The 94,807-nt window shown below is 63.5% G+C and carries 97 protein-coding genes and 1 tRNA gene (1 of these 98 only partly in view); 56 read left to right on the forward strand and 42 right to left on the reverse strand.

The window, feature by feature from the left end:
- Positions 1-1,306, forward strand: the 3' portion of a protein-coding gene (locus AC1DSF_RS20110) for a proline--tRNA ligase (protein ID WP_478125522.1). Its footprint begins 443 nt before the window's first position; the window shows 1,306 of its 1,749 coding nt (coding positions 444-1,749); its start codon lies beyond the left edge, outside the window; it ends in the stop codon at positions 1,304-1,306.
- Positions 1,303-1,974 (forward strand): lytic transglycosylase domain-containing protein, encoded by a 672-nt coding sequence (locus AC1DSF_RS20115; protein ID WP_478125523.1) that lies wholly within the window; start codon positions 1,303-1,305, stop codon positions 1,972-1,974. Before AC1DSF_RS20110 ends, AC1DSF_RS20115 begins: the two co-directional genes overlap by 4 nt.
- Before the next feature lie 3 nt (positions 1,975-1,977).
- Here AC1DSF_RS20115 and paeA read toward each other — a convergent pair whose 3' ends face one another.
- The 7 genes from paeA to hemA all read right to left on the reverse strand — a co-directional run bounded on the left by paeA (position 1,978) and on the right by hemA (position 8,769).
- Positions 1,978-3,285, reverse strand: coding sequence for a polyamine export protein PaeA (gene paeA / locus AC1DSF_RS20120; protein ID WP_478125524.1), 1,308 nt, complete (start codon positions 3,283-3,285; stop codon positions 1,978-1,980).
- A gap of 81 nt (positions 3,286-3,366) precedes the next feature.
- Positions 3,367-4,359 carry an AAA family ATPase gene (locus tag AC1DSF_RS20125; protein WP_478125525.1) on the reverse strand — a complete coding sequence of 331 codons (993 nt, stop codon included), beginning with the start codon at positions 4,357-4,359 and terminating at the stop codon, positions 3,367-3,369.
- A gap of 99 nt (positions 4,360-4,458) precedes the next feature.
- Positions 4,459-4,959: a cupin domain-containing protein gene (locus tag AC1DSF_RS20130; RefSeq protein ID WP_478125526.1), complete on the reverse strand. Its 501-nt coding sequence runs from the start codon at positions 4,957-4,959 to the stop codon at positions 4,459-4,461.
- A 117-nt stretch (positions 4,960-5,076) separates the two neighbouring features.
- Positions 5,077-5,397, reverse strand: a complete 321-nt coding sequence (gene grxD / locus AC1DSF_RS20135) for a Grx4 family monothiol glutaredoxin (protein ID WP_478125527.1) — start codon at positions 5,395-5,397, stop codon at positions 5,077-5,079.
- A gap of 28 nt (positions 5,398-5,425) precedes the next feature.
- Positions 5,426-6,238 (reverse strand): peptide chain release factor N(5)-glutamine methyltransferase, encoded by an 813-nt coding sequence (gene prmC / locus AC1DSF_RS20140; RefSeq protein WP_478183336.1) that lies wholly within the window; start codon positions 6,236-6,238, stop codon positions 5,426-5,428.
- A gap of 38 nt (positions 6,239-6,276) precedes the next feature.
- Positions 6,277-7,365 (reverse strand): peptide chain release factor 1, encoded by a 1,089-nt coding sequence (gene prfA / locus AC1DSF_RS20145; RefSeq protein ID WP_478183303.1) that lies wholly within the window; start codon positions 7,363-7,365, stop codon positions 6,277-6,279.
- Between the two features lie 132 nt (positions 7,366-7,497).
- Positions 7,498-8,769 (reverse strand): glutamyl-tRNA reductase, encoded by a 1,272-nt coding sequence (gene hemA, locus AC1DSF_RS20150; protein ID WP_478183304.1) that lies wholly within the window; start codon positions 8,767-8,769, stop codon positions 7,498-7,500.
- A gap of 105 nt (positions 8,770-8,874) precedes the next feature.
- Between hemA and AC1DSF_RS20155 the strand changes: the two genes are divergently transcribed.
- On the forward strand, positions 8,875-9,153 hold the full coding sequence (locus AC1DSF_RS20155; protein ID WP_478145352.1) for a hypothetical protein: 279 nt from the start codon (positions 8,875-8,877) through the stop codon (positions 9,151-9,153).
- Here the strand turns inward: AC1DSF_RS20155 and AC1DSF_RS20160 are convergent.
- The 6 genes from AC1DSF_RS20160 to ugpB form a co-directional block, all read right to left on the reverse strand.
- On the reverse strand, positions 9,150-11,642 hold the full coding sequence (locus AC1DSF_RS20160) for a DUF3772 domain-containing protein (RefSeq protein WP_478125531.1): 2,493 nt from the start codon (positions 11,640-11,642) through the stop codon (positions 9,150-9,152). The genes AC1DSF_RS20155 and AC1DSF_RS20160 overlap by 4 nt on opposite strands.
- A 55-nt stretch (positions 11,643-11,697) precedes the next feature.
- Entirely contained in the window at positions 11,698-12,438 is a 741-nt protein-coding gene (gene ugpQ, locus AC1DSF_RS20165; protein WP_478183305.1) for a glycerophosphodiester phosphodiesterase, read from the reverse strand.
- A gap of 14 nt (positions 12,439-12,452) precedes the next feature.
- Entirely contained in the window at positions 12,453-13,460 is a 1,008-nt protein-coding gene (ugpC, locus tag AC1DSF_RS20170) for a sn-glycerol-3-phosphate ABC transporter ATP-binding protein UgpC (protein ID WP_478125533.1), read from the reverse strand.
- A gap of 30 nt (positions 13,461-13,490) precedes the next feature.
- Entirely contained in the window at positions 13,491-14,342 is an 852-nt protein-coding gene (ugpE, locus tag AC1DSF_RS20175; protein ID WP_478125534.1) for a sn-glycerol-3-phosphate ABC transporter permease UgpE, read from the reverse strand.
- A gap of 2 nt (positions 14,343-14,344) precedes the next feature.
- Positions 14,345-15,226, reverse strand: a complete 882-nt coding sequence (ugpA, locus tag AC1DSF_RS20180; RefSeq protein WP_478125535.1) for a sn-glycerol-3-phosphate ABC transporter permease UgpA — start codon at positions 15,224-15,226, stop codon at positions 14,345-14,347.
- A gap of 110 nt (positions 15,227-15,336) precedes the next feature.
- Positions 15,337-16,647, reverse strand: coding sequence for a sn-glycerol-3-phosphate ABC transporter substrate-binding protein UgpB (ugpB, locus tag AC1DSF_RS20185; RefSeq protein WP_478125536.1), 1,311 nt, complete (start codon positions 16,645-16,647; stop codon positions 15,337-15,339).
- 237 nt (positions 16,648-16,884) lie between these two features.
- On the opposite strand from ugpB, the gene serA reads away from it, so the two are divergent.
- The 18 genes from serA to AC1DSF_RS20275 all read left to right on the forward strand — a co-directional run bounded on the left by serA (position 16,885) and on the right by AC1DSF_RS20275 (position 35,194).
- A complete protein-coding gene (serA, locus tag AC1DSF_RS20190) occupies positions 16,885-18,114 on the forward strand; it encodes a phosphoglycerate dehydrogenase (RefSeq protein ID WP_478145355.1) in 1,230 nt (409 codons plus the stop codon).
- Between the two features lie 85 nt (positions 18,115-18,199).
- Positions 18,200-22,087: a DUF3683 domain-containing protein gene (locus AC1DSF_RS20195; RefSeq protein ID WP_478183306.1), complete on the forward strand. Its 3,888-nt coding sequence runs from the start codon at positions 18,200-18,202 to the stop codon at positions 22,085-22,087.
- Positions 22,088-22,092: 5 nt separating this feature from the next.
- On the forward strand, positions 22,093-22,530 hold the full coding sequence (locus AC1DSF_RS20200; protein ID WP_478125839.1) for an HIT family protein: 438 nt from the start codon (positions 22,093-22,095) through the stop codon (positions 22,528-22,530).
- Positions 22,530-22,943 carry a gamma-butyrobetaine hydroxylase family protein gene (locus AC1DSF_RS20205; protein WP_478125539.1) on the forward strand — a complete coding sequence of 138 codons (414 nt, stop codon included), beginning with the start codon at positions 22,530-22,532 and terminating at the stop codon, positions 22,941-22,943. Before AC1DSF_RS20200 ends, AC1DSF_RS20205 begins: the two co-directional genes overlap by 1 nt.
- Positions 22,944-23,058: 115 nt before the next feature.
- Positions 23,059-23,790, forward strand: a complete 732-nt coding sequence (gene ubiE / locus AC1DSF_RS20210; RefSeq protein ID WP_478125540.1) for a bifunctional demethylmenaquinone methyltransferase/2-methoxy-6-polyprenyl-1,4-benzoquinol methylase UbiE — start codon at positions 23,059-23,061, stop codon at positions 23,788-23,790.
- A gap of 24 nt (positions 23,791-23,814) precedes the next feature.
- Positions 23,815-24,858, forward strand: a complete 1,044-nt coding sequence (locus AC1DSF_RS20215; RefSeq protein WP_478125541.1) for a Tim44 domain-containing protein — start codon at positions 23,815-23,817, stop codon at positions 24,856-24,858.
- 145 nt (positions 24,859-25,003) lie between these two features.
- The gene (locus AC1DSF_RS20220) at positions 25,004-25,558 is read left to right on the forward strand and encodes a ubiquinone biosynthesis accessory factor UbiJ (protein ID WP_478145360.1); all 555 of its coding nucleotides are present in this window, start codon (positions 25,004-25,006) and stop codon (positions 25,556-25,558) included.
- Positions 25,555-27,120 (forward strand): ubiquinone biosynthesis regulatory protein kinase UbiB, encoded by a 1,566-nt coding sequence (gene ubiB, locus AC1DSF_RS20225; protein WP_478125543.1) that lies wholly within the window; start codon positions 25,555-25,557, stop codon positions 27,118-27,120. The genes AC1DSF_RS20220 and ubiB overlap by 4 nt, the downstream gene beginning before the upstream one ends.
- A gap of 15 nt (positions 27,121-27,135) precedes the next feature.
- A complete protein-coding gene (locus tag AC1DSF_RS20230) occupies positions 27,136-28,584 on the forward strand; it encodes a high affinity choline transporter 1 (protein WP_478183307.1) in 1,449 nt (482 codons plus the stop codon).
- Between the two features lie 83 nt (positions 28,585-28,667).
- Positions 28,668-29,036 (forward strand): FmdB family zinc ribbon protein, encoded by a 369-nt coding sequence (locus AC1DSF_RS20235; protein ID WP_478125545.1) that lies wholly within the window; start codon positions 28,668-28,670, stop codon positions 29,034-29,036.
- Positions 29,037-29,046: 10 nt separating this feature from the next.
- Positions 29,047-29,667, forward strand: a complete 621-nt coding sequence (locus AC1DSF_RS20240) for a DUF502 domain-containing protein (protein WP_478183308.1) — start codon at positions 29,047-29,049, stop codon at positions 29,665-29,667.
- Between the two features lie 28 nt (positions 29,668-29,695).
- Complete coding sequence (gene aspS / locus AC1DSF_RS20245; protein WP_478183309.1) at positions 29,696-31,501, forward strand: aspartate--tRNA ligase; 1,806 nt, start codon at positions 29,696-29,698, stop codon at positions 31,499-31,501.
- Between the two features lie 25 nt (positions 31,502-31,526).
- Complete coding sequence (nudB, locus tag AC1DSF_RS20250) at positions 31,527-31,994, forward strand: dihydroneopterin triphosphate diphosphatase (protein WP_478183310.1); 468 nt, start codon at positions 31,527-31,529, stop codon at positions 31,992-31,994.
- The gene (locus AC1DSF_RS20255; protein ID WP_478183311.1) at positions 31,991-32,749 is read left to right on the forward strand and encodes an endonuclease/exonuclease/phosphatase family protein; all 759 of its coding nucleotides are present in this window, start codon (positions 31,991-31,993) and stop codon (positions 32,747-32,749) included. The genes nudB and AC1DSF_RS20255 overlap by 4 nt, the downstream gene beginning before the upstream one ends.
- A gap of 79 nt (positions 32,750-32,828) precedes the next feature.
- Positions 32,829-33,560, forward strand: coding sequence for a GTP cyclohydrolase I (gene folE, locus AC1DSF_RS20260; protein ID WP_478183312.1), 732 nt, complete (start codon positions 32,829-32,831; stop codon positions 33,558-33,560).
- A gap of 5 nt (positions 33,561-33,565) precedes the next feature.
- Positions 33,566-33,988: a BLUF domain-containing protein gene (locus AC1DSF_RS20265; RefSeq protein WP_478125551.1), complete on the forward strand. Its 423-nt coding sequence runs from the start codon at positions 33,566-33,568 to the stop codon at positions 33,986-33,988.
- A gap of 51 nt (positions 33,989-34,039) precedes the next feature.
- Complete coding sequence (locus AC1DSF_RS20270; RefSeq protein ID WP_478125552.1) at positions 34,040-34,867, forward strand: DUF429 domain-containing protein; 828 nt, start codon at positions 34,040-34,042, stop codon at positions 34,865-34,867.
- Between the two features lie 129 nt (positions 34,868-34,996).
- Positions 34,997-35,194 (forward strand): CsbD family protein, encoded by a 198-nt coding sequence (locus tag AC1DSF_RS20275; protein ID WP_478125553.1) that lies wholly within the window; start codon positions 34,997-34,999, stop codon positions 35,192-35,194.
- 89 nt (positions 35,195-35,283) lie between these two features.
- Here AC1DSF_RS20275 and AC1DSF_RS20280 read toward each other — a convergent pair whose 3' ends face one another.
- The 6 genes from AC1DSF_RS20280 to AC1DSF_RS20305 all read right to left on the reverse strand — a co-directional run bounded on the left by AC1DSF_RS20280 (position 35,284) and on the right by AC1DSF_RS20305 (position 38,794).
- Positions 35,284-35,832, reverse strand: a complete 549-nt coding sequence (locus tag AC1DSF_RS20280; protein WP_478125554.1) for a ferritin-like domain-containing protein — start codon at positions 35,830-35,832, stop codon at positions 35,284-35,286.
- On the reverse strand, positions 35,829-36,296 hold the full coding sequence (locus AC1DSF_RS20285) for a hypothetical protein (protein WP_478125555.1): 468 nt from the start codon (positions 36,294-36,296) through the stop codon (positions 35,829-35,831). Before AC1DSF_RS20285 ends, AC1DSF_RS20280 begins: the two co-directional genes overlap by 4 nt.
- Positions 36,286-36,666 carry a hypothetical protein gene (locus AC1DSF_RS20290; RefSeq protein WP_478125556.1) on the reverse strand — a complete coding sequence of 127 codons (381 nt, stop codon included), beginning with the start codon at positions 36,664-36,666 and terminating at the stop codon, positions 36,286-36,288. The genes AC1DSF_RS20285 and AC1DSF_RS20290 overlap by 11 nt, the downstream gene beginning before the upstream one ends.
- Before the next feature lie 53 nt (positions 36,667-36,719).
- Entirely contained in the window at positions 36,720-37,094 is a 375-nt protein-coding gene (locus tag AC1DSF_RS20295) for a hypothetical protein (RefSeq protein WP_478125557.1), read from the reverse strand.
- A 53-nt stretch (positions 37,095-37,147) separates the two neighbouring features.
- On the reverse strand, positions 37,148-37,312 hold the full coding sequence (locus AC1DSF_RS20300) for a DUF1328 domain-containing protein (protein ID WP_286602063.1): 165 nt from the start codon (positions 37,310-37,312) through the stop codon (positions 37,148-37,150).
- A 138-nt stretch (positions 37,313-37,450) separates the two neighbouring features.
- Positions 37,451-38,794 carry a CHASE3 domain-containing protein gene (locus tag AC1DSF_RS20305; RefSeq protein ID WP_478125558.1) on the reverse strand — a complete coding sequence of 448 codons (1,344 nt, stop codon included), beginning with the start codon at positions 38,792-38,794 and terminating at the stop codon, positions 37,451-37,453.
- A 109-nt stretch (positions 38,795-38,903) separates the two neighbouring features.
- Between AC1DSF_RS20305 and AC1DSF_RS20310 the strand changes: the two genes are divergently transcribed.
- Positions 38,904-39,536, forward strand: a complete 633-nt coding sequence (locus AC1DSF_RS20310) for a response regulator (RefSeq protein ID WP_478183313.1) — start codon at positions 38,904-38,906, stop codon at positions 39,534-39,536.
- Positions 39,537-39,765: 229 nt separating this feature from the next.
- Here AC1DSF_RS20310 and AC1DSF_RS20315 read toward each other — a convergent pair whose 3' ends face one another.
- The 4 genes from AC1DSF_RS20315 to gpmA form a co-directional block, all read right to left on the reverse strand.
- A complete protein-coding gene (locus AC1DSF_RS20315; protein ID WP_478125559.1) occupies positions 39,766-40,179 on the reverse strand; it encodes a response regulator in 414 nt (137 codons plus the stop codon).
- Between the two features lie 190 nt (positions 40,180-40,369).
- Positions 40,370-41,128 carry a HesA/MoeB/ThiF family protein gene (locus AC1DSF_RS20320; protein WP_478125560.1) on the reverse strand — a complete coding sequence of 253 codons (759 nt, stop codon included), beginning with the start codon at positions 41,126-41,128 and terminating at the stop codon, positions 40,370-40,372.
- 53 nt (positions 41,129-41,181) lie between these two features.
- Complete coding sequence (locus AC1DSF_RS20325) at positions 41,182-42,624, reverse strand: S41 family peptidase (protein ID WP_478125561.1); 1,443 nt, start codon at positions 42,622-42,624, stop codon at positions 41,182-41,184.
- A 99-nt stretch (positions 42,625-42,723) separates the two neighbouring features.
- Positions 42,724-43,467 (reverse strand): 2,3-diphosphoglycerate-dependent phosphoglycerate mutase, encoded by a 744-nt coding sequence (gene gpmA / locus AC1DSF_RS20330; protein ID WP_478125562.1) that lies wholly within the window; start codon positions 43,465-43,467, stop codon positions 42,724-42,726.
- Positions 43,468-43,539: 72 nt separating this feature from the next.
- On the opposite strand from gpmA, the gene AC1DSF_RS20335 reads away from it, so the two are divergent.
- From AC1DSF_RS20335 to AC1DSF_RS20350, 4 genes are all read left to right on the forward strand, one after another.
- Positions 43,540-43,947, forward strand: a complete 408-nt coding sequence (locus tag AC1DSF_RS20335) for a rhodanese-like domain-containing protein (protein WP_478125563.1) — start codon at positions 43,540-43,542, stop codon at positions 43,945-43,947.
- A gap of 20 nt (positions 43,948-43,967) precedes the next feature.
- Positions 43,968-44,228 carry a glutaredoxin 3 gene (gene grxC, locus AC1DSF_RS20340; protein ID WP_478125564.1) on the forward strand — a complete coding sequence of 87 codons (261 nt, stop codon included), beginning with the start codon at positions 43,968-43,970 and terminating at the stop codon, positions 44,226-44,228.
- 99 nt (positions 44,229-44,327) lie between these two features.
- The gene (gene secB / locus AC1DSF_RS20345) at positions 44,328-44,792 is read left to right on the forward strand and encodes a protein-export chaperone SecB (protein WP_478125565.1); all 465 of its coding nucleotides are present in this window, start codon (positions 44,328-44,330) and stop codon (positions 44,790-44,792) included.
- A 24-nt stretch (positions 44,793-44,816) separates the two neighbouring features.
- Positions 44,817-45,818: an NAD(P)H-dependent glycerol-3-phosphate dehydrogenase gene (locus AC1DSF_RS20350; RefSeq protein WP_478125566.1), complete on the forward strand. Its 1,002-nt coding sequence runs from the start codon at positions 44,817-44,819 to the stop codon at positions 45,816-45,818.
- 12 nt (positions 45,819-45,830) lie between these two features.
- Here the strand turns inward: AC1DSF_RS20350 and AC1DSF_RS20355 are convergent, their stop codons facing one another.
- Together AC1DSF_RS20355 and AC1DSF_RS20360 are read right to left on the reverse strand one after the other, a co-directional pair.
- Positions 45,831-46,628: a segregation and condensation protein A gene (locus AC1DSF_RS20355; protein WP_478125840.1), complete on the reverse strand. Its 798-nt coding sequence runs from the start codon at positions 46,626-46,628 to the stop codon at positions 45,831-45,833.
- Positions 46,629-46,754: 126 nt separating this feature from the next.
- Entirely contained in the window at positions 46,755-46,961 is a 207-nt protein-coding gene (locus AC1DSF_RS20360) for a DUF3460 family protein (RefSeq protein WP_478145369.1), read from the reverse strand.
- A 133-nt stretch (positions 46,962-47,094) separates the two neighbouring features.
- On the opposite strand from AC1DSF_RS20360, the gene AC1DSF_RS20365 reads away from it, so the two are divergent.
- Together AC1DSF_RS20365 and AC1DSF_RS20370 are read left to right on the forward strand one after the other, a co-directional pair.
- The gene (locus AC1DSF_RS20365) at positions 47,095-47,763 is read left to right on the forward strand and encodes a hypothetical protein (RefSeq protein WP_478125568.1); all 669 of its coding nucleotides are present in this window, start codon (positions 47,095-47,097) and stop codon (positions 47,761-47,763) included.
- Between the two features lie 53 nt (positions 47,764-47,816).
- Complete coding sequence (locus AC1DSF_RS20370; RefSeq protein WP_478183314.1) at positions 47,817-48,317, forward strand: outer membrane protein assembly factor BamE; 501 nt, start codon at positions 47,817-47,819, stop codon at positions 48,315-48,317.
- 21 nt (positions 48,318-48,338) lie between these two features.
- Here AC1DSF_RS20370 and AC1DSF_RS20375 read toward each other — a convergent pair whose 3' ends face one another.
- Both AC1DSF_RS20375 and metG read right to left on the reverse strand, forming a co-directional pair.
- Positions 48,339-48,527: a hypothetical protein gene (locus AC1DSF_RS20375; protein WP_478125841.1), complete on the reverse strand. Its 189-nt coding sequence runs from the start codon at positions 48,525-48,527 to the stop codon at positions 48,339-48,341.
- Between the two features lie 74 nt (positions 48,528-48,601).
- A complete protein-coding gene (metG, locus tag AC1DSF_RS20380; RefSeq protein ID WP_478183315.1) occupies positions 48,602-50,683 on the reverse strand; it encodes a methionine--tRNA ligase in 2,082 nt (693 codons plus the stop codon).
- Positions 50,684-50,778: 95 nt separating this feature from the next.
- Between metG and AC1DSF_RS20385 the strand changes: the two genes are divergently transcribed.
- Entirely contained in the window at positions 50,779-51,252 is a 474-nt protein-coding gene (locus AC1DSF_RS20385) for a GNAT family N-acetyltransferase (protein ID WP_478145373.1), read from the forward strand.
- A 46-nt stretch (positions 51,253-51,298) separates the two neighbouring features.
- Here AC1DSF_RS20385 and AC1DSF_RS20390 read toward each other — a convergent pair whose 3' ends face one another.
- The gene (locus AC1DSF_RS20390; protein ID WP_478183316.1) at positions 51,299-52,525 is read right to left on the reverse strand and encodes a patatin-like phospholipase family protein; all 1,227 of its coding nucleotides are present in this window, start codon (positions 52,523-52,525) and stop codon (positions 51,299-51,301) included.
- Positions 52,526-52,637: 112 nt separating this feature from the next.
- Here AC1DSF_RS20390 and apbC point away from each other — a divergent pair, with 112 nt between their 5' ends.
- From apbC to AC1DSF_RS20415, 5 genes are all read left to right on the forward strand, one after another.
- Positions 52,638-53,729 (forward strand): iron-sulfur cluster carrier protein ApbC, encoded by a 1,092-nt coding sequence (apbC, locus tag AC1DSF_RS20395; protein ID WP_478125573.1) that lies wholly within the window; start codon positions 52,638-52,640, stop codon positions 53,727-53,729.
- A gap of 128 nt (positions 53,730-53,857) precedes the next feature.
- Entirely contained in the window at positions 53,858-55,558 is a 1,701-nt protein-coding gene (locus tag AC1DSF_RS20400; RefSeq protein WP_478125574.1) for an OFA family MFS transporter, read from the forward strand.
- Positions 55,559-55,671: 113 nt separating this feature from the next.
- Entirely contained in the window at positions 55,672-56,574 is a 903-nt protein-coding gene (locus AC1DSF_RS20405) for a LysR family transcriptional regulator (protein ID WP_478125575.1), read from the forward strand.
- 38 nt (positions 56,575-56,612) lie between these two features.
- On the forward strand, positions 56,613-57,812 hold the full coding sequence (locus AC1DSF_RS20410; RefSeq protein ID WP_478183317.1) for a YncE family protein: 1,200 nt from the start codon (positions 56,613-56,615) through the stop codon (positions 57,810-57,812).
- A 142-nt stretch (positions 57,813-57,954) separates the two neighbouring features.
- Positions 57,955-58,320 carry an FHA domain-containing protein gene (locus AC1DSF_RS20415; protein WP_478125577.1) on the forward strand — a complete coding sequence of 122 codons (366 nt, stop codon included), beginning with the start codon at positions 57,955-57,957 and terminating at the stop codon, positions 58,318-58,320.
- A gap of 12 nt (positions 58,321-58,332) precedes the next feature.
- Here AC1DSF_RS20415 and AC1DSF_RS20420 read toward each other — a convergent pair whose 3' ends face one another.
- Positions 58,333-58,845: a hypothetical protein gene (locus tag AC1DSF_RS20420; RefSeq protein ID WP_478183318.1), complete on the reverse strand. Its 513-nt coding sequence runs from the start codon at positions 58,843-58,845 to the stop codon at positions 58,333-58,335.
- A gap of 221 nt (positions 58,846-59,066) precedes the next feature.
- On the opposite strand from AC1DSF_RS20420, the gene AC1DSF_RS20425 reads away from it, so the two are divergent.
- Positions 59,067-61,583, forward strand: coding sequence for an ABC transporter permease (locus AC1DSF_RS20425; RefSeq protein ID WP_478183319.1), 2,517 nt, complete (start codon positions 59,067-59,069; stop codon positions 61,581-61,583).
- A gap of 33 nt (positions 61,584-61,616) precedes the next feature.
- On the opposite strand, the gene AC1DSF_RS20430 is transcribed toward AC1DSF_RS20425, so the two are convergent.
- Positions 61,617-62,648, reverse strand: coding sequence for an isopenicillin N synthase family dioxygenase (locus tag AC1DSF_RS20430; protein ID WP_478183320.1), 1,032 nt, complete (start codon positions 62,646-62,648; stop codon positions 61,617-61,619).
- Positions 62,649-62,687: 39 nt separating this feature from the next.
- On the opposite strand from AC1DSF_RS20430, the gene AC1DSF_RS20435 reads away from it, so the two are divergent.
- Positions 62,688-63,107, forward strand: a complete 420-nt coding sequence (locus AC1DSF_RS20435; RefSeq protein WP_478125581.1) for a group II truncated hemoglobin — start codon at positions 62,688-62,690, stop codon at positions 63,105-63,107.
- Between the two features lie 22 nt (positions 63,108-63,129).
- On the opposite strand, the gene AC1DSF_RS20440 is transcribed toward AC1DSF_RS20435, so the two are convergent.
- On the reverse strand, positions 63,130-63,786 hold the full coding sequence (locus tag AC1DSF_RS20440) for a Smr/MutS family protein (protein ID WP_478183321.1): 657 nt from the start codon (positions 63,784-63,786) through the stop codon (positions 63,130-63,132).
- Positions 63,787-63,862: 76 nt separating this feature from the next.
- Positions 63,863-64,540 carry a RadC family protein gene (radC, locus tag AC1DSF_RS20445; RefSeq protein ID WP_478183322.1) on the reverse strand — a complete coding sequence of 226 codons (678 nt, stop codon included), beginning with the start codon at positions 64,538-64,540 and terminating at the stop codon, positions 63,863-63,865.
- Between the two features lie 65 nt (positions 64,541-64,605).
- Here radC and AC1DSF_RS20450 point away from each other — a divergent pair, with 65 nt between their 5' ends.
- Genes AC1DSF_RS20450 through AC1DSF_RS20460 form a run of 3 tightly spaced genes read left to right on the forward strand, consistent with a single transcriptional unit; the run spans position 64,606 to position 66,985 of the window.
- Positions 64,606-65,064, forward strand: a complete 459-nt coding sequence (locus tag AC1DSF_RS20450; protein ID WP_478183323.1) for an FKBP-type peptidyl-prolyl cis-trans isomerase — start codon at positions 64,606-64,608, stop codon at positions 65,062-65,064.
- Positions 65,061-66,026, forward strand: a complete 966-nt coding sequence (gene ispH / locus AC1DSF_RS20455; RefSeq protein ID WP_478183324.1) for a 4-hydroxy-3-methylbut-2-enyl diphosphate reductase — start codon at positions 65,061-65,063, stop codon at positions 66,024-66,026. Before AC1DSF_RS20450 ends, ispH begins: the two co-directional genes overlap by 4 nt.
- A 29-nt stretch (positions 66,027-66,055) precedes the next feature.
- The gene (locus tag AC1DSF_RS20460) at positions 66,056-66,985 is read left to right on the forward strand and encodes a threonine/serine dehydratase (protein WP_478145406.1); all 930 of its coding nucleotides are present in this window, start codon (positions 66,056-66,058) and stop codon (positions 66,983-66,985) included.
- A 4-nt stretch (positions 66,986-66,989) separates the two neighbouring features.
- Here AC1DSF_RS20460 and AC1DSF_RS20465 read toward each other — a convergent pair whose 3' ends face one another.
- Positions 66,990-67,406, reverse strand: coding sequence for a VOC family protein (locus AC1DSF_RS20465; protein WP_478125586.1), 417 nt, complete (start codon positions 67,404-67,406; stop codon positions 66,990-66,992).
- A 61-nt stretch (positions 67,407-67,467) separates the two neighbouring features.
- Here AC1DSF_RS20465 and serS point away from each other — a divergent pair, with 61 nt between their 5' ends.
- Complete coding sequence (gene serS, locus AC1DSF_RS20470; protein ID WP_478125587.1) at positions 67,468-68,799, forward strand: serine--tRNA ligase; 1,332 nt, start codon at positions 67,468-67,470, stop codon at positions 68,797-68,799.
- Positions 68,800-68,846: 47 nt separating this feature from the next.
- A tRNA-Ser gene (locus AC1DSF_RS20475) sits at positions 68,847-68,936 on the forward strand.
- A gap of 68 nt (positions 68,937-69,004) precedes the next feature.
- On the opposite strand, the gene AC1DSF_RS20480 is transcribed toward AC1DSF_RS20475, so the two are convergent.
- Positions 69,005-69,694 carry a GntR family transcriptional regulator gene (locus AC1DSF_RS20480; protein WP_478183337.1) on the reverse strand — a complete coding sequence of 230 codons (690 nt, stop codon included), beginning with the start codon at positions 69,692-69,694 and terminating at the stop codon, positions 69,005-69,007.
- 245 nt (positions 69,695-69,939) lie between these two features.
- Here AC1DSF_RS20480 and AC1DSF_RS20485 point away from each other — a divergent pair, with 245 nt between their 5' ends.
- Genes AC1DSF_RS20485 through AC1DSF_RS20510 form a run of 6 tightly spaced genes read left to right on the forward strand, consistent with a single transcriptional unit; the run spans position 69,940 to position 76,473 of the window.
- On the forward strand, positions 69,940-70,686 hold the full coding sequence (locus tag AC1DSF_RS20485) for a DUF969 domain-containing protein (RefSeq protein ID WP_478183325.1): 747 nt from the start codon (positions 69,940-69,942) through the stop codon (positions 70,684-70,686).
- Positions 70,686-71,642 carry a DUF979 domain-containing protein gene (locus AC1DSF_RS20490; protein WP_478183338.1) on the forward strand — a complete coding sequence of 319 codons (957 nt, stop codon included), beginning with the start codon at positions 70,686-70,688 and terminating at the stop codon, positions 71,640-71,642. The genes AC1DSF_RS20485 and AC1DSF_RS20490 overlap by 1 nt, the downstream gene beginning before the upstream one ends.
- Before the next feature lie 10 nt (positions 71,643-71,652).
- Positions 71,653-72,327: a pyroglutamyl-peptidase I gene (pcp, locus tag AC1DSF_RS20495; protein WP_478183326.1), complete on the forward strand. Its 675-nt coding sequence runs from the start codon at positions 71,653-71,655 to the stop codon at positions 72,325-72,327.
- Positions 72,328-72,344: 17 nt separating this feature from the next.
- Positions 72,345-73,127 carry a LamB/YcsF family protein gene (locus AC1DSF_RS20500; RefSeq protein WP_478125590.1) on the forward strand — a complete coding sequence of 261 codons (783 nt, stop codon included), beginning with the start codon at positions 72,345-72,347 and terminating at the stop codon, positions 73,125-73,127.
- Positions 73,127-74,740, forward strand: coding sequence for a 5-oxoprolinase subunit PxpB (gene pxpB, locus AC1DSF_RS20505; RefSeq protein ID WP_478183339.1), 1,614 nt, complete (start codon positions 73,127-73,129; stop codon positions 74,738-74,740). Before AC1DSF_RS20500 ends, pxpB begins: the two co-directional genes overlap by 1 nt.
- Complete coding sequence (locus AC1DSF_RS20510) at positions 74,737-76,473, forward strand: acetyl/propionyl/methylcrotonyl-CoA carboxylase subunit alpha (protein WP_478183327.1); 1,737 nt, start codon at positions 74,737-74,739, stop codon at positions 76,471-76,473. Before pxpB ends, AC1DSF_RS20510 begins: the two co-directional genes overlap by 4 nt.
- On the opposite strand, the gene AC1DSF_RS20515 is transcribed toward AC1DSF_RS20510, so the two are convergent.
- Positions 76,466-77,470 carry a cation diffusion facilitator family transporter gene (locus AC1DSF_RS20515; RefSeq protein ID WP_478125592.1) on the reverse strand — a complete coding sequence of 335 codons (1,005 nt, stop codon included), beginning with the start codon at positions 77,468-77,470 and terminating at the stop codon, positions 76,466-76,468. The two genes, AC1DSF_RS20510 and AC1DSF_RS20515, sit on opposite strands and share 8 nt — an antisense overlap.
- A 245-nt stretch (positions 77,471-77,715) precedes the next feature.
- Here AC1DSF_RS20515 and AC1DSF_RS20520 point away from each other — a divergent pair, with 245 nt between their 5' ends.
- Both AC1DSF_RS20520 and shkS read left to right on the forward strand, forming a co-directional pair.
- Positions 77,716-77,976 (forward strand): hypothetical protein, encoded by a 261-nt coding sequence (locus tag AC1DSF_RS20520; RefSeq protein WP_478125593.1) that lies wholly within the window; start codon positions 77,716-77,718, stop codon positions 77,974-77,976.
- 199 nt (positions 77,977-78,175) lie between these two features.
- Positions 78,176-79,612 (forward strand): surface-behavior sensor histidine kinase ShkS, encoded by a 1,437-nt coding sequence (shkS, locus tag AC1DSF_RS20525; RefSeq protein WP_478125594.1) that lies wholly within the window; start codon positions 78,176-78,178, stop codon positions 79,610-79,612.
- A 54-nt stretch (positions 79,613-79,666) separates the two neighbouring features.
- Here shkS and AC1DSF_RS20530 read toward each other — a convergent pair whose 3' ends face one another.
- The 7 genes from AC1DSF_RS20530 to AC1DSF_RS20560 form a co-directional block, all read right to left on the reverse strand.
- On the reverse strand, positions 79,667-80,269 hold the full coding sequence (locus tag AC1DSF_RS20530; protein WP_478125595.1) for a LuxR C-terminal-related transcriptional regulator: 603 nt from the start codon (positions 80,267-80,269) through the stop codon (positions 79,667-79,669).
- Positions 80,270-80,337: 68 nt separating this feature from the next.
- On the reverse strand, positions 80,338-81,666 hold the full coding sequence (locus tag AC1DSF_RS20535) for a tryptophan--tRNA ligase (protein ID WP_478125596.1): 1,329 nt from the start codon (positions 81,664-81,666) through the stop codon (positions 80,338-80,340).
- A gap of 9 nt (positions 81,667-81,675) precedes the next feature.
- On the reverse strand, positions 81,676-82,347 hold the full coding sequence (locus AC1DSF_RS20540; protein ID WP_478145386.1) for a site-2 protease family protein: 672 nt from the start codon (positions 82,345-82,347) through the stop codon (positions 81,676-81,678).
- 41 nt (positions 82,348-82,388) lie between these two features.
- Positions 82,389-83,024, reverse strand: a complete 636-nt coding sequence (locus AC1DSF_RS20545) for an L-threonylcarbamoyladenylate synthase (protein ID WP_478125598.1) — start codon at positions 83,022-83,024, stop codon at positions 82,389-82,391.
- 60 nt (positions 83,025-83,084) lie between these two features.
- Entirely contained in the window at positions 83,085-84,026 is a 942-nt protein-coding gene (locus AC1DSF_RS20550; RefSeq protein WP_478183328.1) for a DMT family transporter, read from the reverse strand.
- The gene (locus AC1DSF_RS20555; protein WP_478125600.1) at positions 84,023-84,877 is read right to left on the reverse strand and encodes a 3',5'-nucleoside bisphosphate phosphatase; all 855 of its coding nucleotides are present in this window, start codon (positions 84,875-84,877) and stop codon (positions 84,023-84,025) included. The genes AC1DSF_RS20550 and AC1DSF_RS20555 overlap by 4 nt, the downstream gene beginning before the upstream one ends.
- A gap of 91 nt (positions 84,878-84,968) precedes the next feature.
- Positions 84,969-86,009 carry a transporter gene (locus tag AC1DSF_RS20560; protein WP_478183329.1) on the reverse strand — a complete coding sequence of 347 codons (1,041 nt, stop codon included), beginning with the start codon at positions 86,007-86,009 and terminating at the stop codon, positions 84,969-84,971.
- 177 nt (positions 86,010-86,186) lie between these two features.
- Here AC1DSF_RS20560 and ppk2 point away from each other — a divergent pair, with 177 nt between their 5' ends.
- The 7 genes from ppk2 to urtD all read left to right on the forward strand — a co-directional run bounded on the left by ppk2 (position 86,187) and on the right by urtD (position 94,636).
- A complete protein-coding gene (gene ppk2 / locus AC1DSF_RS20565) occupies positions 86,187-87,101 on the forward strand; it encodes a polyphosphate kinase 2 (RefSeq protein ID WP_478183330.1) in 915 nt (304 codons plus the stop codon).
- A gap of 87 nt (positions 87,102-87,188) precedes the next feature.
- Entirely contained in the window at positions 87,189-88,232 is a 1,044-nt protein-coding gene (locus AC1DSF_RS20570; protein ID WP_478145390.1) for an extracellular catalytic domain type 1 short-chain-length polyhydroxyalkanoate depolymerase, read from the forward strand.
- A gap of 14 nt (positions 88,233-88,246) precedes the next feature.
- Positions 88,247-89,095 (forward strand): lipase family protein, encoded by an 849-nt coding sequence (locus tag AC1DSF_RS20575; protein ID WP_478183331.1) that lies wholly within the window; start codon positions 88,247-88,249, stop codon positions 89,093-89,095.
- Positions 89,096-89,428: 333 nt separating this feature from the next.
- Positions 89,429-90,697: an urea ABC transporter substrate-binding protein gene (urtA, locus tag AC1DSF_RS20580; protein ID WP_478125605.1), complete on the forward strand. Its 1,269-nt coding sequence runs from the start codon at positions 89,429-89,431 to the stop codon at positions 90,695-90,697.
- Between the two features lie 309 nt (positions 90,698-91,006).
- Positions 91,007-92,395, forward strand: a complete 1,389-nt coding sequence (gene urtB, locus AC1DSF_RS20585; protein ID WP_478145392.1) for an urea ABC transporter permease subunit UrtB — start codon at positions 91,007-91,009, stop codon at positions 92,393-92,395.
- A 127-nt stretch (positions 92,396-92,522) separates the two neighbouring features.
- Entirely contained in the window at positions 92,523-93,764 is a 1,242-nt protein-coding gene (gene urtC / locus AC1DSF_RS20590) for an urea ABC transporter permease subunit UrtC (RefSeq protein WP_478183332.1), read from the forward strand.
- The gene (gene urtD / locus AC1DSF_RS20595; RefSeq protein ID WP_478145393.1) at positions 93,761-94,636 is read left to right on the forward strand and encodes an urea ABC transporter ATP-binding protein UrtD; all 876 of its coding nucleotides are present in this window, start codon (positions 93,761-93,763) and stop codon (positions 94,634-94,636) included. The genes urtC and urtD overlap by 4 nt, the downstream gene beginning before the upstream one ends.
- Positions 94,637-94,807: the final 171 nt, after the last annotated feature.

Consider the following 94,807-nt stretch of genomic DNA (forward strand, 5'->3'; position numbering starts at 1 on the left):
CCTGATGCGAGGGCGCGAGTTCATCATGAAGGACGCCTACAGCTTTGATCGCGACCTCGAAGCCGCCAAAGCCAGCTACCGGGTGATGGCAGATGCCTACCGGAGAATCTTCGATCGATTCGGCCTGCGCTACCGTGCTGTGGCAGCTGACAGCGGCGCCATCGGCGGCGACGTGAGCCAGGAATTCCAGGTCATCGCAGCCACCGGCGAGGACGCCATCGTCTATTGCCCCGACAGCGACTACGCCGCCAACATGGAGAAAGCCGAGGCGCTTGCCCCGGCGGGACCGCGCGCCGCTGCGACGAAACCGCTCACCAAGACGCCCACCCCTGGCAAGAGTACCTGTGAGGACGTGGCCGAATTGCTGGGCGTTCCGCTCTCGACCACCGTGAAGTCTCTGGTCCTGGCGACCGACAAGCTAGATGCGGCCGGCAACCTCGTCGGCGTCCAGGTTTGGCTGCTGCTGATTCGCGGCGACCATGAGATGAACGAAATCAAGGTAAGCAAGGTGCCGGGCCTCGACCAAGGCTTCCGCTTCGCCACCGTCGCCGAAATCGAGGATCACTTTGGCTGCAAGCCGGGTTATCTGGGCCCGCTGAACCTGAAGCAGCCGCTCAAGATCGTGGCCGACCGCGAGGTTGCCGTCATGGCCGACTGGATCTGCGGCGCCAATGAGGTCGATTTCCACATGACCGGTGTCAACTGGGGTCGCGACTTGCCTGAGCCGGACCTTGTTGCCGATATCCGCAACGTGGTTGCCGGCGATCCGTCGCCCGATGGGAAGGGTGTTCTGGCTATTGAACGCGGCATCGAAGTCGGCCACGTATTTGTGCTTGGCACCAAATACAGCAAACCCATGAATGCGACCTTTCTCGACGAAGCGGGCAAGCCCCAGTTTCTCGAGATGGGCTGCTATGGCATCGGGATCACCCGGCTGCCGGCCGCGGCGATCGAGCAAAACCACGACGACCGGGGCATCATCTGGCCCGATGCAATCGCACCTTTCACCGTGGTGGTCTGCCCCATCGGCATGGATCGCAGCGCAGAAGTCAAGGTTGCGGCGGAAGCTCTTTACGAGCAACTCCTGGCTGAGGGCGTCGATGTACTGCTCGACGATCGCGGCGAGCGCCCAGGCGCGATGTTCGCCGATTGGGAATTGATCGGCGTACCGCACCGCGTCGTGATCTCCGACCGCGGGCTGAAGGAAGGCCAGTTCGAATATCAACATCGCCGCGATGCGGGTGCGACGAAGGTGCCTGTCAGCGGAATTGCGGATTTCATTGCCGACAAACTGGCTGCGGCATGAACTTGGCGGGGCCCATGGATGCGGCCGGCTTCTCGCGGCGACTCTGTCTGGGCGCTGCGGCCTCCGGCGCGTTGTGCCTGACATTGCCCCGTCCGGCATTCGCCGGCGCACAGATCGAGGAACCGCTCATTGACTCAGTGCGCACTGCGCTGACGTCGGCCATTCGCAACAACGCACCGCCAGTCCCGGAGTTCAAGGACACCGAATCTCGCCTGTCCTATTTGCGCTGGCTCGGCGAAATGAGCGAACGCCTCAAGAAAAAGCTGCCCGACTGGCCGACGCGAAAGGAATTTCTGCAAACGGTCTGGTACGAGGCTCGCCGGGCCGGTCTGGATGTCAGTCTCGTGCTCGGCTTGGTTCAGGTGGAAAGCAACTTTCGCAAGTACGCCATGTCGAGCGCGGGCGCGAGAGGCTACATGCAAGTCATGCCGTTCTGGACCCGAGTGATCGGCGATGGCGATCCGTCGAAGCTCTTTCACATGCAGACCAATCTGCGCTTCGGCTGCGTGATCCTGCGCCATTATCTCGACCGGGAATCGGGTGATCTCTTCATGACGCTCGGCCGCTACAACGGGAGCCGTGGCAAGTCGCCTTACCCCGACGCAGTGTTCGCGAATCAGCGGCTGTGGATGTTCAAGGATCCACGCCGGGATGTGCGGCCGGACTGAGCCTCAGACCTTCGCGGTGATCGCGGCCGTGCGGGTGACCATCACCTGGTCGATTCGGAAACTGTCCACGTCCATCACTTCGAAGCTGTAGCCGGCCCAACTCACACTGTCCGTCCGCTTGGGAACGCGGCGAAGCATCACCATGAGGAAGCCGGCGAGCGTCTCGTACTCGTCCGGGTGCGGCAATTCCTCGATGTCGAGTGCTCGTTGGACGTCCTGGATCGGGGTCACGCCATCAATCAGCCATGAGTTCTCATCGCGCTTCACGATCTGCTGTTCTTCGTCCTGCACGCCGACCAGGTCGCCCATCACTGTGCTCATCACGTCATTGAGCGTGATCACGCCGACCACCAGGCTGTATTCGTTCACGATGATCGCGAAGTCTTCGTGGGCCTGCTGAAATTGTTCGAGGACCTCGGTCAATGACAGCCTGTCTGGAATGACCAGCGCCTTGTGCAATGGCAGGCCGTGCTCGAACGAGAGCGGCTGACCGCTGAGCACGCGCTGGAACATGTCCTTGGCGTCCACGTAGCCGAGAACATGATCGATGTCCCCGTCGCACACCGGGTAGGCGGAAAACGGTTCGGCCACGATGCGCGCGCGCAGCACTGTTTCCGGGTCGTCCCGGAGAAACCAGGCTATGCGCTCCCGCGAAGTCATGACGCTGCTGACTAGGCGCGTATCCAATTCGAACACGTTGGCGATGACTTGCTGCTCGCGCAGCGCAAGAACACCCGCACGGGCACCCGCTTCGGTCATCGCCAGGATGTCGGCGGACGTGATCTTTTCGTCGCGCTGCATGGGCATGCCGAGCACCTTGAAGAGCACGTCGGTGCTGGTGGTGAAGAACCACACCAAGGGCTTGAAGGTGGTGATCAGCACTTGCATCGGGCCGACCATGCGAACTGCAAGCTGCTCCGGGCTGCTCATGCCAAGCCGCTTCGGGAAGAGGTCGGCGAACACGAGGAACACCGCAATGATCGTGACGAAAGAGGCGAGAAAGGCAGCAGTCTGCGCCGCCTCTACGCTCAACCAAAGCTCGAACAAGCGCGCGTAGTAGGGGCTCAGCGAACCTTCGCCGACGACGCCACCGAGGATGGCAACCGCGTTGAGTCCGATCTGGACGACGGTGAAATAGTGGCCCGGCTGCTCCTGGATGCGCATCACGCGCTCGGCGCGCGCGTCGCCTTCGTCCGCCATCTGACGCAGGCGAAGGCGACGAGAAGCGGCCAGGCAGATTTCGGCGAGGGAGAAGAAGGCGCTCGTCGCGATAAGGGCAACGATCACGAGCAGGCTTTGAGTCAGGGTCATGGATCAGTCGATGAAGACCGACATGGTGCCACGAGCCGAGCGCCTTCCTTCCTGAGCCGATCCCTGTGCCTCGCCACGCGTCTACTGCACGAAGCCGATGCGGTTTCGATGCGTGCTGACGCGCGGAAGGTCCTCCACGCGCACCTCGCCCCGGTGCGCCAGACGGGCGTTGCCGAATCCGGTCATCAGCGCACGCCGCATCTCGCGCGGCGAGAGGATGGCGAGCTGGTCGAGAACGTCGTCGGACGGCTCTTCGGCCAGCAGCCGGCCCCAGTCGTGTTCTCCCCGGATCGACGCATACAGTTGGCGCGCGATCTGACGCGACGCATCCGGCGACGGTGCCTCGATCTCGAAGATATTCATCCGGTTCAGGATCGGCTCGGGGATGCTGCGCTCGTCATTTGCAGTGGTGATCCAGATCACTTGGCTGGCGTCGATCGGGACTTCGGCAAATTCATCGACGAACGCATGCGCAGTGTCATGCTCCAGCAGGTTGTAGAGCGCGCCGAGCGGGTCGTATTGGCTGTCGGCACCTGCCTTGTCGATTTCGTCGATGACCATCACGGGATTCGCATACTGACCGTCGACCAAGGCTTCGAACACCTTGCCAGGCTTGGATCCCTTCCATTGTGAAGATGCACCGGACAGCAGCCAGCCGGCCGTCATCGAGTTCATCGGTACCAGCGACATTCCGGTTCCAAGCAGCTCGGCGAGTTTTCTCGCAAAGTGAGTCTTGCCGACTCCTGGCGGCCCAAGCAGCAACATCGGCGTGACTTCCAGGCCGTCGCGGCTGTCTTGTGCGAGCGCAACGTGGCGCCGGACGTCGTCGAGCACTTCTGTGAAGTTTGGCAACTGCGCGTAGAGCCCGGACATCTCGGGAACGCCGCTTGGTTTGACCTGGAAGCGGTCGGGACCGCGTTCGAGCATGCGTTCGTAGGTCGTTCGCAAGTGCTCGTGGTCGCGATCGGGGAGCTTGGCGAGCTTGCGCTCGACGTCATGCGTCTGAAAAACGCTGCGCAGATTGGCGACCGGCAACTGGAACGACGACGCTGGGACGAGACTGCGGGAATCCATGGACACCTCCGGTTTCGAACACTTGGATACAGCATAAGCCGTGCCCGGCGTTCGCAGATGCCCATGTTTTCTCGAATTTGTCGATTTGTCGCAAAGAGTTCAAATACCGCCTTGCGGATGCGTGGGATCGACCCACAGCACGGATTCGGGCTTCTCGACCGGTTCGATGTCGAGGTTGATGGCCACGGCCTGCCCGTCGCTGCGGCAGAGCACGCATTCGAGCGCTTCAGTTTCGCTGGCGTTGATTTCCTGATGCGGCACATACGGCGGCACGTAGATGAAATCGCCCGGACCGGCCTCGGCCGTGAATTCCAGTTTCTCGCCCCATCGCATGCGGGCGCGACCCCGAACGACATAGATCACAGATTCGAGATGACCGTGGTGATGCGCACCGGTCTTCGCATTGGCGTGAATAGTCACGGTACCCGCCCACAGCTTCTGAGCGCCCACCCGCGCAAAGTTGACGGCCGCCGCCCGATTCATGCCCGGCGTCTGCGCCGTGTTGGTATCGAGCTGGTTGCCCGGAATGACGCGCACTCCATCGTGCTTCCAGGCCGGCCCGTCATGGGCGTGCCCATCATCCCCGTGATCATGACTCATGACGGTTTCTCCCATCGTTTTCGTGAAACACCGCGGAACCGGCTTTGCCGGGCCGCGGGTGTTGCCCCCGGTAGGGGGTGCAGAGCCACACGAAGTGGGCGAGGCTGGGGGCGAGCGTCAGGCCGCGTTCAGCATCTGCTGCAATTCGCCGGATTCGTACATTTCCATCAGGATGTCCGAGCCGCCGACGAACTCGCCCTTCACGTAGAGCTGCGGGATGGTCGGCCAGTGGCTGTATTCCTTGATGCCTTGGCGAATGGCATCGTCTTCCAGCACGTTGACGGTCTTGAGTGTTCGCGGGTCAACACCGACGGCCTTGAGGATCTGGATCGCGCGCCCCGAGAATCCGCACATCGGAAAGCTGGCGTTTCCCTTCATGAAGAGGACAAGATCATTGGTCTTGACGAGATCGTCAATGCGTTGCTGGGCATCGGACATGGGTGACTCCTGAGTTTGGCTGGGCGGATTATTTCACCGCGCGCCAGATCCCGCCGGAACATCGCGCGATGCCGGCGAGGTCGTCGCGGCTTTGGGTTTCGCGAAAACCCGCCTGGGAAAGCAACTGTCGAACGGGTTGGCTTTGGTCGTAGCCATGTTCCAGGAGCAGCCAGCCGCCGTCTTTCAGGTGCGCTGGGGCCGAATGGACGATGCGGCGGATGTCGTCCAGACCGTCTTCGCCGGAGACAAGTGCGCCTTGCGGTTCGTGGCGCAGAGCATCGAGATGGATGTCGCCATTGGCGATGTAGGGCGGATTCGAGACGATCAGGTCGAGCCCGCAATTGGCGCCCGCAAGCCAGTCTGCCTGCGCGAAACGCACCGGAAGCCCGAGCCTTGTCGCATTCGCTTGCGCCACCGCAAGTGCATCGGCGCTTGCATCCACCGCCATGACGCGAGCATCGCGACGCACGTGTTGGATCGCCAGCGCGATGGCGCCGCTGCCGGTGCCGAGGTCCAGCACCGCGGGAGCTTCAAGCCCCTCCAGGCACTGCAACGCCCACTCGACGAGCGTCTCTGTGTCCGGACGAGGAACCAGGACGCGGCTGTCGACCTTCAACCTCAGGCCGTGAAACTCTTTTTCGCCCAGCAGATAGGCGACCGGCTCCCCCGCCATTCGCCGTTCGCAAAGTCGTTCAAAGGCGGGCCGGATCCCTTCCGCAAGCGTGTCGGTGTCATGCGCAAGCAACCAGGCGCGCTCGTCCGCGGCGCGCCCCAGCACGTGCAGCAACAGCAGCTGTGCGTCGAGTCTTTCAAGTCCCCGAGTGGCCGCTGCAGCGAGCATGCGAGCCGGCGTCAGGGGTGCATTGGCGTCAGAAGTGTTCACGCGGGCAAGCTGGCTTCGAGCTCGGCCAGTTGCTCGGCCTCACGTGCGGATTGCAAGGCTGCCAGCACGTCGCCGAGATCGCCTTCCATGATGGCCAGCAGCTTGTAGAGCGTCAGGTTGATGCGGTGATCCGTGAGCCGCCCTTGCGGAAAGTTGTAGGTGCGAATGCGGTCGCTGCGGTCGCCGCTGCCGACGAGGCCCTTGCGCAGCGCAGCGTCCTTGGCCGCCCGTTCGCTGCGCTCCTTCTCTTGAATGCGCGCCGAAAGTACTTGCAGCGCCTTTGCCTTGTTGCGATGCTGGCTCCGGTCGTCTTGGCACTCCGCGACAATGCCCGTCGGAATGTGCGTGATGCGCACCGCCGAATCGGTCTTGTTGATGTGCTGGCCGCCTGCGCCGCTGGCGCGGAAGGTGTCGATGCGCAGGTCGGCTGGGTTGATCTGCACGGCTTGGGCCTCGTCCGGCTCCGCGAGCGCGGCAACGGTACAGGCGCTGGTATGAATGCGGCCTTGCGTTTCGGTGGCGGGCACGCGTTGCACGCGGTGACCGCCGGATTCGAAGCGCAGCTTGCCGAACACGTCGTCCCCGACGATACGGATCACGACTTCCTTGTAGCCGCCGAGTTCGCTTTCGCTTTCGCTCACGATCTCGCAGCGCCAGCCGACACGGTCGGCATACCGGGTGTACATCCGAAGCAGGTCGCCCGCAAAAAGGGCCGACTCGTCGCCGCCGGTGCCAGCGCGGATTTCAAGAAAGGCGTTGCGTGCGTCATCCGGGTCCTTCGGAAGCAGCAGGCGCTGAAGTTCCTCTTCGAGCTGCGTCAATTCGGCTTCGGCGCTCGTGATCTCCTCCCGCGCCATTTCCGCCATGTCCGGGTCGTCGAGCATTTCGCGCGCCCCGGCCGCATCCGCTTCTCGCTGAAGGTAGCGGCTGTATCGGCCCGCGATCTGCGTGACCTCGGCGTGTTCGCGGGAGATGGTGCGGTACTGCGCCATGTCCGACATGATGTCTTCCCGGGAGAGCAGGAAATCGAGTTCTCCGAGGCGTTGCACGTAGCGCTCGAGCTGTTGACGCAGAAAGGTTTTCACGGATTGAGAGAGGAGAGGGCGGAAGAGAGCGGGACCGGTCGGGATGGGGGCAGGTTTGCGAACCTTCGAGCCGCACGCCAATGGGCTGGCGGCAAGGGTATTTCGGCGGCGCGGCGCCGGAAAAGAAACTCGCTAACGCTCTTTGCGCAGGAAGAGACGCGAAATTGTCTGGGCGGTCTGTTCGCGCGCGGCGGCATCGCCGGCGTGCAGTTCGGCGAGCGCGCCGTGAAGCATCTTTTGCGTGAGTCCGCGGGACAAAGCTTCAAGCACGACTTCGACGCTTTCGCCCTTGGCAAGCAGTTTGCGCGCGCGAGTCAACTCCATCGTGCGCCACTCGTCGGTCTGGGCATTGAGTTGCTGGATCAGAGGCACCGCGCCGCGCTGGTCCAGCCAATGCATGAAGCTCTGGACCCCCGCGTCGATGATGACTTCGGCTTGCGCCACGGCCGCTTGCCGGCTGGCGTGGCCTTGCTGCACGACCTGAGCGAGATCGTCGACGGTGTAGAGATAGATGTCTTCGAGCGCCTTGACCTCGGGCTCGATGTCGCGCGGCACCGCAAGGTCGACCATGAACATGGGGCGGTGCTTGCGCAGCTTGAGGGCACGTTCGACGGCGCCCAAGCCAATCAGCGGCAATGTGCTTGCCGTGCAGCTCACCACGATGTCGAACTCGGCCAGGCGTGCCGGAAGATCGGCCAACCGCATGGCTTCGCCGCCAAAGCGCGAGGCCAGTTTTTCGCCGCGCTCCAGCGTGCGGTTGGCGATCACGATGGATTTGGGCTGCCTGGCGGCAAAGTGCGTGGCGGCCAGGTCAATCATCTCGCCAGCGCCGACGAACAGCACGCGAGTGCGTTGCAAGTCCTCGAACAACTGTCCGGCCAACCGAACCGCTGCTGCCGCCATGCTGATGGAATGAGCGCCGATTTCGGTCGCGGTGCGGACTTCCTTGGCAACCGCAAAAGAGCGCTGGAAGAGCTGGTTGAGCGTCGTCCCGAGCGCACCGGCCGTTTCGGCGGCGCGCACGGCGTCTTTCATCTGGCCGAGGATCTGGGCCTCGCCCAGCACCATGGAATCGAGCCCGCTGGCAACGCGGAACGCATGCCGGGCAGCCTGGTCGTCGTGGAGCGTATAGGCGTGGGAGCGGAGCAGCGCTGGCGAGACCCCTCCGCTGTGGGCGAGCCAATCGACCGTATGGTCGAGCGCCAGATGATTCGCGGCACAGTAGATCTCGGTGCGATTGCAGGTCGAGATGATGGCCGCTTCGACGTCGGGGTGCTTGTTGGAGCCGAACGAATGTCGCAGGCTTTGAAGCGTCGGGGCGATCTGATGGATGGCGAACGCGAAACGACCGCGCAGGTCGAGCGGCGCGGTCGTGTGGTTCAACCCGAGGGCCCAGACTGACATAGCCGCTGATTATAAAATCCGCCGCCCATGGATGGGCCGAGCTTCAGAAAATGGCCGTAGCCAGGGCTTCCGATCTCCTGGACGTCGCTTCTCCATGGCCCTCGAATGACCCCGCTGGATCTTTTCAATCACGTTCTCAACTTCGCCGCTCCGGCTTTTGCGGTCGGCTTTTTGTGTGCGCTTCTCGGCCGGTTCGCCATGCGTCGGTCAGGCAAGCCTCTCGCCTTGTGGGTCCAGGGCGGGATCAATTTCGTCGTTGGGTTCGCAGTCCTCCTGGCCGGACTGATCGTCTTCGGCCAGGACGGCAGGATGGCGACCTATGCCGCATTGGTGGTTGCGTGCGGCACCAGCCAGTGGCTCGTCTCCGGAGCTTGGCGGCGCTAGGTCGCAGTGCCGGGCAGCACGCTAGGCGGCGGAGGCGGCACCGCTGCCATCGGGGAGGGGGGTGCCGGCATCCCTGACGGTACCCCGGGGTAGGCGGCCATCGGCATGCCCGCTGCGCGAAGGCCATCCAGGATCGCGAAGAGCACGTCGCTGCGCGCGCCGCCCGCAAGACGCGGGCTCTGCACATAGGCCACCGCCTGGAAGATCATGAAGCCCACCTCGATGCCTTCGAGCGTGACACTCGGTGCCGGGGTGGCGAGCACTGCGGGATGGTTCGCGAACGCGGCCAACATCACTTCGCGTGCGCGGGACGCATCCGTGGTCAGGGGCATCGGAAGACGAATCAGCACCCGGCCTTCGGCGTTCGAGAGCGTCATGTTGCGCACGGTCTTGGTGATGAATTCGGAATTCGGAACGATCATCGTCGAGCGGTCGCCCAGCTGGATTTCCGTCGCACGCACGTTGATGCGGCGGATGTCTCCCTCGGCGTTGCCCAGGACCACCCAGTCGCCGACCTTGACCGGGCGTTCGGCGAGCAGGATCAATCCCGAAATGAAGTTCTGCACGATTGCCTGCAAACCAAAGCCGATACCCACCGACAGTGCGCTGGCCACCCACGCAATGCGCTCGATTCCGACGCCGAGCGCCGACATCGCGAAGGCGATCACGATGATCCCGCCCACGTACCCCAATAGCGTGGTAATCGAGCTCTGCATGCCGGGCTCGAGCGCGGTGGTCGGCAGGAATCGTTTGTCGAGCCAGTTCTTGACAATGCGCAAGGCGATGAAGCCGGCGACGAGCACCGCAACGGCGGCGAAGATGGCGCCGGGCACCAACTGGATTTCGCCAACCTTGACGCCAGTGCCGTACTTGCCGCTGCGTTGGAACACCTCGCCGGGGCTCGTGCCCAAGGGCGTGGCCAGCGCGATGATCATGTAGAAGAACAGCGCGACGCGGCTCAGGCCCGATAGTGCGACCGCGGCTTGATCCAGAGTGCTCGGAGCCAGCCCGAAGCTCAGGTGCAGCCGTTGGCCGAAGCTGCTGCGCGACGACACAACGGCCATGAAGAAGTCGTCCGCGAACTTGAAGAGCACATAAAAGGCCGCCACCACGATGCCCGACCAGTTGAGCTGGCTGGCCAGAAAGCTCGCCATTGCGACATAGCCGATTGCCACCAGAACCCAGATCACGACCAGGATCAGCGTGACCATCCCCAAGAGCACACCGACCCAGAGCGGCCGCTCCAGCGCGTCCGTTGAGGGCGAAGGAGGGGCGTGAGGCTCCTGAGGTGCCGGACCGGGGGCGGCCGTGTCCCCAAGCGCTTCGGAGGCCGGCGCCACCTCGCGCGGGCCGCGCAGCCGCAACAGCATCGCCCCGATGATCCCGGTGAGCGCCAGGGCCGTGACGACGTGCGCGGCCACCACGGCGGCAAAACTGGCTTCGACCAAGGCGTTGATCTGCGTCGGCAACCACACCAATACGGCCACCAGCGCCATCAGCCAGGGGAAAGGCGCGAGGCGAGACGCCATCGCATTGGGGATGGGCGGCAGCCGCCACGAGGGCCGGCCGTTGGCCAGCAAAGCCCGCCCCAGACCCACGACAAAGGCGATGAATACGCTCGACTGCACCATCGCCTGGCCCAGCTTGCGCGTCTTCTCGCCCCATATCTGGTGCAGCTCGAGGGTAGTGAAGACTCCATGCGCCGCCACGCCAACCAGAACGACGTTGGCGGTGACGATCGCGATCACGAGCAGCGAGCGTCGCAGCCTTCCGGCAGGAAGAACGCGCGCGGCAATCCGCGTGAGCACGGTCTCCGCGAGCCAGTTGCCGGGCAGCGCAAGGAGCAGCGCAAGAATCAAGCTCACGAGCACGGCCGAGGCATGGGCGGGCTGTTTCGCAACCTCCACGCCTTGTTCAATCTCGCTTCCGAGTTCGCGCAGCCGGTCGACGTCGCCGGACCACGCCTCGGACATGTCGCCCCAGAATTCCCTTCCGAGCGGAGAAGGAGCGCGTTCGGTCAACTGGGCTTCGAACATGGCCCTGCGCTTGGCGAGAAGGTCGCTGGCGCGTTGCTGGGCGTCAACGGTCACGAGCCGTGCCAAGCGGATGTCGGCGTCCAGCGCGTTGCGTTCCTTGGTCAAGGTGGCGCGGCGACGGGTGATGTCGGGGTTCTCCGCTGGCGCTCCGGCGGGCGGCGGGTTGCCAAGTTCGCCGAGACGCGCGTTCAGATCGTTCAGGTCGCCGGTTCGCGAGGCGATGACTTTCTCCGCGGCGGCGCTGATTCCATTGAGCTCGGTGATGATGCTGGCGACATCTTCAGAGTGCTCGACATCTCCCGGCAGACTGTCGAGCCGGGCGCGGAGGGCCGCGACGCTCGGGGCGACTTCAGTGGCGTCGTTGTCCTGCGCAAGTGCCGCACTTGCCGCCATTGCCGTGCAGCAAAGCATGGCGGCAAGCAAAAGGGCCGCGAGACGTGAGAGCCAGCTCATGTCTTCATCATAGAAGGCGCACAGCCGGCGGACCCGACGAGTTGCGACCCGAGGGTCAGTCTGCCGGGCTGAACCTGTCGATCCGATCGGTGATGATTCCGTCGGTGTCCAGTGCGATCAAACGCTGGGCCGCCCATTCGTCATTGACCGTGTAGCTCAACGCGCGCATACCCGCCGCGTGAACCTGCGCCACCGTCGTCGCGTCCCACAGCGCATAGTTGCAGACGATAGCGGAGCAGCGCAGTTGCAAGGCCGCGTCGAGCCAGCCTTCCGACAGGGTGTCCAGCAGCAGACCGCGCGGGAGCTCGGGACGCGTCGTAAGGGCTCCCCGAAGTGCATCGGGCTGAAATGACGTGAGGAAGGGCGGGGCAAGAGTCGCGTCGGTCCACAGCGCGGCCGCGTGCCGCGCCACGGCTTCGCCAGTGGGCCGCTCCAGGCCGGGAGTCGGCTTGATTTCGATGTTGAGCGCATGCCGGTTCGCCACGCAAAAACGGATCAGCCCCTCGAGGCTGGCCAGCGGTTCGCCAGCGTAGCGGCGCGAATGCCATGCCCCGGCATCCAGTTGGGACAGTGCCGACCAGGGCTGGTCGCCCGCAATGCCCTGGCCGTTGCTCGTGCGTTCGAGCGTGCTGTCGTGCAGGAGGAAGGGCACGCCATCAGCACTGAGCTTGGCGTCGCATTCGAACATGCGAAATCCGTATTCGGCGCCCAGCCGGAACGCGGCCATCGTGTTCTCGGGCGCGAGCTTGCCTGCGCCGCGGTGCGCGATCCAGCGCGGATAGGGCCAGCGTTTCATGCTTGGCGCTGCGCTCATCCTGCGCGCTTTCCGGAGCCGGCGTCGAACCAATGAAGCTTGTCCTGTCGGGCGGCAATCTTCACGGTGTCGCCCGCGGCGGGTGGGGTCTGGCTTTCGTCGGCCCGCATGACCAGCTGCTCTTCGCCGAGCCGGCCGTAGATCAGACGTTCGGCGCCGAGCATTTCCACGTACTCGACCTGCACCGACCATCCGCTTGCGTCGAGCGTCAGGTGCTCCGGCCGAATGCCGAGGATCATGCCGGTTCGCACGCCGGGTGCGTCCTTCAGCAAGTTCATCGGAGGTGAGCCCATGAAGCTTGCGACGAAAGTCGTGGCGGGTCGCGAGTAGACGTCTTCGGGCGTGCCGAACTGATCCATCACGCCGCCGTTCATCACGATGATCCGCTGGGCGAGCGTCATGGCCTCGACCTGGTCGTGGGTCACGAAAAGAGAAGTGATGCCGAGTTCGCGATGCAGCTTCTGGATTTCCAGGCGGGTCTGCGCGCGCAGTTTGGCGTCAAGGTTCGACAGCGGCTCGTCGAACAGAAACACGCGTGGCTGCCGAACGATCGCGCGCCCCATGGCAACGCGTTGACGCTGCCCCCCGGACAGCTCGCGCGGCTTGCGCGCCAGAAGATGCCCCAGTTCCAGGATCTTGGCGGCCTTGTCAACGCGCGTCTTGATCTCGGGCACCGGCACCTTGGCGATCTTCAGGCCGTAGGCCATGTTGTCGAACACTGACATGTGCGGATAGAGCGCGTAGTTCTGGAACACCATCGCGATGTCGCGCTCGGCCGGTTCGAGATTGTTCACCACCTTGTCGCCGATGCGGATCTCGCCGGCGCTGACCTCCTCCAGCCCTGCGACCATGCGCAGCAGCGTGGACTTGCCACAGCCCGAAGGCCCGACGATGACGATGAATTCGTGGTCTGCGACTTCGGCACTGACGCCGTGGATGACCTGGTTCGCCTTGGGCCCATGCCCATAGCGCTTGATAACGTTGCGAAACGAGAGAGCTGCCATGTTCTGTTCTTGTCTTTTCGGTCTTTCCGATTACTTCTCGGTATCCACGAGGCCCTTGACGAACCACTTCTGCATGAGCACGACAACGAGGGCGGGCGGCACCATCGCGAGGATGGCCGTTGCCATCACAACGTTCCACTCGTTCTGCGAATCGCCGCCGGCGATCAGGCGCTTGATGCCGACGACCACCGGGTACATGTCTTCACCAGTGGTCGCAAGCAGGGGCCAGAGATACTGGTTCCAGCCGTAGATGAACTGGATCACGAACAGCGCGGCAATGGACGTCTTCGACAGCGGCAGCAGCACGTCCCAGAAAAAGCGCATTGGGCTGGCGCCGTCCATGCGCGACGCCTCGGTGAGTTCGTCCGGCACCGTCATGAAAAACTGGCGGAAGAGAAACGTCGCCGTGGCCGACGCGATCAGCGGAACAGTCAACCCGGCATAGGTGTTGAGCATGTGCAGATCCGATAGCACCTGATAAGTGGGCAGGATGCGCACCTCCACCGGCAGCATCAGCGTCACGAAGATCATCCAGAAGCAGAACCGCCGAAACGGAAACTTGAAGTAGACGATCGCAAAGGCCGACAGCAGCGAGATCGTGATCTTTCCGATCGCGATGACCAGTGCGGTAACGAGGCTGACCCACATCATGTGCGCGACAGGCGCATTGGAGCCGGCACTGGTCTCGCGTCCGAAGAGCGCCGATTTGTAGCTTTCCAGCATGTGGCTTCCAGGCAGAAGCGGCATGGGAGCCTGCACGATTTCCTGCGCCGTGTGCGTCGAGGCCACGAACGCCAGGTAAATCGGAAAGGCGATGATGAAGACGCCGAGCACCATCACCACTTGGGCAAGGATGCCGTGAGTACCACGTTTTTCGACCATGGTCAGTACTGCACTTTCTTTTCGACGTAGCGAAACTGGATGACGGTCAGCACGACCACGATCAGCATCAGGATCACCGATTGCGCGGCCGACCCGCCGAGGTCCATGGCCTTGAAGCCGTCGTAGTAGACCTTGTAGACGAGGATCGCCGTGTCCCGGCCCGGGCCGCCCTGGGTCGCCGTATCGACGATGGCGAAGGTGTCGAAGAAGGCATAGACGACGTTGATCACCAGCAGGAAGAAGGTCGTCGGGGACAGCAGCGGAAACTGCACGGTCCAGAAGCGGCGCCAAGGACGCGCACCGTCGATAGCGGCCGCCTCGATGAGCGATTTGGGAATCGACTGAAGGCCCGCCAGGAAGAACAGGAAGTTGTACGAAATCTGCTTCCAGACTGACGCGAGAACAATCAGCGCCATTGCATGGCCCGAGTTGAGCAGATGGTTCCAGTCGAACCCAATCTTCCCGAGCGCATAAGAGACCACGCCCAGTGACGGCGAGAACATGAAAACCCACACCACCGCCGCAACCGACGGCGCGACAGCGTAAGGCAGGATCAGCATGGTCTTGTAGAACATGCCGCCGTGAATGATGCGGTCCGCAAAGACGGCCAGCGCGAGCGACAGGCTCAGCCCGATGCCCGCGACCAGCACCGAGAACACGGCCGTGGTCTTGAACGACTCGACGTAGCTCGGATCGGCAAACAGGTGGCGAAAGTTGTCGAAGCCGACGAACTCTATGGATGTCCCGAATGCATCCTGCTGCTGGAGCGACTGCATGATCGCCTGTGCCGCCGGCCAAAAAAAGAATACGAGGATCACTACCATCTGCGGTGCCATCAGCAGCCACGGCAGCCATCGGGATCGGAAAACAACCCGTTTTTCCATGCAACCTCAAAAAAGAAAAACCCGCCGACTCGGATGAAGCGGGCGGGGCGGAGTCTACTTCGCCATCGGCCGGTGGCCGGCGCCCCCCGCGCCAGGCGGGGAGCGGGGCTTCAGCTCTTGTTGGCCTTCTGGAAGCGTTCGATCTGCTCGTTGCCGCGCTTGACGATCTCGTCCAGCGCTTCCTTGGCAGTCTTCTTGCCGTTCCAGACCTGTTCGAGTTCCTCGTCCTCGATGGCGCGCACCTGCACATAGTTGCCCAGGCGAATGCCGCGGCTCTTGTCCGTCACCTTGCGGATCATCTGCGTCACGGCAACGTCCGTGCCCGGGTTTTCCTTGTAGAAGCCTGACTTCTCGGTGAGTTGGTAGGCGGCCGTCGTGATCGGAAGATAGCCCGTGCGCTTGTGGCTGGCGGACTGCACTTCAGGCTGCGAGATGAAGGTGAAGAACTTCGCGACGCCCTTGTATTCGGCGGGCTTCTTGCCCGACATCACCCAGAGGCTGGCGCCGCCGATCACGGTGTTCTGCGGTGCGCCCGGAACGTCCGGGTAATAGGGCAGCGGGGCCAACCCATAGGCGAACTTGGCGTTCTTGGCGACGTTGCCGTAGAAGCCCGACGACGTGTTGATCATGGCGCACTCGCCCGACACGAAGCTCGCCTCGGGCACGTTGCCGCGTCCCTTGTAGACGAAGAGGCCCTGCTTGGCCATATTGGCGAGGTTCTCGATGTGGCGCACGTGCAGCGGCGAGTCGATCTTCATGCGCGCGTCGAGACCGGCGAGCCCGTTGCTCTTGGTCGCGAACTCGACGTTGTGCCAGGCCGAGAAGCTCTCGAGCTGCGTCCAGCCTTGCCATGCCGTGGTGAAAGGGCACTTGTGGCCTGCTGCCTTCAGCTTGGCGGCCGCGGCGATGACTTCGGGCCACGTGGCGGGGGCCTTGTCGGTCGGGAGGCCGGCTGCCTTGAAGGCATCCTTGTTCCAGTAGAAGATGGTGGTCGAACTGTTGAACGGGAAGCTCAGCATCTGTCCGTTGGGCGCCGTGTAATAGCCGGCGACCGCGGAGATGTAGCCGCTCGGGTCGAACTTCTCGCCCGCATCTTTCATGACTTGCCCGACGGGAATGATGGCGCCCTTGCTGGCCATCATCGTCGCGGTGCCCACTTCGAACACCTGCAGGATGTGCGGCGCATTGCCGGCCCGGAAGGCGGCGATCGACGCGGTCATCGATTCATCGTAGGTGCCCTTGAACACCGGCACCACTTTGTATTCCTTCTGGCTCTCGTTGAATTGCTTGGCCAGATCATTGACCCATTCGTTGTTGACGGCGGTCATGGAATGCCACCATTGGATTTCGGTTTGCGCGAACGCGGGTGTGAACAGCGTTGCGGCAAGCGCCGAGGCCAAGGCGAGCGTTTTGAATCGCATGAAGACTCCTGAGGGAAACTGAAAGAAATGAACGCGCGAATGCTAGATCGCGCGTATGACACGACAAGGTCACATATTTTTCGTGCGCCGGGAGTGTGCCTCAACGGGGGAAACCCTTTTGGTGCGCCGCGACCCCGACGCCTGCGTGTTGCAGCGCACCATGCTAGGATCGTTTTCCCATTTTTCGGCTCCGCTCTCTGACTCGCCGACTCGCGCTGACTGACTCGCGGTTTCCCCATGAGCAAGACCTCCCTGGACAAAAGCAAGATCAAGTTCCTCCTGCTCGAAGGCATCCATCCTTCGGCGGTTGAAGTGCTTCACGCGGCGGGCTACACCAATGTCGAAACAGTGTCCGGCGCATTGCCCGACGCCGAACTCAAGGCCCGCGTTGCCGACGTGCACTTTCTCGGCATCCGATCGCGCACCCAATTGACGGCCGAAGTATTTGCCCAGGCGCACAAGCTGGTCGCGGTCGGCTGCTTCTGCATCGGGACCAATCAAGTCGATCTCGATGCGGCGCGCGAACACGGCGTGGCTGTTTTCAACGCTCCCTTCTCGAACACGCGCTCGGTTGCCGAACTGGTTCTGGCGGAAGCCATCCTTTTGCTGCGGGGCGTGCCCGAGAAAAGCGCCGTCGCGCACCGTGGCGGCTGGCTCAAGTCGGCTGAGAACGCTTTCGAGATTCGTGGCAAGACGCTCGGCATCGTGGGTTACGGCTCCATCGGCGCTCAACTTTCGGTTCTCGCCGAAGCATTGGGAATGAACGTCGCCTTCTTCGACGTCGTGACAAAGCTGCCCCTCGGCAATGCGCGCCAGGTGCGTGAACTGAAGGACCTGCTCGCGCAAAGCGACATCGTCAGCCTTCACGTGCCGGAAACGCAGGCCACCCAATGGATGATCGGCGCCGCCGAAATCGCAGCGATGAAGCCTGGCGCCATCCTGATCAATGCCTCACGAGGCACAGTGGTCCAGATCGATGCGCTGGCTGCTGCCCTGACGGACAAGAAGCTGCTGGGCGCGGCCATCGATGTGTTCCCGGTCGAGCCGCGAAGCAACAAGGACGAGTTCCAGTCGCCGCTTCGTGGCCTCGACAACGTGATCCTTACGCCTCACATCGGCGGGTCGACCATGGAAGCACAGGCCAACATCGGCCTCGAAGTGGCTGAAAAGCTCGTCAAGTACAGCGACAACGGCACTTCCACTTCGTCCGTGAATTTTCCCGAGGTGGCGCTGCCTGCGCATCTCGGCAAGCATCGCCTGCTGCACATCCACCGCAACGTGCCGGGGGTGCTGTCCGAGATCAACCGGATTTTTTCCGAGAACAACATCAACATCGCGTCGCAGTTCCTGCAAACGAACGAGAAGGTCGGCTACGTGGTGACCGACATCGACGCGGCTTCGTCCGATCTTGCACTCGAAAAACTCGCGAAGGTTCCCGGCACGATCCGGAGTCGGGTGCTCTTCTGACATGTCTGCGAGCCCTTCGGGGCTGCCTTAAAATTCACGCCCCTGGTTCATGGGGCGCGCGGCGCCCGACCGAGGCCACTCCCCGATGAATGCTCCGACCGCGTTGACGGCGTTGTTGTCGCAGGCCGCAGAGCCCGCGCGATTGCGTGAGATCCCCTACAACTACACCAGCTTCTCCGACAGGGAGATCGTGATTCGCCTGCTCGGCGAAAGAGGTTGGGAACTGCTGCAAACCCTTCGATCCGAGCGACGCACCGGCCGGTCGGCCCGTATGCTCTATGAGGTGCTCGGCGACATATGGGTCGTCCAGCGCAATCCCTACTTGGTCGATGACCTGCTGGACAACCCGCGCCGACGCGGCCAGCTGGTGGACGCGCTCAATCATCGGCTCGCCGAGGTCCAGAAGCGGCGCACGCCCGACGCCGATGCACAGCGCGACTCGCTGGTAGGCGAATTGACCGCTCTGGTCGCCAAGGCGATCTCGGCGTTCGACACCATGTTCCGCGATGTCGCCGCGCTGCGGCGCAAGGCGACGCGCACGCTTCGCCGGCTCACTGCCAAGGACAACATCAAGTTCGACGGGCTGTCTCGCGTTTCGCACGTGACCGACGCCACCGACTGGCGCGTCGAATATCCCTTCGTCGTGCTCACGCCCGACACCGAGGCCGAAATGGCGGCCCTGGTCAAGGGCTGCATCGAGCTTGGTCTCACCATTATTCCGCGCGGAGGCGGCACCGGCTATACGGGCGGCGCGATTCCGCTGACCTGGAACAGCGTCGTCATCAACACCGAGAAGCTCGAAGCGATGACCGAAGTCGAGATGGTCTCGCTGCCGGGCCTGGAAGCGCCGGTTCCGACCATCTGGACCGAGGCTGGCGTCGTCACGCAGCGTGTGGCCGATGCGGCCGAGCGCGCGGGCTTCGTGTTCGCGGTCGACCCCACTTCTGCCGAAGCGTCGTGTGTCGGCGGCAACGTCGCGATGAATGCCGGCGGCAAAAAGGCGGTGCTCTGGGGCACGGCGCTAGACAACCTCGCCTCGTGGCGCATGGTGACGCCGCAGGCCGAATGGCTCGAAGTCACGCGTGTCGGCCATAACCTCGGCAAGATTCACGATGCCGAAAGCGCAGTCTTCGAACTGCAGTACTTCGCGGCCGACGGAAAGACAGCGCTGCGCGCCGAGCGCCTCGAAATCGCCGGCAAGACCTTCCGCAAGGAAGGCCTCGGCAAGGACGTGACCGACAAATTTCTTTCGGGTCTGCCGGGCATTCAGAAAGAGGGCTGCGATGGCCTGATCACCAGCTGCCGCTGGATCGTGCATCGCATGCCGGCGCACACCCGGACGGTATGCCTCGAGTTCTTTGGCAACGCCAAGGACGCGGTGCCCAGCATCGTCGAGATCAAGGACTTCATGTTCGCGGAACAGAAGCGCTCCGGCGTGCTGTTGGCGGGCCTGGAGCATCTGGACGACCGCTATCTGAAGGCAGTGGGCTATGCCACCAAATCGAAGCGCCACGGCGGACTGCCAAAGATGGTGCTGTTTGGCGACATCGCGGGCGACGACGCCGATGCGGTGGCACGCGTGACGTCCGAAGTGGTGCGTATCGCCAATTCGCGCAGCGGCGAAGGCTTCATTGCCATCAGCCCGGAGGCTCGCAAGAAATTCTGGCTCGACCGCAAGCGCACCGCCGCAATCAGCCGTCACACCAACGCCTTCAAGATCAACGAAGACGTCGTGATCCCGCTGCCGCGGATGGCCGAATACACCGATGGCATCGAACGCATCAACATCGAGTTGTCGCTGCGAAACAAGATTTCGCTGGCCGACGAGCTCGAAGCCTTTCTGGCGCGCGGCAATCTTCCGTTGGGTAAGAGCGACGACGCCAATGACATCCCCTCGGCCGAGATGCTCGAAGACCGGGTGGCCCAGGCACTGGCGCTCGTGCGCGAAGTCCGGGCGCTTTGGCAGCAGTGGCTCGACGACGTCGAACCGCTCTTCCCCCAATTGCAGGACCACTCGCTGCGCGCGAGTTGGAAGACGCAATTGCGTGCGCCGCTCGCAGATATCTTCGCCGGCGGCGAGTTCGCGCCGATCCTCGCGGAGTGCAGTGCGATCCACAAGCGCGTGCTCAAGGGGCGCGTCTGGGTTGCGCTTCACATGCACGCGGGCGACGGCAATGTGCACACCAACATCCCCGTCAACAGCGACAACTACGAGATGCTGCAGACGGCGCACCAGGCGGTCGCGCGGATCATGGTGCTGGCGCGCAGCCTCGACGGCGTGATCTCGGGCGAGCATGGAATCGGCATCACCAAGCTTGAATTCCTGAGCGAAGACGAGCTTCAGCCTTTTGCCGACTACAAGCGCAGGGTCGATCCCGAAGGCCGCTTCAACAAGGGCAAGCTGCTGCGCGACAACGCGAACTTCGCGCAAGGCGGTCGCTCATTGCCGGCCGATTTGACCAATGCCTATACGCCGAGCTTCGGTCTCATGGGGCATGAGTCGATCATCATGCAGCAGAGCGACATTGGCGCCATCGCCGACAGCGTCAAGGATTGCCTCCGCTGCGGCAAGTGCAAGCCGGTGTGCGCGACGCACGTACCGCGCGCCAACCTGCTGTATTCGCCGCGCAACAAGATCCTCGCCACATCACTGCTGGTCGAAGCTTTCCTGTACGAGGAGCAAACCCGACGCGGCGTGAGCATCAAGCATTGGGAAGAGTTCGAGGACGTGGCCGACCATTGCACGGTCTGCCATAAGTGCCTCACGCCTTGTCCGGTGAAGATCGACTTCGGCGACGTGTCGATGAACATGCGCAATCTCTTGCGCAAGATGGGCCAGAAGTCGTTCCGGCCCGGCAATGCGGCGGCGATGTTCTTCCTCAACGCGACCAATCCGCAGACCATCAAGATGATGCGCACGGGCATGGTCGACATCGGCTTCAAGGTGCAACGCCTGGCCAACGACCTGCTGCGCGGGCTGGCGAAGAAGCAGACGGCCGCACCGCCCGCCTCGCTGGGAGCGGCACCGGCCAAGGAGCAGGTGATCCATTTCATCAACAAGAAGATGCCGGGTGGATTGCCCAAGAAGACGGCGCGTGCCTTGCTCGACATCGAAGATGCCGAGTACGTCCCGATCATTCGCAACCCGAGTGCGACCACGCCGGAAACCGAGGCGGTGTTCTACTTTCCGGGTTGCGGATCCGAGCGGCTCTTCTCGCAGGTGGGGCTGGCGACGCAAGCGATGCTGTGGCATGCGGGCGTGCAGACGGTTCTGCCGCCAGGCTATCTCTGCTGTGGCTATCCGCAGCGCGGCAGCGGCCAGTTCGACAAGGCCGAGAAGATGATCACGGACAACCGCGTTCTCTTTCACCGTGTCGCCAACACGCTGAACTACCTCGACATCAAGACCGTGGTTGTGAGTTGCGGCACCTGCTATGACCAGTTGCAGGGCTACCAGTTCGACAAGATCTTCCCGGGGTGCCGCATCGTCGACATCCATGAGTACTTGCTTGAAAAGGGCATCACTCTGGGAGACGCTGGCGGGGGCGGCTATCTCTATCACGACCCCTGCCATACGCCGATGAAGCTGCAGGATCCGATGAAGACCGTGAAGGCACTCGTCGGCAACAACGTGCTCAAGAACGACCGCTGCTGCGGCGAGTCGGGCACGCTCGGCGTGTCGCGGCCGGACATCTCGACGCAGATCCGTTTCCGCAAGGAAGAAGAGCTCAAGAAGGGCGAGGCCGAGTTGCGCGATTCCGGTAAGGTCGCGCCGCAAGCCAACGTCAAGATCCTGACGAGCTGCCCGAGCTGCCTTCAGGGCCTGAGCCGCTACGGCAATGACCTGAACAACGGCTTGCTCGAAGCCGACTACATCGTGGTCGAGATGGCGAACAAGATCCTGGGCGAAAACTGGATGCCCGAATACGTGGCAGCGGCCAACCAGGGCGGCATCGAGCGCGTGCTGGTGTGACGGCGATCCGGGTCCAGGGCTGCCCCCTATGTGACGAGACCGGCGGACGGCTGGTCTTCGATGCACCGCTATTTCGGGTGATCCATGCGATCGAAGAGGGCTTTCCGGCTTTCTATCGTGTCGTGTGGAAGGATCATGTGGCTGAATGGTCCGATCTGTCGGCTGCCGATCGCGCGCACTGCATGGAGGCCGTTGCCATCGTCGAGCAAAGCCTGCGCAGCGCACTGGCACCGGCCAAGATCAATCTCGCGGCGCTCGGCAACATGGTGCCGCACCTTCATTGGCATGTGATCGCGCGTTTCGACTGGGACAGCCGCTTTCCAGCGCCGATGTGGGCACAGGCACAAAGAGCGCGCGACTTGCACCAAGAGGCCGACGTCAAGGCTCGCTTGCCGGCAGCCGAGCGCGACATGATCGAGCGTCTCTCAAAAAGGAGTTTCTGATGGCAGGTTTGCAGGCAGGCGCACCCACACCGGAATCGATCACCGTGCACAACCGGTCGCACGTGCTGGAAATCGGCTTCTCCGACGGCAAGCTCTTCAAGATCCCGTTTGAGCTGATGCGGATCTATTCGCCGTCGGCCGAAGTGCAAGGCCATGGTCCGGGCCAGGAGATCCTCCAGACCGGCAAGCGCAACGTCGACCTGCTGGATCTGCAGCCGGTCGGCAACTACGCGGTACAGCCGACGTTCAGCGACGGCCACAGCACCGGCATCTTCACCTGGGACCTGCTGTACGAACTCGGTGCACGCCAGCAAGAGAGGTGGGCCGAGTACGAGCGTCGCTTGGCAGCGGCGGGTGTCGATCGCGATGCGCCCATGCCCGACAAGGGCGGCCACGCCTGCGGCAGCCATTGAGTCATTCAGTGACGAATGCCCGGTGGCCCTGCGGGGTCGTCGCCTCGGTACTAACGCTTCCGTCTTAACATCGCGTGCATGAGCTCGCACGAAGTGCGCAGCACGAAGGTTTTCAATGAGCACCACCCATTTCGGATTCGAATCGATCGACGAGAGCGACAAGGCACGCCGCGTGCGCGGTGTGTTCGACTCTGTCGCCTCGCGCTACGACCTCATGAACGACCTCATGTCCATGGGGCTTCATCGAGCCTGGAAGGCCTACACGATCATGGTCGCGAACGTGGGCGAGGGCTCCAAGGTGCTCGACATCGCAGGCGGTACCGGAGACCTCGCACTCGCCTTCGCCAAGAAGGTTGGCGTCACCGGCGAAGTGGTCCACACCGACATCAACGAAGCCATGCTGCGCACCGGACGCGATCGGCTGCTCGATGCGGGCGTCGCGTTGCCGACGATGGTTTGCGATGCCGAGAAGCTGCCCTTTGCAGACGACCATTTCGATGTGGTGACCGTGGCCTTCGGCTTGCGCAACATGACGCACAAGGACCTCGCCATCAAGGAAATGAACCGCGTGCTGAAGCCTCGCGGCAAGTTGCTGGTGCTTGAATTCTCCAAGGTCGCGAAGCCGCTGCAGAAGGCCTACGACTGGTATTCGTTCAGCGTGCTGCCCCGGCTTGGCAAGGTTGTCGCCGGTGATGACGCCAGCTATCGCTATCTGGCCGAGTCCATCCGCATGCATCCCGGCCAGGACGAACTCAAGACCCTCATGAAGGAGGGCGGTTTCGGGCATGTGGACTATCACAACATGACTGGTGGTGTTGTGGCCCTGCATGTTGGAATCAAGTGTTGAAGCTGTTTGCCTAGAGGAGACGTTATGAAGAAATTTTGGTCCGTCATGTTCGTGTGCGCACTGGCCATCGTGAGCATCGATGCCGACGCGGCACGCATGGGCGGCGGAAAGTCGTTCGGCAGACAGTCGAACAACGTCACCCAGCGCCAGGCGACACCGCCGGCAGCGCCGGTCACACCGGGCGCGCCGGCACAGAGCGCGAACAACGCCGCGGCCAAGCCCGCAGCCGCGGCACCTGCCGCTGCACCCAAGCGTCCCTGGGCGGGCATGCTCGGCGGACTGGCTGCAGGCCTGGGCCTCGCTTGGCTTGCGCATTCGTTGGGGCTCGGCGCCGCGTTCGGCAACATCCTGCTGATCGGTCTTCTTGTGCTGGCTGCCGTGGTTGTGTGGCGCATCTTTTCCGCGCGTTCGCGCACGGCGCCCGCATCGCGCACCGGCGGCTTCGCTTTCCAGGGCGCAGGCAGTCCGGCCGATGCGACCGCACCGGCGCAGTACAGCCCCAACAACGTGGGCAACGATGCTTCTGCGCGTCCTTGGGAGCGCAACCAGGCGGCCTTCGACGCTTCTCCGGCACAGCTCGATCACTCGGCAGAGCGCAGCGGCGGGTCGTCGATGGCTGGCGCTGCGGCGGCAGGCGGCAGCATGATCGGCTCCGCTCTCGCCGGCTCGCAGACCTGGGGTGTTCCCGCAGGCTTCGATGCTGACGGTTTCCTCAACGCTGCCAAGCGCAATTTCGTGACGCTGCAGGACGCATGGGACCGTGCCGACATTACCATGCTGCGCTCGATGATGACCGACGGCATGGTGGGCGAAATCCGCCAGCAATTGGCCGAACGCGAAGCGCATACGGGCGGGCAGCCGAACAAGACCGAAGTCGTGATGCTCGATGCCAAGCTGCTGGGCATCGAGGAACTGCCCGACGCCTACCTGGCCAGCGTCGAGTTCTCCGGAATGATCCGCGAGGACATGTCCTCGGGCCCGAGCCCGTTCCGCGAAGTCTGGAACATGACCAAGCCAACGAGCGGCACAAGCGGCTGGCTGGTCGCTGGCGTTCAGGCATTGCAGTAGCCTCGGGCAGGCCCGTTCGCGAAACACGGGGCGAGCAACAGAACACCGCGGGAACCGGCTTAGCCGGGCTGCTGGTGTTGCCCCCGGTAGGGGGTGGGCGGCTACACGAAGTGAGCAAGCCTGGGGGCGAGCCGATAATACCGACATGGTTACACCATCGTCCCCATTTTCATTTGTCGAGGATCTTTTCAATCGCGTGGGCGAGCGGTTGCAACCGCCCGCTTGGGCGGTCCATGAGATCCAGCACCGAACGGTGCTGTTCCTGAACCACGTCCTGCAGCAGGAGCCCGAAGCCCAGCAGCGGCTGACGCGTCAGCAGGGGCGCGTGGCGCTTTTCGAGTGGCGCTTCGTGACGATGAAGTTCGTTGTCACCCCGGCCGGTCTGCTCGACCTTGCGCCCGAAGAAGCCGCGCCCGAACTCACGCTGACCATGACGGAAGAGTCTCCTTTCGGCCTTGCCCAGGCTGCTTTCCGCGGTGAGAAGCCCGCCGTTCGCATCGAGGGCGACGTGCAGTTGGCCGCTGAGGTCAATTGGCTGGTTGATCATGTGCGCTGGGACGTGGAGGACGATCTTGCGCGCGTCATCGGCGACGTGCCGGCGCACACGATAGCGTCCAGCGCTCGTCGCGTGGTTGAAGGCTTGCGGCGCTTTGTCGGCGAACGCTCCGGCAAGGCCGGCGGCCCCGCAGGCGCCGAATGAGGCGTTTTTATCGCGGCATCTTTATCGTCTGGGTCGCACTTCGCTACGGCCTGGACGAACTTGTCCTGACGAGCTTCCAGAAGCCCTGGCTTCGCGTGGTAGCCCGGGTTATGTCGGTCGGCCGGAACCTCGAAGCGCCGCGCGGCCAGCGCCTGCGCGAGGCGTTGGAACGGCTGGGGCCGATCTTCGTCAAGTTCGGCCAGGTCCTTTCGACGCGGCGCGACCTGCTGCCTCCCGACATTGCGGACGAGCTTGCGTGGCTTCAGGATCGAGTACCGCCGTTTCCGTCGAAGGTGGCCATTGCAACGATCGAGCGCGCGTTCCGCCGACCTGTGGGCGACATCTTCGTGGAGTTCGACGAGACACCAGTGGCGAGCGCGTCCATTGCCCAGGTGCACTTCGCGACCGTTCGTGCCACCAACGGAGACGTGCGCGAAGCGGCCGTGAAGGTGCTGCGCCCCGGCATGCGCGACGTCATCGAAAAGGACCTCGCGCTGATGGCCATGATGGCCGGTTGGGTCGAGGGACTCTCCGCGGACGGAAAACGCCTGAAGCCTCGCGAGGTGGTCGCGGAGTTCGACAAGTACCTGCACGACGAGCTCGATCTTGTGCGCGAAGCGGCCAATGCGGCCCAACTGCGCCGCAACATGGAGAAGCTGAAACTGGTGCTGATCCCGGAGATGTTCTGGGATTTCTGCCATCCCGAAGTGATCGTGATGGAACGCATGAAGGGTGTTCCGATTGCGCAGCTCGACCGCTTGCGCGTCGCCGGAGTCGATATCCCCAAGCTGGCCCGCGACGGTGTGACGATCTTCTTCACACAGGTCTTTCGCGACGGCTTCTTCCACGCCGACATGCACCCGGGCAACATCCAGGTGAGCCTGGAGCCGGCGACCTTCGGGCGCTACATATCGCTCGACTTCGGCATCATCGGAACACTGACGGAGTCCGACAAGGAATACCTTGCACAGAACTTCGTTGCGTTTTTCCGCCGCGACTACAAGCGTGTCGCTGAACTCCATCTGGAAAGCGGCTGGGTTCCCGTGGGCACGCGCATCGACGAGCTCGAAGCGGCCATTCGCACGGTGTGCGAGCCTTACTTCGACCGGCCGCTCAAGGAAATCTCCCTTGGCATGGTGCTGATGCGCCTCTTTCAGACCTCGCGCCGCTTCCACGTCGAAATCCAGCCCCAGCTCGTTCTGCTGCAAAAAACGCTGCTCAACATCGAAGGCTTGGGCCGGCAGCTCGACCCCGAACTCGATCTCTGGAACACAGCCAAGCCATTCCTCGAGAAATGGATGAGCGAGCAGATCGGCCCTCGCAAGCTCTTCGAGCAGTTGCGCGCCGAGGCCCCGCGGTACGCTAAATTACTGCCCCAGTTGCCTCGGTTGATGCACGATTTCCTGGAAAATCGCCCCCCAGACCACCGCCGCGAACTGCTGGAACTGCTGGCCGCCCAGAAGCGCACCAATCGGTTGCTGCAGGCCATCATCTATGGCGGCATAGGTTTTGTATTGGGTTTGATCGCGATGCAGGTGCTGGTGCGCGTGCGTCTTTTCTGACGGGAGAAATGTGCCGTGCTGTTGACCTTGGTCATCGTCTATCTGTTGATCACGATCGCGATCGGGCTCTATGCAGCCAAGCGCGTCAAGAACACCACTGACTTCGCGATTGCAGGGCGGCATCTGCCGCTCTACATGATCGTGACCACGACCTTTGCGACCTGGTTCGGCTCGGAGACCGTGCTTGGCATCCCTGCGAAGTTCATCGAGGGTGGATTGAACGGCGTAATCGAAGACCCGTTCGGCGCCGGTACCTGTCTCATCCTTGTCGGGCTCTTCTTCGCCGGCAAGCTCTACCGCATGACGCTGCTCACCATCAGCGACTACTACCGCGAACGCTATGGCCGCGTCGTCGAGGTTGCCTGTTCGCTGATCATCATGCTGAGCTACCTGGGGTGGGTGTCCGCGCAGGTCACGGCGTTGGGGCTGGTGTTCAACGTGCTGTCGGCCGGCGCGATCCCCGTTGCGCTCGGCATGGTGATCGGTGTGGTTTCGATCCTGGCCTATACGCTCTTCGGCGGCATGTGGTCGGTCGCGGTGACCGATTTCATCCAGATGATCATCCTGGTTCTGGGGCTTGCGGTCATCGCGATGTTCGCAGGCCACATGGCCGGGGGCGCAGACAAGGTGGTCGAGTTTGCAGTCAGCAAGGACCTCTTCAAGTTCTGGCCCGAACCGAATCTGAAGGACATGATCTTCTTCTTTGCCGCGGCCGTCACCATGATGCTGGGCTCGATCCCGCAGCAGGACGTGTTCCAGCGCGTCATGTCGGCCAACAGCGTCAAGTCCGCAACACGCGGGCCTGTGATCGGCGGCGTGGCGTACATCCTTTTTGCATTTGTCCCGATGTTCCTCGTGGCAAGCGCTCTCCTCATCATGCCGGAGGAGACCGCCACGCTTTTGAAGCAAGACCCACAGAAGGTGCTGCCGACGCTTGTGCTCGAGAAGATGCCTTTCGTGATGCAGGTGCTGTTCTTCGGCGCCTTGCTCTCGGCCATCAAGTCCACTGCTTCGGCGACGCTGCTCGCGCCGAGCGTGACGTTCACCGAAAACATCTGGCGTCAGTTCCGGCCCGCGGGCAGCGATCGATCCAACCTCATGACGATGCGGATCACCGTGCTGATATTCAGCGCGGCCGTGTTGCTCTATGCAATCCGCATGCAGGGAACGCCCATCTATGAACTGGTCTCGGGCGCCTACCAGGTGCCGCTGGTCGGGGCCTTCGTTCCGCTGGTGTGCGGCCTCTACTGGCAGCGCGCGACCACTCAAGGGGCCGTCGCTTCGGTGGTGCTGGGCATTGGCGTCTGGCTGGCGTTCCTGGCCATGCCATGGGGCCAGGCATTCCCGGCCCAGTTGGCGGGCCTGCTTGCTTCTTTCGGCGGCATGGTTGTGGGCTCGCTGGCGCCGCAGTGGGTGTCCAATAGCCGGACGCCCCACCGGCCGCTTGCCACCGGACCCGCCTGATACGAGCGCGGTCCCGGGGGAGGGCGGCCCCTATAATCGTGGGCTTTGCGAGCGGCCGCCGGTCGCTCTTTTCGTCTCTATCCATGCCTATCTACGCCTACAAGTGCAGCGCCTGCGGCTTTGCCAAGGACGTGCTGCAGAAAATGTCCGATGCGCCTCTCTCGGAGTGTCCGGCTTGCGGTGCGAGCGCGTTCAGCAAGCAACTGACTGCCGCTGGCTTCCAGCTCAAGGGCTCGGGCTGGTATGTGACCGACTTCCGCGATGGCGGCAAGAAGGCGGGGGGCGACAAAGCCTCTGACAAGAGCAGCGAGAAGGGTGCCGAAAAGGGCGCTGACGCCGGTTCACTCGCCGATGCCAGCGCGAAGCCGGCCGATGCGCCGGCAGCGGCAACCGCTCCTTCGCCCGCCGCCACCCCAACGCCCGCGGCTTCACCCGCACCCAAAGCAGACTGACTGCCACCCGATGCTCGCGCTGCGCAAATGGTTGTTGTCCGGCTTGTTGGTCATCGTTCCGCTGGCCATCACGCTCGGCGTGCTGAACTGGATCATCGGCACGCTCGACCAGACGCTGTGGCTGCTGCCTGAAGATTGGCAAAAGTATCTCAACGAACACAAGGTGCGCGGCCTGGGCGTTCTGCTCACGCTAGGCATCCTCTTGTCCGTTGGCGCGATCGCGAGCAATTTCGTCGGCAAGCGGCTGCTCGGCTGGGGCGATGCGGTGGTCCGCCGGATTCCTGTCGTGCGGTCGATTTATTCCAGCGTCAAGCAGGTTTCGGACACGTTGTTTTCCGAAAACGGCAATGCGTTTCGCACCGCCGTCCTCATCCAATGGCCACGTCCGGACGTGTGGACGATCGCGTTCGTCACAGGCACTCCCGGACAGGAAGTCGTCGGCCATCTCGGCGGCGGTGACTACCTGGGCGTGTACGTGCCGACAACGCCCAACCCGACGGGCGGCTATTTCGTGATGCTCAAGCGCAGTGACTGCATCGAACTCAGGATGAGCGTGGACGACGCGCTCAAGTACATCGTGTCGATGGGGGTTGTCGTTCCTGGCGGCCCCGCGGCGATTGCGATCAAATAAAACGCGCCACCGGCGCCGGGAACTATCTATGCCCATGCGTACAACCTATTGCGGTCTCGTGACCGAAGCCCTGCTGGGCCAAACCGTCACCCTTTGCGGCTGGGTCAATCGCCGACGTGACCATGGTGGCGTAATCTTCATCGATTTGCGCGACCGTGAAGGGTATGTTCAAGTGGTCTGCGACCCGGACCGCGCCGCCACCTTCGCGGCCGCCGAAGGTTCGCGCAACGAGTTCTGCCTTCAGATCACCGGCTTGGTGCGCGCTCGCCCTGCGGGCACCACCAACGACAATCTCAAGAGCGGCAAGATCGAGGTGCTGTGCCAAGACCTGAAGGTGCTGAATCCTTCCGTGACGCCGCCGTTCCTGCTGGACGATGACAACCTTTCCGAGACGACGCGCCTTACGCACCGGGTGCTGGATTTGCGTCGCCCGGTGATGCAGCGCAACATGATGCTGCGTTACAAAGTGACCATGGAGGCGCGCAAGTTCCTCGACGCCAATGGCTTCATCGACATCGAAACGCCCATGCTGGGCAAGTCCACGCCGGAAGGCGCGCGCGACTACCTCGTTCCAAGCCGGGTGCATGACGGCAGCTTCTTCGCCTTGCCGCAATCGCCCCAACTCTTCAAGCAATTGCTGATGGTTGCGGGCTACGACCGCTACTACCAGATCGTCAAGTGCTTCCGCGACGAAGATCTTCGCGCCGATCGCCAGCCCGAATTCACGCAGATCGACATCGAGACCTCGTTCATGGCCGAGGAAGAAATCCGCGAGATGTTCGAGGGCATGATCCGCAAGGTGTTCCGTGCCGCGGCCGAGGTCGAACTCCCACCATTCCCGGTCATGAGCTATGGCGACGCCATGTTCAAGTACGGCTCCGACAAGCCCGACCTTCGCGTCAAGCTCGAGTTCACCGAACTCACCGACGTGATGCGCAATGTCGACTTCAAAGTCTTTTCGCAGGCGGCCAGCATGGTCGGCGGACGCGTGGTGGCGCTGCGCGTTCCGGGCGGCGGCGGCGAGGGCGGTCTTTCGCGCGGCGACATCGACGCGTATACCGAGTTCGTCAAGATCTACGGTGCCAAGGGCTTGGCCTACATCAAGGTCAACGATGCAGGGCAAGGCCGCGAGGGCCTGCAGAGCCCGATCGTAAAAAACCTCGACGACGCTTCCTTGACGGAGATCGTTGCCCGCACGGGTGCTCGCAGCGGCGATATCCTTTTCTTCGGTGCCGACAAGGCCAAGGTCGTCAACGACTCCATCGGCGCATTGCGGGTCAAGATCGGCCACAGCGCTTTCGGCAAGAAAAACGGTCTCTTCGATGATCGCTGGGCGCCGCTCTGGGTGGTCGACTTTCCGATGTTCGAGTTCGACGAGGAAGGCCAGCGCTGGTCGGCCGTGCATCATCCGTTCACGGCACCGAAGGACGGTCATGAGGACCTCATGGACACCGCGCCCGAGAAGTGCATTGCCAAGGCCTACGACATGGTGCTCAACGGTATCGAGATGGGCGGTGGTTCGGTGCGTATCCATCGCGAGGAAGTGCAGAGCAAGGTGTTCCGTGCGCTCAAGATCAGCGCCGAAGACGCACAGAACAAGTTCGGATTCCTGCTGGATGCGCTCCAGTACGGTGCGCCTCCTCATGGCGGGATCGCGATCGGGCTGGACCGCCTCGTCATGCTGTTGAGCGGCGCCGAGTCGATCCGCGATGTCATCGCGTTCCCCAAGACCCAACGCGCGCAGGACTTGCTCACGCAGGCGCCGAGCCCGGTGGACGAAAAGCAGCTTCGCGAGTTGCACATCAGGCTGCGCAACACCCAGCCTGCGGCCTGAGCGAGCCGACGACGGGGGGCGCGGTATGAGCGAGCGTCCCTGGAAAATTCCGGAGTCGGTGCTGGTCGTGATCCATACGCCCGCACTCGATGTCCTCTTGATCCGCCGTGCCGACGCCGATGACTTCTGGCAGTCGGTCACGGGCAGCAAGGACTCCGAGGACGAAGCTCTGGCGCTCACGGCCGCGCGCGAGGTCGAGGAAGAAACCGGTATCGCATGCGGCCCCGGCACCGATCTGGCCGACCGGCTGATCGACTGGAATCTGCAGAACATCTACGAGATCTACCCGCGTTGGCGCTCGCGCTATGCGCCCGAGATCACGCACAACACCGAGCATCTTTTTGGCTTGTGCGTGCCTGATCGCATGACGCCGAAGCTCGACCCTCGCGAACATACCGCTTGGCGCTGGCTGCCATACCGGGAGGCGGCGGACGCCTGTTTTTCACCGTCGAACGCCGAAGCGATACTGCTCCTGCCACAATTTGCGCGATGAATTCGCCGGTCAACCAGCTCCGAGTGGCTACCTACAACATCCACAAGGGTGTTCAGGGGATCGGCCCCGCCAGCCGCCTCGAGATCCACAACCTCGGTCACGCGATCGAGCAGCTCGATGCGGACATCGTGTGCCTCCAGGAGGTCCGCAAAATGAACCGCCAGGCAGCCATGCGGTTCAGGCATTGGCCGGAGCTGCCGCAGGCCGACTTTCTGGCGCCCGAGGGCTATACCGCCATTTACGAGACCAATGCCGTGACACAGCACGGCGAGCACGGCAATGCGTTGCTCACGCGCTGGCCCGTGCTTCGCAAGACACACCAGGACATCTCGGACCACCGGTTCGAGCAGCGCGGATTGCTGCATGTAGCCATCGAGGTCGACGGGCAGCCCGTCCATGCCATCGTCGTCCATCTGGGGCTCATCAAGGGAAGCCGCGTTCGCCAAGTTGCGCGCCTGCGCGAATTCATCGAGCGCGAGATTCCGGCCAAAGAGCCGCTGGTGGTCGCAGGCGATTTCAACGACTGGGGCGCGCGCATGCGCTACGCGATGAACGCGATGGGCATGCGCGATTCGAATGATCTGCGCGGCCCGCGCCCGCTGACCTACCCGTCGCGCCTGCCCGTGACCCAACTCGACTTCATCTATGGAAGGCAGCTCGAACTCCTCGCCTGCAGCGTGCCGCGTGGGCCGATCTGGGCTCGGATGTCCGATCACCTGCCTCTGGTGACGGATTTTTTGCTATCAAAACAGTAGCTGCCGAGGCAGGCGGCAAGGGGCGTGTGGGCACAGTAGGGCTAATGGCGCCAAGTCCATTCGCTGGTAGGATGCTCGGATGCTAAGGACCATCGACGCCGCACGGCGCCCCGACGAAGGGGCTGAAGACGAAGGCACACCCGTGTCCGTCAAGATCCGGGAGCGCCTTCAGGCCGCCCGGAGACGATTCAACGCCAACGACAACATCGCCGAGTTCATCCAGCCGGGCGAACTCGAGGGTCTGCTCGACGAGGTCGAAGTCAAGATGAAGGGCGTGCTCGAAAGCCTCGTGATCGACCTCGAGAACGATCACAACACCGGCAATACGGCCCGCCGCGTCGCAAAGATGTACGTCAACGAGGTGTTCAGGGGCCGTTACGTGGCGCCTCCATCACTGACTGAATTCCCGAACGCGGAGCATCTCAACGAACTGATGATCGTCGGCCCCATTACCGTTCGCAGCGCGTGTTCGCACCATTTCTGCCCGATCATCGGCAAGCTGTGGATCGGCGTCATGCCCAACGAGAAGACCAATGTGATCGGTTTGTCGAAGTACGCGCGGCTCGCCGAGTGGGTGATGGGGCGCCCGCAGATCCAGGAAGAGGCCGTGGTTCAACTCGCCGACCTGATCCAGGAAAAGACGCAACCCGATGGTCTCGCGCTCGTGATGGAGGCAGAGCACTTCTGCATGCAATGGCGTGGCGTCAAGGAAATGGACAGCAAGATGATCAATTCCGTGATGCGCGGCGTGTTCCTCAAAGACCCGAACCTCCGTCGAGAATTTCTGTCCCTTATTCCACGCAAGCGCTGAACGCCATGCTCGTACGCCTTCTCTATGCAAGCCGCGCTGTGGACACGAGCCAGAGCGCCATCGACGAAATCCTCGCGCAATCCCGTTTGCACAACCCCGCTTGCGGTGTGACCGGCATCCTTTGCTATGGCGGCGGCGTTTTCCTGCAGGCGATCGAAGGCGGGCGCACGGCCATCAGCGAGTTGTATGGTCACATCCAGCGAGATGCTCGCCACAAGGACGTGGTGCTGCTCCACTATGAAGAGATTTCGGAGCGCCGTTTCGGTGGATGGACCATGGGACAGGTCAATCTGTCGAAGCTCAACGCCTCGACCTTGCTCAAGTACTCTGAAACGGCCGAACTCAATCCTTATCTGGTGTCCGGCAACGTGTCGTTGGCGCTGCTGGAAGAGTTAATGGCGACTGCCGCCATCGTCGGGCGGCACTGAGTCTTCCATCAGTGCGGATCCCCGCGGACTTTGCGGCGGACTGAGCCGTCCATGCTGCTGCTCGGGTGCGATTTTTCAAGCTCGCCGAACGCGCGCAAGCCGATCGTCGTTGCGCTGGGTCTGGTGCAAGACAAATGCGTCCAACTCACCGGCTTCGAATGCTTTGCATCGCTGACCGCCTGGGGCCAATGGCTGGCCGAAACCCCCGAATGGATCGGCGCATTCGATTTTCCGTTCGGCTTGCCGCGCGAGTTGGTTGTTCATCTGGGATGGCCCTTGGAATGGCCGCGGCTCATCGACCACTACGCTGCGCTCCGGCGGTCCGAAATCCGGGAGACTTTCGCGTCCTTTTGCGCGTCGCGACCCGTGGGCGGGAAGTTTGCGCACCGCGCGACCGATGTCCCGGCAGGTTCGAGCTCGTCAATGAAGTGGGTCAATCCGCCGGTCGCCTTCATGTTGCATGCGGGCGTGCCCTGCTTGATCCGGGCGGGCGCCGATTTCCCGGCGGTGCATAGGTCGCAAGGCGACAGCGGAAGGCGCATCGCTTTGGAGGGCTACCCGGGGCTGCTGGCGCGGGAGTTGATCGGCCGGCGCAGCTACAAGAGCGACGATTCAGCATCCCAGACGCCCGAACGCCGTCTGGCCCGCGGCGAACTCGTGGCGGCGGTGCAGGAAGGTTCAACGCGCCTCGGACTGAAGCTGGCAGTGCCCGCACCGCTGCACCAACGACTGCTGGAAGATACCAAGGGCGACTTCATCGATGCAGCGCTTTGTCTGGTGCAAGCGGCTTGGGGTGCATCGCGCAAAACGAGCGCAGGGCCCGGATATGGCCTCCCCGAGACGCTCGATCCGCTGGAGGGCTGGATCGTGACGGCCTGATTTTCTGGCCTGATTTCCCCATGTCCTACAGGAGTTCGCGCTCACAGGCCACGCACCTCGCATCGCTGCTGACTAGATTGATCGAGATGGTTCAGTTGGACCATTCAACCATCCATCAAGGAGTTCTGTATGAACAAGGATCAAGTGGCAGGCCGTGTCGAGGAAGCCAAGGGCAAGCTCAAGGAAGGTGCCGGCAAGGTCGTCGGAAGTGAAAAGATGCAGACTGAAGGTGCTGTCGACCAGGCCGCAGGCAAGGTGCAGAAGACCTATGGCGATACCAAGGAACAAGTGAAGGACGCTGTGCGTCAAGATCCGGACAAGATCTGAGTCGATCCGGACGCCCTGTCGACCATCGAAAGACCATCAAAAACCCGGCAGCTGCCGGGTTTTTTGATGGTCGGAAGAAAGCCCCATGTTCAGCGGTCGAGCCAATCCCTCAGCTCATCGGCGTGCTCTTCCTCGTCCGAGAGGATTTCTTCGAGCATGCGGCGGGTCGTTGGGTCCTTGTCGCCGATGAGCACGATCATCTGGCGATAGGTCTCCACGGCGATTCGCTCGGCAACGAGGTTGGCGCGCACCATCGCCTGCAGGTCCAGCGCTTCATCGTATTGGGCATGGCTGCGCTCGAGCAATGAACGGGGGTTGAAGTCCGGCTCTCCGCCAAGTTGCACGATGCGCTCGGCGATCCTGTCTGCGTGCGCCGACTCTTCGTTGGCGTGAACGAGGAACTCGTCCGCGATCGGCGGCGATGCTTCACCCGTGGCAGTGAAATAGTGGCGCTTGTAACGCAGCACACAGACCAACTCCGTCGCCAGAGCGTCGTTCAAGAGCTTGACGATATCGTCGCGCCATGGCCCGTAGCTGGGCGTGACGGCGCCATCATCGAGGCTCTGGGAGGCCGCCGCGTCGATGGCCGATTGGTCGAGCACCAGGCGATTCGGGCGTTCTTCGACAGCAGTGTTCATGGTGCATCCTTTCGTGGGTTCGTGGTTTTCTTCATGAGCGTAGTGACCAGGTCGGCCACGTCCGATGTCTTGAGGACGGCCGCCAGCACGGCGGTGATGGAGAGCAGCCGCCAAGGCTTGACGAGCACCACCAGTGCCCCCGTGGCGGCTGCTGCAGCGACCAGCTTTGCCGGCTCTTCGCGGGCATAGCGTTCGAGCAAGGGCAATGCGAGCTGACCGGCCGCGTTCGCCGGGTGCCTGCGCCACCATCGCCGAACCACGTTGCCAGCCACTGCCGCCCAGCTGAAAGGCTGACTCCTGGTTTCATCATCGCTGTGACTGAGCTGCGGCACGGCGCCCACATCCATTTCGTCCGGGTACGGCTCTTCGCCCTGCAGTTGCGCCATCAGCGCGCGACGCGAAAGTGCCAAGCGTTGCTGGGGCGTGAGTTGGTCCCGCTCAGTGCCCATGGCGCTAGTACTCATGGCGCTCTCCTGCCAGATGGAGCGCATGCAGGTCGGCATCGACTTGCGCCCGCAGATCCGAAAACGCATGGAATTCGCGGGGTCGCGCGGCGACGACCGCCAGCACGATGGCAATCAGCACCGCAACGCCGGGCACGACGGCGAGCACCCAGTGAAAGCTGCCGTGCAAGAACCCCAGCATGAAGGCGATGCCGATCAGGCCCAGGGCCAGCATGGCGCTCACAGCGGCCAGCACGCCCGCAACCGTTCGGGTGATCAGGTCTCGGCTCGCTTCCTCGGTCTCTTGCCGAAGCAGGGCGCCGTAGTTTGCAAGGTGATCAGCGATCAACTCCGGATGCCCTAGCACCGTGGAATAAATGGGATGAAGCATGGTGCCAGGCGGGTTGAAGGGCTCGCTGAGAGCCGATGAAGAAACGGCTCAGGTCAGTAGTCGTCCCGGCGGCGGCTTGCCAACACGATCAAAGCCGTGATTGCGGCGCCTGCTGCGGCAGCCACGAGTACGGAGCGAACGGGTTGGTCTGCGATGTATTTGCCGGTGACGTCAGCGGCTTCTTCGAGTCGCCGCTGCGCGCGAGCGCTCGTGGTCGAAGCTGCGTCGAGCCCACGCTGGACTGCCTGCTGCACCCGCGCGGCAAGTTGTTCGACCGCCGGCTCCGCGTCGCGGCGCAGGTCACGAACCTTCTCCCCGGCGGCGTTCACGGCGTTTTGTGCATAGGCGCGCGTCGAGTCGACGGCGTCGCTCGCAGTCTGGCGAGCATCCTCTGCCAGTTGACCGGGTGACTTCACGTTCGTGTTCATGAAAATATTCCTTCCAGAAGAGTTATTGCGAGAGCCCGCTCATCGTAACGACGCTACCCGCGTCGTATCAAGCCTGCGATGAAACTTGCGAGGGCGAGGATCAGGAAGATCACGAAGAGAATCTTCGCGATACCCACGGCGCTTGCCGCGATGCCGCCGAACCCGAAGAGGGCGGCAATCAATGCAATGACGAGGAACACGACTGCGTAATGCAACATGCTGAACTCCTTCCGAGAACGGTCTCGTTGATGTGGATTCAACGTTAAGTGGCCGCTGACCTCACCCCTGTCAGCAGCCACGGCTGAGGGGCGTAGGAGAGGGTCGAATGAAAAAGCGCGCTGCAATGGCGCGCCTGGCTAACGGGCCGGAGCCGACGGAAGCACCGCGCTCAGGCGCGTTCCCTCGCCCGGTTTGGAGGTGACGGTGAGCTTGCCCTTGGCAGCTTCCACCCTGTGCCGCATGCCTTGAAGGCCATGACTCGTCGGGCCGTTGCGCTGCGGATCGAAGCCCTTGCCGTTATCGGTGACCTCGACCACGACATGATTGCCGTAGTTCTTCATCACGATGCTGGCCTCGCTCGCCTGCGCGTACTTGCCGATATTGGTGAGGCTTTCCTGCACCATCCGATACACCGTGAGCTCGTTCGCTTCGTCCAGGGTGGCGGGTTCGAGCACCATCTCGATCTCCATGTTCGAGCGTTCCGCGAACTCCCGTCCGAGAATCTCGAGCGATGCGACCAGACCGAGGTTGGCCAGCGATGAAGGCCTCAGGTCTTCAATGATCCGGCGCTTGAGCGCGATGCCGCTGTTGAGCAGGTCGTTCAGATGCTGTAGGCGCTGTGTGGCATCGGGAGAATCGGCAAGCCGGGATTTCAGGCGGGCGACATCGAGCTTGGCAGCCGTCAGCAGCGAACCCAGCTCGTCGTGCAGTTCGCGCGCCAGATAGCCGCGCTCGGTCTCGCGCACCTGCTGCAAATGGGTGGCGAGCTCCGCGAGGGTCGCGGTGCGCTCGCGGACCTCTCCCTCCAATGCGTTGCGTTCGCGTTCGAGCGCCAATTGCTGGAGCTCGCCGACAGAGCGCAGCGCATGCGTCTGCCTCAGGTACAGATAAAAGGCGATGAGCCCTGCGAGCGCGACGATGCCGATGCCGATGCGTGCGAATCGCAAGGAGCTTGCGATCTGGAGCTGCCCGCGCGCAAGCTCGTCGCTGCTGACCGCAACGAGCTGGCGGACCTGGTTGCGGATGGCGTCCATTTCCTCGCGGCCTACATCGGTGGTGATCACGAATTTCCATGCATCTTCGTTGCCGCTTTCCCGCAGGCGGACGCTCATGTCCATTTCAGCGAGCTTTCGCGAAACGTGCTTGGCGAGCTGGCCCAGCTGTGCGAGTTGAACCGGCCGCCGGGCATAAAGGCTCTGCAGCGTGGCCAGGTGGCCGTCAACTTGCTTGACTGCCTGGTCGTAAGGCTCGCGATAGCGCGCCTCGCCGGTCAACAAATAGCCCCGCTGGCCCGTTTCTGCATCGAGGATGTTCTGTAGCATCAGGTTGAGCACCATGCGCGCGCGCTGCGCATCGCCCACTTCGACGAGCGCCCGGTGGGATTGGCGATAGCTCGCCTCGTTGATGCTGACCAGCGCAAGCGCCGCCAGCGTGGCGAGCGTCAGGCTCAGGGCCATCTTCGGGAAAGCTAACCAGCGCATGAGGTCTCCGACAGATGCCTACGTCCCAAATTCGGGAATAATTGAAGTCGACAAGGGGTCGACAGGTTGCGGCGCAGAAAAGGCCGTCATACAACGGCGAAGGTAACAGATGATCAAGATCGGAATTGTGGACGACCATGCCATCGTGCGGTCCGGCTTGCGGCAGTTCTTTTCCGAGCACGTTGACCTGCGTGTGGTGGGGGAAGCAGCCAGTGGCCGCGAGGCCATCGAACTCGTGCGCACGACAGAGTTGGACGTGCTCGTGATGGACCTGTCGATGCCAGGTCAAAGCGGCATCGATGCGCTGGCGATGATTCGCGCCAAGGCGCCCGACGTGGGCATCCTCATCCTGAGCGGGTACCCCGAAGAACACTATGCGATGAATCTCATCCGTCAGGGTGCGAGCGGTTATCTCAACAAGGAGTGCGATCCGATCGAGATCGTGAACGCGATTCGCACCATTTCGCTGGGCCGCCGTTACATCACGCCGGCCGTGGCCGAATTGCTGGCGCGCCAACTCGATCGCAAGGACGACGCTGCGCCTCATGAGCAACTCTCGGAGCGCGAATTCCAGGTGTTCCTGAAGCTTGCCAAGGGCGAGACAGCGGGCGACATCGYCAAGACGCTGTCGTTGTCGGTCAAGACAGTGAGTACGTACCGAACCCGTTTGATGGAGAAGATGAACCTGTCTTCGAACAGCGATCTCACGTATTACGCTTTGAAGAACAAGCTCATTGATTGAGCTCGCCCCCAGGCTGCGCGCACTTCGTGTCGCTTCGCCTACCCCCTACCGGGGGCAACACCGGCGGCCCGGCTAAGCCGGTTCCGCGGTGTTCCTGTTGCTCGCCCCCCAGGCTTCGCGCACTTCGTGTCGCTTCGCCTACCCCCTGCCGGGGGCAACACCGGCGGCCCGGCTAAGCCGGTTCCGCGGTGTTTCTGGCGCTCGCCCTCGCACTCGGAGGGACTTCCGTTTAGTTGGGGCTGATCTTTGTGGATTGACGGGGGCGGGAGGCGGCTTGTTCTACGCAGAAATCGATGAGGGCGTCGATTTCGTTGGACTTGTCGAAGACTGCATCTACTCCGAACTGGGCGCAGCGTTTTCGGATATCAGGAGTTGCGTAGTTGCTGAGCACTACGACTCGTTGGTGCGGGCGGCGGGACATGCATGTCTGCAGGACTCCCAGACCGCTTCCCTGCTTGAGAAAAAGATCGACGATCGCCAGCTCCCATGCGTCGGGGTTCTGACTCAGCCATTGACTCGCGTCAGCCTCGGTTTCCGCGAAGCCGATGGCCGAAATGCACGTGAGTTCCTCCAGAGTGCCGACAAGATTCTCTCGGATGGTGACGTTGTCTTCGACGATATAGGTTTTCAATCTTGGGTCCATGAGAACCACTTGCTCCCTTGGCGAGCCATGCGACGCAATGCTTGCCCCCAAGGAAAGCCGCCCGCCAAATGTTATCTTTTTTGTTGGCGGCGATGATGCAGGGTTACGCGGCCTGCATGTGTAGGCCTGTTCTTACGCGGCGGCGGCCGTCTTGACGCCAAGCCAGTTCGGCGGTTGGGCAGCTAGGGAGTCAAGTGCTCGCCCGGTGACCGCATACCGTGCAGCCCGGATCGCGTACAACGCGAAGCGTGTCAAAGCTCGACCGGCGGCCATCGAACATCAGCAGGCTGCCGGCAAGCGAAGGACCGATACCGGCAAGCAGTTTCAGCGCCTCACTGGCTTGCAAGGTGCCGATGGTGCCCACGACCGGCGCAAAGACACCCAGCACGGCGCAACGCGTTTCCTCGAATTCGGCGTCTGGCGGAAACAGGCATGCATAGCATGGAGAGGCCGGGTCGCGCGTGTCATAAACGCTGAGCTGCCCATCGAAGCGGATGGCCGCGCCAGCGACCAGGGGCCTTCCGTGCGTCACGCAGGCGCGATTGACCGCGTGGCGAGTGCTGAAGTTGTCGCTGCAATCGATCACGACATCGGCCGTCGGAACCCATTGCGCCAGGAGTTCGTCGTCTGCGCGCAGCTTGTGTGTGTCGATAGAGATGTCGGGATTGATGGCGCGCATCGCTTCAGCGGCTGAATCGACCTTGGGCACGCCGACCCGCGCGGTGGTATGGGCGACCTGGCGCTGCAGATTCGTCAGGTCGAGGTCGTCATCGTCGACCAGCGTGATACGACCGACTCCCGCCGCCGCCAAATAGAGAAGGGCCGGAGAGCCGAGCCCCCCGGCCCCAATGACCAGCGCGTGCGACGCACTGACGCGCGCTTGGCCGTCAATGCCGAATTCTTCAAGCAGGATGTGGCGCGAATAGCGCAGGAGGTCGTGGTCTTCCATGCGCTTCTCGGATCGCCGCGGCAAAGGCTCCTTGGCGGAGCCCGCCGTGGGGATCAGTTTTCCTTCTTCTCTTCCTTGTTTTCGACGATCACCTGGGTTTTGCTCGCGACCACAGGCTGACCCTTGAGGCGATTGAACGCCTGGATCAACGGGAAGTCCTTGTCCGAGCCGAACTCAGGCACCTTGCGATCCTGCGGCGGCTTCTTGGCCTCTTCCTCGAGACGCTTGCGAGCCTCGTCCCGAGCCTTCTCGCGCTCGGGGTCCTTGGCCTCGGGTCCCTGGCCGCTCGCCAGATGCTTCTCGAGGTCGGCCTCACGCATGCGCAACGCGGCGTAGGGGCTGCCTTCCGCGCTTTCGTCGATGAGCACGTTCGGCACGATGCCTTTCGCCTGGATAGAGGTGCCGCTCGGCGTGTAATAGCGAGCCGTCGTGATCTTCAGGCCGGTGTCCGGACCGAGCGGCCGCACGGTTTGCACCGATCCTTTGCCGAAAGTCTGGCTGCCCATGACTGTCGCACGCTTGTGGTCCTGCAAAGCACCCGCAACGATTTCGCTGGCGGACGCCGAGCCTTCGTTGACGAGCACCACGAGCGGCACGGTCTTCAGTCCTGCCGGAAGTCCGCGCAGTGGGTCGCTGCCTGCACGACGCTGGTAGAACTCGGGCGCCGCCTTGTAAACGGCCTTGCTTTCAGCCAGCTGGCCATCGGTGGAGACAACGGTGACGTTCTCAGGCAGAAAGGCGCTGGAAATGGCGACTGCGGCATCGAGGAGCCCACCTGGATCGTTGCGCAAGTCGAGCACCATGCCCTTGAGATTGGGCTCCTGCTTGTAGATTTCCTCGATCTTCTTGACGAAATCGTCGACCGTGCGCTCCTGGAACTGCGACAAGCGGATCCACGCGTAGCCGGGCTCCATCACCTTGCCTCGCACCGATTGCGTGCGGATTTCTTCGCGCGTGATCGTCACGGGGAAGGTGCGGTTCTCGTCCTTTCGGAAGATCGTGAGCAGGACCTTGGTGTTGGCCTCGCCACGCATGCGCTTGACGGCATCGTTGAGCGACAGCCCGCGCACGGCGGTGTCGTCGATTTTGGTGATCAGGTCGTTCGGCTTGAGGCCGGCCCGGAAAGCCGGTGAACCCTCGATCGGAGAGACGACCTTGATCAGGCCGTCTTCCTGCGAAATCTCGATGCCGACACCGACGAATCGGCCCGTGGTGCCTTCGCGAAATTCCTTGAAAGACTTCTTGTCGAAGTATTGGGAGTGCGGATCGAGCCCCGCCACCATCCCTGAAATCGCATCCGAAATGAGCTTCTTTTCGTCGACCGGCTCGACGTAATCGCTCTTGACCATTCCGAAGACGGCAGCGAGCTGCTGCAGTTCTTCCAGAGGCAGGGGAGCCAGGGAGCCGCGTGCAACGGTTTGCAACGAGACCGTGGTCAGCGCGCCGGCAAAGGCGCCCGCGGCAACCCAGCCGGTGATTTTCAATTTCTGGCCCATGTGTAAGAGTCCTTGTCGCCTGTCAAACCAATATACACAGCTTGGAAGCTGGTTGTGTGCCGGGGTTCCGTGAATCCCTTCAATCTATTTCGGACTTTGTCAGCCCTTGCCTTGCGCGGCCACAGCTGCAACGGCTTTCTCAGCCGCCTCGGGATCGCCGAGATAGTAGTGGCGCATCGGCTTGAGTTCGTCGTTCAGCTCGTACACAAGTGGAATCCCGTTCGGAATGTTGAGCCCGACGATCGCGTCGTCGGAGATTCCGTCGAGGTATTTGACCAACGCCCGGATGGAATTGCCGTGCGCCGCAACGACAAGCCGCCGTCCGGCGCGAATTGCAGGCGCCATGGATTCGTTCCAGAAGGGGAGCACTCGAGCGACGGTGTCTTTCAGGCATTCGGTCAGTGGGATTTGCTCGGGGGCCAGTTTTGCATAGCGCACGTCGCTGCGTTCGCTGCGTGGATCGTTCGGCTCGAGTGGCGGCGGGGGGGTGCTGTAGCTCCGGCGCCAGACCAGGACCTGTTCGTCACCATACTTCTTGGCCGTTTCCGCCTTGTTCAGGCCTTGCAGTCCGCCGTAGTGGCGTTCGTTGAGGCGCCACGAATGCACCACCGGCAGCCAGGTCCGGTCCAGCTCATCCAACGTGTGCCAGAGCGTGCGCGTGGCGCGCTTGAGAACGCTGGTGTAGGCCACGTCGAAGTCATAGCCTTCCGCCTTGAGCAGCCGACCGGCCAGCTTGGCCTGTTCGATGCCGGTGGGCGTGAGGTCGACGTCGGTCCAGCCGGTGAAGCGGTTTTCGAGATTCCAGGTCGATTCGCCGTGGCGGATCAGTACCAGTTTGTGCATGGGGGAGGCCTTTGGGAACACGTGCGGAAACCCGACATTCTAAAATCCGGGGTTTGCCACTCAAGGAACATCGTGAAATTCATCGTCGACAACTGGATGTTGATCCTGATTGCGCTCAGCTCGGGCGGCATGCTCGCCTGGCCGATGGTGCGCGGCGCCAATGCCGGCTCGCTGACGGCACAGGGCGCAGTCCAGCTTATCAACCGCGAGCGTGCAGTGGTGGTCGACGTTCGCGAGCCGGAGGAGTTCGCGGCTGGCCATGTCACTGGCGCAAAGAACGTGCCTCTGGGCCAGCTGGAGCAAAAGCTTCAGTCGGCGGTCAAGAACAAATCATTGCCGTTGTTGCTCGTGTGCGCGACGGGCGCCCGCGCTCAGCGCGCAGTGGCAACCGCCAAGAAGCTGGGTTATGAGCAGGCCCAAGCGGTGGCGGGCGGACTCAAGTCCTGGAAAGACGCTAATCTGCCGCTTGAAAAGGCCTGATTACTCCAGAGATATTTCCGATGCAAGCCGTAAAGATGTACACCACCGCCGTATGCCCCTACTGCATCCGAGCGAAGCAAATCCTCAAATCCAAGGGCGTGGAGCAGATCGAAGAGATCCGCATCGACAGCGATCCACAAGCGCGCGCCACGATGCTGGACATCACGCAGCGCCGCACCGTGCCGCAGATTTTCATCGGCGACACCCACGTCGGCGGGTGCGATGATCTCATCGCGCTCGATGGCCGCGGCGGTCTGATCCCCCTGCTTCAGGGCGCCTGAATTCGCATCGCGCGCGGGCGATAATCCCCGGCTACATCCAGAAGCCCGCTCCGGGAGATTCCCGAGGCGGGCGTTGTTTTGACCCTAGAAAGTTCAGCCATGGCCGACCAGCAAGCCCAAGACCCCGTTTTTCAGATCCAGCGCGTCTACCTGAAAGACGTGTCGCTCGAACAACCCAACTCGCCGGCCATCCTGCTCGAACAGCAGCAACCCACCGTCGACATCCAGCTCGGGATCGACGCGCAGCCCGTGGCTGACGGCATTTTCGAGATCGTCGTGTCGGCAACCGTGCAGACCAAGATCGGCGAGAAGACGGTGTTCCTGGTCGAGGCCAAGCAGGCCGGCATCTTCGAGATCCGCAATCTGCCTGAAGACCAGATGGGCCCGATCCTCGGCATTGCCTGCCCGCAAATCGTCTACCCTTATCTGCGCGGCAACGTCGCAGACATCATCCAGCGCGGCGGCTTCCCGCCCGTGCACCTCGCCGAAGTCAACTTCCAGGCGATGTTCGAACAGCAGCAAGCCCAGGCAGCCGCCCAGGGCGCGCCCACTCTCGCGCAGTAATCCGGGCAGCGCCCGTCGCCGCCGATGAAAATCTGCGTGCTCGGAGCCGGTGCCTGGGGTACGGCGCTGGCGGTCAATGCATCCGGTCGGCATGCGGTCACTCTCTGGGCCCGTGATGACGCGCAGGTGCAGTCCATGGTGGCAACGCGTGAAAACGCGCGATACCTGCCGGGCATTGCGCTTTCTCCATCCCTCGCGATCCATGCGGGGGATCCGCTCGCAGCGGTCAAGGGATCGGACCTTGTCATCGTCGCTACCCCCATGGCTGCGTTGCGCGAGCAGCTTCACATGTTGCGCGCACTCGCCTCTCCGGTCGCATGGCTGTCCAAAGGCGTCGAACCCGCCGTGGCGGATTCCGGCGAGGAAGGCCTTCTCGCCCACGAAATACAGGCCAGAGTCGCGCCTGGACTGGTTGCGGGCGTCCTGAGCGGCCCGAGCTTTGCAATGGAAGTGGCGGAAGGCAGGCCCACCGCCCTGGTCGCCGCCAGCACGCATGCGCAACTGCGCGATGCGCTGGTCGATGCTTTTCACGGCCCTTCATTGCGTGTCTACGCGAATGACGACATCGTCGGCGTCGAAGTCGGAGGCGCCGTCAAGAACGTGCTGGCCATCGCGACCGGCCTTGCTGATGGTCTCGCCCTTGGCCTGAACGCGCGCGCCGCGCTCATCACGCGGGGACTTGCGGAAATGACGCGCTTCGGCATCGCGCTGGGCGCGCGGCTCGATACATTCATGGGTCTCTCAGGTCTTGGCGATCTTGTCCTCACGGCGACCGGCGACCTCTCGCGCAATCGCAAGGTCGGCCTGTTGCTTGCACAGGGGCGGTCATTGGAAGAGGCCGTCGATTCGCTTGGGCATGTGGCCGAGGGCGTCTATTGCGCTCGCACGGTCGTGCAGCGTGCGCGGCATCTGGGCTTGGAGATGCCCATTTCAGACAGCGTCGTCGCGGTGCTCGACGGGCTCGTCCGGCCGGCCGAAGCGGTTGCTGAACTCATGGGTCGCGAGCCGGGCGTCGAATCCGCCTGAGCTCACGAGCGATCAGGTCGGAGAGTAGGCGAGCCGCACGTAAATAGGCGCAAAGGCTTCGGCCTGGGTGATCTCGATGAGCGTTTCCTTGGCCAACTCGAGCATCGCGATGAAGGTCACGACCAGCACCGAAGTACCACGCGTGACGTCGAACAAGGTTTCGAATTCGACGAACCTGCGCCCTTGCAGATGGCGCAGCACGATACTCATGTGCTCGCGAACGCTCAGTTCTTCGCGCGAAATCTTGTGGTGCTGCACCAGCTTTGCGCGCTTGAGGATGTCGGCCCAGGCTTCGCGGAGGTCGACGACGTTCACGTCGGGAAATCGTGGTTTGAGCGATTGCTCGATGTAGACCTGCGCTTTCCAGAAGTCGCGCCCGGCTTGCGGCATTGCGCTGAGCGAGGCCGCCTGGAGCTTGGTCTGTTCGTATTCGAGCAGGCGGCGAACCAGTTCGGCGCGTGGGTCCTCGGCTTCTTCGCCGTCCGCGCTCTTCTTGGGCGGCAGCAGCATGCGTGACTTGATCTCGATCAGCATCGCTGCCATGAGCAGGTATTCGGCAGCGAGTTCGAGATTGGTCTGGCGGATTTCGTCGACGTAGCTGAGGTACTGACGCGTCAGCCCCGCCATGGGGATGTCGAGAATGTTGAAGTTCTGCTTGCGAATGAGATAGAGCAGCAGATCGAGCGGGCCTTCGAAGGCTTCGAGGAAGACCTGCAGGGCCTCGGGCGGGATGTAGAGGTCGTTCGGGAGGGCAAACAGCGGTTCGCCGTAAAGCCGGGCGAGCGCTACCTGGTCGACCACCTCCGGCATCGATGCCACGGTGGCGGCACCGTCGTCGGCAATGATTTCGTCCTGCCCCGAGCCGACGGTGCTGTCCGCTTCGGAGCCATCACCTTGCCGGCGGGCGCCGGAGCCCGGAATGGCCCGAATGGTCACTTACTTGACTTGCGTCTGATAGACGTAGGGCTGTTGCGGAACGTTGGCTTCGCTGTATTGCTCGAGCAGGCCGCGGTCGAGGTGCTTGTCCCAGAGAAGGGCGCGGCCGGCGCGCTGTTCGGCCTCCAGCGTCGGCTTCTTTTCCTTCATCTGGTCGATGAAGTTGGTGATTTCGGACGTGTAGTGGGGGCGGGCGAAGATGGACATGGCAATAAGGACCTTTGGGCGCGGATTTTACTGGCTGGGGCCGGACATGCTTTGGAAACCGGGTGGATTCCGCATTGAACGCGCAAGCCGCGTGCGCTAGCGTGGCGGCTCCATCCACCCAAGGAGACTGCCGATGAAGCGCCGTTACTCGATGATTCTCGCCACGACTGCCGCCGCCGCACTGCTGGTGGCATGCAGCACGAGCAGTCCCCCAACGCCGCAAAGCAAGATGAGTTTCTTCGTCACCAGCGTGAACCCAGGCAAGGGTGGTGATTTTGGCGGACTTGCGGGCGCCGACCGCTACTGCCAGAGCCTCGCCGCTGGCGTCGGTGCAGGGGGCCGCACGTGGCGGGCTTATCTGAGCACGATCGCAACGCCCGGCAGTCCCGCCGTGAATGCGCGCGACCGCATCGGCAACGGCCCGTGGGTCAACGCGAAGGGAGAGACAGTTGCCAACAACCTCGACGAGTTGCACAGCGTGAACAAAATCAGCAAGCAGACGGCTCTGACAGAAAAGGGCCAGATGATCAGCGGCCGCGGCGACGCCGTGAACCTGCACGACATGCTGACTGGCTCGTCGCCCGACGGTCGCGCCATCAACGATGCCAAAGACACGACATGCGGCAACTGGACCAAGAGCGGTGACGGCTCGGCCATCGTCGGCCACCACGACCGCATGGGCCTCAACGAGAGCCCTCCAATGAAGTCCTGGAACTCGTCGCATCCCACTCAGGGCTGCAGCCTCGAGGCGCTGCAGAAGACCGGCGGGGGCGGTCTGCTTTATTGCTTCGCGGCGAACTGAGCACGGGGCCGGCGGATAGACTGGCCGCTTCGATCTGAAGTCCCGAGGAGGGTATGGAGCAACAAGTCATCCGCCCCGCATTGGCCGTGCTGCTGCTGGGTGCCGCGCTGTGGCTGATCGGCTGTGATTCGAAGCGCATCAGCGAGCTGGAGGAGGGCGTGTCCACCGAAGCCGACGTGCGCGCTCGTTTCGGCCAGCCCGAGAACATCTGGGACACGCCCCAGGGGAGAGTGTTCGAATACAACCGCCAGCCGCAGGGACAGAAGAATTACATGATCACCATTGGCCCTGACGGCAAGATGAGCGCCTTGCGCCAGGTGCTCACGCCGGAAAACTTCTCCAAGGTGCGGCCCGGCATGCCGATGGAAGACCTGCGCAAATTGCTGGGCAAGCCTGCCAAGCGCACGCCCTATCCGCTCAAGAATCAGACCGAATGGGAATGGCGCTGGGTTCAGCCCCCGAATTCGCCCATGGTGTTCACTGCCACGCTCAATGACGACCAGCGAGTGGTGAGCGCGGGCTCATCGCCCGACCGCACGACCGAGGCGAACTAGGCTCGCAGAGCCCTTGTTCCTTTATTTGGAGTCGTCGGGCAACACCGCATCGGCTGCGGCGCCGACGGCTTTGCCAGCGATGTGGGCCGTCCCGATCGCAGCATCGGCCGCGAGTCCCACGGCGCCGGCGCCGACGCTCACGGCGGTGCTGGTGACGCTGACTGCGGCACCTGCGACCGCGCAGCCTTGGAGTACGAGCGCGCAGGCCATCGCAGCGGCCAGTAGCGAAATTCGAGAGGCATCGCGGAGCCGGCCTCGCGGAGCTGCTTGCGTGGAGGTTTGCATCATCTGACTCGCATTCCTGGTGTTGCTCCCGGCCATGGTTCGAGCACGTAGATGCCGGCAGACGCTTTCTCGTTCGCGTGGCTGGCCGCCAGCACCATGCCTTCGGAAATGCCGAACTTCATCTTGCGCGGTGCGAGATTAGCGACCAGCACGGTGAGCTTGCCGACGAGTTGCTCCGGCTCGTAGGCCGACGCAATGCCCGAGAAGACATTGCGCGTCTTGCCTTCGCCAGCGTCGAGCGTCAGGTGCAACAGCTTGGTCGATCCCTCCACCTTCTGGCAAGCCACGATTTTTGCGATGCGCAGATCTATCTTGGCAAAGTCATCGATGGTGATGGTCGGTGCAATGCCTTCACCGCCCGGCAGCTCGGTGGCTTCGGCAGCGGCTTCGGCGACGGGCTCCGGCGGCTCGAAGAGCTGGTCGAGCTGCTTTGTGTCCACCCGTTGCATGAGGTGCTTGTAGTCATTGATGGCGTGTCCCGAACCCAGCAACGTGGCCGCGTCGGCGGACAACAACGGCGCCGTGCCCAGGAAAGCCTCGACCTGCGCCGCGAGCGTCGGCAGCACCGGCTTCAGATAGATCGTGAGCAAGCGGAACGCCTCGATGCATGTAGTGCACACGTCGTGCAGGCGGGCATCCATGCCTTCTTTCTTGGCGAGCTCCCATGGCTTGTTCTGATCGACGTATTCGTTGACCTTGTCGGCCAGCAGCATGATTTCGCGCAGGGCTCGCGCGTAGTCGCGACCGTCGTAAAGCGCCTGCATCTGCGTGGAAGCCGACTGCAGTGCCGACAGAAGCGCCGCACCGTCCGCCGAAATCGCACCCAGCTTGCCACCGAATCGCTTGGTGATGAAGCCGGCTGCCCGGCTCGCGATGTTGATGTACTTGCCGATGAGGTCTGCGTTGACGCGAGCCATGAAATCGTCGGGGTTGAAGTCGACGTCTTCCACTTTGGCGTTGAGCTTGGCCGCGATGTAGTAGCGAAGCCATTCGGGGTTCATGCCGATCGAGAGGTACTTGAGCGGATCGATGCCTGTGCCGCGGCTCTTGCTCATCTTCTCTCCGGACACGGTGATGAAGCCATGCACGTTGACTTGGCTCGGCGTCTTGCGGCCGCTGAACTGCAGCATCGCGGGCCAGAACAAAGTATGAAAGTACACGATGTCCTTGCCGATGAAATGCACCTGTTCCACCGCTGGATCGGCCACGAAGTCGTCGAAGCTCAGCAGGGTGCGCGAGGGTTCATGCCAGTGGTTGGCGGCTTGCCCTTTGTCGAAGTGGTTCTTGAGACTGGCGAGATAGCCGACCGGCGCATCGAGCCACACGTAGAAGTACTTGCCGGGCGCGTCGGGGATCTCGATGCCGAAGTAGGGTGCTTCGCGCGAGATGTCCCAGTCGGCCATACCGGCCTCGAACCATTCACCGGCCTTGCGCGCCATTTCAGGCTGCAGCTTGCCGTCCTGCGTCCAGGTCTTGAGGAAGTCGACGACTTTCGGGTCTGAAAGCTTGAAGAAGAAGTGCTCTGAGCTGCGCAGCTCGGGCGTCGCGCCAGTCAGGGTCGAGTACGGGTTAATCAGCTCTGTCGGTGAATAGACGCTGCTGCAAACCTCGCAGGCGTCGCCGTACTGGTCCTTGGCATGGCAGACGGGGCATTCGCCCTTGATGTAGCGGTCGGGCAGGAACATGCCCTTGACCGGATCGTAGAACTGCTCGATGGTGCGGGTGGCAATCATGCCGCCCGCCTTCAGCTTCCTGTAGATGCCTTGCGCGAGTTCGGTGTTCTCGGTGCTGTCGGTGGAGTGCCAGTTGTCGAAGCGGATGTGGAAGCCGTCGAGGTATTCCTTGCGCCCGGCGGCAATCTCGCCGACGAACTCCTGAGGCGTCTTGCCGGCTTTCTCGGCCGCGATCATGATGGGCGCGCCGTGCGCATCGTCGGCACCCACGAAGTGCACCATGTGCCCCTGCATGCGCTGGAAGCGCACCCAGATGTCGGCCTGGATGTATTCCATGATGTGGCCGACGTGGAACTTGCCATTGGCATACGGCAGGGCGGTGGTGACGAAGAGTTTGCGCTGAGACATCGCGGGGGCGCTTTCGGGACGAGGGAGAGAGGACCGGGCATTTTAGGTGGCGGGGCTATAGTCTTCCCCGCAAAACCCGGCCAGAAGCAGTTCCAGTGATTGCCGCCTACGAAATCACCCTCGCCCACGCGTCCGACGCTTCGGACATCGCCGCGTTGTCGCGCGACGCGATCGAACGCGGCCTTTCGTGGCGCTGGACACACCGGCGCGTGCTGCGCGCCATTCGCGATCCGGCGACCAACGTGGTGGTGGCCCGGCGTGGCGGGGTCCTGCTCGGCTTCGCGATCATGCAATATGGCGACGACGATGCGCACATCGTGCTCTTCGCGGTCGAAGGTTCGCAGCGCCGCGCCGGCTTGGGCAGCGCATTGCTGAGTTGGCTCGAAGCGACCGCGGCCATTGCGGGCATCCACACGATCCGCCTCGAAGCCAGGGCCGGCAACGCCGCCGCGAAATCGTTCTATCGTCGGCACGGATTCACGGAGTACGGATCCAGCCCCGGCTATTACGAGGATGTGGAGGACGCGGTGCGCATGGTCAAGCGGCTTGGTCCTGAGCCAGCGCCTTGAGCAAACGATCGGGCAAACGATCGAGCAAACGGTGCTGCTTCATGCACTACGCGGCGCGGCCCCATCCCATGAAAGCCCGCACGGCGTCACGCTGCTCGAGCGTGTCCTTGCGCCCGAGCGCCATCAGTTCCCGCGTAAAAGCCGATTCGAAGAGCAGGTAGCTGGCAAGTGCCGAGCCCTTGAGATCCGTTGTCGCGGCCGGCACCGCGGGTTGGCCGAGCAGGCTGCGCACCGAGGCGGGCAGTGCATGGGCATGCTTCGCAGCAATAAGGTCGACGCGCTGCGACGGGGCGATCAACAGCAGTTCGACCGGCTGGAGTGCCGTGCCGCGACGCGCTTCGGGCGGGATCAGCGCAAGGGTCGCATTGATGCGTCGAAGGCGTTCCACGTCCGCGGTGAGCGAGTCGAGAAAGATGCTGGAAAGCGCGTGGCCGGCGATTTGTGCCAGTGACGGATAGCCGGTCAGTGCGTTGGGCGCCAGCACGTGGTCGGGTTCCTGCATCCGGCCGGCCCCGACGGCGAGGATGCGCCGTGCGCCCAGATGAATGGCTGCGGCCAGCGGTGCGGACTGCCGCATGGAGCCATCGCCGAAATACTCGGTGTGCTTTCCGGCTTGCAAGGCCGTTGCCGGGAACAGGAACGGGATTGCCGACGAGGCCAGCAGATGTTCGTGCGTGATCTGCGCCGGTACCGCTTGCCGCTTGGACCGGACCCAGGGCAACTGGTGCGGACCCGCCTGGTAGAACGTCACGTGCTCGCCCGAGCTGTAGCTGGACGCCGTGACCGCCAGCGCGTCAAGATTTCCCTGCGACATCAGCTCAGGCAGTCTTTCGAGCGAGACGAGTTGCTCCAGGAGCTCCCGCAGCGGCGCGTTGTCGAGCAGCGAGCGCAGGCCGCTGCGTCGCCAGCGTGCGATCAGCCAGCCTGCCGAAAGCAATCGCGCCCAAGGTGCATCGCTGCGCAAGCCCGTAAGGGCGTCCGTCCGGTAGATCTGTGCCGGCTTGAGCCTGGCCCACACGTGTGCGATCTTGTGCACCGTGGCGTCGAAGTCATCGGCGCCCGAGGCCAGTGCGGCCGCGTTGATCGCGCCTGCGGACGTGCCGGTGATGATCGGAAAGGGGTTCGCCCTCCCCGGTACAGCGGCGTTGCGTCGAAGCTTCACCAAGGCCTGAAGCACGCCGACCTGGTAGGCGGCGCGAGCGCCGCCGCCGGTCAGCACGAGGCCGGTGACGGGCGGAGAACGGGAGGGAGATGCGGTCCGGACAGATGGCATGTGACGCGCCCGAGCGTACCCGGCCTTTGCCTTCGGGCGTAGGGTCAAGCGATTTGCCGCCGGAATGCCTGGTCAGCGGCGCACTAGACTAGCTGCCATTCAGGAGTTATCCATGGCAGTTACACAAGAGGCGGTCACGAACGCGCTCAGGTCCGTCCTCGATCCCAATACGGGCAAGGATTTCGTCAGCGGCAAGGGCTTGAAGAACCTTCAGCTCAACGGCGGAGACGTCGCCTTCGACATCGAACTGGGTTATCCGGCAAAGAGTCAGATACCGGACTTGCGCAAATCCTTCATCGCGGCTGCGAAGACGGTCCCGGGCGTGGAGAACGTGTCCGTCAACATCACCACCAACGTCGTCAGTCACGCAGTGCAGCGCGGTGTGCAGCTGATGCCCAATGTGAAGAACATCGTCGCGGTGGCGTCAGGCAAGGGCGGCGTCGGCAAGAGCACCACGGCGGCCAATCTGGCGCTCGCGCTGGCGGCCGAAGGTGCGAAGGTCGGTCTGCTCGATGCCGACATCTACGGACCGAGTCAACCCATGATGCTCGGCATCGATCGCCGGCCTGACAGCGCGGACGGCAAGACCATGGAGCCGCTCGAAAACCATGGCGTGCAGGTCATGTCGATCGGCTTTCTCGTCGATCAGGACCAAGCCATGATCTGGCGGGGGCCGATGGCCACGCAGGCACTGGAGCAACTGCTTCGGCAGACGAACTGGAAGGACCTCGACTACCTCATCGTCGACATGCCGCCCGGTACTGGCGACATCCAGCTCACGCTTTCGCAGCGGGTGCCGATGACGGGTGCGGTCATCGTCACCACGCCGCAGGACATCGCGCTGCTCGACGCGAAGAAGGGGATCAAGATGTTCGAGAAGGTCGGCGTGCCGATCCTCGGCATCGTCGAAAACATGGCCGTGCACGTGTGTTCCAACTGCGGACACGTGGAGCACATCTTCGGCGCCGAGGGCGGCCGGAAGATGGCGGAGGAGTACAAGATGGACTACCTGGGCGCGCTGCCACTGGACATCAACATCCGCCTGCAGGCCGACAGCGGCAAGCCGACCGTCGTGGCCGACCCGGACGGCGAAGTGGCCGGTATCTACAAGGCCGTCGCCCGTCGGGTGGCGGTAGGCATCGCCGAAAAGGCAAAGGATTTCTCGGCCAAGTTCCCGACGATCACGGTCAGCAAGGACACCTGACTCGGCGCTGCGGAGGCGGAAGTTGTTTTTTTGACATGTAGGACAACACCTATTTGACGTCTTGTAACAATAGCTCAAACTCCGGCAGCTCCCTTGCGGGCGCTCCCACATAACAGGAGAAGAGTTAAATGGCAGCTTCCAACGCGGGCGTCTTCGACGGAGACGCAATCACTGGCAATCCCGGCGCGCGGCCGGGAATTCTCGACAAGGAACGAATCATCGCGGGGGCCGGCTTCAACCGCTGGCTCGTCCCGCCCGCGGCATTGGCCATCCACCTCTGCATCGGCATGGCCTATGGCTTTTCGGTGTTCTGGCTGCCGCTGTCGAAGGCGCTGTCGGCTGCGGGCACGGGCGCCCAGTCCTGTCCCAAGGACATGAGCTTCTTCGCCGAGCTGTTCGCCACCGGCTGTGACTGGCGCATTGCCACCCTGGGCTGGATGTACACGCTCTTCTTCGTCTTCCTGGGCTGCTCGGCAGCGCTGTGGGGCGGCTGGCTCGAACGCGCGGGTCCGCGCAAGGCTGGAGTCGTGTCGGCAGTTTGCTGGTGCGGCGGCATGCTCCTGTCCGCCCTTGGCATCTACCTGCACCAGTTCTGGCTGATGATCATCGGCTCGGGCGTGATCGGCGGTATCGGCCTTGGGCTCGGCTACATCTCGCCGGTGAGCACGCTCATCAAGTGGTTCCCTGACCGCCGCGGCATGGCGACCGGCATGGCGATCATGGGCTTCGGCGGTGGCGCGATGATCGGTTCGCCGCTGGCTGTGGACCTGATGAAGAATTTCTCCAGCCCGACCGACGTCGGCGTGATGCAGGCCTTCGTCGTCATGGCGATCGTGTATTTCGTCTTCATGATGGGCGGCGCATTCGGCTACCGAGTGCCGCCGACCGGCTGGAAGCCCAAAGGCTGGACCCCGCCGGTGGCGCGTGCCGAGAACGCGATGATCACGCAGCGCCACGTCCACGTGAAGAAGGTGTGGGGTATCCCGCAGTTCTGGCTCGTGTGGATGGTGCTGACGATGAACGTGAGCGCGGGCATCGGCGTGATCGGCATGGCCAGCCCGATGCTGCAGGAAGTGTTCGGCGGCCACCTGATCGGCGTCGCCAAAAGATTCGGCGAACTTGACAAGACTCAACTCGCGGCGATCGCCGCGGTCGCAGGCGGATTTGCGGCGCTGCTGTCGCTCTTCAATATTGGCGGGCGCTTCTTCTGGGCGAGTCTTTCGGACAAGCTCGGCCGCAAGCTGACCTACACCGTGTTCTTCGTGCTCGGTGGGGTGCTCTACTGGAGCATTCCGTCCTCTGCCAACCATGGCAGCATGCTGTTGTTCGTCGGCGCCTGCTGCATCATCGTCTCGATGTACGGCGGCGGCTTCTCGACGGTGCCCGCTTACCTCGCCGATCTTTTCGGCACGCAGATGGTCGGTGCCATCCACGGTCGCCTGCTGACTGCCTGGGCCACGGCCGGCATCCTGGGCCCGGTGGTCGTGAACTACATGCGCGAATACCAGTTGGGGCTCGGCATCCCGCGCGAGCAGGTCTACAACCAGACCATGTACATCCTCGTGGGGATGCTCGTGATCGGGCTGATCTGCAATCTGCTGGTGCGGCCGGTGGCCGACAAGTACTTCATGAGCGAAGAAGAACTCGCGCACGAAAAGAAGCTCGCGCATGAAAAGGCGCTTGCCGCCGAGGTGGGATCTGCAGCCAATGGGCGCAGCAACGACGCCGTCACCCCGATGGTGGTGTGGCTGGCCTGGCTGGCGGTGGGTATTCCGCTGGCCTGGGGCGTGTACCGCACGCTGCTGGCCGCGGCGAAGTTCTTCGCCTGACGCTGGCGGAGCGGCGCCCGCGCCAACAGCGGGCGCCCGAGGTGAAGAAGGCGCAGGGCGAGGGAGCGCACAGGTTACGGAACAGGCGCAACAAGTGACAATGTTCCCCAGACATGGACAGCCTCGACCTGATCAGGACCTTTCGCGAAGTCGCTTCCCATGGGAGCTTCTCGCGCGCCGCCGCCAAGCTGGACGTCTCGAAAGCCACGGTCAGCAAATACATCGCCGAGCTGGAGTCCCGGCTCGGGGTGCGGCTTCTCAACCGTTCGACACGCGCCGTGAGCCTGACGGATGCCGGCTCCCTGCTGCTCGAACGCAGCAAGCCGATGATGGAGATGTTCGAACTCACGCAAGCCGAGGTGCAGGAGCACGCGAGCCATCCCACCGGTCGGTTGCGGATCTCGGCACCTCTGGGGGCGGGACAGGGCGACCTGCCCAAGTTGCTCGGTGAGTTCATGGGGCACTACCCCGACGTCAACATCAGCCTGCACTTGACGAACCGTGCCCTCGACATGGCCGAGCAAGGCATCGACATCGCACTCCACTTCGGTCCGATCGAGGACGAGAACCTCATCGTTCGCAAGCTCGCGCGCCGAAACCTCGTGGCCTGTGCGTCGCCGGTGTACTGGAAGAAGCATGGCAAGCCGACGCATCCGAGCGATCTCTCCCGGCACGATGCGCTGACTTTGTCGCGCCTCGGGCTGCATCCCGAGTGGCGTTTCGAGGTCGACGGCAAGCCCTTCGACGTGCCCGTGAAGAGCCGCATGGACGCCACGGAAGCTGCGCCGCTCATCCAGGTCGCCTTGCAGGGCTTCGGTGTGATCTATCTCGCCGAGATGCTGGTGCAGCCTCACGTGGACCAAGGTGAACTCGTGCCGGTGCTGCACGACTACGTTCGCAGCGATATGTGGCTGTCGGCTGCGTATTTGCAGCGGCGCCACAACAGCGCGGCCTTGCGCGCGCTGCTCGATTTTCTCGAATCGCGCTTCAGCGGGCGGACCAAGGCCAAGAGTTGACGGGCCGGGGCCGCGTCGGATCACAACAAGGAGACAACATGCGACCCTGCTTTCGGCCTTTGAATCTTTTCGCGATGTTCTCGCTGGCCGTGGCGCTGGCCGGATGTGGCGGCATGACGACCGCACCGCCCCAGCGCCAGCTCATGCTGGTCGCGAATGACGAAAAGCAATCCTGGGACGACGCAGGCGCCGTCAAGCTCGGCGCACCAGGGCGCGACACGCTGCAGATCCTGGACATCGGCACCGATCCGCTGGCGCCCCGGTCGATCGGAACACTCCCGCTGGACAACACCATCGCCGGCCCGCCGACCAACCTGGCGATCACGGCCGACGAAAGGCTGGCGCTGGTTGCCAATTCGGTCAACGTGGTCGAGGAAAACGGCGTTCGCCGCCAAGTGCCCGACAACCGCCTGTTCGTGATCGACCTCACTGCGACGCCGCCCAAGCTGATCGACACGATCACCGTCGGCAAGCAGCCATCCGGGCTCTCGATCAACAGGGCGGGCACGCTCGCGCTGGTCGCGAACCGCGCCGACAACTCCGTCAGCGTGCTTCGCATCGCGGGGCAGAAGGTCACGCTCATCGACACGGTGCCGATGGGCGAATCGGTATCGCACGTGCGCTTCACGCCCGATGGGCGGCGTGCGCTCGCGGCCAAGTTTCCCAATCACAAGATTGCGCTGCTCGACGTCGACGGCGAAAAGGTCACCTACAACAAGGTCGATCTCGCGGTCGGGCTCTGGCCCTACAACGTCGACGTCACGCCAGACGGCAAGCTCGCATTGAGCGCCGACAACGGCAATTCGGGCGCCTCGGATGGTCAGGTCGACACCGTGAGCGTGATCGACCTGGAAGCCAGGCCGCCACGGGTGATCGACAAGGTGGTGGTCGGCGACGGCCCCGAAGGATTGGCCGTCAGCCCGACCGGCAAGCTGGCGGTGGCGGTCATCCTGCGCGGCAGCAATGCGGCCAAGAACGCCTACTTCTACAACCGCAACGGCTCCGTCGTGGCGATGAAGATCGACGGCAAGAAGGTCACGCGCGGGAACGAGGTCGAGGTGCGCGGGCTGCCTGAAGGCGCGGTCTTCAGCGCGGACGGCAGATATCTCTACGTGGGCAACTTCCTTGACCAGGACATCACGATTCTGCGCGTAGACGGTGACACGCTGGTCAACACGGGCAAGTCGTTTGGGCTCGCGGGACATCCGGCTTCGATGCGGGGCCGGCTCACGCATTGACCCATTGATGCATCGGCCCGATGGCAGCGCTCAAATTTGCCTGCTTGAAACGAACAGGAAGGGATTAATCCTTCTGTTTCGGTCTTTCGGAAACGACCTGCCCGCCTAAGCTTCCTGCAGTCCATCAAAAACAGGAAGAGGTATGGCAAGACTGATCATCCTGGCCCGGCGCAACAGCGTGCGGCAGGTCAACATCGCGACTCAGATCACCACCATCGGGCGATCCGGCTCCAACAATGTGTGCATCGACAGCGAGAGGGTGAGCCGGCATCACGCGGCGATCCAGTGGACGGGCGACGGATTCCTGCTGACCGACATGGGCAGCCGCAACGGCACGTTCGTCAACAACCAGAAGGTGAGGGCGCGTGCATTGAGCAATGGCGACGCCATCGTGATCGGCGATTGCCAACTACGGTTCTTGTACAGCAGCACGGAAGTGTCGGCCGCCGAAGCATTGCGGCTGCTGACGACACCTGACGATCTCCTGCAGCCCACCTCGATACGGTGAGCCGCCGGCCCTTCAGGAGGCCATCAGCGCCTCGGCCTTGCGCTGAGGCATCGGTGCGGGCGCGCTCGGGCGGCGTTCGTTGACCAGGCGGGCGGCGAGCTGCGCCGCCATTTCCAGCTTCTTGAGGTCGCGCGCTTCGACGGCTGGATCGGTGCTGAAGCTGAACGAATAGAGGCTGCCGTAGGTGTTCCCGTTGGCCAGCAGTACCGGCGCGCTGAGATAGCAACCGGCGGGCACCCGGGCATGCAGCACCTGCTTGCAGAAGGCCAGTTCCAGCGGTTCGGCCTGTTCGTCGATGAACTGAGCGCCGTGGGTAGGTTGCGAACGGTGCGACACGCGCCTGCCATCGATCACCTCGCAGGCGAAAGCGGCTTCCATCCCGTGCTGCTCACGCAGGAGCTTGAGAACCTGGTGGATTCCGTTGTCGACAAGCGGGTCGCAAAGGTCCGAGGTGGCGATGAGCAAATCCGACACGGTGACCTGCAGGGCATCGTGGGCGTAGTCGCGATCGTTGTAGTAGCTCATGCGGTGACCTCGTTTCTGATGGCTTGATTGGAGCGCACAAACCGCATCTCGCCCAAAAATGAGAACTATGGTTTCGTATTTTTGGAGACGTTTGTCACAAAAGTACTACAACCATCATTCGGTGGTTTCACACGCGCTTCTCTGCCTCGGCGTGAAAGAATGGCCGCCCACATGAACGACCCTCAACCGCCCTTCGTTCAAGGGCAACTCCTCGCACTGCCATGATCGCCTCCCTCCGCCTTGGCTGGCGAACGCTCTGGCGCGACCTTCGCGCGGGCGAACTTCGCCTTCTGATCGTCGCCGTGCTGCTCGCGGTGGCGGCGCTCACCGCCGTGGGCTTCTTCGCCGACCGGCTCAAGGGCGGGCTGCAGCGCGATGCGCGCCAACTCCTGGGGGGCGATGCAGTCCTGGCCAGCGACAACCCGACGCCGCCGGCCTTCATCGAACGTGCGCGGGCGCTGGGCTTGCAGGGCGCGATCACCTACGGGTTCCCGACCATGGCGCGGGCTGGCGATGCGCAGGGCGGCGCGAGCAAGCTGGTAGCGCTCAAGGCGGTGTCGGCCGGGTATCCGCTGCGCGGCAACCTGCAGGTCAGCCAGGACCCGGCTGCGGCCGGCGAGGCGACCCGTGAGGTTCCGGCGCCGGGCGACGCATGGGTCGATGCCTCGTTGCTCGATTCGCTGGGGCTGAAGGTGGGCGACACGCTGCTTCTTGGCGACGCAGGGCTTCGTGTTGCGCGCGTGATCACTCTCGAACCCGACCGGGGCGCCGGTTTCATGAGCTTTGCGCCGCGGGTCATGCTCAATCAGGCCGATGTGCCGCGCACGGGACTGGTGCAGCCGGCGAGCCGGGTGAGCTATCGCTTCGCGGTGGCGGGTGAAGCTGGCGCGGTGAAGCAGTTCAGCGATTGGGCCGATGAAACAATCAAGAAGGCGGAGGTGCGCGGGGCGCGGCTCGAATCCTTTGAAAGCGGTCGCCCCGAGATGCGCCAGACGCTCGACCGCGCGGAGAAGTTTCTGAATCTGGTCGCGCTCCTCGCAGCCTTGCTGTCGGCGGTGGCGGTCGCCCTGGCGGCGCGCGGATTTGCGGCCCGCCACCTCGACGATTGCGCCATGTTGCGGGTGCTCGGGCAAAGCCAGCGCACCATTGCCGGGGCTTACGCGTTCGAATTCGCGGTCATTGGCGTGATTGCCAGTGCGCTCGGCGTCGCCATCGGATTTGCCGTGCATTACGCATTCGTGCTGCTGCTGGCCGGGCTGGTCGAGAGCGCTCTGCCCGCGCCGACGCTTTGGCCGGTCGCATTCGGCATGGGCGTGGGCCTGACGTTGCTGTTCGCATTCGGCCTCCCTCCAGTGCTGCAACTGGCGCGCGTGCCGCCGCTGCGGGTGATCCGCCGCGACATCGGCGGTCTCAAGCCCACATCGATTGCGGTGCTGGGCCTGGGAGTGCTTGGGTTTGCCGCGTTGCTGGTGGCGGCCAGCAGCGACCTGAAGCTGGGGCTGATCGCGGTGGGCGGCTTTGCCGGCGCAGTGGCCGTGTTTGCATTGCTGAGCTGGATTGCCGTGCTGCTGCTGCGGCGCAGCGTCAACGAGACCACGGCGCCGCGCTGGCTGGTTCTGGCGACGCGCCAGATTTCGGCCCGGCCCGTCTATGCGGTGGTGCAGGTCAGCGCCTTGGCGGTCGGCTTGCTTGCCTTGATCCTGCTCGTGCTTCTGCGCACCGATCTGGTCTCGAGCTGGCGCAAGGCCACTCCGCCGGACGCGCCGAACCGCTTCGTGATCAACGTGATGCCCGACCAGAGCGCGGACTTCCAGAAGACATTGCGCGACAGCGGCGTGAGCAAGTTCGACTGGTATCCGATGATCCGCGGCCGACTGGTCTCCATCAACGGCAAACCGGTGTCTCCGGACGACTATGCGGACGACCGCGCCAAGCGGCTCGTGGACCGCGAGTTCAACCTCAGCAATAGCGCCGATGCGCCTCCCCACAACATCATCACAGCCGGCGCGTGGAAGCCCGGTGCTCCGGGCGAGGTAAGCGTCGAGGCGGGCCTCGCCGAAACGCTCGGACTGAAGCTCGGCGATACCTTGCGCTTCGACATCGGCGGCATGCAGAACGAGGCGCGCATCACCTCGCTGCGCAAGGTCGACTGGGGATCGATGCATGCGAACTTCTTCGTCATGTACACCGTCGCCGACATGGCCGATGTGCCAGTGACCTACATGGGTGCGTTCAGGGCGCCCGACGTGAAGGGATTCGACAACGCGCTCGTGCGGACCTACCCGAACGTCACCAATGTCGATATGAGCGCCACGATCAATCAGGTCCAGCGCGTGCTCGATCAGGTCATTCGCGCCGTCGAGTTTCTCTTCGGATTCACGCTGGCGGCGGGCTTGGTGGTGCTTTTCGCGTCGGTCACCGCCACGCGCGAAGAACGGGCTCGCGAATTCGCCGTGATGCGCGCGGTGGGTGCACGGGGCAGCCTTCTGCGCCAGGTCCAGCGCGCCGAGTTGGCCGGCGTCGGCCTGTTGGCGGGCTTTCTCGCGAGCATCGTCGCCTCGGTGATCGGCTGGGCGCTGGCGCGCTACGTGTTCGACTTCACCTGGACCGCATCGCCCTTCGTGCCGATCGCGGGAGCGCTCGCTGGCGCGGTGCTGGCGTGGGCAGCCGGCTGGTGGGGGTTGCGCGAAGTGCTGCGGCGGCCAGTGGTCGCGACGCTGCGGCAGGCTTCGGAATAGAAGCGATGAAGGGGATGGAACCGAACAGAGCCGCTAGGGGTGCTTCAGCACCTCGTCGCGCAACTGCGGGAACACTTTCGATACCTTCGCCAGCAGATAGTCGCCGTACCTGCCGTTGAACGCATGCACGTTGGCACGGTCCCAGCGGGCGGCGCTATCGTCTTGCGCCTCGGCGCCCGCGAGACCTTCGATACGCTGCACGCGCGCCTCGAAGTTCGGGTCGAAGAAAAGCGGGAACGAAAGCCTGTCGCGGCCCGATGTGTTGCGCGTCACGCGATGCGGGGTCGACTTGTAGAGCCCGCCCGTCATTCGGTCGAGCATGTCCCCGATGTTGCAGACGAACGAGCCCGGTACGGGCGGCGCGTCGATCCAGCCTTCCGGCGTGCGCACCTGCAGACCGCCGACGTCGTCCTGATGCAGGATTGTGAGCAAGCCATAGTCGGTGTGTTCGCCCACGCCCCAGAGCACATCCATCCCTTCCGGCACGGGCTGGGTCGGGTAGTTGAAGATGCGAAAGAGGATCAGCGGATCGGCGGTATAGCGCTCGGCAAAATATGCGGGCGGCAGGCCGAGGCTCACGGCGATGGCTTGCATCAGGCGATGGCCGAGCTTCGTCACCTGATCGATATAGGCGAGCACCGTCTCGCGAAAGCCTTCGATGTCGGGAAACAGATTGGGCCCGTGCACCGGCGTGCCCGCCTGCACCAGCGGATGGGTCTCGGGCATCTCGGTGCCGAAGTAGATGCCTTCCTTCCAGTCGGGCCGACCCGAGGTGAGTTCGCCGGCGAGCGGGAAATAGCCCCGCCAGGCGCGGCCGCCGAGCGCCATGCGCCAATGCATCTTGGCCGGCTCGTCGAGCGAGAAGAAGCGGCGGCTGAGATCTTCCAGGCGCCGGACGAGCGATGGGTCCACGCCGTGGCCGGTCACGTAGAAAAAGCCGTGCGCCCGGCAGGCGGCTCCGATTCGCGATGCGGCCTCGGCGAGTGCGCCGGCTTCGTCGCCGAGCGCGGAAAGCTCGATGACCGGCAGGGCGCCGCCAGCGGTGGAAAGGGGCAAATCAGGCATCCCCGCATGTTGCCCCAACTCTTGGGGACAATGTCGGCCATGCAAATTCAGGACAAGCCGCCATTCGATACGCCCTTCGAATGGATCGGCGGCGAAACCAAGGTTCATGCGCTGGTCGAGCGCTTCTACGACCTCATGGACCTCGAGCCCGCCTATGCGCAACTGCGGGCGGTGCACGGCACGACGCTCGACAACGCGCGCCAGCGTCTTTTCTGGTTCCTTTGCGGATGGCTGGGCGGCCCGCAGCACTACACCGATCGCTTCGGACATCCGATGCTTCGCGCCCGGCATTTGCCGCAGAGCATCGGCGGCCATTCGATCGGCATCAAGGAACGCGACCAGTGGCTGGCGTGCATGGACCAGGCAATGGGCGAAACGGGCGTGCCGGAAGACCTGCGCAAGCGCCTTCGCACGTCGTTCTTTCAAACAGCCGACTGGATGCGCAACAGGGGCGAGTAGGTGACGCGGTTCAGCGAGGGGTTCAGCGCCGCGAAGGCGCCAGCAGCACCACCAGCGCACCGGCGCCGCCTTCCGCCGGCTTGGCTTGCACGAAGGCCAGCGTTTCGTTCTTCTGGATCAGCCAGCGCTGCACCTTGGCCTTGAGCACGGGTTGCTTGCCCGGCGAACCCAGCCCCTTGCCATGAACCACGCGCACACAGCGTATGCCCTGCTTGTGCGCATCGCGCACGAAGGCGCCGAGCGCGTCGCGGGCCTCGTCGCTTCGCATGCCGTGCAGGTCGATCTCGCGCTGAATCGACCATTCGCCCGCACGCAGCTTGCGCGTCACATCGGTGTTGATGCCGGGCCGGCGAAAGCTCATCGCGTCGTCGGCATCGAGCAACGTGGTGACGTCGAATTCGTCGGACAGGGATTCGCGCAGCACGCGTTGCTCGTCCAACTGCTGCTGCACGGGGATGGGCGCCGGTGGTTCGGGCGCAAGAGGGACGGCCGCTTTCCGCCGCAACGGTTTGGTCGCGCCTATGGCACGCGCGAACAGGTCTTGCTCGGCCGCGCGCTTCTTGTGCGCCGCCGCTCGGATGGCCGCCTCAGCGGCTTCCCTTTCGCGCTGTTCGACCAGTGATTGTTGAACGTGCTTGAGATCGGCGAGGCTCTTGAGGTTCTTGGGCTTGGAAGGCATGCGTGGCAGACGGAATTCGGCGGGTTCGGGCGGCGACAACCATTGTCCACATTTGCAATTCAGGAAAGCCGTGGCGTCAGACCAGCCCGCGCTCGGCCATCGAAAGGCTGGAACCCCTGGAGACGATCACGTGGTCGAGCACGCGCACATCGATGAGCGCCAGCGCGGTCTGGAGCGTTCGCGTCAGCATCTCGTCCGCGCGGGAGGGCTCCACGCAGCCGCTCGGATGGTTGTGGGCCAGCACCACGGCGGCGGCGTGGTGGTGCAGGGCGCGGGTGGCCACCTCGCGGGGGTAGACGCTGGTTTGCGTGAGCGTGCCGCGAAAGAGCTCCTCCATGGCGATCAGCCGGTGCCGCGCGTCCAGGAAGAGGGCGGCAAACACCTCGTGCGGGCGCGCCCCGAGATGAAGCTGCAGGTAGTCCTTCACTGTTTCGGGTGATTCGAAGAGGGTCTTCTTCTTCCCTCGGTCGGCAAGGACGCGACGGGAGAGTTCAAGCACGGCCGCCAGCTTGGCGCGCTTGGCCGTGCCGCCCAGGCCCTTGACGCGCTTGAGGTCGTCGAGGCTGGCGTGGAGCAGCCCCGCGAGGCCGCCAAACAGAAGGAGGAGCTCTTGCGACAGCTGCAGCACGTTCTTGCCAGGGATGCCCGTGTTCAGCAGCAGGGCCACCAGTTCGGCGTCGGCCAACGCGGCGGGGCCGAGATTGATGAGTCGCTCGCGCGGCCGCGATTCTTCGATCAGTTCCTTGAAAGACATGTCTTGTACGGGGTTCGAGCCCCACTCCCTAAAATGTGGGCCCCAGTCTAAAGGGACGTCTCACCTTGTCTTCGACCACTCGCCCCGCCGTCGTCACCGCCGGTTCCTTCCTGACCCTGCACTACCGGCTCGCCGGCCCCGCGGGCGACATCATCAACACTTTCCAGGACAAGCCCGCCACGCTGTCGCTCGGCACGGGCGAACTCTCGCCCGCCATGGAGCATCGCCTGATCGGCATGGAAGAGGGCACGCACGCCACATACGAGCTGCCGGCAGGCGACGCCTTCGGCGAACGCAATCCCGAGATGCAGCAGTGGGTCGCGCGCAAGCTGCTCGCGCAGATGGGCGATCCCGACGAGCAATACGCCGTCGGCGACGTGGTGCAGTTCCCAACCCCTGACGGCACCGGCAGCTATGCTGGCGCCGTGATCGAGTCGAGCGACTCGGCAGTGCACTTCGACTTCAACCATCCTCTCGCGGGTCAGCCAGTGACCTTCGAGGTCAAGCTGATAGGCGTGCTGTGAGCGGCGTCGAAGAAGTCATCCTTGCCGAACCGCGCGGCTTCTGCGCGGGTGTGGACCGTGCCATCGAGATCGTCGAGCGTGCCATCGCGAAGTTCGGCGCACCGATCTACGTGCGCCATGAGATCGTGCACAACACTTTCGTGGTGAACGAACTCAAGGCGAAGGGCGCGGTCTTCATCGAAGACCTTGCGGAAGTGCCCCCCGGTTCGACGCTGGTTTTCAGCGCCCATGGCGTCAGCAAGGCCGTGCAGGCTGAAGCGCGCGAGCGCGGCTTCGACATATTCGACGCCACCTGTCCGCTGGTGACCAAGGTCCACGTCGAAGTGGCCAAGCTCGCGAAGGAAGGCTACGAGTTCATCATGATCGGCCACAAGGGCCACCCTGAAGTCGAGGGCACGATGGGACAGCTCTCCAGCGGTATCCATCTCGTCGAAGACGTGGCGGATGTCGCGAGTGTCTCGCCAGCGCAAACCGAAAAGCTGGCGGTCGTCACGCAGACCACGCTGTCGGTCGACGACGCGGCCGAGATTTCCGCCGCCGTGCGCGCGCGCTTCCCCAGCGTGCGCGAGCCCAAGCAGCAGGACATCTGCTACGCCACCCAGAACCGCCAGGACGCCGTGAAGATGCTGAGCCCTCAGGTCGATCTGGTGATCGTGGTCGGCAGCCCGACCAGTTCCAACAGCAATCGCCTGCGCGAGCTGGCGCAGCGCCTGGGCACCGAAAGTTACATGGTCGACTCTGCCGCCGAACTCAAGCCTGAATGGTTCGACGGCAAGATCCGGGTCGGCTTGACCGCAGGCGCCTCGGCCCCCGAGGTGCTGGTGCGCGACGTGATCGACCGCATCAAGGCGCTCGGCGCCGTGTCGGTGCGCAAGATGGACGGCATACAGGAAACCCTCAAGTTCCCGCTGCCGAAGGGCCTGAAGCTCGACGACATTCCTGCGCCGGGGCATATTTCGTGAGCGGCGCCAAGACGGGCTGGCGCGCCGAGATCGAAGCCGCCGCCGCGCGCATGCAAGACCGCGTGCCAGGCTTTCTGCGCGAAACGCCGCTTTGGAAGCTCGATGGCTCCGCTCTGGGTATGAGCGTGAAAGGCGTGGAGATCTGGCTGAAGCTCGAACATCTGCAGACCAGCGGGAGCTTCAAGGCGCGCGGCATGATGAACCGGCTGTTGGCCAACGACATACCGGCGAGCGGGGTCATCGTTGCCTCGGGCGGCAATGCGGGCATTGCGACGGCCGCCGCGGCACAGGCACTCGGCGTGCATTGCGAAGTCTTCCTTCCGATGGTTTCGCCCGAAGCCAAGCGCGCGAAACTGCGCTCACTCGGCGCTGAGGTGGTGGTCGGCGGCGAAGCGTATGCGAACGCGCTCGCTGCCTGTCTGGAGCGCCAAGGCGCCACAGGCGCATTGCTCACCCACGCCTACGATCAACCCGAAGTGGTGGCCGGCGCAGGCACGCTGGGGCGTGAGATCGAGCGCCAAGGTGGTCTGCCCGACTCAGTGCTCGTCAGCGTCGGCGGAGGTGGCCTGATCGGTGGACTCGCGGCATGGTTCGAGAAACGTGCGCGCGTCGTCGCACTCGAACCTGAGCGTGCGCCGACGCTGTTCCGTGCTCGCGAGGCTGGCCAGCCGGTCGACGTCGAGGTCGGCGGTATCGCAGCCGATTCGCTCGGCGCAAAGCGCATCGGCGCGATCGCGTGGGACGTCACGCAAGGCCATGTGCGCGATGCGCTGCTGCTGTCGGACGACGCGATCCGGGCGGCGCAGTCGTGGCTTTGGAAGGAACTGAAACTTGCCGTCGAACCCGCCGCTGCCTTGCCGCTGGCCGCGTTGCAGTGCGGCGCCTACGCGCCGCGAGAAGGCGAGAAGATTTGCCTGATCGTTTGCGGTGCCAACGTCGATCCAGCGACCCTGGGCTGAGAGTTCAGCCCTGCGCTGGTGCCTGCTGGCAGTTCACCATCCAGGGCACGCCAAACTTGTCTTCGAGCATCCCGAAACCGGCTGACCAGAAAGTGGCGCCGTAGGGCATCGTCACCTTGCCGCCTTCGGACAGTGCCTTGAAGAGCTGTTCGCCTTCCTTCACGTCCTTGGCTTGGACCGAAAGCGAAAAGCCTTTGAAGCCTTCGAAGTTGTACCCCGGTGGTGCATCGGACGCCATGATCTGCTGACCGCGCGCGTGCAGCGTGGCATGCATGATCTTGTTCTTGAAGTCCGCCGGCATCTCCGCACCCATGGGGCTTTCTCCGAAGGTCATGCTGAATGCAATGTTGCCGCCGAGGCACTTGGCGTAAAACGCGAATGCTTCGGCCGTGTTGCCGTTGAATGTCAGATAGGCTTCCATGCGATCTCCTTGAGCTGAAGTGGTCGGGGGGAACGATGCTACGCGCACCTAAAATCGCGCAATGCTCGATATCACTCTGTTACGCAAGGACCTCGCTTCGGTGGTCGCGCGCCTCGAAACGCGCAAGAAGAACCAGCCCTACCTCGACGTGGCAAGGTTCAGCGCACTCGAAGCCGAGCGCAAGACCTTGCAGACCCGCACCGAGGAATTGCAAGCCCGCCGTAACGCCCTCAACAAGCAAATCGGCCCGTTGAAGGCCAAGGGCGAATCGGTCGATGCGCTGATGACGGAGGTCAACGCACTCAAGGCGGAGCAGGAATCCTCGGCCACGCGTCTCGACGAACTCCAGCCTGAACTGCATGCATTGCTGTTGGCCGTGCCGAACCTTCCGCACGCCAGCGTGCCGGTCGGCGAGGACGAAGCGGCCAACGTCGAAGTCCGCCGTTGGAGCCCGAAGAGCGGCGCCGGCGGTTCCGCAGCGCCGCTGCCATTCGCAGCCAAGGATCACGTCGATCTCGGCACGCCGCTCGGGCTCGATTTCGAGACCGGCGCCAAGCTTTCCGGCTCGCGCTTCTCCGTGATGAAGGGCCCGATCGCTCGCCTGCATCGTGCGCTCGCGCAGTTCATGCTGGACATCCAGACACAGCAGCACGGCTACACCGAGTGCTATGTGCCGTACATCGTCAACGCCGACACGCTGCGCGGCACCGGTCAGTTGCCCAAGTTCGAAGGCGATCTGTTTGCTGCGAAGAAAGGCGGTCAGGACGGTGAACCGGCACCTGATCATTCGGCGCTTTACCTCATCCCGACGAGCGAGGTCCCGCTGACCAACTTCGTGCGCGACGAAGTGGTGGCGGAGGCCCAGTTGCCGATCAAGCTCACCGCTCACACGCCATGCTTTCGGTCGGAAGCGGGCAGTGCCGGCCGCGACACCCGCGGAATGATTCGCCAGCATCAGTTCGACAAGGTCGAGATGGTGCAGATCACCCATCCCGAGAAGAGCTACGAGGCGCTCGAAGCGATGGTGGGCCACGCCGAGGCCGTGCTCCAGGCGTTGGAACTGCCGTACCGCGTCGTGCTGCTGAGCACAGGGGACATGGGTTTTGGTTCGACCAAGACGTACGACCTGGAAGTGTGGCTGCCGGCGCAGGACACTTATCGCGAAATCAGTTCGGTCTCCAATTGCGAAGCCTTCCAGGCGCGTCGACTGCAGGCTCGCTTCAAGAATGCACAGGGAAAGAACGAACTCGTGCACACGCTCAACGGCTCGGGTCTGGCGGTGGGGCGCACGCTGGTTGCGGTTCTGGAGAACCATCAAAAGGAAGACGGTTCGGTCAATGTGCCGGCTGCATTGCGGCCCTATCTGGGCGGCCTCGAAGTGCTGCGCGGCTGAGAAAACGCGCTTTTTGGTCTGCTAGAATCGCGGGCTCGACAGACACCGGAGAGGTGGCAGAGTGGTCGAATGTACCTGACTCGAAATCAGGCGTACGTGCGAACGTACCGAGGGTTCGAATCCCTCCCTCTCCTCCAAACAAAAGCCCCGACAGCGAAAGCTGCCGGGGCTTCTTGTTTTGGGCCGCGCGGAGAAAAGCGCCCGCTCAGGCCGCCGTCATATCCGCGCTTTCAATACGTCGGGCGTACGCAGCAAGCACGATCCGTTCGGAGTGCACCAGATAGTCGCCAAGCTCGTTCGAAGCCTTGGCAAATTCCCCCGCTTCGGCCAGTTCCAGGATCTTCATGTTCATGTCGACGTACGGCGCGTGCAGGAATTCAGGGTCCTGCAGCAGCCCGAACGCGAGCCGCAGTTCGGCCAGCACCTGCGCGAACATCAGGTTGAGGCGCTCACTGTCGGCCAGCTGGACGATCGACATGTGAAAAGCCATGTTCGCTGTGCCGACGCCCAGCCAGTCGGACGCAGCGCGGCTGCGCATTCCAGTTTCGACGGCTTCTCGCATGCGTGCCTTGGCGGGGTGGCGCGGGTACGCCTGCCTCAGGGCCTGGCATTCGATGAGCCGGCGTACACGGTAGATATCGATGATGGACGCGATGCTCGGGATCGCTACGAACACACCTCGGTTGGGCGCGTGCTTGAGCAAGCCGTCCTTGGTCAGAACCCGGAACACCTCTCGCAATGTGTTGCGGGAGATTTGGAGCCTTTCGCTCAGGGCTTGCTCCGACAGGCGTTGGCCCGGTGAAAACTCACCCTGGGTAATCATCCCGCGAAGCTGCTCGGCCACGCGCTCGCCGAGGGTCAGGAGAGTCGATGGCACCGGCGCGATTTGTGTCATTGATGGCATGGAGAAGTTGCCAGCGGTTGTAGCAGATCAGTGAGTCACGCACGCATCTCCCGCAACCCTAGCGCGGGTTTGCACCAATGATTTGCGACGAATGATGGATCAACAATCAATGTATTGTTCAACAATGTCATAGATTTAAACCAGTCAATGAGAATTCTGGTTGATCGAATGGCACGCATTTTGCGACGGCTGGAGCAGGTCCTGTTCTTTTCCTGCCTCATTTAAGGAGCGATCCCATGGCGAGCGACATTCATCTTTGGCCCCTCATCGGCGTGGCCGTGATCATTGCGGGCTTCATCCTGCGCTTCAATCCGATGCTGGTCGTGATCGTGACCGCGGTCGTGACGGCCTTCGCTGCCGGTTTTCCGATCGAAAAAATCCTCGCGACGATCGGTATCGGCTTTGTGAAGACACGCAACCTGCCGCTGATCATCCTGTTGCCGTTGACGGTGATCGGCTTGCTGGAGCGACATGGGCTTCGCCAGCACGCACAAGACTGGATCAGCCGCATCAAATCGGCCACCGCCGGGCGGCTGCTCATCGTCTATCTGGCCGCGCGGCAGCTGACGTCGGCCGTCGGATTGACGAGCCTCGGCGGCCATCCGCAGATGGTCCGGCCGCTGCTCGCGCCCATGGCCGAGGGCGCCACCGAAGCGCGCTATGGCAAGCTGCCCGAAACTGTGCGACACAAGCTGCGCGCGTACGCCGCTGCGACTGACAACGTCGGTCTGTTCTTCGGCGAAGACATGTTCGTGGCCTTTGGCGCGATCGTGCTGATGACCACTTTCCTGCACGAGGCGGGCATCGACGTCGAACCCATCCACGTCGCCTTGTGGGGCATCCCGACCGCGATTTCGGCATTTGTGATCCACGCCTGGCGATTGCGCAGGCTCGACAAATCGCTGGCCGCCGAACTGGCAAAGAACCCTGCCGGTTCGGAGTCCGAAGTGGCGCCAGCCGCCATCAGCAAGCAGGGAGTCTGATCATGCTGTCCATCGTTCACCTCTACTACCTGGTCGGCGCGATCCTGGCGCTCACGGCGATGATGACGCTGGCCGACCGCCGGCATCCCAAGCGCTACTCCAGCGCATTGTTCTGGGGCCTGTATTCGCTTGTGTTCCTGGTCGGCGACCAATTGCCGCCCGTGTGGGTTGGCGTGGGTGCCATCGTAATGGCACTGATCGCCGGATTCGGCGGGGTCGGCATGGGCCATCATGTGACCCGCTCGGCCGCCGAGTACGCCGCCAGTGCCAAGCGGCTGGGCAACAAGCTCTTCGTGCCGGCGCTGGCGATTCCGTTGCTGACCATGGCTGGAACGCTCTCCGCGAGCCACCTTGTCGTCGGCGGCGTGCCCTTGCTGGACCCGAAGAACACGACGCTGGTGAGCCTGGGTGTGGGGTGCATCGTCGCGCTCGGCCTGGCCTGCTGGCTGACCCGCGAGACGCCTGCGCAGGCGATCCGCGAATCGCGCCGGCTTACCGATGCGCTCGGCTGGGCGCTGGTGCTGCCTCAAATGCTGGGCATGCTGGGGCTGGTGTTCTCGGACGCGGGCGTGGGCAAGGCGGTGGCATACCTCACGACCAGCTACATCAACATGGATGTGCGCTTCGTTGCCGTGGCCGTCTTCGTGATCGGCATGGCGCTGTTCACCGTCATCATGGGCAACGGCTTTGCGGCGTTTCCGGTGATGACCGGCGGCGTGGGCGTGCCGATCCTGGTGGGCGTGTATCACGGCAATCCGGCGGTGATGGCCGCGATCGGCATGCTGTCGGGCTATTGCGGGACGCTGCTGACGCCGATGGCCGCCAACTTCAACATCGTGCCGGCCGCGCTGCTCGAACTGCCCGACAAGAACGCGGTGATCCGTGTGCAGGTGCCCACGGCGCTGATACTGCTCACGGTCAACGTTTTCCTGCTCTACTTCCTCATGTTCCGCTGAGGGCCATGCCATGAAACACCCACCCGAATCGGAGCGTCGCGTCCTGGTGACGGGCTTCGAGCCCTTCGAGCGCGATTCCGTCAATCCTTCCTGGGAAGTGGCCAGGGCACTGGACGGCTGGGCCTGCGCAGGCGCTCAAGTCAGGGCGGCACAGTTGCCGTGCGTCTTCGGAAAAGCCATCGAACGGCTCGACGATGCCTTGGCCGAGCACCGGCCGACACTGGTCGTCGCACTGGGGCTCGCGGGCGCCCGGATCGATGTTTCGCCTGAGCGCCTGGCGATCAATGTCGACGATGCCCGCATCCCCGACAACGCGGGGCACCAGCCCATCGACGTGCCGGTGGTGCCGGGTGCGCCGGCGGCCTACTTTTCGACCTTGCCGATCAAGGCGATCGTGCGCGACATCCGTGCGGGAGGCGTTCCGGCATCGGTGTCCAACACCGCGGGCACCTTCGTCTGCAACCATGTCTTCTACGCACTGATGCATCGGCTGGCCACGCGGCCGGAACTTGCCGGCGCACGCGGTGGCTTTGTCCATCTGCCTTGCCTTCCGGAGCAGGCGGCCCGCATCGCGGGAGCGCCCAGCATGGCGCTCGCGACGCAGATCGAAGGCGTGCGCACACTGGTGCGAACGGCACTCACCGTGCATGAGGATGTGCGGGAGACCGGCGGCCAGCTTCATTGACCATTCAGGGGCTACGAATGAACATCGACTTGAACAGCGACCTCGGCGAGAGCCTGGGCGCGTGGCGCATGGGCGACGACGACGCCATGCTCGACATCGTGAGCAGCGCGAACGTGGCTTGCGGCTTCCATGCCGGCGATCCGGCCGGCATTCTGCAGACCGTGCGGCGGGCGAAGGCAAAGGGAGTCGTGGTGGGCGCGCATGTGTCCTATCCCGACCTCGTCGGCTTCGGGCGCCGTGCGATGGATGTGGCGAGCGCCGATCTGCAAGCCGACGTGATCTACCAGATCGGCGCCCTCCAAGGTCTCGCCGCAGCGGCCGGCACCCGGGTGCGCTACGTCAAGCCGCACGGCGCGCTGTACAACACCATCGCGCATGACCAGCGGCAGGCCAACGACGTCATCGCCGCGATCCGCGAAGTCGATGCCGGACTGACCCTCGTCGCACTGGCTGGTTCGCCGTTGCTCGACTGGGCGCGCGCCCAGGGCCTGCACGTGGTGGCTGAAGCTTTCGCCGACCGGGCCTACATGCCCGACGGCTCGCTGGTGTCGCGCCGCCAGGCCGGCTCGGTGTTGCACGACCCGAAGGAAGTCGCCGAGCGCATGCTGCGCCTCGCGCAGGAAGGCGTGGTCACGGCCATCGACGGCAGCACGGTGCGCATCCAGGCCGATTCGGTTTGCGTTCACGGCGACAGCCCTGGCGCGGTGGAGATGGCGCGACAGGTGCGCCGGCTTCTCGAAGGCGCCGGCATCGTCGTTCGCTCTTTCGCCGGCGTCGCGGACTCGAACCAGGGGGCGTGATGCGCTTCCTCCCGGTCAACCTCGACGCCGTGCTCGTCGAGCTGGACGACCTGTCGCAAACGCTGGCGTTGCTGGCTTCATTGCAGGCTGAGCCAATCGCAGGCGTCGACGACGTCGTGCCCGCCGCGCGCACGCTGTTGGTGACCTTCCGGCCCGCCGCTGTCTCTCGTGCCGAGCTCATCGACCGCATCAGTGTTCGCCGCCTCGATGTGCGCGTCGAAGCCGCTGGAGAGCGCATCGAGATTCCCGTCACATACAACGGCGAAGACCTGGAAGAAGTGGCCGGCTTGCTCGGCATCTCGCTGCAAGAGGTCGTGCGGCGCCACACTGGCAGCGACTACACCGTGGCCTTCACCGGCTTCGCGCCGGGCTTCGCTTATCTGAGCGGTGGCGATGCGAGCTTGAATGTGCCCCGTCGCGCAACACCGCGCACACGGATTCCGGCGGGGGCGGTGGGCTTGGCGGGCAGTTTCAGCGGTGTCTATCCGCAGGCGAGTCCGGGCGGCTGGCAGATCATCGGCGTGACGGCAACGCGCATGTGGGATCTCTCGCGTGATCGACCCGCACTGTTGCAACCCGGCCAGCGCGTGCGTTTCGTCGATGCGGGGCCGCAGACCAGCGCGTCGACGGCGCCCGCCGTGCCACAGATGGCAACGATGGAGCCGCTGTTGGCTCCTTTGATGGGCGGCAGTGCGCTGGAAGTCCGGCAGAGCGGGCTGCAGGCGCTCTTTCAGGACCTGGGCCGTCATGGCCAGGCAGGGCAGGGCGTTTCGACTTCGGGTGCGATGGATCGCGCTTCGCTGCGCGCAGCCAACCGGCTGGTGGGCAATCGCTCTGACGCAGTCTGCGTGGAGGCCGTCTACGGCGGTCTCCAACTCGTCTGTCGCGGCGATGCCGTCGTGGCCGTCGCGGGCGCACTGGGTCCTCTTGAGTTGCTCGCCAGAAATGGATCGAGGTGGCCCGTGCCGCGGCATGCGCCCATCGCGCTGTCCGATGGCGACGCACTGCTGATCGGCGAGCCGAGCGCTGGCATTCGCTCGTATGTGGCGATGCGCGGCGGCTTTGCCGTCGCGCCGGTACTCGGCAGTTGCGCAACCGACACGCTGGCGAACATCGGGCCCCGGCCGCTTGCGGCGGGCGACGTGCTGCCGATAAGGCCGCCAGCGCCCGGCGCTGTGGTGGGGCTGCCTGAATCCGCGCCGGCCGACCTGCCGATGCTTGACGAAGTCGTCACGCTCAATGTCGTGATGGGTCCGCGCACCGACTGGTTTGCGCCGGAGTCCCTCGAGCTTCTGGCCACGCAGATCTGGACCGTCACGCCGCAATCCAACCGCGTCGGCGTCCGCCTCTCGGGCGAACAACCGCTCGCGCGCACCGCGGCAATGCAAGGCGCCGAACTGCCCAGCGAAGGGACGGCCCTTGGTGCGCTCCAGGTGCCGCCCAACGGGCAGCCCGTGTTGTTCATGGCCGACCATCCCCTGACCGGCGGCTATCCCGTCATCGCGTCCGTCGCCAGCTATGACATCGATCGCGCGGGTCAGTTGCCGATCGGCGCCCGCGTTCGTCTTTGCCCGATTTCGCCCGATTTCGCTCGTCAACTCTCAATGCCATGAAAAAAGTCCTCATTGCCAATCGCGGTGAAATCGCGGTGCGCATCGTGCGTGCCTGTGCCGACTACGGCGCGCAATCGGTCGCCGTCTATGCCGACGCCGACATCGATGCGCTACACGCCCGCATGGCCGACGAGGCCTACGGCCTGGGCGGCGACAGCCCGGCCGATACCTACCTGAGCATCGACAAGCTGCTGGCAGTCGCCTCGCGATCCGGCGCGGACGCGGTGCATCCCGGCTACGGCTTCCTCTCGGAGAGCGCGGCCTTCGCGCAGGCGGTCATCGATGCCGGCCTGACATGGATCGGCCCGCCGCCGGCCGCCATTGCACTGCTTGGCGACAAGGTGCAGGCGCGGAAGATCGCTCTGCAAGTTGGCGCCCCGCTGGTGGCCGGTACGGCCGATCCGGTGAGTGGCGCGCAAGAGGTGCTCGCCTTCGCTGAAAAGCATGGTCTGCCGATCGCGATCAAGGCGGCTTTCGGCGGCGGTGGCCGCGGGCTCAAGGTAGCCTGGCGCATGGATGAAGTGGCCGATCTTTTTGATTCCGCAGTGCGCGAAGCAGTCACGGCTTTCGGCCGCGGCGAGTGCTTCGTCGAGCAGTTTCTCGACCGGCCGCGCCATGTCGAAGCCCAGGTGATTGCGGACACGCACGGCCATGTGGTCGTGCTCGGCACGCGAGATTGCTCCCTGCAGCGGCGCAACCAGAAGCTGGTGGAAGAGGCGCCCGCCCCCTTCCTCGACGAAGCGCAACGCCAGCGCATTCACAAGGCCGCGCGCGATGTCTGCTCGAAAGCGGGCTACGTGGGCGCAGGCACGGTCGAGTTCCTGCTCAGTGCTTCGGGCGCTGTGTCCTTCCTCGAAGTCAACACGCGGCTGCAAGTCGAGCATCCGGTGACGGAGGAAACCTGCGGAATCGATCTGGTGGTGGAGCAACTGCGGATTGCCGATGGACATCCGCTGTCAGTCACCCAGACGCCCACGCCGCGCGGCCACGCGATCGAATTCCGCATCAATGCCGAAGACGTGGGGCGCGGTTTTCTGCCTTCGCCGGGCCTTGTGGTCGGCTTCGAGGCGCCGACAGGACCGGGCGTCCGCCTGGACACCGGCGTGGTGTCCGGCTCGACCGTGCCCGGCACCTTCGATTCGCTCATGGCGAAGTTGATCGTCACTGGCGCCACTCGCGCGCAGGCCATCGCCCGCGCGCGGCGCGCCTTGGCGGAGTTCCGCATCGAAGGCGTAGCATCGGTGTTGCCGTTTCATCGCGCGGTCGTGGCTCACGCGGACTTCACCGGGAGCGATGGCTTCAAGGTGCATACGCGCTGGATAGAGACAGACTTTGCTGCCGAACTGGCTGCAGCGGCGCGTCCGGAGCCTTTGCCCGCGACGGCGCTGTATCGCACGGCCATGGAAATCGACGGCCGCCGCGTGGCGCTGGGCTTGCCCGCCGAATTGCTGCGCGGGCTTCAGTCTGCCGGCGCCGCCGATGCCTCCTCCGGGCCCGCACCGGAATCCTCACCGCAAACCGATCCGTCCAGCGTCACCGCTCCCGTTTCAGGAACCCTGCGCGCGTGGAAGAGCGAGGAGGGCGCCGAGGTTGCCCAAGGCGAAGTGATTGGCGTCATGGAGGCAATGAAGATGGAAATGCAGGTCTGCGCACACCGTGCCGGTCGGCTCGTGCGCACCATGCAGGCCGGCGCATACGTGAACGTCGGCGCGGTCATCGCGCGGATCACGTGACGGTCGATGCGACCTTCTGGCGCGACGCCCCTGGCATGGCCATGTCCTCTGGCGTTGCGAGCGCAAAGATCGCGCGGGCGACGGACTTGTGTTCCATCACGCGCAGTTCGAGCTCGTGAAGGATGCGCGCAAGCTCGACCTGCGTGGGCTCGCCTGCGATCACGACCCGTGCGGCGACGAGCAGACGGTCCGGCCCGACGAATTCCGCGAAGAAGTACGTCACCCGTTCCACGCGAGGATCCTTCTCGATCGCTTGCACCGCCATTGCGCTTCGTTCGTCCGACAGCGGCACGCCGGCCAGGTAGCGGCGGTTCTGGTTGATGAGGAACAGGCCTGCGACGCCCATCAAGAGCCCGATCAGGATCGATCCCATCGCGTCGTAGACCGCCTTGCCGGTGAGCTGATGCAAGGCCATGCCCAGGCCGGCCACGACGAGCCCGACGAGCGAGATGAAGTCGCCGATCACGACTGCGCGCAACTGGGAATCCGAGGTGTCGAACACGTGCTTGAAGATGCCCGAGTTTCTCTCGGCGGCGCGCGCTCGCACGAAGCGGACGGCCCGCAAGAACGACACCTGCTGGAGCACGAAGGACACGCCGATGACCGCATAGCCGAATCGATAGTCGTTCGGCGTCTCGGCGCTGCCGAGTTGGGTGATGCCGCGCCAGATGGCGATCTGCGCCCCGACGACGAACATGACGATGGACGCGAACAGCGACCACACGAAGGACTCGCGGCCATATCCCAGCGGGTGTTCGGAATCAGCAGGGCGGCGGGCGGCCAGGTAGCCGACCACCAGAAAGATCTCGGAGACCGTGCCGATCCACGAATGCACGGCTTCTGCCAGCATCGAGACCGAGCCGGTGGACGCGGCCGCCGCCGTCTTGCATGCAGCAACGAATGCACTGCCGGCGAAAGCGATAGCGATCGTGACTCTGAGTTGGCGCACCTGAACGTCCGTGCCCAGGCGGCGGTGGAAGCGGCTGAACTCCCTCATGGTGGATCCAGGATTGATGGTCGCCAACTTTAAGCGCACCGGCCGAATGCTTGCCGGCCTGACCACTGGCTGACATACCCCGCCGGCACGCGGGGCCTCCTTCGCGCCCGTCATGGAGGTGAAACAGGGTTGCCGCAAGATGGGCGCGTAGACAGTCGATCGGCGCTGGTAGGGGATGCTGCGGCGACCATTCGGATCCGGATGGTTCCCCGATGCCATCGACTGTCGTTGTTATCCTATGGCTTATGCCCGACTCATTACTTGCGCCAGACCTTCCGGTCGGCTGGACCTGCAGGATCGACCTGAATTCCACACCCGAAGGCACGTACTCCGGCAAGGCCGAACTGAGATTCGAGGGCGAGCAGCGCTGTGTCCTCGTCATCGCCCAGCAACCGAGCCGCGAAGCGGCGTTGCATCGCGTCAAGATCCGCGCTGAATTCTTCGTGTCCGAATGGACGTCCCGGTCACACACGGGCAATACCGGCTTCAGCGAATTGGACATCTGACGGCCGACGCCTTGACGGCCACGGCCCGCGTTGTGCGAACGCGACGCTTTCGGGAAGGTCTGCGTCAAAGACACCAGTGCGGGCAATTAAGATCGAGCACGTGGCATGCCGCTCCGTTGAGTGGGTGGTCTGCGACTGGATGCAGGGCCCCTCGCGAGGGGCCTTTTTTGCGCCTGACTGATTGGGGGGCAGTAATGCCATGATGGGAAATTCGTCGTTCGCAGGTCTGGGCAATTCATCCTTTGCGAGTCTCACGCCGGCGCCTGCTTCCGCCGACGAAGCCGAACCGTGGGTTCGCGGCGAGTTGATTCGCAGCCTGATGCGGGCATCGCGCGGCTCATACCTGCTGGCCGCGGCGTTGATGCCCGCCATGGTGGGCTTGAGCTGGGGCTATGTACCGAGCTGGCAACTGATCGCGTGGCTGTGCATCGGCATTGCCGCCACCGGTTGCCGCATCTGGGGCGAGCAGATCTACGCGCGCCACTACGCCGATCGCGATTCCGCCGCGCAGCAGTATTTCGTCGACCACTATCGCTTTCTCTGGAGCACCAGCTCATTCGCCTGGGGCTTGTCGATCCTGATCTTCTTCGAGCGCACGCCGCTCGTGAATCAGTTCATGAGCTGGCTGATCGTGGCCGGCGTGGCGACCTTTCCGCTCAACGGGCTCGCGCTGCATCCACCACTGCTCAAGCGCTACGTCAATACGCTGTTCTTCACGATGCTGGCGGCCATCATCCTTCGGATGATCGAGCTCAACTTCGAGCGGCCGCATTTTCATTACGGCTTTCTGATGTTGCCGGGCCTGCATTGGTGGCTGCTGCTGAGGGCCGGGCGGCGCATCCACGAGACTGCGCGCAACAGCTTCGAACTGCTGTTCCACAACCACATCCTGATCAACTCGCTGACCCAGCAGCGTCAGGCCGCCGTATCTGCGGTGGCAATGAAAAACCGCTTTCTCGCCAGCGCGGCGCACGACATGCGGCAACCGGTGCTGGCGCTCTCGCTCTACGCCGACTGGCTGCGCAACGAGCCCGAACTGGTGGCGGAGATCGCGCCCAAGATCGTTCGCGCCACGCATGCCGTGAATGCGCTCTTCGATTCGTTGTTCGACCTTGCGCGCATCGATTCGGGGCAAGTGAGGCTGCATATCGAGCGCGTCGATGTTGCGCAACTGCTGCATGACCTGGAGCTGCAGTACCGCCCGGTCGCTGAAGCCAAGGGCCTGACCTTCAGGATCCACGTGACGCCCGGGACGGTGCTGACCGATCCGATCCGCGTGCGCCGGATGATCGGCAACCTGCTGGCCAACGCCATCAAGTACACGGCCGAAGGCGGCGTCTTGCTGGCGTCGAGACAAACGCGTGACGGCCTGCGGGTGGAGGTGTGGGACACCGGCATCGGCATCGCAAGGGAGCACTTGCGGGACGTGTTCCTGGAGTTCTACAAGGTGGCCGACCATGCCGGTACTTCCGACGGCTTTGGTCTCGGCCTAGCCATCGTGGCCCGGCTCTCGCATGCCCTGGGCCATCCGGTCAGCGTTCGGTCTCGCCTGGGCCGTGGCAGCGTTTTCCGCGTCGCATTGCACGACGCCGATGAATCGCAAGCCCAGACGAGGATTTCAGGCGCCGTCGGCTGACATTGCCGCTGGCGCGGGTGTTGGGCGTTGCCCCGTGTCAGGGGCAAGCCTGGGTCAACTGGACGAGGACAGCAGTCCGTTGGTGCGCGCGTGGTGCAGGGCCTGGGTCCGGCTTTTCACGCCGAGCCGACGGAACAGGCGCCACAGGTGCACCTTCACGGTGTGCTCGCTGATGTCGAGCTCGGTGGCAATGTCGCGGTTGCTCATGCCTTGGTCGAGCATCGCAATCAGCTGGGTCTGGCGCTTCGACAGCTTGCTGTTGGTCGCCGCCACCGGCTCTTCGGCATCCGAATCGGCCATCAGGAGGCCGCGCAGCGCGGCGGTGAGTTCGGCCGAACTGGCGGATTTCTCGATGTAGGTGTCGGCACCGGCTTCGATGCAAGCTTCTTCCATATCGGCCGAGGGCGATGCGGAGTAGACCGCGATCGGCACGTCCGGGTAGACCTGCTTCACCGCGACCACACCGGAGACTCCGGTCGTGTCGGGCAGTTTCAGGTCCAGGCAGAACAGCCCTGGAGCGCCATGCTGCTTGACCGCGCCAGCGAGCTTGTCGAGGCGTTCGAGCTCGACGATGTTTTCGGCAGGTCGAAGGCGCCGAAGCACCATCACGATGGCGTCGCGCATCAGGGGGTGGTCATCGATGACGTAGATACTCATGGTTTTCTCACTGTGTCCGCGGGCCGGTGGACTGAATTCCGGCGCCGCTCAATTGCTGTCACTTTAATTCAACCTTCGCTCGCTGCGTCGGCAGCCAACGCCTCCAGCGCGGCCGATGCCGCACCCATTTTCTCGTTGTCGATCGGTTCAAGTTGTTCGGCCAGCTGCGCCAGCGCCGCGCCCCGTTGTTCCTTCAGCGAGGCGATCGCGCGGCCCGCCTCCTGCGGCGACGCGAATCCACGGCTTTGTACCAGCTGTGCGCCGCTTGCGTCGAGGAACTTGAAATAGAAAAGACCGTCGCGCTCCCGGTATTGCTTGAAACTGGGTCGCGAGACTTTGGCCGCCTTGGGCGCGGCGGCGCTCTTGCCGCTGGCGGCAAGATTGCGCAGCCCGACGGCCTGGCGCAACTCGGCAATGAACGGACGCGACAGTGCGCGTGCCTTTTCGGCGCCGGCGCGCAGGATCTTCTCGATTTGCGCCGGGTCGTTGATGAGGTCGTCGTAGTGCTTGCGCATCGGCGCGATTTCGCGGTCGATGCGTTCGAACAGGATCTGCTTTGCGTCACCCCATGCAATGCCGTCGGCGTAGGCCTTGCGCAGCGATTCGGTTTCTTCGTTGTCCGCAAAGGCCTGGTAGATCTGGAAGAGCGCCGAGCCCTCGGTGTCCTTGGGCTCGCCGGGCGCGCGGGAATCGGTCACGATGCCGGCGATCAGCTTCTGCAACTGAGCGCGCGGCGTGAAGAGCGGGATCGTGTTGTCGTAGCTCTTGCTCATCTTGCGGCCATCGAGGCCCGGCAGCGTGGCCACGGCTTCGTCGATCTCGGCCTCCGGCAGGGTGAAATGCTCGCCGTAGAGGTGATTGAAGTGCTGCGCCATGTCGCGCGCCATCTCGATGTGCTGGACTTGGTCGCGGCCCACCGGCACCTTGTGCGCGTTGAACATGAGAATGTCGGCGCCCATGAGCACCGGATACATGAAGAGTCCCGCCGTCACGTCGGCATCGGGGTCTTCACCCTTGGCGACGTTCTTGTCGACCGATGCCTTGTAGGCATGGGCCCGGTTCAGCAGGCCCTTGCCCGTCACGCAGGTGAGCAACCATGTCAGCTCCGGGATTTCGGGGATGTCGGATTGCCGGTAGAACGTGACGCGTTCTGGATCGAGGCCGCAGGCGAGCCAGGTGGCGGCGATCTCGAGCGTCGAACGCTGGATGCGCGCAGGCTCGTCGACCTTGATGAGCGCGTGGTAATCCGCGAGAAAGTAGAAGCTCTGCACGTCTGCACGGCGGCTGAAGCGCACGGAATGGCGCACCGAGCCGACGTAGTTGCCCAGGTGCGGCGTGCCGCTGGTGGTGATGCCCGTCAGAAAGCGAATGGGATCGGGATTCGAAGAGGAGGCCATGGAGAAGACTCAGCGGATCAGGGCGACGACGGGTGTGAGCAGCAGGTTCACGGCCTCATAGCCGAGGGCCATCAATGGACGCAGCCAGTAGTTGCTCAGGACGCCGGCGAGGACCAGTCCCATCACGATGAAAAAACCATAGGGCTCGATGCGAGCCAGGAAGTTCTGCGCGGCTCCGCGAGGCAGCAGCCCCGCGAGCACGCGACCACCGTCGAGCGGTGGCAGCGGAAACAGATTGAAGGCCCACATCACCAGATTGACCAGGACGCCTCCCTGCGCCATCTTGACGAAAAAGGTTTCATTGATGCCCGCGCCGACGAGCCCGACGAGGAACAGCCCCCACAAGATCGCCTGGATGAAATTCGATGCGGGGCCGGCCAGCGCCACCCAGACCATGTCCCGCTTCGGATTGCGCAGCCGCCCGAAATTGACGGGAACCGGCTTCGCATAGCCGAACAGGAACGAGCCCGATGTCGCGAAATAAAGCAGGAGCGGCATCAGGATGGTGCCGACCGGATCGATGTGCTTGAAAGGGTTGAGCGTGACGCGCCCGAGCACATAGGCCGTGTTGTCGCCCAGGTAGCGGGCAACGTAGCCGTGCGCGGCTTCGTGCACGGTGATGGCGAAGATCACGGGCAACGCGTAGATGAGTACGGTTTGAATGAGATTGGATATATCCACCGGCGGATTGTCTCAGACGCCCGGAATGCCCCTCGGGCGACTCAAAGGCCGAGCACCGCGAGCGATCCGCGGCCCTGCCGCACCAGCAACGGATCGCCGCCCGTGCCCATCGGCGTGAGGTCGACGACAGTCGTCGGCTCCGAAGGGCAGGCGCCGGAATCGATCACCGCGCCGATCTGCTTTTCGAAGCGCTCGCGGATCAGCGCGGCGTCATTCAGTGCCTCGGTTTCGCCGGGCGGTATGAGCGTGGTGGCCAGCAGGGGCTCGCCGTGCAGCGAGAGCAATTCACAGAGCACCTTGTGGTCGGGCATGCGCAGGCCGATGGTCTTGCGCTGCGGATGGCTCACGCGGCGGGGCACTTCCTTGGTGGCTTCGAGGATGAAGGTGTAGGGGCCGGGCGTGGCCGCCTTCAGCAGCCGGTACTGCTTGTTGTCGACTCGCGCATAGTTGGCCAGTTCGCTCAGGTCGCGGCAGATCAAGGTCAGGTGATGCTTCTCGTCCACCTGGCGGATGCGCCGCAACTGGTCGACCGCATCCTTGTCATCAAGGTGGCAGACGAGCGCATAGCTGGAGTCCGTCGGCACGGCGACGATTTCACCGCGCGCGAGCAGTGACGCCGCTTGCTTGAGCAGCCGCTGCTGCGGATTGTCAGGATGAACTTCGAAGAATTGGGCCATGGGACCGGGGGCGAGAACGGGGACGGGTAAGAGGGCGACATTCTGCCGCGAGAACGGCGATCACGATTCCGCCGGCTCGATCGGCACCCGGCGCTCGCGCACGGTGAGCCACGCGCCGGCCGCCCCGCAGACGGCGATCATCGCCATGCCGGAAAGCGAAAGATGGTCCGGCACGTGCGAGAACATCACCCATCCGCCAATCATCGCGAAAGCGATTTGCGCATAGAGATAGGGCGTGAGCGTCGATGCCGGCGCGCGCTGGTAGGCGAGGATGAGGATGAAATGGCCGACCGTCCCCATGAAACCCATGAGGCAAAGCAGTGCCCACCAGTGCCATGACGGCAGCGCAGTCCACGCAAAAGGCACCGCGAACGACGCCAGCAGCGTGCCGACCCAGCCGGTATAGAAATGCATCGTGAGCGGGTTTTCCGTCTGCGCGAGCTTGCTGGTCAGCACCTGGAACCACGCGTTGGTCAGTACCAGGCCAATGGGCAGCAGCATCGCCCAACTGAAAGCGTCTCCGCCCGGCCGCAGGATCACGAGCGTGCCCGTGAAGCCGCCCATCACCAGTCCCCAGCGCAGCGGCGAGACGTGTTCCTTCAGGGTGGTCGCGGCCAGGAGCGTGATCACCAGCGGCGCGATCAGCACGATGGAAGTGAACTCTGCCAGCGGCATGTAGCGCAGGCTGAAGAAGGCCAGCGTGCTCGATACCAGCAGCAATGCGCCGCGAAGCAATTGATAGCGCGGATGGCGTGTGCGCAAAAGCGCCGTGCCGTGCCTGGGAAGCAGCACCAGCGTGGTTGCGACCGCCTGGAAGGCATAGCGGACCCAGACGCCCATGAGGATCGGGACTGCCGCGGTCGACAGCTTGGTGGCGGTGTCCAGCGTCGCGAAACAGGCAACTGCGAGCAAGACAAGTCCGATGCCGGCAAGGATGCGCTCGGATTCGATGTCGCGGGTGCTCTTTTGTGCGACGGTGGCGCCGCTGTCTAACGCGCTCACTGGATACGGCTCTCCAGCAACTCCCAGACGGGCGTGAGTTTTCCAGGCAGCCAGGGCAGCTTGCCCAGGTCGCAATGGCTTTCGCCCGGGCTGTGGAAGTCGCTGCCGCGCGAGGCGGCGAAGTCGAATTCCAGCGCCTTGTCGGCGTATTCGACGTATTCGGCGGGGGTGTGGCTGCCGGTCACGACTTCGATCGCGCGGCCTCCGTGGGCCTTGAACTCGACGAACAAGGCGTATTCCTCGTTCGCGGTGAACTTGTAGCGGCCGGGATGGGCGATCACGGCCAGGCCATTGGCCCCCGTGATCCAGTGAACCGCATCCTTGAGGGATGCCCAACGGTGCGGCACGTAGCCTGGCTTTCCTTCGGTGAGGAATTTGCGAAACACCTCCGAGGTGTCACGGCAGTGGCCGGTCTCCACCAGAAAGCGGGCGAAGTGGGTGCGTGAGATCAGTTCGGGATTGCCGACGAACTTGAGCGCGCCTTCGTAAGCGCCATGGATGCCGACCTTTGCCAAGCCTTCAGACATCTCCTGGGCGCGCTTTCCTCGGCCGCCCCGGGTGTCGTAGAGGCCCTCGGTCATTGCCGCGTCCTCGGGGTCGAAGCCCAATCCGACGATATGCACGGTTTCGCCGGCAAAGGTGACAGAGATCTCCGTTCCGGTGAGGTACTTCATGCCGTGTGCGCGGGCTGCGGCTGCGGCGCGGTGCTGGCCGCCGATCTCGTCGTGATCGGTCAGCGCCCAGAGTTCGACGCCGTTGGCGGCCGCCCGCGCTGCGAGTTCCTCGGGGGTCAGCGTGCCGTCGGAAACGACGGAATGGCAATGCAGGTCGGCGTTCAGGATGGAAGTCACGCCGCGATCTTATTCCTTCTCGATATTGCCTGCAGGGCGCGTGGCGTCTGAGGCAGGTGCTATTGAATGCATAGCAGTGAATGCCGATGGCTCAGCGCTTCTTGCGAAACGCCAGCCAGGCCGCGGCTGCCGTGAAGGTGACGACGATGCCGACCACGATCCAGAAGCCGTGCTTGTGGTCGGCCAGCGGTATCCCGCCGACGTTCATGCCGAACAGTCCGGCCAGGATGTTGATGGGCAACGCCAGCACTGTCACCACAGTCAAGACGAAGAGGCTGCGGTTGTTGTCCTCGTTCACGTTGTCGGCGATTTCTTCCTGCAGGAGCTTGATGCGCTCCTGCAGCGCAGCCATGTCACGCAGCACCACCGAGAACTCTTCGGTCGCGCCGCTGAGCTCCTGCGCGTCCGCCCCATCGATCCATGCGGGCGGATTCTGGAGAAGGCGAAAAAGAGCAGCCGGCTCGGGCGCGAGCAAGCGTTGCAGCCGAACCAGCACCCGGCGCAGAACGCCGAGCTGGGCCCGCTTGTGGACCAGACGGCCGGTGAGCAGTTCGTCCTCGATCGCGTCTACGCGCGTCGTCACGCCGCGAACGACCTTGACTAGCACGTCGGCCTGCGCGCGAAGCAGATGTTCGAGCAATTCGGTGCTGGACCGCGGCGCGTCGCCGGCCTTGACGGCCGTTCGCAACGCATCGACCGATCGCAGCGGCTGGGCGCGCGCCGTGACCACCAGTCGTGGGCCCACGCTGATCCAGAGCGTCGAGATGTCCGATGGCTCGAAGCTGAAATCGAAATGCACGTCGTTGATGACCGCGATCAGCGAATCGTCGGCGCGCTCGATGCGGGTCGAATGCAGCCCCTCCTTCAGCGTCTCGAAGAACACATCGGACAGGCCGGCGTGTCTCGCCAGCCAGCGTTCCGACTGCGCATGGCTGAGATTGAAGTGCAGCCACATGTAGGTGCCATCCGTGCCTGCATCGCCGGCTGCTTGATCCGCAAGCCACCGGGCGGCTTGTGCCGAGCTGACTGCGCAAGCCGGCGTGGTCGCGGCCTGGCCGAACAAATAGCCGTAGATCAGACCGGCTTCATCGCTGCCGTAGGCGCCGGTGGGCCAATCCTGAAGAAGTGCCAAGGTCGAGGGTCAGAACAGATGGGTGTGACGGGTGTGACGGGTGTGGGGCCAGTCATGGTCCTCCTGCGACATGTCAGTCTCGTGACTGAGACCGCAATCGCTCACTTTCTGTCACAGGACCGTCATTCGATGGCCGCAGGATGAGGTTTTCCCTGCCCGAGAGACTGCGAGCCGACCATGACGCTTCCCGACCTGAACGACCACGAAGACCTGATGCAGCGCATCGCGCGCGATCTCGTGGACAGCTACGACGAGGAAATCGAACTCGAACTGGAAGACCGCAGCATTGAGGAGCTCGAAACGGGCCGCATCACCGACAAGGCGGCGCGGCAGGCCTACTTCAAGGAGCTGTTCCGCCTGCAGGGCGAACTCGTGAAGCTGCAGGACTGGGTCCAGCACAGCAAGCAGAAGGTCGTGATCCTGTTCGAAGGCCGCGATGCAGCGGGCAAGGGCGGCGTGATCAAGCGCATCACGCAGCGGCTCAATCCGCGCGTGGCTCGGGTCGCGGCGCTGCCGGCACCCAATGACCGCGAGCGCACCCAGTGGTACTTCCAGCGCTACGTGGCGCATCTACCTGCGGCGGGCGAGATGGTGCTGTTCGACCGCAGTTGGTACAACCGCGCCGGCGTTGAGCGCGTGATGGGCTTCTGCACCGACGATGAGTACGAGGAGTTCTTCCGTACCGTCCCTGACTTCGAGCGGATGCTCGTTCGCTCGGGCATCCAGTTGATCAAGTACTGGTTCTCCATCACGGACGAAGAGCAGCACATGCGCTTTCTCGGCCGCATTCACGATCCGCTCAAGCAGTGGAAGCTGAGCCCGATGGACCTGGAATCGCGCCGCCGCTGGGAGGAATACACCAAGGCCAAGGAAACGATGCTGGAGCGCACGCACATTGCGGAGGCGCCCTGGTGGGTCGTTCAGGCGGTCGACAAGAAGAAGGCGCGCCTGAACTGCATCAGCCACCTGCTGGGACAGCTGCCCTATCACGATGTCGAGCATGCGCCGGTGACGCTGCCCGCGCGGGTGCGCAACGCGGACTACTTGCGCCATCCCGTGCCGCCCAGCATGTACGTGCCCGAGGTGTACTGACGCGCCGCGGCGGGCGTGTCAAGGGCGTCGTCCGATGGATGGCAGCGGTCGAAGCTGCTACCGTGTTCGACTGCTCCCCGCACATCGATGCCACGCCGCTTACTTTCCCCGCTCACTCGTGCCTACCAGCGCAACCTGAAGGCGCTGACCAAGGCGACGCTCAGCAGCAGCAAGCGCATTGCCAACCAGGTCCAGCGTGCGGCCGTCAAGCAACTCAAGCCGCCTCCGGGGCGCGGTGACTGGCTGCCGGGGGTGGCGATGGGCCCGGCGGGCGCGCGGCGCTATCACCTCTATCGTCCGCCCAGCCTTCCGTTGGGGGAGAAGGTGCCGCTGATGGTCATGCTGCATGGTTGCGGCCAGACGGGGCGCGACTTTGCCATCAGCACGCGCATGAACCAACTGGCCGCCCGCGAGCGCTTCATGGTGCTCTATCCAGAGCAGGACAGGCTTGCGAATCCGCAGGGATGCTGGAACTGGTACGACCGCCGTTCCGGAAAGGCCGACGCCGAGGCCGCGACACTGATGGTGGCCGTGGATCAGGTCCAAATGCTCTACCCCATAGACCGGGAGCGCGTGGCTGTCGCGGGCCTGTCGGCGGGCGCGAGCATGGCCGCGTTGCTTGCGACACGCTATCCGGCGCGGTTCAAGGCCGTCGCCATGCATTCGGGCGTTGCGCCGGGCGCCGCAAAATCGCCGGCGACCGCACTGGGCGCAATGCGGGGGCAGCACGTGCCGCCGATGCCTGCCACGGCGGTCGGCAAGGCCATGGGCGCCGCGGCTGCATTCACCACATTGCCGGCGCTGCTCGTGCTGCACGGCGATGGCGACAAAGTGGTGTCCGCCAGCAATGCCGGCAGCAGCGCCGCCGTCTGGGCCGTCGCGAACGGAGCCAAGCCCGGCGTGACCCGCGTGCGGCAGCGCGGCAAGCGCCATGCGATGCGTGTCACCAACTACGTGCGTCGCGGGCGAACTGTCGTCACGCTCTGCGAGATCGCGAGCCTCGGGCATGCATGGAGCGGTGGCGTGTCGAGCATGCTCTTCACCGATCCTGCAGGCCCGGACGCGACCAAGCTGGTCTGGGCCTTCGCCGCCCGCCAGTTTCGGCTGAGCGCTGTTCGGCTGCCGATCTGAACCGGAGGCATCGGATGTCTGCAATTGCCTATGACGCCAGCCGAACGGCCCTTTACGCTCCGGAGCGGCAGGAGACGCTCTTCGAACGCGGCCGCGCATACACGCCGGTGCAGTGGGCGGTCGAAGCCGCGCGGCTCACCTACTACCGGGTCGAGCAGGGGCAGTCGGAAGTGCAGCGCCTGGCCGACGCGCTGGCGCAAGCTGGCTTCGGTAAGCCGCAGCTCTTTCGCGACGCCGCCACTTACGCATTCGGCGCGCTGCATACCGAGGACGGCAGCGCGCTCGTCGCGTTCCGCGGCACGCAGCCCGACGACATCCGCCATCTCGCGACCAATCTCCAGGCGCAGCAGCTCGAGTGGAAAGAAAGCGGAGGGCGTGCCCACGCCGGCTTCGCGAAAGCGGCCCGAGGTGTGCTGCCGCAAGTGCTCGATTGGCTGGCGGGCGAGGGCAGTCGGCGCAGCCGCCTTGTGCTGGCCGGACACAGCCTCGGTGCGGCGCTTGCCACATTGAGCGCAACGGTTCTGAGGCCCGAGTTGCTCGTGACGCTCGGCTCCCCCCGCGTCGGCGATGCGGATTTCGTCGGTGCGCTGGCGGACATCGACATCATGCGTCTGGTCGATGGCTGCGACGTCGTCACGCAATTGCCGCCCGCGTTGTCCTTCTATGCGCACGCCGGTGTGGTGACCTACATCACCTGTGTCGACGGCGATTGCGTCGAAGCTCCCTCGCCCACCATGATCGAAGCGGACCGGGCCGAAGGACGCGCACGGTATGCGTCGGACCATGCGTGGAAGTCCGGCTCGGTGTTGTTGCGCGAGTTGGCGGATCACGCGCCCATCAACTATGCGCGAGGGTTCTTTTAGCTCGCCCCCAGGTTGGGCTCACTGCGTGTAGCCCGCCCACCCCCTACCGGGGGCGCAGCCAGCGGCCCGGCAAAGCCGGCTCCGCGGCAGCTCGCGTGAAGAGGGGTCTCGCGAAGCTGTGCTCATGCCCGCGAAGCCGGGCCCCACGGTGAACACCGCGGAACTGGCTTTGCCAGGCCGCTGGTGTTGCCCCCGGTAGGGGGTGGGCGGGCTACACGCAGTGAGCCCAACCTGGGGGCGAGCAACATGCCGTACGCCACCCGGCGTATTTCCGCAATGCGGGCCCGTCCGCAGACTCCCTCCATCGTTCACACACCAGGAGAAGGAGTCCACATGCAACGTCGTTTCACCCTCAAGGCGCTCACTGCCGCCGTCGCTCTGGCGAGTTTGTCCGCCGTTCCCGCGTTCGCGCAGGACACCATCAAGGTCGGCGTGCTGCACTCGCTGTCCGGCACGATGGCAATCTCCGAAACCGTGTTGAAAGACACGGTGCTCATGGCCATCGACGACATCAACGCCAAGGGTGGCGTGCTCGGCAAGAAGCTCGAGCCTGTGGTGGTCGATCCGGCTTCCAACTGGCCGCTCTTCGCAGAGAAGACCAAGCAGCTGCTCGGGCAGGACAAGGTCGCCGTGATCTTCGGCTGCTGGACCTCCGTGTCGCGCAAGTCGGTGCTGCCCGTTGTGGAGGAAATGAACGGCCTGCTGTTCTACCCCGTGCAGTACGAAGGTGAAGAGCTCAGCAAGAACGTGTTCTACACGGGTGCCGCGCCAAACCAGCAAGCCATTCCGGCGGTCGACTACCTGATGAGCAAGGAAGGCGGCGGCGCCAAGCGCTGGGTGCTGCTGGGGACCGACTACGTGTATCCGCGCACGACCAACAAGATTCTGCGGGCCTATCTGAAAAGCAAGGGCGTTGCAGACAAGGACATCGACGAGAAGTACACGCCTTTCGGCCATAGCGACTACCAGACCATCGTTGCCGACATCAAGAAGTTCTCGGCAGGCGGCAAGACGGCCGTGGTGTCGACGATCAACGGCGACTCGAACGTGCCCTTCTACAAGGAACTCGGCAACGCGGGCCTGAAAGCCAAGGACGTGCCGGTGGTCGCCTTCTCGGTGGGCGAAGAAGAACTGCGCGGTGTGGATACCAAGCCGTTGGTGGGCAACCTGGCTGCATGGAACTACTTCATGAGCATCAAGAACCCGACCAACACGGCGTTCATCAAGCAGTGGAGCGAGTACGCCAAGGCGCACAACATCCCCGGCCACAAGGACAAGCCACTGACCAATGATCCGATGGAAGCCACGTGGATCGGCATCCACATGTGGAAGCAGGCTGTCGAGAAGGCCAAGAGCACCGACACCGACAAGGTGATCGCAGCGATGGCCGGCCAGACCTTTACCGCTCCGTCCGGCATCGTCTCGCAGATGGACGAGAAGAACCACCACCTGCACAAGAGCGTGTTCATCGGCGAGATCAAGGCCGATGGCCAGTTCAACGTGGTGTGGAAGACGCCGGGTCCGGTGAAGGCCAAGCCATGGAGCCCGTACATCGAGGGCAACGACAAGAAGCCTGACTACCCCGCCGGAAAGTCGCTCTAACCCCCAGCCTCGCCCACTTCGTGTGGCTCGGGCACCCCCTTTCAGGGGGCAACACCAGCGGACCGGCGGAGCCGGATCCGCGGTGTTTCTGGAAATGGGAATGCTGTGTGCTCTTTTATTCGCTCTGTTTATTTTTTCTTGGTGGCGGTCCTTCTGAGCGCTGCTTTGCCGGGGTACGCGCTGACTGGTGACGAGGCCAAGGCGATTGCGTCGGGGGATACCGAAGCGCGAATTTCTGCGCTGAATCAAGCGGTCATTGCTGCTGATGAGAAGACTGCGGCGTTCATTCAGGCGATGTCGGATGACGCTGTGAAATTCACTGAGAACCAGGTCTTTGTCGTCAAGGATGACAAGGGCTATGACCCCGTGACCGGGGCGGAAGTGAAGCTGCCGGACGATGCGGAGGACGTGGTCAACAACAACCTGATGCGCGGTGCGCTCGATGCGGCGCAAGCGGCGCTCAAGCTCAGCAGCAAGGACGATGCGGCACGGGCCGAGGCTGCGCAGGCACTGTTCAAGGAACCCGACGAGTCTCGTCTTCCGATGGTGGAGAAGGCGCTCGCGGCGGAGACGAATCCGAAGATCAAGGTGCAGCTCGAACTGGTGCGCGCCGCGAGCATGTTGAACAGCAGCGACAAGAGCAAGCGCCTGGTTGCGGCAAGGGATCTTGGCGAGAGTCGCAGTCCGGATACCAAGCTATTGTTGAATCAGCGCCTGGCCGACGAGACGGAAGCTGACGTCAAGGCGGCCATCCTGGCTTCGATCCGCAGTATTGACGGCTCGCTCGTCTGGGGAGACCGCATCAATGCGGTCTTCAGCGGGATCAGCTTGGGGTCGGTGCTGTTGCTGGCGGCGCTGGGGCTGGCGATCACCTACGGGCTGATGGGCGTGATCAACATGGCTCACGGCGAGCTGATGATGATCGGTGCCTACGCAACTTATGTGATGCAAGGCATCTTTCAGCGCTATCTGCCTGAGGCGGCATTTGGGTGGTATCTGGTTGCGGCGATTCCTGTGGCCTTCATGGCTTCGGCGTTGGTGGGTGCCGTGCTCGAACGCGGCGTGATCCGCTTCCTTTATGGCCGGCCACTGGAGACGCTGCTCGCCACGTGGGGGATCAGCCTGATGCTGCAGCAACTGGTGCGATCGATCTTCGGTGCGCAGAACGTCGGCGTTGAAAACCCGGCCTGGATGAGCGGCGGCTTCACGATGCTGAGCAATGTCACGCTGCCATGGAACCGCATCTGCATCATCATCTTCGCGGGGCTCGTGCTCTTGGCGATGGGGTGGCTCATTGGTCGTACGAGGCTCGGTCTCTTCGTTCGCGGCGTGACACAGAACCGCCCGATCGCCTCCTGCATGGGCGTGAACACGGCTCGCATCGACACCTACGCGTTTGCACTCGGTTCCGGCATCGCCGGGTTGGCGGGATGCGCGCTCTCGCAGATCGGCAATGTCGGGCCTGACCTCGGGCAGAGCTACATCGTCGATTCGTTCATGGTGGTCGTGATGGGCGGTGTCGGCCAGCTCGCTGGTACGGTGTACGCGGCAATGGGCCTTGGCATCCTCAACAAGTTCATCGAAGGCTGGGCCGGCGCTGTGCTCGCCAAAATTGCAGTGCTGGTCTTCATCATCATCTTCATTCAAAAACGGCCGCAGGGGATTTTCGCCATGAAGGGTCGGAGCGCAGAAGTATGAACACCCCCAGCCTCGCCCACTTCGTGTGGCTCTGCACCCCCTCCAGGGGGCAACACCAGCGGCCCGGCGGAGCCGGTTCCGCGGTGTTCCTGGCTGGGGCGGTCTTTGCGCCTGAATGGTTGTCTCGATGAAATCTGCCGTGATTCCTGTTCTTCCTTCCAAGGGCCCGCTGCTCAGCGGCAAGGGCTGGACTGTCTTCTTTGTCGCGCTGATCGCTGTCTGTGCGCTGGCTCCGGTGCTCAACATCGTTGTGCCCACCGACAGTGCGCTGCACATGAGCGACTACGCGGTGGCGCTGGTCGGGAAGATCATGTGCTACGCGATCTGTGCGCTGGCGATGGACCTTATCTGGGGTTACACCGGCATCCTGTCGCTCGGCCACGGCATGTTCTTCGCGCTGGGAGGCTACATGATGGGCATGTACCTCATGCGGCAGATTGGCCGCGACGGCAACTACAAGAGCGACCTGCCGGATTTCATGGTGTTCCTCGACTGGAAGACGCTTCCCTGGCACTGGACCTTCAGCGGCAGCTTCATCGCGACACTGGTGATGATCGTCGCGGTGCCCGGCCTGATCGCCTTCGTGTTCGGCTTCTTCGCGTTTCGCTCGCGCATCAAGGGTGTGTATTTCTCGATCATCACGCAGGCGATGACCTTCGCGGCGATGCTGCTCTTCTTTCGCAACGAGACCGGCTTCGGCGGTAACAACGGCTTCACGGACTTCAAGCGCATTCTCGGCATCCCGATGGCGACACAAGAGATGCGCATGACGCTGTTCGCACTGACCGGTCTCACCTTGCTCGGCTTCTTCCTCTTCTCGAAATGGTTGATCGGCAGCAAGTTCGGCCGTGTGCTGCAGGCCATTCGCGATGCGGAGTCGCGCGTGATGTTCTCGGGCTACAACCCGCTTGGCTACAAGCTCACGATCTGGGTGATCTCCGCCATGATGTGTGGCGTTGCAGGCGCGTTGTATGTGCCGCAAGTCGGCATCATCAACCCCGGCGAGATGAGCCCCGCGAATTCGATCGAGATTGCGGTGTGGGCGGCAGTCGGCGGGCGCGCGACGCTGATCGGCCCGATCATCGGCGCATTCATCGTCAATGGTGCGAAGAGTTGGCTCACCGTTGCCTATCCCGAATATTGGCTGTACTTCCTCGGCGCTCTGTTCATTGCCGTCACGCTGTTCTTGCCGAACGGCATCGTCGGCCTGGTGAAGAAGTGGGCCTCGCGGGAAAAGGCGCCGCACGAAGAAGCGGCACCGAGTGAAGGCCGCCGCGAGGCGCAGCGCGCTCTGGCCGCCGAGCACGGCGTCGAGCCCTCGGCGCTGACACCGCCGCTCGCGGTCGAACCGAAGGGAGCAAGCGCATGACCCCCGATCTCATGGACGCCGGCGCCGAGCGCGTCGCCAGGCATATCGCCTTCGACCACGCATTGCAGACCGAGTCGGGCGGACGCTCGGCCGGCTATGGCCGGCACTTGACCGCCGGTGAAGTCGACGTCACGCACGGCCGCATTCTTTATCTCGAAGATGTGAGCGTGAGCTTCGACGGATTCAAGGCGATCAACAAGCTGTCGCTGGACATCGCACCGGGTGAGCTGCGCTGCATCATCGGACCGAACGGTGCGGGCAAGACGACGATGATGGACATCATCACTGGCAAGACGCGTCCCGATGAGGGGACGGTGTTCTTTGGCAGCACGATCGATCTGCTGCGGCACAAGGAAGCGGAGATTGCGCAACTCGGCATTGGGCGCAAGTTTCAGAAGCCGACTGTGTTCGAGCATCTGACCGTCTTCGAGAACCTCGAACTGGCGCTGAAGACTGACAGGGGTGTGAAGGCTTCGATGCTGTTCAGGCTGGATTCGGAGCAATGCGATCGGCTGGCGGAGGTGCTGCACACGATTCATCTTGATGGGAGTGTGTTGCGGCTGGCGGGGAATCTGAGTCATGGGCAGAAGCAGTGGCTGGAGATTGGGATGCTGCTGATGCAGGACCCGAAGTTGCTGCTTCTCGATGAACCTGTTGCGGGGATGACGGATGAGGAGACTGCTCGGACTGCGGAGTTGTTTCTTTCTTTGAAGGGGAAGCATTCGTTGATGGTTGTCGAGCATGACATGAGCTTTATTCGGGCTATCTCGGAAATCGTTACTGTTCTTTGTGATGGGGCTGTGTTGGCTCAGGGGACCTTGGATGAGGTTCAGGGGGATGAGCGGGTTATTGAGGTTTATCTTGGACGGTGATGTGGGTCTTTTGGAGGTTGTCGGCCGGGACTCGCCCCGGCGGGCGACTTACTTTTCTTTGGGTCGCCAAAGAAAAGTAAGCAAAAGAAAGGCGACCCCACTGTGCGCGTCCCTGCGCTTCGCTTCGGGCAACCTGCGGTGCTCGCTTCAGGCGGGGTCCGCGCGAAACTC

This window comes from Variovorax sp. 01N429, assembly GCF_056399425.1.

Coding starts and splice junctions, on each gene's coding strand:
- AC1DSF_RS20115 (WP_478125523.1), top strand. CDS start 1,303: ATGAACTTGGCGGGGCCCATGGATGCGGCCGGCTTCTCGCGGCGACTC.
- paeA (WP_478125524.1), bottom strand. CDS start 3,285: ATGACCCTGACTCAAAGCCTGCTCGTGATCGTTGCCCTTATCGCGACG.
- AC1DSF_RS20125 (WP_478125525.1), bottom strand. CDS start 4,359: ATGGATTCCCGCAGTCTCGTCCCAGCGTCGTCGTTCCAGTTGCCGGTC.
- AC1DSF_RS20130 (WP_478125526.1), bottom strand. CDS start 4,959: ATGAGTCATGATCACGGGGATGATGGGCACGCCCATGACGGGCCGGCC.
- grxD (WP_478125527.1), bottom strand. CDS start 5,397: ATGTCCGATGCCCAGCAACGCATTGACGATCTCGTCAAGACCAATGAT.
- prmC (WP_478183336.1), bottom strand. CDS start 6,238: ATGCTCGCTGCAGCGGCCACTCGGGGACTTGAAAGACTCGACGCACAG.
- hemA (WP_478183304.1), bottom strand. CDS start 8,769: ATGTCAGTCTGGGCCCTCGGGTTGAACCACACGACCGCGCCGCTCGAC.
- AC1DSF_RS20155 (WP_478145352.1), top strand. CDS start 8,875: ATGACCCCGCTGGATCTTTTCAATCACGTTCTCAACTTCGCCGCTCCG.
- AC1DSF_RS20160 (WP_478125531.1), bottom strand. CDS start 11,642: ATGAGCTGGCTCTCACGTCTCGCGGCCCTTTTGCTTGCCGCCATGCTT.
- ugpQ (WP_478183305.1), bottom strand. CDS start 12,438: ATGAAACGCTGGCCCTATCCGCGCTGGATCGCGCACCGCGGCGCAGGC.
- ugpC (WP_478125533.1), bottom strand. CDS start 13,460: ATGGCAGCTCTCTCGTTTCGCAACGTTATCAAGCGCTATGGGCATGGG.
- ugpE (WP_478125534.1), bottom strand. CDS start 14,342: ATGGTCGAAAAACGTGGTACTCACGGCATCCTTGCCCAAGTGGTGATG.
- ugpA (WP_478125535.1), bottom strand. CDS start 15,226: ATGGAAAAACGGGTTGTTTTCCGATCCCGATGGCTGCCGTGGCTGCTG.
- ugpB (WP_478125536.1), bottom strand. CDS start 16,647: ATGCGATTCAAAACGCTCGCCTTGGCCTCGGCGCTTGCCGCAACGCTG.
- serA (WP_478145355.1), top strand. CDS start 16,885: ATGAGCAAGACCTCCCTGGACAAAAGCAAGATCAAGTTCCTCCTGCTC.
- AC1DSF_RS20195 (WP_478183306.1), top strand. CDS start 18,200: ATGAATGCTCCGACCGCGTTGACGGCGTTGTTGTCGCAGGCCGCAGAG.
- AC1DSF_RS20205 (WP_478125539.1), top strand. CDS start 22,530: ATGGCAGGTTTGCAGGCAGGCGCACCCACACCGGAATCGATCACCGTG.
- ubiE (WP_478125540.1), top strand. CDS start 23,059: ATGAGCACCACCCATTTCGGATTCGAATCGATCGACGAGAGCGACAAG.
- AC1DSF_RS20215 (WP_478125541.1), top strand. CDS start 23,815: ATGAAGAAATTTTGGTCCGTCATGTTCGTGTGCGCACTGGCCATCGTG.
- AC1DSF_RS20220 (WP_478145360.1), top strand. CDS start 25,004: ATGGTTACACCATCGTCCCCATTTTCATTTGTCGAGGATCTTTTCAAT.
- ubiB (WP_478125543.1), top strand. CDS start 25,555: ATGAGGCGTTTTTATCGCGGCATCTTTATCGTCTGGGTCGCACTTCGC.
- AC1DSF_RS20235 (WP_478125545.1), top strand. CDS start 28,668: ATGCCTATCTACGCCTACAAGTGCAGCGCCTGCGGCTTTGCCAAGGAC.
- AC1DSF_RS20240 (WP_478183308.1), top strand. CDS start 29,047: ATGCTCGCGCTGCGCAAATGGTTGTTGTCCGGCTTGTTGGTCATCGTT.
- aspS (WP_478183309.1), top strand. CDS start 29,696: ATGCCCATGCGTACAACCTATTGCGGTCTCGTGACCGAAGCCCTGCTG.
- nudB (WP_478183310.1), top strand. CDS start 31,527: ATGAGCGAGCGTCCCTGGAAAATTCCGGAGTCGGTGCTGGTCGTGATC.
- AC1DSF_RS20255 (WP_478183311.1), top strand. CDS start 31,991: ATGAATTCGCCGGTCAACCAGCTCCGAGTGGCTACCTACAACATCCAC.
- folE (WP_478183312.1), top strand. CDS start 32,829: ATGCTAAGGACCATCGACGCCGCACGGCGCCCCGACGAAGGGGCTGAA.
- AC1DSF_RS20265 (WP_478125551.1), top strand. CDS start 33,566: ATGCTCGTACGCCTTCTCTATGCAAGCCGCGCTGTGGACACGAGCCAG.
- AC1DSF_RS20270 (WP_478125552.1), top strand. CDS start 34,040: ATGCTGCTGCTCGGGTGCGATTTTTCAAGCTCGCCGAACGCGCGCAAG.
- AC1DSF_RS20275 (WP_478125553.1), top strand. CDS start 34,997: ATGAACAAGGATCAAGTGGCAGGCCGTGTCGAGGAAGCCAAGGGCAAG.
- AC1DSF_RS20280 (WP_478125554.1), bottom strand. CDS start 35,832: ATGAACACTGCTGTCGAAGAACGCCCGAATCGCCTGGTGCTCGACCAA.
- AC1DSF_RS20285 (WP_478125555.1), bottom strand. CDS start 36,296: ATGAGTACTAGCGCCATGGGCACTGAGCGGGACCAACTCACGCCCCAG.
- AC1DSF_RS20290 (WP_478125556.1), bottom strand. CDS start 36,666: ATGCTTCATCCCATTTATTCCACGGTGCTAGGGCATCCGGAGTTGATC.
- AC1DSF_RS20295 (WP_478125557.1), bottom strand. CDS start 37,094: ATGAACACGAACGTGAAGTCACCCGGTCAACTGGCAGAGGATGCTCGC.
- AC1DSF_RS20300 (WP_286602063.1), bottom strand. CDS start 37,312: ATGTTGCATTACGCAGTCGTGTTCCTCGTCATTGCATTGATTGCCGCC.
- AC1DSF_RS20305 (WP_478125558.1), bottom strand. CDS start 38,794: ATGCGCTGGTTAGCTTTCCCGAAGATGGCCCTGAGCCTGACGCTCGCC.
- AC1DSF_RS20315 (WP_478125559.1), bottom strand. CDS start 40,179: ATGGACCCAAGATTGAAAACCTATATCGTCGAAGACAACGTCACCATC.
- AC1DSF_RS20320 (WP_478125560.1), bottom strand. CDS start 41,128: ATGGAAGACCACGACCTCCTGCGCTATTCGCGCCACATCCTGCTTGAA.
- AC1DSF_RS20325 (WP_478125561.1), bottom strand. CDS start 42,624: ATGGGCCAGAAATTGAAAATCACCGGCTGGGTTGCCGCGGGCGCCTTT.
- gpmA (WP_478125562.1), bottom strand. CDS start 43,467: ATGCACAAACTGGTACTGATCCGCCACGGCGAATCGACCTGGAATCTC.
- grxC (WP_478125564.1), top strand. CDS start 43,968: ATGCAAGCCGTAAAGATGTACACCACCGCCGTATGCCCCTACTGCATC.
- secB (WP_478125565.1), top strand. CDS start 44,328: ATGGCCGACCAGCAAGCCCAAGACCCCGTTTTTCAGATCCAGCGCGTC.
- AC1DSF_RS20350 (WP_478125566.1), top strand. CDS start 44,817: ATGAAAATCTGCGTGCTCGGAGCCGGTGCCTGGGGTACGGCGCTGGCG.
- AC1DSF_RS20355 (WP_478125840.1), bottom strand. CDS start 46,628: ATGCCGGAGGTGGTCGACCAGGTAGCGCTCGCCCGGCTTTACGGCGAA.
- AC1DSF_RS20360 (WP_478145369.1), bottom strand. CDS start 46,961: ATGTCCATCTTCGCCCGCCCCCACTACACGTCCGAAATCACCAACTTC.
- AC1DSF_RS20365 (WP_478125568.1), top strand. CDS start 47,095: ATGAAGCGCCGTTACTCGATGATTCTCGCCACGACTGCCGCCGCCGCA.
- AC1DSF_RS20370 (WP_478183314.1), top strand. CDS start 47,817: ATGGAGCAACAAGTCATCCGCCCCGCATTGGCCGTGCTGCTGCTGGGT.
- AC1DSF_RS20375 (WP_478125841.1), bottom strand. CDS start 48,527: ATGGCCTGCGCGCTCGTACTCCAAGGCTGCGCGGTCGCAGGTGCCGCA.
- metG (WP_478183315.1), bottom strand. CDS start 50,683: ATGTCTCAGCGCAAACTCTTCGTCACCACCGCCCTGCCGTATGCCAAT.
- AC1DSF_RS20390 (WP_478183316.1), bottom strand. CDS start 52,525: ATGCCATCTGTCCGGACCGCATCTCCCTCCCGTTCTCCGCCCGTCACC.
- apbC (WP_478125573.1), top strand. CDS start 52,638: ATGGCAGTTACACAAGAGGCGGTCACGAACGCGCTCAGGTCCGTCCTC.
- AC1DSF_RS20400 (WP_478125574.1), top strand. CDS start 53,858: ATGGCAGCTTCCAACGCGGGCGTCTTCGACGGAGACGCAATCACTGGC.
- AC1DSF_RS20405 (WP_478125575.1), top strand. CDS start 55,672: ATGGACAGCCTCGACCTGATCAGGACCTTTCGCGAAGTCGCTTCCCAT.
- AC1DSF_RS20410 (WP_478183317.1), top strand. CDS start 56,613: ATGCGACCCTGCTTTCGGCCTTTGAATCTTTTCGCGATGTTCTCGCTG.
- AC1DSF_RS20415 (WP_478125577.1), top strand. CDS start 57,955: ATGGCAAGACTGATCATCCTGGCCCGGCGCAACAGCGTGCGGCAGGTC.
- AC1DSF_RS20420 (WP_478183318.1), bottom strand. CDS start 58,845: ATGAGCTACTACAACGATCGCGACTACGCCCACGATGCCCTGCAGGTC.
- AC1DSF_RS20425 (WP_478183319.1), top strand. CDS start 59,067: ATGATCGCCTCCCTCCGCCTTGGCTGGCGAACGCTCTGGCGCGACCTT.
- AC1DSF_RS20430 (WP_478183320.1), bottom strand. CDS start 62,648: ATGCCTGATTTGCCCCTTTCCACCGCTGGCGGCGCCCTGCCGGTCATC.
- AC1DSF_RS20435 (WP_478125581.1), top strand. CDS start 62,688: ATGCAAATTCAGGACAAGCCGCCATTCGATACGCCCTTCGAATGGATC.
- AC1DSF_RS20440 (WP_478183321.1), bottom strand. CDS start 63,786: ATGCCTTCCAAGCCCAAGAACCTCAAGAGCCTCGCCGATCTCAAGCAC.
- radC (WP_478183322.1), bottom strand. CDS start 64,540: ATGTCTTTCAAGGAACTGATCGAAGAATCGCGGCCGCGCGAGCGACTC.
- AC1DSF_RS20465 (WP_478125586.1), bottom strand. CDS start 67,406: ATGGAAGCCTATCTGACATTCAACGGCAACACGGCCGAAGCATTCGCG.
- serS (WP_478125587.1), top strand. CDS start 67,468: ATGCTCGATATCACTCTGTTACGCAAGGACCTCGCTTCGGTGGTCGCG.
- AC1DSF_RS20480 (WP_478183337.1), bottom strand. CDS start 69,694: ATGACACAAATCGCGCCGGTGCCATCGACTCTCCTGACCCTCGGCGAG.
- AC1DSF_RS20485 (WP_478183325.1), top strand. CDS start 69,940: ATGGCGAGCGACATTCATCTTTGGCCCCTCATCGGCGTGGCCGTGATC.
- pcp (WP_478183326.1), top strand. CDS start 71,653: ATGAAACACCCACCCGAATCGGAGCGTCGCGTCCTGGTGACGGGCTTC.
- AC1DSF_RS20500 (WP_478125590.1), top strand. CDS start 72,345: ATGAACATCGACTTGAACAGCGACCTCGGCGAGAGCCTGGGCGCGTGG.
- pxpB (WP_478183339.1), top strand. CDS start 73,127: ATGCGCTTCCTCCCGGTCAACCTCGACGCCGTGCTCGTCGAGCTGGAC.
- AC1DSF_RS20510 (WP_478183327.1), top strand. CDS start 74,737: ATGAAAAAAGTCCTCATTGCCAATCGCGGTGAAATCGCGGTGCGCATC.
- AC1DSF_RS20515 (WP_478125592.1), bottom strand. CDS start 77,470: ATGAGGGAGTTCAGCCGCTTCCACCGCCGCCTGGGCACGGACGTTCAG.
- AC1DSF_RS20520 (WP_478125593.1), top strand. CDS start 77,716: ATGCCCGACTCATTACTTGCGCCAGACCTTCCGGTCGGCTGGACCTGC.
- shkS (WP_478125594.1), top strand. CDS start 78,176: ATGATGGGAAATTCGTCGTTCGCAGGTCTGGGCAATTCATCCTTTGCG.
- AC1DSF_RS20530 (WP_478125595.1), bottom strand. CDS start 80,269: ATGAGTATCTACGTCATCGATGACCACCCCCTGATGCGCGACGCCATC.
- AC1DSF_RS20535 (WP_478125596.1), bottom strand. CDS start 81,666: ATGGCCTCCTCTTCGAATCCCGATCCCATTCGCTTTCTGACGGGCATC.
- AC1DSF_RS20545 (WP_478125598.1), bottom strand. CDS start 83,024: ATGGCCCAATTCTTCGAAGTTCATCCTGACAATCCGCAGCAGCGGCTG.
- ppk2 (WP_478183330.1), top strand. CDS start 86,187: ATGACGCTTCCCGACCTGAACGACCACGAAGACCTGATGCAGCGCATC.
- AC1DSF_RS20570 (WP_478145390.1), top strand. CDS start 87,189: ATGCCACGCCGCTTACTTTCCCCGCTCACTCGTGCCTACCAGCGCAAC.
- AC1DSF_RS20575 (WP_478183331.1), top strand. CDS start 88,247: ATGTCTGCAATTGCCTATGACGCCAGCCGAACGGCCCTTTACGCTCCG.
- urtA (WP_478125605.1), top strand. CDS start 89,429: ATGCAACGTCGTTTCACCCTCAAGGCGCTCACTGCCGCCGTCGCTCTG.
- urtC (WP_478183332.1), top strand. CDS start 92,523: ATGAAATCTGCCGTGATTCCTGTTCTTCCTTCCAAGGGCCCGCTGCTC.
- urtD (WP_478145393.1), top strand. CDS start 93,761: ATGACCCCCGATCTCATGGACGCCGGCGCCGAGCGCGTCGCCAGGCAT.